At 52.1% G+C, this 107,665-nt stretch carries 92 protein-coding genes; 54 read left to right on the top strand and 38 right to left on the bottom strand.

Going from position 1 to position 107,665, the window contains the following annotated elements; translation table 11 throughout:
• Positions 1-338 precede the first annotated feature (338 nt).
• Positions 339-527, bottom strand: coding sequence for a hypothetical protein (locus ABIK48_07935; GenBank protein ID MEO0022085.1), 189 nt, complete (start codon positions 525-527; stop codon positions 339-341).
• Positions 528-917: 390 nt separating this feature from the next.
• On the opposite strand from ABIK48_07935, the gene ABIK48_07930 reads away from it, so the two are divergent.
• A complete protein-coding gene (locus tag ABIK48_07930) occupies positions 918-1,583 on the top strand; it encodes a hypothetical protein (GenBank protein ID MEO0022084.1) in 666 nt (221 codons plus the stop codon).
• Here the strand turns inward: ABIK48_07930 and ABIK48_07925 are convergent.
• The 9 genes from ABIK48_07925 to ABIK48_07885 are packed head-to-tail and all read right to left on the bottom strand — an operon-like array spanning position 1,575 to position 11,982.
• On the bottom strand, positions 1,575-2,159 hold the full coding sequence (locus ABIK48_07925; GenBank protein MEO0022083.1) for a Maf family protein: 585 nt from the start codon (positions 2,157-2,159) through the stop codon (positions 1,575-1,577). The genes ABIK48_07930 and ABIK48_07925 overlap by 9 nt on opposite strands.
• On the bottom strand, positions 2,156-4,405 hold the full coding sequence (locus tag ABIK48_07920) for a putative LPS assembly protein LptD (GenBank protein MEO0022082.1): 2,250 nt from the start codon (positions 4,403-4,405) through the stop codon (positions 2,156-2,158). Before ABIK48_07920 ends, ABIK48_07925 begins: the two co-directional genes overlap by 4 nt.
• A 30-nt stretch (positions 4,406-4,435) precedes the next feature.
• Positions 4,436-5,113 (bottom strand): endonuclease, encoded by a 678-nt coding sequence (locus tag ABIK48_07915; protein ID MEO0022081.1) that lies wholly within the window; start codon positions 5,111-5,113, stop codon positions 4,436-4,438.
• Positions 5,114-5,125: 12 nt separating this feature from the next.
• Positions 5,126-7,129 carry a PBP1A family penicillin-binding protein gene (locus ABIK48_07910; GenBank protein MEO0022080.1) on the bottom strand — a complete coding sequence of 668 codons (2,004 nt, stop codon included), beginning with the start codon at positions 7,127-7,129 and terminating at the stop codon, positions 5,126-5,128.
• 20 nt (positions 7,130-7,149) lie between these two features.
• The gene (locus ABIK48_07905) at positions 7,150-8,232 is read right to left on the bottom strand and encodes an acyl-CoA dehydrogenase family protein (GenBank protein MEO0022079.1); all 1,083 of its coding nucleotides are present in this window, start codon (positions 8,230-8,232) and stop codon (positions 7,150-7,152) included.
• Positions 8,233-9,873 carry an FAD-binding protein gene (locus tag ABIK48_07900; GenBank protein ID MEO0022078.1) on the bottom strand — a complete coding sequence of 547 codons (1,641 nt, stop codon included), beginning with the start codon at positions 9,871-9,873 and terminating at the stop codon, positions 8,233-8,235. It abuts the gene before it with no gap.
• Between the two features lie 3 nt (positions 9,874-9,876).
• Positions 9,877-10,560 carry a 4Fe-4S dicluster domain-containing protein gene (locus ABIK48_07895; GenBank protein MEO0022077.1) on the bottom strand — a complete coding sequence of 228 codons (684 nt, stop codon included), beginning with the start codon at positions 10,558-10,560 and terminating at the stop codon, positions 9,877-9,879.
• Positions 10,553-11,005 carry a 4Fe-4S dicluster domain-containing protein gene (locus ABIK48_07890; GenBank protein ID MEO0022076.1) on the bottom strand — a complete coding sequence of 151 codons (453 nt, stop codon included), beginning with the start codon at positions 11,003-11,005 and terminating at the stop codon, positions 10,553-10,555. Before ABIK48_07890 ends, ABIK48_07895 begins: the two co-directional genes overlap by 8 nt.
• Positions 11,006-11,007: 2 nt before the next feature.
• The gene (locus tag ABIK48_07885; protein MEO0022075.1) at positions 11,008-11,982 is read right to left on the bottom strand and encodes an electron transfer flavoprotein subunit alpha/FixB family protein; all 975 of its coding nucleotides are present in this window, start codon (positions 11,980-11,982) and stop codon (positions 11,008-11,010) included.
• Positions 11,983-12,106: 124 nt separating this feature from the next.
• Between ABIK48_07885 and ABIK48_07880 the strand changes: the two genes are divergently transcribed.
• From ABIK48_07880 to ABIK48_07870, 3 genes are read left to right on the top strand one after another with little or no spacing between them, the layout of a single operon-like run.
• A complete protein-coding gene (locus ABIK48_07880) occupies positions 12,107-12,658 on the top strand; it encodes a hypothetical protein (GenBank protein ID MEO0022074.1) in 552 nt (183 codons plus the stop codon).
• Positions 12,655-13,308 (top strand): hypothetical protein, encoded by a 654-nt coding sequence (locus ABIK48_07875; protein ID MEO0022073.1) that lies wholly within the window; start codon positions 12,655-12,657, stop codon positions 13,306-13,308. The genes ABIK48_07880 and ABIK48_07875 overlap by 4 nt, the downstream gene beginning before the upstream one ends.
• 17 nt (positions 13,309-13,325) lie before the next feature.
• Positions 13,326-13,871 carry a PDZ domain-containing protein gene (locus ABIK48_07870; protein MEO0022072.1) on the top strand — a complete coding sequence of 182 codons (546 nt, stop codon included), beginning with the start codon at positions 13,326-13,328 and terminating at the stop codon, positions 13,869-13,871.
• A gap of 4 nt (positions 13,872-13,875) precedes the next feature.
• Here ABIK48_07870 and tolB read toward each other — a convergent pair whose 3' ends face one another.
• Positions 13,876-15,204 (bottom strand): Tol-Pal system beta propeller repeat protein TolB, encoded by a 1,329-nt coding sequence (gene tolB, locus ABIK48_07865; protein MEO0022071.1) that lies wholly within the window; start codon positions 15,202-15,204, stop codon positions 13,876-13,878.
• Positions 15,205-15,266: 62 nt separating this feature from the next.
• Complete coding sequence (locus ABIK48_07860) at positions 15,267-15,542, bottom strand: hypothetical protein (protein MEO0022070.1); 276 nt, start codon at positions 15,540-15,542, stop codon at positions 15,267-15,269.
• Between ABIK48_07860 and mfd the strand changes: the two genes are divergently transcribed.
• The gene (gene mfd, locus ABIK48_07855) at positions 15,522-18,386 is read left to right on the top strand and encodes a transcription-repair coupling factor (protein ID MEO0022069.1); all 2,865 of its coding nucleotides are present in this window, start codon (positions 15,522-15,524) and stop codon (positions 18,384-18,386) included. The genes ABIK48_07860 and mfd overlap by 21 nt on opposite strands.
• Here mfd and tsaE read toward each other — a convergent pair.
• The 3 genes from tsaE to ABIK48_07840 are packed head-to-tail and all read right to left on the bottom strand — an operon-like array spanning position 18,345 to position 20,790.
• Positions 18,345-18,791, bottom strand: a complete 447-nt coding sequence (gene tsaE / locus ABIK48_07850; protein MEO0022068.1) for a tRNA (adenosine(37)-N6)-threonylcarbamoyltransferase complex ATPase subunit type 1 TsaE — start codon at positions 18,789-18,791, stop codon at positions 18,345-18,347. The two genes, mfd and tsaE, sit on opposite strands and share 42 nt — an antisense overlap.
• 15 nt (positions 18,792-18,806) lie before the next feature.
• Entirely contained in the window at positions 18,807-20,003 is a 1,197-nt protein-coding gene (locus ABIK48_07845) for an acetyl-CoA C-acetyltransferase (GenBank protein ID MEO0022067.1), read from the bottom strand.
• A 4-nt stretch (positions 20,004-20,007) separates the two neighbouring features.
• Positions 20,008-20,790 carry an enoyl-CoA hydratase-related protein gene (locus tag ABIK48_07840; protein MEO0022066.1) on the bottom strand — a complete coding sequence of 261 codons (783 nt, stop codon included), beginning with the start codon at positions 20,788-20,790 and terminating at the stop codon, positions 20,008-20,010.
• A 449-nt stretch (positions 20,791-21,239) separates the two neighbouring features.
• On the opposite strand from ABIK48_07840, the gene hypD reads away from it, so the two are divergent.
• The 5 genes from hypD to ABIK48_07815 are packed head-to-tail and all read left to right on the top strand — an operon-like array spanning position 21,240 to position 26,024.
• Entirely contained in the window at positions 21,240-22,325 is a 1,086-nt protein-coding gene (hypD, locus tag ABIK48_07835) for a hydrogenase formation protein HypD (GenBank protein MEO0022065.1), read from the top strand.
• Positions 22,315-23,388 carry a hydrogenase expression/formation protein HypE gene (gene hypE, locus ABIK48_07830; protein ID MEO0022064.1) on the top strand — a complete coding sequence of 358 codons (1,074 nt, stop codon included), beginning with the start codon at positions 22,315-22,317 and terminating at the stop codon, positions 23,386-23,388. The genes hypD and hypE overlap by 11 nt, the downstream gene beginning before the upstream one ends.
• 27 nt (positions 23,389-23,415) lie before the next feature.
• A complete protein-coding gene (locus ABIK48_07825; protein ID MEO0022063.1) occupies positions 23,416-24,477 on the top strand; it encodes a site-2 protease family protein in 1,062 nt (353 codons plus the stop codon).
• Positions 24,478-24,519: 42 nt separating this feature from the next.
• The gene (gene lgt, locus ABIK48_07820) at positions 24,520-25,287 is read left to right on the top strand and encodes a prolipoprotein diacylglyceryl transferase (protein MEO0022062.1); all 768 of its coding nucleotides are present in this window, start codon (positions 24,520-24,522) and stop codon (positions 25,285-25,287) included.
• Positions 25,284-26,024, top strand: coding sequence for a ComF family protein (locus ABIK48_07815; protein MEO0022061.1), 741 nt, complete (start codon positions 25,284-25,286; stop codon positions 26,022-26,024). The genes lgt and ABIK48_07815 overlap by 4 nt, the downstream gene beginning before the upstream one ends.
• On the opposite strand, the gene ABIK48_07810 is transcribed toward ABIK48_07815, so the two are convergent.
• Positions 25,984-27,252, bottom strand: coding sequence for a peptidoglycan DD-metalloendopeptidase family protein (locus tag ABIK48_07810; protein MEO0022060.1), 1,269 nt, complete (start codon positions 27,250-27,252; stop codon positions 25,984-25,986). The genes ABIK48_07815 and ABIK48_07810 overlap by 41 nt on opposite strands.
• A 74-nt stretch (positions 27,253-27,326) precedes the next feature.
• Between ABIK48_07810 and ABIK48_07805 the strand changes: the two genes are divergently transcribed.
• Entirely contained in the window at positions 27,327-28,289 is a 963-nt protein-coding gene (locus ABIK48_07805; protein ID MEO0022059.1) for a PorV/PorQ family protein, read from the top strand.
• Here ABIK48_07805 and ABIK48_07800 read toward each other — a convergent pair.
• On the bottom strand, positions 28,286-30,553 hold the full coding sequence (locus ABIK48_07800; protein ID MEO0022058.1) for a ComEC/Rec2 family competence protein: 2,268 nt from the start codon (positions 30,551-30,553) through the stop codon (positions 28,286-28,288). The two genes, ABIK48_07805 and ABIK48_07800, sit on opposite strands and share 4 nt — an antisense overlap.
• Before the next feature lie 82 nt (positions 30,554-30,635).
• Between ABIK48_07800 and ABIK48_07795 the strand changes: the two genes are divergently transcribed.
• From ABIK48_07795 to ABIK48_07740, 12 genes are all read left to right on the top strand, one after another.
• Positions 30,636-32,336 carry a hypothetical protein gene (locus ABIK48_07795; protein ID MEO0022057.1) on the top strand — a complete coding sequence of 567 codons (1,701 nt, stop codon included), beginning with the start codon at positions 30,636-30,638 and terminating at the stop codon, positions 32,334-32,336.
• Positions 32,330-33,619, top strand: coding sequence for a hypothetical protein (locus ABIK48_07790; GenBank protein MEO0022056.1), 1,290 nt, complete (start codon positions 32,330-32,332; stop codon positions 33,617-33,619). Before ABIK48_07795 ends, ABIK48_07790 begins: the two co-directional genes overlap by 7 nt.
• A complete protein-coding gene (locus ABIK48_07785; GenBank protein ID MEO0022055.1) occupies positions 33,616-36,087 on the top strand; it encodes a tetratricopeptide repeat protein in 2,472 nt (823 codons plus the stop codon). The genes ABIK48_07790 and ABIK48_07785 overlap by 4 nt, the downstream gene beginning before the upstream one ends.
• Positions 36,088-36,130: 43 nt before the next feature.
• Positions 36,131-36,853, top strand: a complete 723-nt coding sequence (locus tag ABIK48_07780) for a MotA/TolQ/ExbB proton channel family protein (protein MEO0022054.1) — start codon at positions 36,131-36,133, stop codon at positions 36,851-36,853.
• Between the two features lie 2 nt (positions 36,854-36,855).
• A complete protein-coding gene (locus ABIK48_07775; GenBank protein MEO0022053.1) occupies positions 36,856-37,272 on the top strand; it encodes a biopolymer transporter ExbD in 417 nt (138 codons plus the stop codon).
• Positions 37,269-37,667 (top strand): biopolymer transporter ExbD, encoded by a 399-nt coding sequence (locus ABIK48_07770; GenBank protein MEO0022052.1) that lies wholly within the window; start codon positions 37,269-37,271, stop codon positions 37,665-37,667. The genes ABIK48_07775 and ABIK48_07770 overlap by 4 nt, the downstream gene beginning before the upstream one ends.
• A gap of 3 nt (positions 37,668-37,670) precedes the next feature.
• Positions 37,671-38,588, top strand: a complete 918-nt coding sequence (locus tag ABIK48_07765; GenBank protein ID MEO0022051.1) for an energy transducer TonB — start codon at positions 37,671-37,673, stop codon at positions 38,586-38,588.
• Positions 38,589-38,642: 54 nt separating this feature from the next.
• On the top strand, positions 38,643-39,470 hold the full coding sequence (locus ABIK48_07760; GenBank protein ID MEO0022050.1) for a FlgD immunoglobulin-like domain containing protein: 828 nt from the start codon (positions 38,643-38,645) through the stop codon (positions 39,468-39,470).
• Positions 39,471-39,560: 90 nt separating this feature from the next.
• Positions 39,561-40,484 carry an ACP S-malonyltransferase gene (gene fabD, locus ABIK48_07755; GenBank protein MEO0022049.1) on the top strand — a complete coding sequence of 308 codons (924 nt, stop codon included), beginning with the start codon at positions 39,561-39,563 and terminating at the stop codon, positions 40,482-40,484.
• Position 40,485: 1 nt separating this feature from the next.
• Positions 40,486-40,764: a TMEM165/GDT1 family protein gene (locus tag ABIK48_07750; protein MEO0022048.1), complete on the top strand. Its 279-nt coding sequence runs from the start codon at positions 40,486-40,488 to the stop codon at positions 40,762-40,764.
• A 29-nt stretch (positions 40,765-40,793) separates the two neighbouring features.
• A complete protein-coding gene (truD, locus tag ABIK48_07745; protein ID MEO0022047.1) occupies positions 40,794-41,915 on the top strand; it encodes a tRNA pseudouridine(13) synthase TruD in 1,122 nt (373 codons plus the stop codon).
• A complete protein-coding gene (locus ABIK48_07740) occupies positions 41,912-44,653 on the top strand; it encodes a hypothetical protein (GenBank protein MEO0022046.1) in 2,742 nt (913 codons plus the stop codon). The genes truD and ABIK48_07740 overlap by 4 nt, the downstream gene beginning before the upstream one ends.
• A gap of 14 nt (positions 44,654-44,667) precedes the next feature.
• Here the strand turns inward: ABIK48_07740 and ABIK48_07735 are convergent, their stop codons facing one another.
• Positions 44,668-44,985, bottom strand: coding sequence for a hypothetical protein (locus ABIK48_07735; GenBank protein MEO0022045.1), 318 nt, complete (start codon positions 44,983-44,985; stop codon positions 44,668-44,670).
• Positions 44,986-45,290: 305 nt separating this feature from the next.
• Here ABIK48_07735 and ABIK48_07730 point away from each other — a divergent pair, with 305 nt between their 5' ends.
• Positions 45,291-48,815, top strand: coding sequence for a DNA polymerase III subunit alpha (locus ABIK48_07730; protein MEO0022044.1), 3,525 nt, complete (start codon positions 45,291-45,293; stop codon positions 48,813-48,815).
• 32 nt (positions 48,816-48,847) lie between these two features.
• On the opposite strand, the gene ABIK48_07725 is transcribed toward ABIK48_07730, so the two are convergent.
• From ABIK48_07725 to glyS, 14 genes are all read right to left on the bottom strand, one after another.
• Positions 48,848-49,768, bottom strand: coding sequence for a M48 family metalloprotease (locus ABIK48_07725; protein ID MEO0022043.1), 921 nt, complete (start codon positions 49,766-49,768; stop codon positions 48,848-48,850).
• A 6-nt stretch (positions 49,769-49,774) separates the two neighbouring features.
• Positions 49,775-50,323 carry a LemA family protein gene (locus tag ABIK48_07720; GenBank protein MEO0022042.1) on the bottom strand — a complete coding sequence of 183 codons (549 nt, stop codon included), beginning with the start codon at positions 50,321-50,323 and terminating at the stop codon, positions 49,775-49,777.
• Positions 50,324-50,350: 27 nt separating this feature from the next.
• Complete coding sequence (locus ABIK48_07715; GenBank protein ID MEO0022041.1) at positions 50,351-50,929, bottom strand: TonB family protein; 579 nt, start codon at positions 50,927-50,929, stop codon at positions 50,351-50,353.
• 13 nt (positions 50,930-50,942) lie between these two features.
• Positions 50,943-51,362 (bottom strand): biopolymer transporter ExbD, encoded by a 420-nt coding sequence (locus ABIK48_07710; GenBank protein ID MEO0022040.1) that lies wholly within the window; start codon positions 51,360-51,362, stop codon positions 50,943-50,945.
• Positions 51,352-52,068, bottom strand: a complete 717-nt coding sequence (locus ABIK48_07705) for a MotA/TolQ/ExbB proton channel family protein (protein MEO0022039.1) — start codon at positions 52,066-52,068, stop codon at positions 51,352-51,354. Before ABIK48_07705 ends, ABIK48_07710 begins: the two co-directional genes overlap by 11 nt.
• Positions 52,069-52,078: 10 nt before the next feature.
• Positions 52,079-52,750, bottom strand: coding sequence for a tol-pal system protein YbgF (ybgF, locus tag ABIK48_07700; protein MEO0022038.1), 672 nt, complete (start codon positions 52,748-52,750; stop codon positions 52,079-52,081).
• Between the two features lie 104 nt (positions 52,751-52,854).
• Positions 52,855-53,355 (bottom strand): OmpA family protein, encoded by a 501-nt coding sequence (locus ABIK48_07695; GenBank protein MEO0022037.1) that lies wholly within the window; start codon positions 53,353-53,355, stop codon positions 52,855-52,857.
• A 108-nt stretch (positions 53,356-53,463) separates the two neighbouring features.
• A complete protein-coding gene (gene pyrE / locus ABIK48_07690; GenBank protein ID MEO0022036.1) occupies positions 53,464-54,033 on the bottom strand; it encodes an orotate phosphoribosyltransferase in 570 nt (189 codons plus the stop codon).
• Between the two features lie 2 nt (positions 54,034-54,035).
• Positions 54,036-54,743, bottom strand: a complete 708-nt coding sequence (pyrF, locus tag ABIK48_07685; GenBank protein ID MEO0022035.1) for an orotidine-5'-phosphate decarboxylase — start codon at positions 54,741-54,743, stop codon at positions 54,036-54,038.
• Positions 54,703-55,641 carry a dihydroorotate dehydrogenase gene (locus tag ABIK48_07680; GenBank protein ID MEO0022034.1) on the bottom strand — a complete coding sequence of 313 codons (939 nt, stop codon included), beginning with the start codon at positions 55,639-55,641 and terminating at the stop codon, positions 54,703-54,705. The genes pyrF and ABIK48_07680 overlap by 41 nt, the downstream gene beginning before the upstream one ends.
• Positions 55,638-56,402, bottom strand: coding sequence for a dihydroorotate dehydrogenase electron transfer subunit (locus tag ABIK48_07675; GenBank protein MEO0022033.1), 765 nt, complete (start codon positions 56,400-56,402; stop codon positions 55,638-55,640). The genes ABIK48_07680 and ABIK48_07675 overlap by 4 nt, the downstream gene beginning before the upstream one ends.
• Positions 56,403-56,434: 32 nt before the next feature.
• Positions 56,435-57,763 carry a tetratricopeptide repeat protein gene (locus tag ABIK48_07670; protein ID MEO0022032.1) on the bottom strand — a complete coding sequence of 443 codons (1,329 nt, stop codon included), beginning with the start codon at positions 57,761-57,763 and terminating at the stop codon, positions 56,435-56,437.
• Positions 57,764-57,959: 196 nt separating this feature from the next.
• Positions 57,960-58,445: a DUF192 domain-containing protein gene (locus tag ABIK48_07665; protein ID MEO0022031.1), complete on the bottom strand. Its 486-nt coding sequence runs from the start codon at positions 58,443-58,445 to the stop codon at positions 57,960-57,962.
• Between the two features lie 30 nt (positions 58,446-58,475).
• A complete protein-coding gene (gene glyS / locus ABIK48_07660; protein MEO0022030.1) occupies positions 58,476-60,557 on the bottom strand; it encodes a glycine--tRNA ligase subunit beta in 2,082 nt (693 codons plus the stop codon).
• Positions 60,558-60,700: 143 nt separating this feature from the next.
• Between glyS and ABIK48_07655 the strand changes: the two genes are divergently transcribed.
• From ABIK48_07655 to ABIK48_07635, 5 genes are read left to right on the top strand one after another with little or no spacing between them, the layout of a single operon-like run.
• On the top strand, positions 60,701-61,864 hold the full coding sequence (locus tag ABIK48_07655) for a GWxTD domain-containing protein (protein ID MEO0022029.1): 1,164 nt from the start codon (positions 60,701-60,703) through the stop codon (positions 61,862-61,864).
• A gap of 2 nt (positions 61,865-61,866) precedes the next feature.
• Entirely contained in the window at positions 61,867-63,138 is a 1,272-nt protein-coding gene (locus tag ABIK48_07650; protein ID MEO0022028.1) for a GWxTD domain-containing protein, read from the top strand.
• 56 nt (positions 63,139-63,194) lie between these two features.
• Positions 63,195-64,019, top strand: coding sequence for a regulatory iron-sulfur-containing complex subunit RicT (gene ricT / locus ABIK48_07645; GenBank protein MEO0022027.1), 825 nt, complete (start codon positions 63,195-63,197; stop codon positions 64,017-64,019).
• On the top strand, positions 64,009-65,262 hold the full coding sequence (thiC, locus tag ABIK48_07640; protein ID MEO0022026.1) for a phosphomethylpyrimidine synthase ThiC: 1,254 nt from the start codon (positions 64,009-64,011) through the stop codon (positions 65,260-65,262). The genes ricT and thiC overlap by 11 nt, the downstream gene beginning before the upstream one ends.
• Positions 65,252-66,352, top strand: coding sequence for an alanine--glyoxylate aminotransferase family protein (locus ABIK48_07635; protein MEO0022025.1), 1,101 nt, complete (start codon positions 65,252-65,254; stop codon positions 66,350-66,352). The genes thiC and ABIK48_07635 overlap by 11 nt, the downstream gene beginning before the upstream one ends.
• A 16-nt stretch (positions 66,353-66,368) precedes the next feature.
• Here the strand turns inward: ABIK48_07635 and ABIK48_07630 are convergent, their stop codons facing one another.
• The 4 genes from ABIK48_07630 to prfA are packed head-to-tail and all read right to left on the bottom strand — an operon-like array spanning position 66,369 to position 69,741.
• On the bottom strand, positions 66,369-66,986 hold the full coding sequence (locus ABIK48_07630; GenBank protein MEO0022024.1) for a CDP-alcohol phosphatidyltransferase family protein: 618 nt from the start codon (positions 66,984-66,986) through the stop codon (positions 66,369-66,371).
• Positions 66,987-67,829, bottom strand: coding sequence for an NAD(+)/NADH kinase (locus ABIK48_07625; GenBank protein MEO0022023.1), 843 nt, complete (start codon positions 67,827-67,829; stop codon positions 66,987-66,989). It abuts the gene before it with no gap.
• Positions 67,826-68,674, bottom strand: a complete 849-nt coding sequence (gene prmC / locus ABIK48_07620; GenBank protein ID MEO0022022.1) for a peptide chain release factor N(5)-glutamine methyltransferase — start codon at positions 68,672-68,674, stop codon at positions 67,826-67,828. Before prmC ends, ABIK48_07625 begins: the two co-directional genes overlap by 4 nt.
• Entirely contained in the window at positions 68,671-69,741 is a 1,071-nt protein-coding gene (prfA, locus tag ABIK48_07615) for a peptide chain release factor 1 (GenBank protein ID MEO0022021.1), read from the bottom strand. Before prfA ends, prmC begins: the two co-directional genes overlap by 4 nt.
• Before the next feature lie 138 nt (positions 69,742-69,879).
• Between prfA and polA the strand changes: the two genes are divergently transcribed.
• From polA to ABIK48_07590, 5 genes are all read left to right on the top strand, one after another.
• Entirely contained in the window at positions 69,880-72,381 is a 2,502-nt protein-coding gene (gene polA, locus ABIK48_07610; protein MEO0022020.1) for a DNA polymerase I, read from the top strand.
• A complete protein-coding gene (wecB, locus tag ABIK48_07605) occupies positions 72,381-73,523 on the top strand; it encodes a UDP-N-acetylglucosamine 2-epimerase (non-hydrolyzing) (GenBank protein MEO0022019.1) in 1,143 nt (380 codons plus the stop codon). The genes polA and wecB overlap by 1 nt, the downstream gene beginning before the upstream one ends.
• A complete protein-coding gene (locus ABIK48_07600; protein ID MEO0022018.1) occupies positions 73,520-74,749 on the top strand; it encodes a Wzz/FepE/Etk N-terminal domain-containing protein in 1,230 nt (409 codons plus the stop codon). The genes wecB and ABIK48_07600 overlap by 4 nt, the downstream gene beginning before the upstream one ends.
• Positions 74,750-74,797: 48 nt before the next feature.
• Positions 74,798-76,201 (top strand): flippase, encoded by a 1,404-nt coding sequence (locus ABIK48_07595; protein MEO0022017.1) that lies wholly within the window; start codon positions 74,798-74,800, stop codon positions 76,199-76,201.
• A 71-nt stretch (positions 76,202-76,272) separates the two neighbouring features.
• Complete coding sequence (locus tag ABIK48_07590) at positions 76,273-77,616, top strand: O-antigen ligase family protein (GenBank protein MEO0022016.1); 1,344 nt, start codon at positions 76,273-76,275, stop codon at positions 77,614-77,616.
• On the opposite strand, the gene ABIK48_07585 is transcribed toward ABIK48_07590, so the two are convergent.
• A complete protein-coding gene (locus ABIK48_07585) occupies positions 77,587-78,666 on the bottom strand; it encodes a glycosyltransferase family 1 protein (protein MEO0022015.1) in 1,080 nt (359 codons plus the stop codon). The two genes, ABIK48_07590 and ABIK48_07585, sit on opposite strands and share 30 nt — an antisense overlap.
• 90 nt (positions 78,667-78,756) lie before the next feature.
• Here ABIK48_07585 and ABIK48_07580 point away from each other — a divergent pair, with 90 nt between their 5' ends.
• The 15 genes from ABIK48_07580 (at position 78,757) to priA (ending at position 99,231) form a co-directional block, all read left to right on the top strand.
• The gene (locus ABIK48_07580; GenBank protein MEO0022014.1) at positions 78,757-79,920 is read left to right on the top strand and encodes a glycosyltransferase family 1 protein; all 1,164 of its coding nucleotides are present in this window, start codon (positions 78,757-78,759) and stop codon (positions 79,918-79,920) included.
• A gap of 2 nt (positions 79,921-79,922) precedes the next feature.
• Positions 79,923-81,086 (top strand): glycosyltransferase, encoded by a 1,164-nt coding sequence (locus ABIK48_07575; protein MEO0022013.1) that lies wholly within the window; start codon positions 79,923-79,925, stop codon positions 81,084-81,086.
• A 51-nt stretch (positions 81,087-81,137) separates the two neighbouring features.
• On the top strand, positions 81,138-81,857 hold the full coding sequence (locus ABIK48_07570) for a pyridoxine 5'-phosphate synthase (protein MEO0022012.1): 720 nt from the start codon (positions 81,138-81,140) through the stop codon (positions 81,855-81,857).
• A gap of 32 nt (positions 81,858-81,889) precedes the next feature.
• On the top strand, positions 81,890-83,521 hold the full coding sequence (gene secD, locus ABIK48_07565) for a protein translocase subunit SecD (GenBank protein MEO0022011.1): 1,632 nt from the start codon (positions 81,890-81,892) through the stop codon (positions 83,519-83,521).
• Between the two features lies 1 nt (position 83,522).
• The gene (gene secF, locus ABIK48_07560) at positions 83,523-84,428 is read left to right on the top strand and encodes a protein translocase subunit SecF (GenBank protein MEO0022010.1); all 906 of its coding nucleotides are present in this window, start codon (positions 83,523-83,525) and stop codon (positions 84,426-84,428) included.
• Between the two features lie 21 nt (positions 84,429-84,449).
• A complete protein-coding gene (locus tag ABIK48_07555; GenBank protein MEO0022009.1) occupies positions 84,450-84,917 on the top strand; it encodes a phosphatidylglycerophosphatase A in 468 nt (155 codons plus the stop codon).
• Between the two features lies 1 nt (position 84,918).
• Positions 84,919-86,151, top strand: a complete 1,233-nt coding sequence (locus ABIK48_07550) for a competence/damage-inducible protein A (protein ID MEO0022008.1) — start codon at positions 84,919-84,921, stop codon at positions 86,149-86,151.
• Positions 86,152-86,247: 96 nt separating this feature from the next.
• Positions 86,248-87,219, top strand: a complete 972-nt coding sequence (locus ABIK48_07545; protein ID MEO0022007.1) for a glycosyltransferase — start codon at positions 86,248-86,250, stop codon at positions 87,217-87,219.
• A gap of 67 nt (positions 87,220-87,286) precedes the next feature.
• The gene (gene thpR, locus ABIK48_07540) at positions 87,287-87,871 is read left to right on the top strand and encodes an RNA 2',3'-cyclic phosphodiesterase (protein ID MEO0022006.1); all 585 of its coding nucleotides are present in this window, start codon (positions 87,287-87,289) and stop codon (positions 87,869-87,871) included.
• Between the two features lie 159 nt (positions 87,872-88,030).
• Positions 88,031-88,465 (top strand): NfeD family protein, encoded by a 435-nt coding sequence (locus ABIK48_07535; protein ID MEO0022005.1) that lies wholly within the window; start codon positions 88,031-88,033, stop codon positions 88,463-88,465.
• 3 nt (positions 88,466-88,468) lie between these two features.
• The gene (locus ABIK48_07530; protein ID MEO0022004.1) at positions 88,469-89,383 is read left to right on the top strand and encodes an SPFH domain-containing protein; all 915 of its coding nucleotides are present in this window, start codon (positions 88,469-88,471) and stop codon (positions 89,381-89,383) included.
• Positions 89,384-89,431: 48 nt separating this feature from the next.
• Positions 89,432-92,185, top strand: a complete 2,754-nt coding sequence (locus ABIK48_07525; GenBank protein ID MEO0022003.1) for a cation-translocating P-type ATPase — start codon at positions 89,432-89,434, stop codon at positions 92,183-92,185.
• Positions 92,186-92,192: 7 nt separating this feature from the next.
• Positions 92,193-93,923, top strand: coding sequence for a BamA/TamA family outer membrane protein (locus ABIK48_07520; protein ID MEO0022002.1), 1,731 nt, complete (start codon positions 92,193-92,195; stop codon positions 93,921-93,923).
• Between the two features lie 24 nt (positions 93,924-93,947).
• A complete protein-coding gene (locus ABIK48_07515) occupies positions 93,948-97,331 on the top strand; it encodes a translocation/assembly module TamB domain-containing protein (GenBank protein MEO0022001.1) in 3,384 nt (1,127 codons plus the stop codon).
• A gap of 16 nt (positions 97,332-97,347) precedes the next feature.
• Positions 97,348-99,231, top strand: coding sequence for a primosomal protein N' (gene priA / locus ABIK48_07510; protein MEO0022000.1), 1,884 nt, complete (start codon positions 97,348-97,350; stop codon positions 99,229-99,231).
• Here priA and ABIK48_07505 read toward each other — a convergent pair.
• Positions 99,197-99,988 carry a hypothetical protein gene (locus tag ABIK48_07505; GenBank protein ID MEO0021999.1) on the bottom strand — a complete coding sequence of 264 codons (792 nt, stop codon included), beginning with the start codon at positions 99,986-99,988 and terminating at the stop codon, positions 99,197-99,199. The genes priA and ABIK48_07505 overlap by 35 nt on opposite strands.
• Positions 99,989-100,454: 466 nt before the next feature.
• Here ABIK48_07505 and ABIK48_07500 point away from each other — a divergent pair, with 466 nt between their 5' ends.
• The 5 genes from ABIK48_07500 to ABIK48_07480 form a co-directional block, all read left to right on the top strand.
• Complete coding sequence (locus tag ABIK48_07500; GenBank protein MEO0021998.1) at positions 100,455-101,369, top strand: acyl-CoA dehydratase activase-related protein; 915 nt, start codon at positions 100,455-100,457, stop codon at positions 101,367-101,369.
• A 7-nt stretch (positions 101,370-101,376) separates the two neighbouring features.
• Positions 101,377-102,441 carry an acyl-CoA dehydratase activase-related protein gene (locus ABIK48_07495; GenBank protein ID MEO0021997.1) on the top strand — a complete coding sequence of 355 codons (1,065 nt, stop codon included), beginning with the start codon at positions 101,377-101,379 and terminating at the stop codon, positions 102,439-102,441.
• Positions 102,416-103,369: an acyl-CoA dehydratase activase gene (locus tag ABIK48_07490; GenBank protein ID MEO0021996.1), complete on the top strand. Its 954-nt coding sequence runs from the start codon at positions 102,416-102,418 to the stop codon at positions 103,367-103,369. Before ABIK48_07495 ends, ABIK48_07490 begins: the two co-directional genes overlap by 26 nt.
• A gap of 70 nt (positions 103,370-103,439) precedes the next feature.
• Positions 103,440-104,861 (top strand): AmmeMemoRadiSam system protein B, encoded by a 1,422-nt coding sequence (gene amrB, locus ABIK48_07485; GenBank protein ID MEO0021995.1) that lies wholly within the window; start codon positions 103,440-103,442, stop codon positions 104,859-104,861.
• A 12-nt stretch (positions 104,862-104,873) separates the two neighbouring features.
• On the top strand, positions 104,874-107,665 hold a 2,792-nt coding region (locus ABIK48_07480), incomplete at its 3' end, for a C25 family cysteine peptidase (GenBank protein ID MEO0021994.1).

Raw genomic sequence — 107,665 nt, 5'->3', positions numbered from 1 at the left:
CAAAGTAGTGATTGCACGGTAGGAAAGGGATTTCTCCACTGCGCTCGAAATGACATAAACAGGTTACTGCGGTCGGATAGACCTCTGCGGGTCGTTCCATGGCTTTGCTTTCTTGTCATTCCGAGTGGAGCGAAGCAGAATCGAGGAATCCCTTTTTTCTTCTTCCGTCATTCCGAGCCTGTCGAGGAATCTCCTTCAAGGGATTTCTCGACTCCGCCCTTCGGGCTCCGCTCGAAATGACCGTTTTATTATTGTGTCATTCCGGGCGAGGCGTCAGCCGAGTCGAGGAATCCCTTTGTTCATCCTTCTGTCATTCCGAGCTTGTCGAGGAATCGCTTTTAAGGGATTTCTCCACTGCGGTCGAAATGACGAAAAGGGAAGTCATTCCGCGTCTGTCGAGGAATCTCTTTTAAGCGATTTCTCCACTCCGCCTCGCTCTGCTCGGCTCCGGTCGAAATGACCTTTCCCTTTTTCTGCCATTCCGAGCGAAGCGGAATCGAGGAATCTCTCTTTTCTTCTTCCGTCATTCCGAGCCTGTTGAGGAATCTCCTTCAAGAGATTTCTCGACTCCGCCCTTCGGGCTCCGCTCGAAATGACCGTTTTATTATTGTGTCATTCCGGGCGAGGCGTCAGCCGAGTCGAGGAATCTGTCCGCTTCGTTACTATTCGAAACCGCCCGGACAGATAGAGCCGATTTTCCCCAGGTGCCACCACCGGGGAGCGTTTATATGTGCATAATAATGCACAGGGGTTCTTTAATTTAACATATTGATGCTTAAGGTGTTATATATTCAGTCCTGTCAAGGGGGGGGCTAGCCCGGGGCAGGGGTGGTAGTGGTTGCGGGGTCCGGGGTGGTGCCGGCTGTGGAGGCGATTTTCTTGACCCTGACAGGACGGACCGGATAATCTTTATACCGATGCGGTTTGTGAGTTACCTGCGCGTTCTTGTTATCACTGGTCTTGTAGTTGCCAGCCGGTGTGGTTATGAGTTCGGTCCGCCGGTGATTAGCGGGGTTGAGGGAAAAGGTCAGGTGGCGGTTCTTGATACCTGCAGTTTTGTCTGCCGGGTTGAGCCGGGTGCCCGGGGTCCGCTGAGTTATGAGTGGTGGTGTTCAGCCGGAGTTTTCGGAAATCAGTTTGACAACCGGATTCAGTGGCGGGCGCCCGAGTCCTCAGGTGTGGTGCTGTTAAAGGTGCAGGTAGCCGATGGTCTGGACAGGAAGGGGAGTGATTCGGTTCTGGTCCGGGTCGTGCCCCGGGTGGTCAATTTTGCGGTCTGGGAAGGAGCGGTGAAGGCAGGCGAGGCGGTCTGGTTTTTTGATTCCTGCCCTGCCGGTTACCGGCTCCAAGGGCAATGTTCAAGCGATACAACAACAATTTACCTGATGTTCCTTGATGAACCCAATTTCAGGCGGTGGCAGGCAAATGAGAGCTATCAGCCGAGAATCCGGCGGCTGGCATATCAGGCAGGTCTTTTCTACGACACCATTCCTGCTGCGGGTCTGTATTTTCTGGTTCTGGATAACAGGCAGGGCTTGCGGGATTGCGGTTACCGGATAAATGTCCAGCTGAAGTCACCGTGAGGCAGGATTTTTCCAGCCGGCATCCTGAAGCAGTTTCAAAAGGAGACTGACCGGCAGACCGATCACATTGAGGTAACAGCCGGAGATGCGCTCCACAAAGAGCCCGGCTCTGCCCTGAATGGCATAGGCGCCCGCCTTGTCATAGGGCTCAGGGGTGGAGATATAGGACTCTATCTCTTCATCGGTCAGGGCACGGAAGGTGACGCGGGTGGTCTCGGCGTCTGCATAGATTTTTTTCTCGGGCATTTTTATAAGTGCAATTCCAGTAATTACCTGATGAGTTTTGTTAGAAAGAAGTTTAAGCATGCGTTTTGCGGCAGTCGGGTTTGCGGGTTTGCCGAGAATCCGGTTGCTGATCACGACAATGGTGTCGGTGCCGATGATGATGCCGTTTTTGACCTTCGGGGTGCAGGAGAGGGCTTTGAGCAGGGCAAGGGTAATTGCCAGCCGGCGCGGGTTCTGGCTGAAGCTGATTTCGGGTTCAAAGAATGCGGGTTTTACAGGGTAGAAGGTGATGCCGAGATCCCGCAGGAGCTGACGGCGCCGGGGTGAGGTGGAGGCGAGGTAAAGTTTCATGGCAGGAAGGTGCGGAAGAGCGATTTGCCGAACCGGACATCCGGGAGTTTCTTGATCCGGACCTCAAAGTCCCAGCGCCACTGTTTTCCCAGTCCGGAGATGGTGCCCAGCGCCTCCCAGCAGTGGAGGTCGCGCCAGAGGGTTATTGAGTAATCGGTGAGCTGGCGCCGGGTAAAGTTGTAGCCGATGGAGTTGAGGCCGAGCCGCCAGCCGGCAAAGGAGAATGATACCGAGCCGGTGAGCATGTTCAGGTTTTTTCCCAGGGTGTGGTTGAGGCGCAGTTCCAGTCCGTTTTCCCGGTGGTGGACAGTATCAGTGCGGAGTGTGGTCCAGCTGAAGCTGGTGAGCAGCTGGTAGTCATCGCTGAGCCGGAGCGATTCCGGTCTGAATCCCAGGTTGCCGTCAAGGTTGAGGTCAAACCGCCGGCGCACCGGTCCGGAGTCGGTTCCGGTGATGAGCAGGAGGGGGCGGGTGGAGATGGTGGCATAGACCGGTGAGAGCCGGTGCTGAAGCAGGTCATAACCGGTGGAGAAGTTGACCGTGCCGAGGTCAAACTTTTCCTTTGTTGTCGCCCGTTTTGCCTGAAAGCCGTTGCGCAGGAAGAACTGCAGGTTGGTGATATCGGGATGCAGGAGATCGGGTCTGCCGAAGACACCCGCGGGGGTAATTTTTGGCTCGTAGTAAAACTGGAGGTTCGGGCTGACGGTGTGGAGAATGCCGGCAAGGTTGAGGGCGCGGGTGGAGAAGACCCGGAACAGGGAAAATCCGGAGCCGAGGCTGAAGGTGAGTCTGGGGTCCGGCGGCAGGGTGTCGGTCAGGTTGTCGGTCCAGTTCCAGCTGACCGCTTCACTGGTGTTGAAGATGCCGATGAGCTTCTGGGAGGTGCCCAGTCCCAGTTCGTTATTGAGGGTCTGAGTGTGACTGAAGGGAGCGTTCCGGTATGAGCGCCGGGAATCGGAGAAGTTGAGCCGGTCCGAGATTTCAATTGTGCCAATTGGATACGAAGGACTGGTGAGATTGAAGGATAATGATGGTGTGAGCCGTTGGGCGCGCAGGGTGTCAGTTCCGGATGAGTCTGCCTTTTCCACGCGCCGGGAGAAGCCGGCAGCCGGGGTGATATTCCAGCCCAGGGGCAGGGTGCGGGTGTTAAAGCCGATGCTGGCAGCGGGCAGAAGCTGGTAGTCGTAATGGCGCATGTAATAGGTGTGGCGTTCAGCCCGGAGGTTTGCCCTGCCCAGACCGCGGAACCGGTGGGTAAGTGCGCCATAGGAGTAGACCTCCTGCTTGAGCCAGTCAAGCCGGTCTTCGGCGTAGTCCGGTGCATAGGCGGTGTCGGAGATCAGTTCCGCCTGGATATCAAGATCGGTGAGCGGTGTGATTTTGCTGGCGGTGCTGAGGTTGAAGCTGTAGCGGACGAGGTCCGGATTTGCCGGATTCCAGAACTCCCGGATGTAGGAGCCCTGCACCGAACCCCGGGAATAAGGGTTGACGATGTAGATTCCCTCAGTGCGGAACTGGACACCCCGGCGGGTCATAATATCGGCAAGGAAGGTGATGTCGGCATAGTCGTTCAGGACCCAGTAATAGGAGATGCCCTTGGCATAGTAGCCCTGATCAGTGGCACTGCCGACCTTGAAGGGCATCAGTCCGGATTTGCGCTTTGATGCCACCGGTACAAGCCAGAAGGGTGCGGGCAGGACCGGGATCCTGCCGAGACGCAGAATTACCGGCTCAGCAATCGCCACATCATCCATAAACAGTTTTACCCGGGGTCCGAAGAAGGCGTAGTGGGGATGGGGCAGATCACAGGTGGTATAGTCGGCATTGAGGGCGTTCAGCACCCGTTCCCGGACAAGCCATACTTCCCGGGCGCTGATCCAGCCGTTTTCCACCTGGGAACGGGCATAGCGCATCATACCCCGGCGGGTGTCAACATTATAGTGGAGTTCAGTGCCGGTAACCTGTTCGGTGGCGGTCCGGAAGCGGACCAGCGCCGATTCGCCGGCAGAACTCTTTCTGACCGCACTCAGGGTGTGGCGCCGGATGTCATAGGTGATTGAGTCCGCATAGACCGACATATCCCGGTAGCGGACCCAGGCGGAGTCAAGCAGGACTACCCGTTCCTCACGGGCGAGAAACCGGACGAGCCGGGCACCGTAATAGACAATGTCCACCTTACCGGTATCCGGTGCGGTTAGTGCAGTGTCAGGCAGAGGCTGCATGAGCAACAGGAGCAGAAGTTGCATCTGGTTATGTTATTGAGCGGATGCTTAAAGTCAACGGGAGTTAAGCGGACAGCCCGGACACCGGGGCTGGCTCCGGCAGTGGGTCTTGGCAAGCCGGACAAACAGAGCATGAAACTCATTGAAAGCCCGGACGGTTGCCTGCGCGTCATTTTTAAGGAACGGCGCAAGGCTCTGTTCAATCCAGATCCGGAGTTCCTCGTAGCGTTCATCTCCCTGAATCAGTCCATAGCGGGCAAGGATGCGCCGGGTATAGGCATCAATGACGAATACCGGGCGGTTGAGCGCATAGAGCAGGATTGAGTCGGCGGTTTCAGGTCCCACACCGTAACAGTCAAGCAGACTGGTGCGGAGCCGGGAGGTGGGAGTCGCCTGCAGTTTCGCAAATCCGCCCTGTTCCTTCAGCCATTTGAGCGCCGAGAGCAGACGCCGGGCTTTGATGTTATAGTATCCGGCAGGACGGATGAGCTCGGCGATCCGGCCGGCTGGGGTCCGGCAGAGCCGGTCAAGGTTCAATAGCCGGGCGTGTCTGAGGTTTGCCATTGCCCTTTCCACATTCTGCCAGGCGGTATTCTGGGTCAGGACCGCGCCGATTACTACTTCCAGCGGTGTCCGGGCAGGCCACCAGTGCTGGGGACCGTAAGCCCGGAACAGTTTCTGGAAGATGATCCACAGTTCCGGCACCGGCTCCAGCTTGCGGACCGAAGGCATGGACAGCGCTCTTCAACGGTTGTGAAGCGGACAGCTGGCAGTCGGCTCGGTGCCCTGGATGAACACCTCGTAACGGGCACGGGGGCAGAGGGGAGTGGCAAGTTTGCCGGTCTGCTCACAGATGGGCAGGGTGACAATTTCTGGGGGCACCGGAAAGGCGGAAAGGGTGTCCTGATAAACCTGTTTCATCAGCTCGCCCCAGACCGGTGCAGCAATCACGCCACCGGTAGCGCCGCGGAAGATGGTGCGCTTCTGGTCAAAACCAATCCAGACCCCGCAGGTCAGGGTGGGAGTGAAGCCGATGAACCAGGCATCGGTATAGTCATCGGTTGTGCCGGTCTTGCCGGCTGCCGGTCCGGTGAACCCGAGTGCCCGGATCGTGGTGGCGGTGCCCTCATTAACCACACTCTGCATCATGCTCGTCAGCACATAGGCGGTCTGGGGTCTGATCGCCAGTCGGGGTTCAGGATGATTCTCCTCGAGCAGATGTCCCTGATCATCAACGATCCTGGTAATCATGAACGGGGTAAGGCGGATGCCCTGATTGGCGATCGTATTAAAGGCATTGGTCATTTCCAGCAGTGAAAGGTCAATTGAGCCCAGGGCGATGGAGTAATAAGCCGGAATTTTATGCTCAATGCCCATCAGACTGGCGTAACGGGCAACGACCTCCGGCCCGATCTTTTCGCACAGCCGGACCGCAATGATATTCCGGGACAGGGCAAGGGCACGGCGCAGGGTCATTCTGCCCAGAAACTTCTGGTCGTAATTCTTCGGCCGGTAATCGGGCTGGCCCGGAATCCGGATCACCAGCGCGGAGTCATTCTCAATGTTGGCAGCGGTATAGCCGTTATCCAGAGCAGCCGCATAGACAAACGGCTTAAATGCGCTTCCCACCTGACGCAGCGCCTGAGTTGCCCGGTTGAATTCACTGTGGCGGAAATCCCGGCCGCCGATCATCGCCCGGATCTCACCGGTCTGGACATCCTCGACAATCAGCGCCCCCTGGAGATAACCGGGTGCGGGGTCGGTGGAGTCATTTTTGAAAATGGAGTCATAGCGCGCCTTTGTCGGCCGGAGCCGGTAGTCCTGCTCCAGCCGTTCGAGCCAGTCCAGCAGTGCCCGGTTTGCCGCCGCCTGGATATCCAAATCCAGCGTGGTGTAGACGGTGGCGCCGGATTTGTAAACGAAGTCGTAGCCATAGGTATTGATTAGATACCGCCGGATCTCCTCAACAAAATATGGTGCTTCGTTGGTTGCCGAGCCCGGCGGCAGTACATTCAACGGTGCTGTTATCGCCTGTTCGTATTCTTCACGGGACAGGAGCCCGAGCCGGTGCATCTTGCCCAGAAAGTAATTGCGCCGGCGCAACAGCCGCTGCGGGTATTTATAGGGCGAGTAGGCTGAAGGGTTGGCGATCATTGCGCCCAGCGTGGCGCACTCTGCGGGGTCCAGCCGGGAGATGTGCTTGCCGAAATACCGTTCGCTTGCTGCTGCAACACCGTAGATTGAACCGCCGAACCACACCTGGTTCAGATACATCTCCAGAATCTCCTCCTTGGAATAATGGCGCTCGAGCTCAATTGCCAGCACCATTTCCTTCAGCTTCCGGCTGAGCTGACGCCTGGGGGTGAGAAACATGGAACGGGCGAGCTGCTGGGTAATGGTGGATGCACCCTGGAGATTACGGGGATGGAGGAGATTGGCAACAATTGACCCCGAGACCCGGATAATATCAATTCCCCAGTGGGAGTAAAAGCGCTTGTCTTCAACCGCGACTACCGACCGCACCAGATACTCCGGAATGGTCTCCAGCGGCACCGGCCGGCGCTTCTCCTGAAAAAACTCGGAAATCACCCGGCCCCGGCAATCCAAGAGCCGGGTGCTCGCCGGTGCCTTGTAATTGATGATTGTTTCCGGAGCGGGCAGATCGGCACGGAGCCGGAGATAGCCCAGCACCAGCAGACCTCCGGTCAGCAGGAGAATTATCAACGCTACCAGCAGCGTAATGCGCAAACTTCGGGAAACCAAGTTAATTAACCGGTGTAACGGGAGATAACTTCATGGCTCACCGCCAGCCGGAGCATATCCAGCGCCTCCCCTTCGCCTGACGCCCGGATCAGCCAGTGCTCCACCGGCGGATTGGTGCCGCCATGCACCCGGATTGAATCATTTACCATCCGGTTCAGCATTGTCTGGGCATGCAGCTTCAACAGCAGACTTTCATACTGAAACTGGGCACCGGTCTGGGCGAGCCAGGCGGTGCGATATACGAGCCAGCGCAGCGACTCATACCCTCCTGCCATCTCCGAAAGCGTCCGCTGAACCTCCTTCCGACTGATAATCGGTTCATTCATTGACTTCCAGTCCCGGGCATACAGGGCGGTGGTTTCCAGAATCCGGCGGCAGACCCCGGTTATTGCTGCGCTGCGTGAAACTCTCGCCAGAGCAAACCAGCGCTGGCCCAGCAGCATTGCTTTACCGGGCGTACCCAGAATGCGGTCAGCGGTTAACCGGCAGGAGGAGAGGATCAGCCGGGCAGGCTCGGTGCTTTTATCAATCTGCCAGCCGGGGGTATCCCCGTCGATAATAAAGCAGGTGATTCCTTCATCAGCGCGGGCGAACACCAGGCAGAAATCAAACTCCGGTCGGGACAGCTCCTTGATGCCGTCAATGAGAAAGTTCTCCCCATCAGTCCGAGCAGAAGTTCTCATTTCCTGCGGTGCGGAAAATGGTTCGGGTTCACGGAAGGCAAGTGCGTAATTCCTTTCTCCCGTGACCACCGGCAGCAGAAAAGACTCTCGCTGTGCTTCGGAGCAGTCGTACAGCAGTGGTGTATAGTCACCCCATTCAACCGGAATGATTGTATAGGACAGTTCTTCGGCGATGAGGCAGGTTTCAATCAGACCCAGACCGCCGCCACCAAATTCCTCAGGCACGCCAGCACTATAAAGTCCCATTTCCCGGAGCTTTCCGGTAGCCACACGGGCAAGCTCATGGCGCTCGACGGGATTGCGGGCGTTGAGAAACTTTGGTTCTAGCGGCAGGAGGTCACGGCGGACAAATTCATGGACGGTCTGCCGGACCATTTCTGCATCTTCTGAGAGTGTAAAGTCCAATTAGACCTCCGTCCCTGCTTTTCCGCTTTCCATACCGGCGGGTTTGCGAGTATAGTCCGGAAGCAGAATTGGAGAGACACTTTCCGGCACGATTTTCTTTTCCTTCAGCAGCTGGCGCCAGCGGGTGAGGTGTTCCAGTGTCGGGGTAAAGGTATCATTCCGTTGGAGTGCCAGCCGGGCGCCTTCATTGCCGGCCCGCCGGCCGAAGACAATCACATCAAGCAGCGAGTTGCCCATCAGCCGGTTACGCCCGTGGACTCCGCCCGAAGCCTCGCCGGCAACCAGCAGATAGCGCACACTCGTATGACACATCGCATCAATCGCCACCCCGCCATTCTGATAATGCAGCGTCGGATATACCAGAATCGGCTCCTTATCCAGTTCAATCCCGAACCGGGCAAACTGCCGGACCATCGCCGGCAGCTCCCGCTTAACCGTGCCCGGACCTTTAAGGATCTCAATCATCGGCGTGTCCAGCCAGACCCCGTCAATCCCTGCAGGGGTGCGGACACCGCGGTCCTGGCGACATTCGCGGATAATCGCTGATGCAACTACGTCCCGGGTTTCAAGGGGAAAGATGAACTGGTTGCCATTGCGGTTTACCAGCTGGGCACCGAGACTGCGGACTTTTTCTGTTACCAGCTGTCCGACGATCTGCTGGGGAAAGGCGACACCGGTCGGGTGATATTGCATCGTATCAATAAATGCCAGTTTTGCACCGGCCCGATAGGCAAGCACCAGTCCATCACCAGTGGCACCATAGTGATTGGAGGTGGGAAAGCCCTGATAATGCAGCCGCCCGGAACCGCCGGTTGCGATCACGACCGTTTTTGCCTTGATCCGGAGGTAGCGGTTGAGATTGAGGTTAAGGAGTATCGCACCGGCAGCATCCCCCTCCGGGGTGGTCAACAGTTCTACTGCCGGGCAGAACTCCAGCACCGTGATGCCCGGCCGACTCTTTACTTCGTCGCGCAATGTGCGCATGATCTCAGCACCGGTATAATCGCGGCAGGTGTGCATTCTTCGACGCGAGGTTCCGCCGCCATGAATGGTTTTCATCGAACCGTCCGGATTCTTATCAAAGATTACGCCGAGATTTTCCAGCCACTGAATTGCTTCCGGGGCGTCGGTCACAAGCGCCTCAACCAGTTCGGGGATGTTTGTGAAATGGCCGCCGCCGACCACGTCAAGGTAGTGAATCGCCGGGGAGTCGTTTTCCTTGTCTGCTGCCTGAATTCCTCCCTGTGCCATCATGGTGTTGGCATCACCGAGCCGGAGTTTGGTGGCGATGATTACCCGTGCTCCGTGGTCATCGGCGGTAATTGCTGCGGCACAGCCGGCACCACCGCCTCCGATCACCAGCACATCCGTTTCATAGTCAAAATGGTCAAGATTCAGGGCTGCATTGGTGAGCGGACTTTCGCCCTCAATGAGACTGGCGAGTTCACGAGGGGTACGGTCACCGGCATTTGGTCCGACCTGGATGGTGGTGAATGTATCAGTGCGGTAGTCGGGATGAAATTGTTCCAGCAGTGCCTGTTTTTCCTCAGCGCTGAGCCGGGGGAAGTTCTGTTTCAGCCGCTGTTCACGGGTCTGATTCACCCGCCGCACCAGCTCCTCAAGAGGGGAAGGATAACTCATCTTTTACTCCTCGGGTTCGACTTCACGGGCAGCATAAAGCTCCTGCAGCCGCTTCCGGTCCATATTTTTCAGCTGTTCCAGCTCCGCCTTGAATTTGCCCGCCCGGATTTCGGCAATTCGCTGATTCAGATGGGCGGAACGGGGCGCAAGCCGGCTTCCGTAGATCCGCCGGCAGAGGAGTGCAGCATGATGCTTCACCAGTTCTGCCGGACAGCGGCTGACACACAATCCGCACATGATGCAGTCAAATGAGATGTCAGCCGCACTGGCAAGTTCCCCACGCAGTAGTGCTGAGACATAACCGAGAACATCGATATCCTGCGGGCAGGATTTGGTGCAGGTATTACAGCCATAACAGCGCAGCAGCTCCGGGTAGATATCCAGCACCTCCTGGGCGGTGCCTTTGAGTTCTGACAGCCGGTAGCGCGGCCGGTGTGCGGGAAAGAACGGAATCATTGCCAGCTGCATATTCGGTTCAACCTTTGTCTGACAGGCAAGGGCGAATTTCAGATGGTAATCGCCATTTACCCGGTATACTGTTGCACAGGCACCACAGAAACCGCCACGGCATCCCACGCCACGGGTGAGGCGGTAACCGGCATATTCCAGTGCCTGCAGAATGGTCAGGGAATCGGGCACCTGGTGGTGCTCGCCCATGATATAGATATCAATCAGATTTTCATTCATGATGATTCAACTCCAGATAAAACTGATCCAGATAATAGTCTTCATTAGGTTTGAGATGATTCAGCAGATGCTTCATCTGCTCAATGGCACGGGTTTTAACGATATAATGTTTTATGGTCGTATCGACCTGCGGACAGGAAAGGACACACTGGTAACAGCGGTCACAATCGGTGCCCACCATGGTTTCCAGTGCCAGACTTGTGCGCTGCGCGGTGCGTTTAAGCCGTGCCGGTTCCCGCGCGAGCAACGAGCAGATATCAATGCAGTTGCCACACCCCAGGCAGGCGCGGGTTCCGGTGATATTCTCCCGGACATTGAGCGTATGAGATGGTCCGACCCCGGACGACAGGAGCCGGCACCTGGGCACCGGTGATTCAGAAATATCCAGCACCCGCTCGAGAATATCCCGGATTGCAGTGATGTCAGTTTGTCTGGTATTGGGCACGTTCAGCTCTGTTTTACCTTTTTGAACTCCTCAATCAGCAGCGGTACTACCTGAAAGAGATCACCAACAATGCCATAGTCTGCAACTTTGAAGATATTGGCTTCCGGGTCCTTATTGATGGCGACGATGCATTTTGAATTAATCATACCCACAAGATGCTGGATGGCACCGGAGATACCGCAGGCGATGTAAAGGGAGGGTGCAACCGTCTTGCCGGTCTGACCGACCTGAAACTGGTGATCGCGCCAGCCCGCATCAACTGCGGCGCGGGAGGCGCCGACGGCGGCGTTGAGCACCGCTGCCAGCTCTTCCAGCAGAGCGTAATTTTCCGGTCCCTTCATACCCCGGCCACCGGAGATTACTATATCTGCTTCGGTCAGCTCCACGGTTTTGAGCACGGTTTTTACAACATCCGCAACCCGGGTGCGGAGTTCACCGGGAGTTAACTGGGCGGCAACAATAGTGCCGTTACCGGGTTTCTCTTCAGCTGGTCCAACTGCCCGGGGCCGGATGCTGATTACGAGCGGACGGGCATCAGGTGCCCGGACGGTAGCCAGTGCCTTACCCGCATATATTGGCCGGGTGGCGATCAGCGTCCCGTTCTGATCAAACTCAACTGCGGTGCAATCGGGTAACAGTGCGGTTTCCAGACGAGCGGCAAGGGTGGCAGCCAGATCCTTCCCGTTTGCGCTGGCGCTGAATACGACGGTCTCGGGCTGATACTGCTTCACTAACTGGGTGAGAATATCCGCATAGCCCTCAGGAGTATAGTGCTCAAGTGCCGGATTATCAACTACCAGAACTGAACTGACCCCGAACTTCACAACCTCCTGACCCAGCGGTTGAACGCCATTCCCCAGAATTACCGCACTCAACTGGGTCTGACGGGTTTCAGCTATCTTGTAACCAACCAGCAATACCTCATAGGCAACTTTTCTCAGACTGCCTTCACGTTGCTCACAGAATACCAGAACCATGTTTTTCCTCCTAAGGCAATTTCATCAGCGTTAGCTGCTGAAGTTTAATTCCCGTTAGTCATAAGTCAAGAATTTTCCCTATTTTTCACTTGACGGTGTTGAACCGGTAATTAGAATAAATCTGGTGATAGTTCAGGGTCCGAAGGCGAATGGTCTGGGTGAAAGAATGCGCCGGGCAATATCGGCCGGGCGGAGCAGGTCCTACTGGGTATGGGTTGCTGTTCTGGGAGGAGCTGCAGTGCTTCTGGTGTTCATTTTCGGGTGGGGTCGCTCGAAGACACCGCCAATAAAATTTCAACTTTCCGGGCCGAAACCCGACTTTACAATTATGGAGGTTCAGGAAATGCCCGCAGGCAGACAGGACTGGTTGACAGTGAAGGCGCTGGCAGATTCGGGTATGACGCTTCAGGAGTTACAGCGGGTATTCGACTGGATAATTGCGGAGATGCTTGATGACTATCACCGGCTAAAGAGGCGTCAGCTCAGGGTAATCTGGGTCTATCTTTACAATCAGCCAGACCTCAGACCTGCCTACTGGCGGGCGATGGCGGTCTATGCTGATCCCCGCCTTCTCGTAACACAGCTCCCGGATGCCGCCCGCCTCGGTGGCGATGCGGTCAAAATCGGCGCTGTCACCTACGACTTCATTAACCCGCTGACCGCAGGAGGAGAATGATGCGAAAACTGGTGGTCACTCTGATCCTCGGGATCGCGCTTGCTTGTGCAGATATCGGCGTCGGGGTCCGGGCGTCAGTTGTCAGCTTCACCGACCTCCAGCATCAGCTCAACCAGTTCAACCGGGAATGGGGTGGAAACCGCAACATTCAGGTAAACCCTCCGCTCTGGGGCATGGAACTATTCGCCCTTGGCGCCACCGGACCTGCACACTTCGGTGCCGGCGGTGGACTTGCCTTCCGTTCCCTTTCCTGCGACTCCATCGGGGCAGAACTGGCAGGAATGCACGCCGGTCTCAAAACCGGTTACCCGCTGCCTCTCACCTCATTTCTCACCGTGGAGCCCGGACTTGGCATCGGCATCAACAGTCTCTTCCTGATCATGCATTCACTTGAGCCGGGCATGAGCAACTTCAACCGCTGGCTTTTCGCCTGGGACTTCAACATCCACCCCGGTGTACTGGCTCGGGTTCAATTCCGGGTTGGTGCCGGGACAATGCTGGGCTTTTATGTCAGGGGAGGGTATGCTCTGCCGATTGGAATTCCACAGCACTACGGCAGTCTCTCTGATCTAAACATATCGCTTCGGGGCTGGGCAATTGACTCCGGGCTGATATTCGGCAGAACCGCCCCCCGGCCCTTCCGCATCTGATTTCAGGGAGGTGGCAAATGCTCAGATTGCGGTCAATAATAGTTATAACTCCATTACTGCTGATTTCCATCGCCTGGGCTTTCCAGCAGGACACCGCTCCGGGCTGGCTCGGGGTGGTGATTGAGGAACTGAGCCCGGCGATGCGGGTGGCACTCGGAATTGACCATGGGGTCCTGGTCAGTCAGGTGATTGAAGACAGCCCGGCGGACCGGGCGGGCTTGAGAATGGGCGATGTAATCCTTGCACTCGATCGCATCCCCATTGACAACACCATGCAACTTCAGGAACTGATCCGTCCGCGTGCGGGAGAGCAGGTGGCGATTACCTGTCTCCGTCGTCAGCGGAAAATGACTCTGCCTGTTCATCTCGGGACCAGGGTTTGTCGACCTCAGCCCCCGGAACTCCTGCCCCGAGAGCTCCAGCGTGCCCTCCGCGGGATCTGGCACCGCCTCTGGACTGACCGCGACCTCTACCAGGAGACACTTGATTCACTCCGGCTTCAGCTTGAAGAACTGATGCGTCAGTTACAGAAACTTCAGCGTCAGCTCGACGAACGCCGGTAAGCCTTTACTCCTTGAGTCGCGGGCTCCAAGTCGGGGAAAAGGCACCGCCGGTTCTGGTAACCTGCCGTTGATTGGTGCCATTCCAGTCCATCGTCCAGATCTCCCAGCTTCCGGTCCGGTTGGAGGCAAATGCCAGATGCAGACCGTCCGGAGACCAGCACGGCTCCTCATTATTTCCCTGCCAGGTCAGCTGGAGGTAAGTATCGCCGAGGATATTAGTAACACAGATCTGATTGGAGCCATCAGGCTGGCGCTGAACAAAGGCGATCAGATCTCCTTTTGGCGACCAGACCGGCGAGGTGTTATACGAACCGGAAAATGTCAGCCGGTGCAGATCAGTGCCGTCAACATTCACAATGTAAATCTGAGGCGAGCCGGTCCGATCGGACACAAATGCGAGCTGCCTGCCATTCGGTGCCCAGGTGGGGGAGATGTCAATTCCCGGATGGGTCGTGAGACGGCGTAAATTTCTACCATTGATGTCCATCAGATAGATCTCCGAGTTGCCTTCAAACGACATTGACAGAGCAACGGTCTTCCCGTCCGGGGAGATTGCCGGTGTCGTGTTTAGTCCCCGGCGGTCGGACAAAAGAAAAACCTTCTTCGTGGCAAGCTCCAGCAGATAGCAGTTCAGCGCACTTGCGCCATACGAGCAGTAGGCGATCCGGCTGCCGTCCGGGCTCCAGTCCGGAAAAAGCTTCAGTCCGCCCGAGCCGGTCAGCATCTCCTGATTGGCGCCGTCATAATCCACCACCGCCAGCTCCTTATTCCCTGAAGCGACCAGCCGGGAGAATGCGATCCGGGTACAGCTGATGCCCTCCTCGCCGGTGAGCAGTTTGATCACCTCGTCCGCCATCTGATGGGCAAGCCAGCGCCAGTCCGGTTTCAGGCTGTATGCCTTGCCGGCGATGAGCCGCGAGCTGGCAAGGTCATAAAGCCGGAGGTTCACTTGGGGGTTGCCCCGCCGGGGTTGATAATCACCACAGACGAGGACCTGGGCGCCGGTGCTTGCCCAGCCCTTAAGATCCGGTTTCTTCGGATCGGTGGAAAAGTTATACACCTTTCCAGACTCCGGCTCCTCAAATGTAAAATACAGTGAAAAACGCAAATCGGCGGTGAATACCTCCTGAATCTGGCGGATCAGCCGGGCGGTATCCGGCTTGGTCCCCTTCGGCACGGTAAAGTCAGCGATCACCAGTGCGAGCCGCCGGCGCGAACCGGAAAGCGTCAGCTTGAGCCACAGCTCATCCGCGGTGATCGGTGATCGGTTAATCGTATCCGGTAACTGCCCGGCAAGCACCAGCCACGAGCAGACAAGCGCGATGAAGTTCATTCTGTGATTATAAATTTCAGCATCCGGAAAATCAAGCAGGAAATTGCTGAGATGATACGATTTTACTTGACAGACAAATGTGCAAGTTTACTATTACTTGTCAGGTCAAAAAAGGAGGTACGAATGGCCTGCATGAAGCGGACTGCAAAAAAGACCGCGAAGAAAACCGTCAAGAAGACGGCGAAAAAGAAGAAGTAAGAATCGCTGTCATTACGGAAGGGGGCTTCAATGCCCCCTTCAATTTTATGCAGGTTCTTTTCCAGCGCTTTCGGACACATCCACTCCTTGACAATCTGATAGTTCACCTGAAACCGGATTTGCCGCTGCGGATCACCCACCTCCCGCCCCCGGTTCAGATACTGCTTGCCGGCTTTTTTGCCCGGCGGCTCGAACGGGTGGTGGTTCTGATCGTCCCCGCTGAGCCGGACGCGGAAATTCTGACCGCCGATGCCCGGGCGATTTTCCCGGAACTTTCAGTTCTTCATTTCCGTCCCGATGACCCGGCGGTGCTCAGCCGGCTGCAGACACTTTATGGTCCCGCACTCCTGATTGCTTCCGAACCGGCACTGGAGGCACCGGCGCCCGCATGGAATTTCCAGGACTGTCAACGGCAACTCGAGCGTGGCAGTGAGCTGAATTTTGAGACGCTGATCGGCTGGCTGGAAGATCACGGCTTTGAGCGGATGGACATGGTAACCGAGCCGGGCGAGTATGCGTCAAGAGGCGGAATAATTGATCTCTTCCCGGATGATGCCCTGCTGCCGGTCCGGCTGGAACTGGCGGACAATACCCTGGTCTCAATCCGCACCTTTGACCCCCTGACTCAGCGTTCCTGCCAGCAACTGGACCGGATGGTGCTCAATGCCCGCCAGGTAAAATCATTTACCCTTCAGCCGTCAGTCATCCTTCTGCCTCCGGGTGTGCTTTTCATTGGCGGGGAACGGGTTACCGCCGTCCGGCCGCAGGTGGTGATGGTCGGGCAGGTGCCGGATGCAGTTGATCTCGGCTACCTGCCGGCGCCGGTATATTGCGGAAATTTTCAGCTCTTGCGCCAGGAGATTACCGCCGGCAACCGGCACTGGACGATTATCGCGGTCTCCGAACATCACCGGCACCGGCTGGAAAAACTTCTTGGTGAGGGGCCGGACTATCTCGTCGGCGGACTGAGCAGCGGCTTTACCAGCGAAGGTCAGCGCTGGACGGTACTCACCGAACGCGAGCTCTACGGAACACCGGTCCGGCATCTGCACCGGCGCCGGTTCCGTGGTGTTCCGGTTGACAATCTTTTGACTTTAAAGCCGGGCGATTATGTTGTGCACATTGATTACGGGATCGGCAGATTTACCGGGGTCCGGCGGATGGATAGCGGGAGCGGACAGAAGGACTATCTGGTAGTCGAGTATCAGGATAATGCGCGGGTTTATGTGCCGGTGGACAATCTGGGATTGATTGACCGGTATATCGGCAGCGATGATTCCCCACCGCAACTGGACCGGCTTGGGGGCACGGGCTGGCTTCGGGCAAAGGCACGGGCGGAAAGGGCGAGCGCCGAATATGCGCAGGCGCTTCTGGAAAACCGGGCACGGCGGCTAATGGTCCGGAGTGAGCCACTGCCGGTGGATCCGGCACTGCTTGCGGAACTGGAGGCATCATTTCCCTATGAGGAGACCCCGGATCAGCTGCAGGCGCTGGAGGCAATCCGGCAGGATTTAACCCGCGGTCAGCCGATGGACCGGCTGGTCTGTGGCGATGTCGGATTCGGCAAAACGGAGATTGCACTCCGCGCCGCCTTTCAGGTGGCAATTAACTGCCGGCAGGTGGCACTCCTCGTTCCCACGACCGTTCTCTGCTATCAGCACTGGCGCACCTTCCGCTCCCGGCTGGAGCGCTTCCCCCTGCGGATTGAAATGCTTTCCCGCTTTACCCCCCGCTCCCGGCAGGAGGAGATTATCCGGGGGTTGAAACTGGGTCTGGTGGACATTGTCATCGGCACCCATCAACTCCTCGCCCCGGGCATTCAGTTCAAAAACCTCGGGCTGCTGATCGTCGACGAAGAACACCGTTTCGGGGTGCGCCAGAAGGAAAGGCTGCGTCAGCTCCGGGCGGATGTGAATGTCCTGGCCCTGAGTGCTACGCCCATTCCCCGCACCCTCTATATGGCGCTCTCCCGGCTGATTGACATCTCACCGATCCACACACCGCCGCCGGGCAGAAGGGAAGTCCGGACCGAAATTGCTGAATGGGATGATGAACTGATCCGGATTTATGTTTACCGGGAGCTTAACCGTCAGGGGCAGATTTTCTTCGTCCACAACGAGATTGAGACCCTGGGTCAGATTGAGAAACGGCTCCGGTGCATCCTGCCTGAGGTCCAGCTCCGGGTGGCGCACGGCAGAATGACCAGCCGGAAACTGGCGGACATCTATCTTGATTTTGCTGGGGGAAAGTTTCCGCTCCTGCTTTCTACCGCCATCATCGAGTCCGGTCTTGACCTGCCCAATGTCAATACACTGATTGTCAACCGGGCAGAGCGGTTCGGGCTGGCTGATCTCCATCAGCTCCGGGGTAGGGTGGGCAGATCAACCGAACAGGCATATGCGCTGTTCCTGGTTTCCTCCCGGCAGGATCTGACACCGTCAGCGCGTCAGCGCCTGGGAGCACTGCTTGCCTATTCCGAGCCCGGTGCGGGTTACCGGCTGGCAATGCGGGATCTGGAAATCAGGGGTGTCGGCAATCTGCTCGGCACCGAACAGCATGGCCATGTTGTCCGGATCGGGCTCAACCTTTATCAGCGTCTGCTGAACGCGGCGCTTGCCCGACTGCAGGGCGAAACGCTGCCGGTTGAGCCCCGGCTCAAACTTGATGTTACCGCCTATATTCCGGAAAGTTATATTCCGGACGGACTCCAGCGGCTGGCACTCTACAAGCGACTGCTGAGTCTGGAGACATTGGCGGAACTGGCGGACCTGAAGGCGGAACTCCTGGACCGGTTTGGAAAATATCCCTCCCCGGTGGAAAATCTTCTGCAGGTGGCGCAGGTCCGGCTCTTGTGTCGTCAGAAACAGGTGCTGGCGGTCAGCATGGAGGCGGGCAGAATCACACTGACCCTGCCGGAAAAGAGTCTGACGCTGAACGGCGGATTATCCGAACTGCTTCAGTTCTTGCACCAGTTCCGGGGCTAATCCTGCAATCTCAATCCGGCGTCCGCCGGCAACGACCTCCAGCCGGATGCGGATTGTAGCCGCGGGCAGGAGCGGCTCCGCTCGTTCTGCCCATTCAATGAGACAGATTCCGTCTGAGCACAGATAGGATTCGAGTCCGACCGCAGACGCCTCTTCCGTACTATTCAACCGGTAAAGATCAATGTGATAGACCGGGATCCGGCCGGCATATTCGGTAATGATCACAAAAGAAGGACTGCGGACCGGTTCCCTTACCCCCAGACCCCGGGCAATACCCTTGATCAGCGTGGTCTTGCCACTGCCCAGCTCGCCATAGAGGGCGACCACCGCACCCGGCTTCAGCAACTGTGCCAGCCGTTCGCCGAGCAGAATCGTCGATTCCGCGTTTCCGGTTTCAAACTGCAACTGCCGTCAACCCCTTCAGACCAGCTCAAGGCTCATTGCCACCGCCTCACCACCGCCGAGGCAGATCGCTGCCAGTCCGCGCCTCAGCCCGCGGTGCTTGAGGGCATAAATCAGTGTTACCAGTATCCGGGCACCGGAACAGCCGATCGGATGTCCCAGGGCAATTGCCCCGCCATTGACATTCACCCGGCTTTCGTCCAGCCCCAGCTCCTGAGCATCAGCCAGGACCTGGGCGGCAAACGCCTCGTTGACTTCAATCAGATCAAAGTAATCCAGCTCCACGCCCTGAATCTCCAGCAGTTTCCTCACCGCCTTGACCGGTGCATAGAACAGCATTTTCGGTTCAACACTGCCGGTGGCATAGGCGACGATCCGGGCTACCCGCTTCAGCCCCCGGTTCTTGACAAAATCACCGCTGGCGATCACCAGCGCCGCGGCACCATCATTAATTGAAGAGGCGTTACCTGCAGTTACCGTGCCATCCCTGCTGAACACCGGTTTCAGCCCGGCAAGTTTCTCCAGGGTAGTGTCGGCACGCGGTCCCTCATCGGTGTCAATCACCACCGGTTCCCCCTTTTTCTGCGGGATCGAAACCGGAATGATTTCAGCCTTGAACCTGCCCTCCCGGATCGCCGCTACCGCATTCTGGTGGGAGCGGAGTGCCCAGCGGTCCTGTGCCTCCCGGGAGATACTGGAGTTTCTGGCGGTAAAGTCTGCCAGCTCGCCCATATGGACATCACCGAAATAGTCCCAGATTCCGTCATAAATCATACCGTCCTGGAGCTGGGCATGGCCCATCTTGTTACCCTGACGCAGGGTTTTCAGATAATAAGGCACATTGGACATCGATTCCTGTCCGCCGGCAACGATGATTCGGGCATCCCCGGCTTTGATCTGCTGACAGGCAAGCGCCACAGCAATCATTCCTGACCCACACACCTTGTTTACCGTCAGCGCCGGTACCTCTACCGGCACACCGCTGATCACCGCTGCCTGACGCGCCGGTGCCTGGCCGATTCCGGCCGGGCAGACATTGCCCATGATTACGCCGTCAATTTCAGCGGGCTTCACCTCAGCCCGTTCAATCGCCGCCCGGATTGCAACCGCGCCCAGCTCCGGCGCGCGCAGCGCTGCCAGTCCGCCCAGAAATCTGCCGATCGGGGTGCGGGCAGCACCAATGATATAGGTTTCCTTTGCCAGACCGATGGTCATTTGCTCACTCCTTTCCTTTTTTCCAGTCCGGATTCCGTTTCTCTAAAAATGCCCGGGTGCCCTCTGCCGGCTCACCGCTGGCAAAACAGACTCCGAACGCCTCAATCTCATAGGCACAGCCGGTCTGCAGGTCAGTATCCAGCCCGTGATTGATACAGGCTTTGGCAAGCCGGACTGCTGCCGGGCCCCGGCTGGCAATCCGCTCCGCAACTTCCGCTGCCACTGATAGCAGCTCCTCCGGTTTCACCACCCGGTTCACCAGACCGATCCGCCACGCTTCAGCTGCATCAACCGGCTCACCGCTGAATATCAGCTCTTTGGCGATTCCGGGACCGACCAGCCGTGCCAGCCGCTGAGTGCCGCCAAAACCGGGGATCAGTCCGAGGTTTACCTCCGGCTGTCCGATCTTTGCGCCTTCAACCATAATTCTGAGATCACAGGCGAGTGCCAGTTCACAGCCACCCCCGAGGGCAAATCCGTTGATTGCGGCGATCACCACCTTTTCAATCCGGGCGATCTTGTCAAGACACCGGTGGCCCTGCTGGGCGAACCGCCGTGCCGCCAGCGCTGAGAAGCCGGACATCTCAGCGATGTCGGCACCGGCAATGAACACCTTGCCCTGCCCAGTCAGTATGATCACCAGGATTTCAGGTTTTTTTGCCAGTTCATCGAACAGCTGCTCAATTTCCAGGACCATTTCGGTATTGAGGGCGTTCACCGGCGGCCGGTTGAATCTGACCCAGCACACCGGCGGCTTTTCCTCCACAAGCAGATATCTGAACTCCATTCCGCCTCCTGTTCTTTCTTCAATATATTCTCAGCCGGCGTCGGGTCAAGGATGACTGGAGTTGCAGGAATGAGATTGCTAACCGCTGAGCGGTAAGCCGGCGGGAAATTGGCAGTGCAGGTGAACAGGAGTGCTCTGGTCCTGTCAGGCAGGTGAGGTGGTCCGGGTTTGCTGACTGTAACACCGGGAGGAGCGATGGCGGTCAGTGTCTGTCCGGCTGGCTTCCGGTGAGGCAGGAGAACTGCTGTCAGGGTAGCCGGGGGCTAGCCCCCCTTGACTTTCCTTGATTCAGGCTCTGGCGGGCAACTGTCTGTAAAAATGTCAGTTATGGAATTTGCTTCATCTGCCGGCAGGGGTAGCGGCAGCACCGGATTATCTGTCACTACCACGGAGGTCCTGCTCGGCGACGCCAGTTTTGATTGCGGTCCGGTGTTGTTTATAATAAGGTAATGAAAGTGACCCCAGACAGTGATCAGCGGCTGCTGATACTGGTGAATGAGCAGGTTACCAGGTTGTGTCAGGAGCGAGATGGGATCAGGCTGATGGAGGTGTGCGGGACACATACGATGGCAATTTCCGCCTCCGGTATCCGGCGGGCGGTTGATCCCCGGCTGAAACTGCTCTCCGGTCCGGGCTGTCCGGTGTGTGTGACCACGGATGCGGAAATTGATACCGCGCGCCAGCTGGCAGAACGCCAGGGGCTGGCATTGGTTACATTCGGCGATATGATCCGGGTGCCGGGGTCGCTCGGTTCACTGGCAGAGGCGAAGGCAGAGGGTGCGGACATCCGCGTGGTTTATTCACCTCAGGACGGGTTAAAGATGGCAATGGCGGAGCCGGAAAAGGAGTTTGTATTCCTGGGGGTGGGGTTCGAAACGACCGCTCCCACCGTGGCGGCAACGGTGCTGGCGGCAGCGGAGCGCAGGGTGGAGAATTTTTCGGTTCTGACGATGTTCAAGCTGATCCCACCGGCGCTGGAGTTCATCGCCTCGGCAAAAAAGATGAAGATTGACGGTTTCATCCTTCCGGGTCATGTATCGACCATAATCGGCTCCCAGCCTTATGAGTTTCTGGTGGAGCGATTCGGTCTGCCGTGCTGTATTACCGGTTTTGAGCCGGCAGATATTCTTGAGGGAATCCTTCTGCTGCTGGAACAGCTGGAACACGGTCCCGGTCTGGCAATTCAGTACCGGCGGAGTGTCAGACCCGAGGGAAACCGGGTTGCCCAGCAGCTGATAAACGATATTTTTGAAGTTACCGATGCCGAGTGGCGGGGGATCGGAAGGATCAGAAATTCGGGCTTGAAGCTGAAACCCGACTGGCAAAAGTTTGATGCCCGGGTCCGGTTTGGACTCCGTTCAGCCCGGTCGAGCAGACCGGCATCCGGTTGCCGGTGTGGTGAGGTGCTCCTGGGACTGATGATACCATCAGAGTGCCGGCTTTTCGGCCGGGTGTGCACACCGGAGACACCCAAGGGTCCGTGCATGGTTTCTTCAGAAGGGGCATGTGCTGCCTATTACCGGTATGAAAGGTAAAAAAGAAGCAGCGGGTAAGATTGCGGTCTATCCCGGAGCATTTCCGGGTAAGGAAGAATCGGAACAGATTGTGCTGGCGCACGGTGCGGGGGGGAGAAAGATGCACCGGCTGATTCAGGAGCTGTTTCTGAGGTATTTCGGTAATCCGGTGCTCAACCGGCTGGAGGATGCGGCTGCGCTCAGACTGCACAGTAATCAGATCTGTTTTACCACCGACTCATATGTTGTGCAACCGCTTTTTTTCCCGGGCGGAGATATCGGAAAACTGGCGGTTGCCGGCACGGTGAATGACCTGGCGGTATGTGGAGCACAACCGGAGTTTATAGCGATCGGCTTTATTCTAAGGGAAGGTGTAAGGATGGCGACAGTTGAGAAAATTTGTAAATCAATCTCGCAAACAGCTAGGAAAGCAGGGGTTAAAATTGTTACCGGGGATACAAAGGTTATTGAGCGTGACACCCAGCAGGTCGAGGAGGGTGTTTATCTCAATGCTTCTGGTGTGGGCAGGAGGCTTGGGGTAAAACTGGGCGCGGAGCGGATCAGGCCCGGAGATGTGATTCTGATTAATGGTGAGATCGGCAGCCACGAGGCAACGGTAGCGCTGGCAAGGGGAACTTACCGGTTGAAGGCGGATTTGAAGAGTGACTGCGCACCCCTGAACCGGCTGATTATGGCGGTGCTGGAGTGGGGCGGGGTCAGGGTGATGCGTGACCCGACTCGGGGCGGGCTGGCAACAACCCTGAATGAGTTTGCGGAAATGTGCGGTCTGGGGCTGATCGTGGATGAACAGGCGGTGCCGGTGTCAATGGCGGTCAGGGGAGTGGCGGAACTTCTGGGACTGGATCCGCTTTATATGGCAAACGAGGGCAAGGTGGTGATCATCTCCGCCCGGCAGCAGGCAGAGGCGATCTTGAAGGTGATGCGCAGTTTTCCTGAAGGAAGAAATGCCCGGGTTATCGGTGAGGTGGCAAAGGCTCCTGCCGGAGTTTGGCTTAAAACCCGCCTGGGTTCACTGCGCCGGCTGCTGATGCTGGAAGGTGAGCAACTGCCCCGAATCTGTTAGCCTTCAGGAAAGGTCGGATATATGGATATGAATGAAAATGTGAATGAGGGACCGGTGGACTTTTACGCCCTTGCCAGGTTTATGGCGATCGAGTCGATTCAGGGTAACAGAATCCGGGGCAGAATTTTTGAACCGGTTAACGAGAATATTGAGAATCTGAAGCAGGTGTTTGCCCGCAACGGTGCGGTGGCATTTTTCGAAAAGGAGGGTGATGGACATGTCGTCAGTTACGGCTATCTGCCCCAAAACCGGCCGGTCCGGCTGTGGGTTAATATTCTTTTGCTGCTTCTGACCATATTTACAACTCTGATTGTGGGCGCCCTGCATGCGGGGAGAAATCCTTTTGCCGGTCCGCTGAATCTTTTAAGTGGCATTCCCTTTTCCTTGGGAATCATTCTGATTTTAGGCAGTCATGAACTGGCACATTATCTGACCGCCCGGGCTTATGGGGTTGATGCCACGCCACCCTATTTTCTGCCCGTGCCGCATCCGATGACCGGTACAATGGGTGCCTTTATCCGTATCCGTTCGCCCGTGCCTTCGCGCAGTGCACTGGTGCGGGTCGGGATTGCGGGACCGCTGACCGGGTTTCTGGTGGCGATTCCGGTTTCGGTAGTCGGGCTGGCACTGTCCCGGGTTCAGCCGGTCCCGGAGAATGCCCCGCTGCTCCGTCTGGGCTCACCGCTGATTTTCGAGCTGATTTCCCGGCTGTTTCACCGTCTGCCCGGACCGGGTTTTGATGTGGTTCTCCATCCGCTTGCCTTTGCCGGCTGGCTCGGCATGTTTGTGACCGCACTCAATCTGCTGCCGGTTGGCCAGCTGGATGGTGGACATATCGCCTATGCGATTTTAGGCCGGCGCTACCGTCTGTTTTCCTTTATTATTATTGGTGCGCTGTTACTGCTCGGGATTTTCTGGCTCGGCTGGCCCTTCTGGGCATTTCTGGCGACAATTTTAGGTCTGAAACATCCGCCCCCGCTGGATAATATTACACCCCTCAACCGGACCGATATCATTCTGGCGCTGGTGGCACTGACGGTTTTTGCTCTGACCTTTACCCCTGCTCCCTTCCCCGGGGCGGGGTTCTGAATTTCTGCTTGACTGGTTGACGGCTGAAAGTAGAATAGCCTGATGCTGCCGGTACTGATCAGAATCGGCAATTTTCAGCTCTACTCCTATGGAGTGATGCTTTTTATCTCGTTTGTGCTGGGGATCATGATTGTTGAACGCCGGGCCCAGCGGTTCGGGGTGGAGCCGAAGAGGATTACCGATCTGGCGCTCTGGGTTTTGCTGGCAGTTGTTCTGGGGTCAAGACTGTTTTATGTTGCCTTTCACTGGGATGAGTTCCGAAATGACCTGGTGGGGATAATCCGGTTCTGGGGTAACCCGCCGGGTCTTTCCGGACTGATGTTTTATGGCGGTTTTTTAGGCGCATTTATCGCCGGGCTGGTCTTTGTCTGGCTGAATCGTCTGCCTCTGTTGAAAATGCTGGATGCGGTGGCACCGGCACTGGTGCTGGGGGAAGGATTTACCAGAATCGGCTGTTTTCTTAACGGCTGCTGTTTTGGCAAGCCGACCACCTGCCCGCTGGGGATGGTTTTTCCTGCCGGTTCAGCCGCGGGTGCCCAGTTTCCCAATCAGACAATTCATCCAACCCAGCTTTACTCCTCATTAGCCGGATTTGTGCTTTTTGGCGTTGCGCTCCTGCTGGAACGGAGAAAACTAAAACCCGGTGTGCTTTTCGGTATAATTCTGCTGCTTTATTCCCTTTTCCGGTTCGGGATTGATTTTGTCCGATATTATGAGGATGCTGCCAATTTCTGGGGTAATCAGGCGGTGGCATTGAGTCTCAGTCTGCTGGGGCTGGTGCTGATAGTCCTTTTATCCCGCAGAAGATGAGTCTTGACGGCTCGATTCTGAGCCGGCTGAAGTTTTTCCTGCAGGCACTCTCAGATTTTGTCTTCCCGCCTGTTTGTTGCGGCTGTGATGAGGAGATTGAGTCCGGGCTGATCTGTGATTCCTGCCGCCTGCTCCTTTTTAACAGTGAACTGGGGGTGTGTCAGCGTTGCGGCCGGCCCTGTCTGCCGGATGAGCAGATATGCGGTTTGTGCGGGCAGGAGTTCTTTCTCAGCCGGGTTCGCGCAGTGGGGCTTTATCAGCCGCCATTTTCCAGCCTGATTCAGAACCTTAAATATCAGGGTAAAACCGGACTGGTACCCATTCTGGGTGGTGCGATGGCACTTCTGGTGCGGCAGGACAGTGAATTAAGCCGGGCGGATGGTATCTGTGCTGTGCCGCTGCATCCGGCACGATTGCGGGAACGGGGGTATAATCAGGCTTATCTCTTGGCACAGGAAGTTGCGGCGATTACCGGTGTGACGCTGCTTGATCCGCTCGTCCGAAGGAAAAATACCCGGAGTCAGATTGAAATGAAGGATGAGACTGCCCGGAAAAGGAATGTGCAGGATGCGTTTGCGGTAAAACCCGGGGTCAGGTTTCAGGGCGAAAGGCTGATTCTCGTTGATGATGTAATGACTACCGGTGCTACAATTTCGGCGGCAGCAGGCAAGTTGCTGGCAGCCGGCGCAGGTGCGGTCATGGGACTGGTGCTGGCAGCGGCACCTGTCCGGAAATAATCCGGAGCAGGCTGTCGCGTTGAGCCCGGAAAAGTGGCAGATAAGCCAGTTTTACTGCGGAGGTCCGGGGCGGATTGATCCGGAGTGGATTTACCGGCGAGCCGTATTTGCGCACCTCGTAGTGGAGATGGGGTCCGGTAGACATTCCGGTTGAGCCAACATAACCGATAATCTGTCCCTGGGATACCGGGGCTTTGGTTCTGATGCCCCGGGCAAAACCGCTGAGGTGTCCATACCGGGTTTCATACCCATCCCGATGCCCGACAATCACCAGTCGGCCATAGCCGTCGGACCAGCCGGCAGAAACAACCCGGCCATCAGCAACACACGCCACCGGAGTGCCGGCGGGAGCAGCATAGTCAATTCCCTGATGCCGTGCCGGGATCCGGCGGATGGGATGGAACCTTCTGCCGAAAAACGAGGTGATCCGGGAGAAGCGGAGGGGTGATTTGAGAAAGATTTTGCGGAGGGATTGACCGTCGAGATTGTAGTATTCGGTGTTGCCCTCCGGATCGGTGAACCGGAACGCATAAAAATCACCGATCATGCCTTTGTAGCGGGCAGCGATGATCGGAGCATAGCCGACCAAAAGCGAATCCACAAATTTCTTTTCCACGAGGATGAAGAACGAATCTCCAGGCTGAGGTTCGGAGAAAAAGTCAATTTCCCAGTCAAAGATTTCGGTAAAGGCGGCGACGAGGCTGATTTTTTCTCCCTGGTCAATGAGTGACTGATAGAGCGAATTTCTGATTGTGCCGGTGATCAGTGTTGGCAGAAGCCGGATGTCTTCGCTGATCAGTGATACCCGGAACGGGTTGGAATCAATTGTGATCTTAAAAATGGAATCGTAGTTACGCCAGTAGCGAATCTGGAATAGCGTCTCCGCACGATAGAGGAGAATCAGGCTGTCCCCGGGGTGAATGGTTTTGAAATTGAAACCGAAGTCGCGCAGGGCAGCAATCGTCTGGTCCGTGATCGCCGCCGGAACACCGGCACGGTTGAATGCAAAAGGTAGAATTTCACCGGGCTGGATTACAAAACTGCGGGTGGTGATGCAGGAGTCCGGCTGATGTCCGGCTGGCAGGGGGTTTGGTTTCCGCGTCCGGAGGAGAAAAAATATTACAGTGGAAATCATGATTATGACCGGTATCAGCAGAAGCCAGGAGGGTCTTTTTCGCCTCACTGCCGATTCCGGTGCCCGTTCCAAGAGGGGACGATAGGGAAGCATGGGAAAATGATAATTGATATTTTTGCCTGTGCAACACAATTGAAATTCAGATTGGAAATAATAATATTAGTAAAATGACCCGCATAATGATGTTGATTTTGGGAGCAGTGCTGTGGGGTTATAGTGCCGGCTTGGGACCGTCAGCAACCGGGTTTACCTTTATGAAAATCGGGGTTGGATCAAGACCGGTGGCACTCGGGCAGGCATTTACCGGAGTGGCGGATGATGTTAACGCGCTGTTCTACAATCCTGCCGGTCTGGCGCTGGACTGTTCCTACGAACTGGGAATCACCGCCTGCCAGATGCTGCAGGGAGTGTCTTATCTAACCGGCGGACTCGCAGTGCCTTTTGCCCGCCGTTTCGGCGCCGGTCTGGCAGGCGGTTTTCTCAGCGCCAGTGACATCCGCCGTGATGAGCTGGGACAGGAGCTGGGCAGTTTTGTGCTGAACGACCTGATTGCCGGTCCCGGATTTGCAGTGCAGCCGTTTCGCAAACTGGCGGTCGGCGGTGCGGGCAAGTTTGTTTACAGCCGGATTGACTCATTCGTTGCCTGGGCGTTATCATTTGATGCCGGTGTTCTTTATCAGCCGGTAAGATATGTAAAGGTCGGTGCCAGCCTGCTGCACCTGGGTCCCCCCCGGCGATTCATCAGTAACTGGGAGTTCCAGCCGGTTAACCTGCGCAGCGGTGTGTCTTTCAAGCTGCCATTTCAGAATAATCATCTGCTGCTGGCAGGAGATGTTTCGCTCTATCCGGATTACGGTCCGGCCGTCGGTGCGGGTGTGGAACTGAAGCTGGATCTGAAGCTGCTGGGCAGTGGTCAGAACAGCCGGCTGTTTCTGCGGGGTGGATACCAGTCCGGCGGAAAACTCGGTGGCTGGTCCGGTTTTTCGTTCGGCACCGGATATGAGACCGTTTTCAGCCCGGGTCTGCTCCTTACGATAGATGCAGTCTATCTTTCCTACGGACTCCTGGGTGATGCGCAGCGGGTTTCGCTGGGAGTGAAATTTGTGCCCAGCGGTCTTCCTAGAAGTTAGTTCCGTCTGAATTGCGGTTTACCACCAGGAAAATGAAGGATGATACCGCCATCGCGGCGGGTGTTAAGGTAGAAGATCTTTTGCGCCGGCAGGATGGATTCAAGGCGTGCCGGGGTCGGATATCTTCCCATGACAATTACATAATCGGGTTTGAGGGAAGAAAACAGTTCCGGCGGGTTACCCTTCCGGCTGCCGTGGTGGGGGGATTTCAGTATGTGAATCCGGGTCGAGCCCGCAGTCTGCTGAAGCAGCGAGACGGATTCGCAGTCGCCGGTGAAAAGCAGGTTTGTGCCTGAATAGCTGATCAGATTAACAATGGAAATCTGATTAGTGGCAGCCAGTCTGCGGCTATAGAGCCAGCAGGAGAGCCGGTCCGGAGCAAGAAAGCAGACCTGAAATCCGAAGCCATGAAGCTCAGCACCTGCGCCGACAGTTTTGATTTCTGTCCCCCGTGTCTGCAGGTATTGGAGCAGGCGCTGGTATCCGGTATCACCACCGAGCACAGGAATAAACAGATGACCAATACTGATTGCCGGATCAAGCCGGAGCAGACCGCCGTAATGGTCCCGGTCAGGATGGGTGGCAATCGCAGCATCCAGGTGCCGGATGTTACGGCTGAGCAGATAGTCACTGAGCACATCAGTCCGGTCAATGCCGGCGTCAATCAGCAGTTTTCTTCCCAAGGTGTCTTCAAGCAGAACGGCATCGCCGGCCCCGGTATCGAGAAAGGTGATCGCTGTCCGGGGTTTGCGAACTGTATGACCTACAACTATCAGGACAAGCCCGAGCAGGCCGGCGATCCGGAACAGGGTGCGAGCCCGGTTATGATGCCAGTTCAGAATTAAAAGCAAAAGTCCGTAATAATACCACACTGCGAGCGCGGGAATTCTGCCCGTAAATACAACTGTCGGGCACAGCAGTTTTCCCAGGGCGGTGATGAGGGTGCGGGTAAGCAGGAGCAGGAGGTGCAGTGTCTGGGCAAGGGTGCCGGCAATTACCGGGCTGAACAGACTGGAGAAAGAAACGAGGAGGGCAAGTGGAATGATCAGGGTTATCAGTGGCAGCACGAGCAGGGTGGCAAGGAATGAAAGGGGTTGAAACCGGTAAAAATAACGGGCGAGGAGGGGAACAGTACCAGCAGTTGCGGCAATGGATACAGCAAGGGGCAAGAGAACGGATTTCCGGATTCTGGCAGTAATGGGGATCTGTCTCAACCAGTTCTGAATTTTCGGGGTAATAGTGATGATTGCAGCAGTAGCAGTAAACGAGAGCTGGGTGCCGATGCTGGAAAGGGTATCCGGATTGAGAATCAGGATGATGATTCCAGCAACTGCAAGACTGGTTAATGATGTGACACGACGTTGGAGGGGAAAACTGAGAAATAACGCCCAGCTCATGATTGCCGCCCGGACCGCAGAGGGTTGCCAGCCGGCGATGCCGGTATAAATCAGAGTAAGCAGCGTGAGCATTGCGAATCGGAGCCAGCCCCGGATGCCCAGCACTGAAAGCAGCAGGTAAATGGCAGTAACTATTACTCCAATATGCAGACCGGAGACGGCAAGCAGATGCCAGAGTCCGGTGCCGGTAAGTGCGCTGCTCAGTTCTTGTGACAGCTCCTTCTTTTCGCCGACCAGCAGGCCGAGGAGGAGGTTGATATCGTATTGGGGGAGATACCGGTGGAAAACATGGATCATGTAACGGCGTGTCGGCATGACAACTCCGTTTAATAACGGATTACCGACGCGGCGACGGATGAGTCTGATTTGACTGTGGCGGGCACTGGCACGGCCAATAATTCCCTGATTTAACAGCTGACGGTTGTAGTCAGGCAGTCCGGGATTACGGGGATAGTTGAGCGGTCTGATCTGTGAATTTATGGAAAGCAGATCTCCATAGCGCAGGCCAGAAATGGAGTCCTGGAGCCGGAGCACAACTTTGCCCGATAGCGGGGATAGAAGTTTCAGGGTGATTTCCGGATGGGCAAGCGGTTCCTGAATCACTATTCCCTGAAAATGACGGAGGTTGTAGATCATTGGAGGAGTTATCGGTGGTTGTGCGGAGTGTCGATAGAGATATGCGGTGCAGAGCAGAACCAGGTAAACTGAAATACCCCGGGTTGCGCGGATAAGGATTAACCCCAGAAAAATAAGCGTCAGGAGCAGCCAGAAGGAGATGTTCACATGTTCTGCGATGAAAAAGCCGGTGGCGATGAGTAGCAGAGCGCATACCGCTGACAGTTTCATTCTGTAAGCCGGTTCCGGCACAAAAAGGATATTTGTCCTTAAGATCGCTGTCAACACGATCAATCGAGATGAATTCGTTCCGTATCTCTATGTGACACGGAGTATGAATGTTTTATTTGACAAGCAGACGACAATTGCTTATAATATTATCGTGCTGATGAGCGCGGCGTTGGGTTGGCTCCTCATAGCTCAGCTGAATTCATTTGAATTCACGCCCATCAGCAGTCCCCAGTATGCCGGCGAGTCACTTGCAGTAACAATCATTGCCCGTGATCCGTCTGGCGGAGTTTACAATTACAATCGCCCCGCCTTTCTTTCCACCAGCAAAGGGGCAACCTACATATATCCTAATGTAATCGGACCATTCCGCAATGGCGTGTGGCAGGGAAAGGTAATGGTCACACTGGCAGAGAGTCTGCGGATACTCTGTACCGATGATTCACTCCGGGTAACAAGCAGCAGCAACCAGTTTACAGTGTTGCCCGGTGTTCCGGCTCGGTTCGTTATTGTTTTACCTGGGCAGCAGTTAAGCGCCGGGACCAGAGAAGGCAAGCTGGGAGTTCCTGACAATCAGACTGCCGGTGACAGTTTCATTTTCCGCGTATATCTCACCGACGCATGGTGCAACCCGGTTTATGCGCGCAGTGACAGTGTTCTGCTTCGTGCCACCGACAGTTTTGCATTACTGCCATCAAATGCCTTTATCAGCAACGGTGTAGGTCAGTTTACAGGCAGACTGCGCCAAGCGGGACAGCATCAGCTTTTTGTCCTGCCGGTATCAGGGCAGAATTTTCGCAGCGATAGCTCGTCATTAATTCTGATCACGCCCGGTATCTTTGCCCAGCTGCTGGTATTGCTTCCCGGGGAGGAACATCTGCCCGGCGATACAGCAAGTGCTGGGTGGCAAACTCCGGGTAAATCAGGAATTCCCGTTCCGCAGTATGTCCGCGAGCCATTTTTAGTCAAGATTCTGCCCTGTGACCGGTGCTGGAACCGGGTAAGTTCCCCGGGGCTGCCGGTTTCTCTGTATTCTGATTTTGCCGCCGAATTCCAGCCCGCAGAGACAGTACTTATGGACAGCGCAGTTTTTTATGCCAACTTTTACTACCCCGGTTCAAATCAGGATATCTGGGCTGCTGACCGCAACAGCCAGTATATATCTTATCGCACAAGGCTGGAAATCAAGGCAAGAGGGAATCAGCTGGAAATTTCAGCTCCTGACACGATTCTGGCCGGAGAGACCGCTTACATCCGGGTGGTGGTCAGGGACGCCAACGGCCAACCGGTTCCGCTGTCGGTGTGCCGTTTTATGGTCCTGCGAGGAAACGGTGAGATGCTGGAGGATGCACTGCTGACCGATACTTCCGGGATTGCCATTGGCCGCTTTCTCTGCACCCGCGCGCGATTCGGAGAATTCGATACGATTCAAATCAGCAGCGGGACCGCCGATTCACTGCTTCCAATCTATGTCAATATACCGGACAGTTCAATTTTGTCCGGTAAAATTGTAGCTTTCCCCAATCCATTCGGTTTTAATCGTGATGCAGTGGAGATTTATTATTACCTCAACCGGAGCAGCCCGATTGACTTCCGGATTTATGATCCGTTTGGCAATGAAGTTTTTTCCCGGGTAATTCCGGCAGGAGAAGCTGGTGCTCAAGCCGGTATCAACTGTATCGTCTGGAATGGGCGGAATAGTGGGGGCAGACGGGTGGCATCCGGTATCTATACAGTTCAGATCATCGGACAGCTCCATACCGGCACCATATTTAAATCAACCTACCGGCTGGGAGTTGTATGGTAAAGAAGTTACCGGTTCTTCTTCTTTTACCGGTAGTCCTTTTTGCCGAAGGTGGACTGCCGGGCGCATTTCTGAATTACGGTGCGGCACCAAGAAGTCTGGGAATGGGCAAGGCTTTTACTGCGGTAGCTGATGATGCCCAGGCGATTTATTTCAACCCAGCCGGGCTGTTCCAGTTAAATGCCCATGAGGTTCTTGCTGCTCATTCCCAGCTCTACGGCGCGCGAATGGAATATATTGCCTATGTCCTGCCGACAAGAGAGTGGGGAAGTTTTGGAATCGGAATTCTGAACTTCGGTGCCGAAGGGCTGGAATCACGCACTCCGGAGAACTGGCAGTATCTGCCGACAATCTTTGCTGAAAATGCCTATCAGGTTGCCTATGCCTACGGTCCGTCTGATTTCTGGAGTATTGGTGGTGCTCTGAAATTAATTACTAAAAATCTCGCTCAGTATATTGACGCCGGAATCGGCATGGATGCGGGAATTGTGGTAAGAAAACTGGGTCCGTTCAGTTTCGGACTGGCGGTACAGAATCTGGTGGAACCGGTGCTGACTCTGTACACTCTGTCCGACCGATATCCCAGAACAGTGCGTGCCGGCGCTGCAGCTAGGTTATTAAATGGCCGGGCGCTTATTACGGTGGATGCAGTTTCACCGCTGATCCGGGCGGTAGATTCAGCGGGTAATCCTACACGCCGCTGGCAGCTGCAGCTGCAGCCCCATGGAGGGGTTGAATTTCAACTGATTCCCGGGGTGCTCGTGCACCGGGTAGGTTATGATGCCAATGAAATCAGTCTCGGACTCGGCGTGCATCAATCGTGGGGCAGAATGGCACTCGGAGTTGATTACGCATTTCTCCTGCACCACCAGTCCTCATTCCGGCTGGCGCCAACCCATAAATTCGGGCTGTTTGTCAATTTTGGCGGTTTCCGCGTCTGGATTGATGCTCAACCGAAACTGTTTGCTCCCACGCCGGCCGATAAGAACAATGTTCTGTGGATGGATGTTCACTCAATTTCCCGTCAGCCGGTAAAGCGCTGGCAGGTCCTGATTAAAAATTCCTTTGGAGAAGTGATCCGCAGTTATAGCGGCTGGGATGCGCCACCGCCAAGACTGCTCTGGGATGGACTGGATGATGCGGGACGGCTGGTTGCTGATGGCCGTTACTATTATGATATTGTGATTGTCGATCAGCGTAATTCATCTCTCAGTTTCAGCGGGTTTCTTACCACAGTGCAGACCCGTGGTCCTCAGGGTAAGGTGGAGATTACACCAGGGCAATGATAGTTTGGACAACGATCGTCATTTTGCTGTCCGGAACATTGACACCACAGCAGACCCGGCAGCTGGCAGAACGGTATAACCAGGTTCAGCAGTTGCTGGACGAGGACAGGACAGACCTTGCGATTCAGAAATTGACCGCATTGGTGAATGACTATGGCAGCAGTGAATATGGTGATGAATTGCGGTATACACTTGCGGAGTGCCTTTTTAATCAGGGCAAGTTCAACAGTGCTCTGAGGGAGTTTCTCGGACTCCTCGATCGTTCACGGTTTTCTTACATTAAACCCGAGGCGATGTTTGGTGCTGCAGTTTCCTATCTGATGCAGGGGAATTACCGGCAGGCACAGCTGCTGCTGGAGAAACTGGCAAAGGAACCGGGATACGCCAATGATCCCCGTACGAGTTATGCGCTGGGGGTGCTTTATTACTTTCAGGGTGCCTACGAACAGGCAGAGAAAAATCTGTCCGGTCTGGAAATGCCGGAGGCAAAATTTTACCTCGGTAAAACATATGCCCGGCAGGGAAAGCCGCTTGCTGCATTATTGAAATTCAAGGAGATCGCTGATCTGTTGCCCAACACCAGTCTTGCCCAGATGGCACATTTTAATGCCGGGCTCGCGCTGTTCCTCAACCGTGATTACGACGGGGCGCGGGCAAAATTTCATTTTTTTCTGGAGCAGTTTCCCAATTCGCCGATAGCCGATTTTGCGCAGTATTTTTTAGGATGTGCCCTGATCGCCCAGAATGAGTATGCAGCAGCAATCAACTATCTGCTGCCGCTGACCCGTTCCAGTAACAATTTTCTGGCAGCGCATAGCAATTATTTTGTCGGCTACTGTCAGCTGGCGCTGGGTCAGGCAAAGGAGGCGGTGGGACGCTTTCAGCGTGTGCGCGCCAACTATCCCCGGACGAAGGTTTCAAGCTATGCCCATCTCCAGCTGGCAGAGGCAATGCTGGCCGCCTCGGACACCGCACAGACGATACTGACTACTGCACAGCTTGCCCGGATGTTTACTACTGGAGAACTGGCGGGGGTCGGCAATTATCTTTCGGGTGTTATCTCATATCAGATAGGTGATTATGATAATGCTGCGAAGCAGTTTGGATTGATTCTTGCAAATTATGGCAGTACCGGGCTGAGGGAACCTGCTGCGGCAATGCTGTTACTGACACTGAATTCCGGCAGAGAGTTTGAACAGAGTCTGGCACTCGGAACAAAGTATCTTGCTGATTTCCCTGATGAGACTTCGGAGTGGCGGGCACAGACACTGTTTAATCTGGCAGAGGCCTTTTACTATACTGAGAAATACAGTGAGGCAGATAGATTTTATCAGGCAGCGTATAATCACCAGCAGGGAGGCGATGTTGCACCCTATGCTCGGCTCGGACGAGCATACGCACTGTATCATTTGGGGAGACTGGATGAGGCGATTGAAGGTTTCAAGGGGGTATTGAATGCCCGGTTGACGGATACGCTGTTTACCATCAGTGCCTATCTGGGTTACGGGTACTGTCTTTTCAATCAGAAGGAGTACCTTAAGGCACTTGATGTGTTTGAGGCGTTGATAAATACCTTTCCCGAGAATCCGCTGGCAGCTGTCCCGGGTTATTTCTATTCCGGGTACTGCTATTACCTGCTGAAATATTACGGGCAGGCGGTGGATGCCTGGACAAATCTGATGAATAAATTTCCCGAGAATAATCCCAAGGTGGCCGAGGCGGCATTTCGTGCCGGAGACACCTATTTCAAGGCACTCGAATATGACAAGGCACTCGCAGCGTTCAATTTTGTGCTCCAGCGTTATCCGTTTTCGGACTTTGCACCAGCTTCACAGGCATTGATTGCTCAGTGTTATTATAACCGTCGTCAGTATCGAGATGCCATCCGGGAATATCAGAAATTCCTTGATCTTTATCCATCGGATCAGCAGGCACCTGGTGTGCGCAAGAGTCTGGAAATGAGTTACTATCTCGCGGGTCAGGAGGATTCAAGCGTAATGAATGAATTTATCCGGAGATTCCCGCAGTCGGAAATGGCAGCGGAGGCTCAGTATAACCGGGGGCGGGAAATGTATGAACAGGGGAAATATGAAGAAGCGATCGTTGAACTGCAGAAGACCGTAGTTAATTTTCCCAATTCCGCTGTTGCTGCTGATGCTCAGCTGTTAACTGCAGAGGCCTATGCACAATCCAAGCGCTGGAAGGAGGCAGCCCAGGCATACCGGAAGTTTCTTGATTATTTTCCGGAGCATGACCAGCGCTGGGGTGCATTTTTTAATCTCGGCATTGCCTACTTCAACGCCGGCGAATACAAACAGGCCTTGGCAGCATTTGAGGAAATCAGCCGGTCTGCTGCAGATTCCGAGTATGCTGAGAGCGCCCGGAAAAATGCCGAGATTTGCCGCCAGCGACTGGGTGCCGGGGAGCAGGGGGGAGAAATGTCGCAGCCCGAAAGGGGAAAACAGTGATGGGTGGCAATTATTTTAACAGGCAGACAGGAGGAAGATAACCATGATCATGGGACAGAGTCTGATTTCAATTTTCAGAAGCAGTGCGGTAATGATGATTTTACTTCTGGCATCGATTGTCGCACTGGCACTGATAATCGAACGGTTCTGGTATTTTATCAGAAATCGATTTAATCCGGCAAAAGGTTTGCTTGAACTTCGGCAGATACTGGGGCGGTCAGGTGTTGAGGCTGCTCTGAACTGGAGCCGGAATCTGAAAAATCCGCTTGGACGACTGTTTGCAGTGGCGCTGGATAACTTCGCACTGAACGCTGACGAACTTTCTGATTTGCTCTACAGTCTGATTCTTGAAGAGAGGATAAAATACGAACGATTGCTGGGGGGCATGGGGACGCTGGCAAATGCAGCTACGCTTTTGGGGTTACTGGGAACGGTTACCGGCCTGATTGGTGCCTTCAGTAATATCGCAGCCACCGGTTCTGGTGGTCCGGCAGTCGTGTCCAAGGGTATTGCTGAGGCTCTGCTGACTACCGCGTTCGGCTTACTAATCGGGATCCCGGTTCTGTTTTTTTACAATTACTTTTCCAAAAAAGCGGCGGATGTAGCTATGTCTCTTGAAAGCACTGCGGAACGGCTCGTAGTGATGCTCCAGCGCTACAAGTTGCAAGGTGGTTCTGGGGTTCCGCAAGAAACTAATGCACCATCTGAGGTTGTTTTGCCCAAGTCTCAGCCGTCAGCTGCCGAGGATAAAGCTTGGAAGTTCTGAGTATGCGCCGGAGAAACCTTGAGCGTCCTCGTCCCAGCGGGTTGATCCTGAATTCGCTGGTGGATGTTGCGCTGTCCCTGGTAATTGCCTTCATGGTTTCAATGCCGCTGTTTTTCGAGTCGGGGATTTTCGTTTCTGCTCCAGGTGCAGCCAGGGCCGGTGCCAATGAGCCGGGTGCAGATATCAAGGCAAATATCTACATTACAAAAGAAGGCAAGATTCTGTTGAACGAAGCCCAGGTGAGTTTTGATAACCTGAGTGAACTTTTACCCAAATTGCTGCAACGGAGTGTTGAACGCCGGGTGGTCGTGGCAGCAGAAGAGGGAGTGAGGTATGAACAGGTGATGCGAATCTTGGATTTAGCCAAGCAGGCCGGGGCTGCTGATCTTGCATTACTGCGGACGAGGAGGGTAAGATGAAGGAAGCACCTAATATTGACATTCTTCCAATGGCATGCGTCGGTCTGATACTGGTGCTGGTGATGATGGTAGTTGCACCAATGGTTTTGACTCATAATTCGACACCGGTGGATGTTCCCCAGACCCACACTGCAGAACGCAAGACGGAAAATGATGTGACGGTAACCCTGACTGCTCAGGGGCAGTTGTTTCTCAATGATCAACCGGTTGCCGATCTTGAGGAACTCAAGATCGGTATCGCCGGTGAAATAGCCCGTGACCCCTATATTCTGGTTGTTATCCGGGCAGATAAGCAGTGTCTCCATTCATCGGTGCTGGATATACTTGCCTGTGCCCGGCAGGCAGGTGCGGTACGAATTGCCTGTGCAACCAAAAAGATCAACCAGGGTGGATAAGTGATGGATCGGGAACGGCCTTTACGTACTTTTGAGATTGCGCTTGTAATATCGGCGATAGTTCATATCTCTCTGCTGTTGCTGTTTTCCCGCTATCGTACTTCCGGGGAGGCAGAGTGGGATTTGCAGGAAGTGACATTTATGGATGTCACTTACCGTCCCGAAGTCGCCAGGGTGCTTAATCAGAATCCATTACCATCCGGCGGTAGTGGACCGAATACTGGAGATGTGTCAGTTCCCACTTATGCAGCGGGTGTAGCATCTGAGGAGGTGGTACCGCTGGATTTGAGTTCAACACTGGAGCGGTCGGAATCGCAGGCACGGATTGAGCTGGACCGTTATGAACTCGCACGGGACGGTGAGATGGATGTGATTAGAATCGGAGGAAAGGGAGCTGCTCAGACTACCGAAGAGATCCTAGCTCAGGCACCAATTTCACTTTCCCGTGGTAGTGGCAGTGGCAGCGGTGCCGGTATGGGGTTGAGAGGGATTCCAGGGGTTCCGCAACCGCCGCAGCCCCAGCTGACTATTGAACACCGTCCGGTAACTGCAAGGGCCCGGAGTGCCCTGCCATCACCGCCGGAGCAGGTTCAGTCTACCGTTCAGGTCCCGGTGTCTCGCGGGACGAGTTTTCAGATCGCAGGCCCGATTTCGCAGCGGGAGATTATCAGGAAAGTGAAACCCAAGTATCCCAAATGGGCGCTCGATCAGCATATCAGCGGGACCGTGACCGTGCGTATCTGGGTTCTGCCCAATGGACAGGTTAAGGGAATTCCTCAGGTACTCTCCAGTTCCGGTTATCCTGAGCTCGATCAGGTAGTGGTAGATGCGGTGCGCTGCTGGGAATTTGCACCTCTCGGCACAGGCGTCAAGTCAGAAGAGCAGTGGGGAGATATTACCTTTGTTTTTCAGCTGTCTTAATAATATATGAATCTTGTATTTGTGTTATTACTTTTTGCGCAAAGTCCGGACAGTATGCAGCAGAAACCACCTGCTGAACATGCATTAGGAGAGGAACTCATTACCGGCGAAGCGGAGATGAAAATAAGCGATCAGAAACTGTTTTTTCCTCCCCAGCTTGATCCATGGACACCACTTAACGACCTGCTGGCGCCGGGGAGCTATATATTTGACGACGGGCTGTTGCAGGCAATTGATTCGCTTACCATTCCTCAGCGTTTCATCAAATCGTCCTTTCTCCGGGTGCCCGTAGAAAGGACACTGGTTCATGGTGATATTTTGGTTTTTCTGCCCAAGTTTGAAAAACGCGTAGCATCTTGGGAACTGGAAATCGCCAATTCACTTGGCGAGACAGTCCGCCGGGTTCGGGAAAAGGGAACACCTCCGGCTGTAATTATTTGGGATGGAAGAAACGATGCTGGTGAACCAATAGCAACCGGAGATGTCTACAGTTTTACCTTCAGTGCCTATGATGCACATGGAAATCAGACGCGCATTAACTGTGAGCCGCAGAAGATAAATGCTGTTGTGTGGCAGGAGAAAAACGAATGGATTGTTTCGATTGCTGCCGATATGCTTTTCATTCCCACTGGGGCAGAATTTACTTCTGATGCGAACGCCCGACTCGATGAAATTGCCAACCTGATCAAGGAGCGGTTTAGAAAGGAAACAGTAGTTTATGTTTACAGTGAGAAGGAACAGCTTTCTGCCGATCGCTGCCGGGTATTGGAAACCGAAATTCGGCGAAGAGTAGTTTTCCCATCCGATGGGTTGAAAGTCGTGCCCCGTTTTATTCCCGGCACTCAACCAAAACATTCCCGGATAGAAATTCATATTATCTGACACTGTTAACTAAAATCATCGAAGTCAACTTTGTTGACCGGGAGAAAATAATTTTTATTATCCCAGAGTGATATTTAAAAGGAGGCAATGATGAATAGTAATGCGGGGTTTCTATTTCCCGGTCAGGGGTCACAGTATGTCGGCATGGGACAGGATCTTTATAACAATTTTGCAGCAGCACGGATGGTATACGAACGGGCTGAAGAGGTGCTTGAAATTCCTGTCAAGAGAATATCATTTGAAGGACCGGAGGAAGAGCTCCGTCAGACACGGTATACTCAACCTGCCATTCTTGTTCATTCGATGGCAGTTCTGGCAGTTTTGAAGGATGTCATTACACCGATTCTCGCTGCCGGGCATTCACTGGGCGAGTATTCGGCTCTTTACGCTGCCGGATCTCTTGGATTTGAAGCGGTTTTGAAACTGGTTAAGAGGCGGGCTGAATTGATGTTTAGAGAAGGTGAGAAAAGGCCAGGTATGATGGCGGCAATCATCGGTATTCAAAGCAGTGTGGTTGAGGAGATATGCAATGAGGTAACAGGGGTGGTTGTGCCCGCAAATTACAATGAACCGAAACAGACCGTCATTTCCGGTGAACCGGAAGCAGTACAATTGGCAATGAATGCAGCAAGGGAACGAGGTGCGTTAAAAGTGGTGCCGCTGCCGGTATCCGGAGCATTTCATTCACCATTGCTTGAGGAATCAGCAAGGGAGTTTGCTTCTTATCTCGGGCAATTTGAGCTGGCCGATCCCAAGTTTCCGGTAATTATGAATGTAACTGGCAGACCCGCGTACTCGGCAGATGAGATCCGGCGTAACCTTACCCGCCAGCTGATTTCGCCAGTTCGCTGGGTGGATATCATATACAGTGCCCGGGAGCTGGGGTGTCATTTTTTCTGGGAGGTCGGACCTGGAAAGGTTCTCAGCGGGCTGGTAAAACGGATAGCCTCCGATTTGAATGTACAGCCGATTGGAAAAACCGAAGAACTTTCGGCGGTCGCAGGGGTGGGATAAAATGGACTGGAAATGTTTTAGTGTTACATTTGTAACAATTTTTCTTGCCGAACTGGGAGATAAAACCCAGCTGGCGACATTTTCCTTTGCAAGTGGATTCCGAAGCTTTTGGCCGGTTTTTCTGGGGAGTGTACTGGCGCTGACCGTATCTTCATTTCTGGCAGCAATTCTGGGGGCAAATTTGACTAAAGTTGTACCGACAAGATGGGTCAATGTGGTCGCCGGTGCAATTTTTGTAATCATCGGAGTGATCATGATTCTACGCAGCGTCAGGGCATGAAAATAAAATGTCAACCTGATGATTTTTTCGTGGAAGAAATTGTTCGCTTGAAAATCAAGAGCCGAGGCAGATATTCTATCTACCGGCTGGAAAAAAGGTTCTGGAACACGCTCGACGTCATCCGCGATATCCAAGTTCGTTATCAATTAAAGGGTTTATCTCGTGCTGGGCTTAAGGACCGTTATTCGTTTTCGATTCAGTATCTGTCTCTGCCCGGCCAGGGCCCCGAACAGATTACATCATCAAATTACCGATTGATCCAGGTAGGTATGGCAGATGAGCCGGTAACTCCGGAGCGATTGATAGCAAATCGATTTCAGATTACGGTTCGCTGTCTGAATGCGGATGAGATTAAAACAATCGAACAATCATTGCCCGCGGTTGAACGTTATGGAGTTGCAAACTATTATGATGAACAGCGGTTCGGGTCGGCTCGGCATCATGCCGGGTTTATTGCCCGGAAATTAATCGATGGCCATTACAACGGGGCGTTGAAACTTTTTCTCGCCACGCCATCTGCCAGTGATGATTCCCGGATGCGAAAAGTCAAACAGGAGCTGGCGCTAAACTGGGGCAACTGGCAGAAATGTCTCGAAATCGCTCCTTTCGAAGGGAAGAAAGCAGTGAAGCACCTTGTGCAGCAACCGCGAGACTTTGAAGGTGCGATAAAGTTGTTACCCAAAACGCTCCTTGAACTTTTTATCAATGCCTACCAATCCTGGTTGTGGAATGAGACTTTACGATTGCTGCTGGAAGAAATGGGGGTAGTCCGGTTCCGGGTTCGATATAACCTTGGGGTAATGGCGTTCTTCGGGGATTTGAGCACTGAGGATGCAAAATACCTCGGACAGCTTTCAATTCCCACACCCGGTCCGCATGCAGAATATGAGAGCGAAAGAGTTGAGCGCATTGTTAACTCGGTGCTGAAAAGGGATGGTCTGGAACTTAAAATGCTGAAATTGAAATTTCGCATCAAGGGATTGTATTTCAAATCCTGGAAGCGCCCGGCAGTATTCAAGCCGGATAAACTCAAAATGGATCAGCCTCACACTGATGAGTTGTACCCTGATAAATATAAAATTAGACTTGCCTTTGATTTGCCGCCGGGCTGCTTTGCCACTGTTCTGCTGAAGAGATTAGTTGCCCGATGAGTTTTTTTTGCTGGATATTCACTTTCCTCTGCAGCTTCAGCGATGTTCATTTTGATTCAGGGTTTAACTGGTTTACGCTTGAATCAGAGCATTTTGTAATCCATTTTCCTGCTCATGGTATTCCCGGTTACGAACGGATGGAAATGGTACGAAAAGTGGCCTCAGTAGCCGAAAACGTCAGAGAAACACTAAAGGATAATGGTGTTAGTATTCCTGAAGGGCGGGTACACATTGTCATTGCTGATTATTATGATTGTTATAATGGTTATGCCACGCCTTTTCCTGAAAACACAATTGTCATACTGCCATTTTTCCCCCGTGATGCAAGAAGTAACGATGACGACTGGTTGAGGACACTTATTCTCCACGAATTTTCTCATATATGTCAGATGGATCAATGTCATGGACCGCTTCGCATCCCCCGTCGCATTTTCGGCAGAATTATCCTGCCCAATGCTTTACTTCCTGCCTGGCTTCTTGAGGGTTATGCAGTTTACAACGAAACCCGATTCAGTACCATGGGGAGATTGCGGAGCGTTGAATGGCGCTCGATATTAAACGAAGCCGTATGGGAAAAACGTCTGCTTCAGCTCGACCAGTGTAACCATTATCAGCTGCAGCAGTATCCCGCAGCACTGGCACCATATCTCTACGGCAGCAGTTTTGTATCTTTTTTAGCCATGGTCCACGGGGATGCCATCTGGGAGGAGTTTAATTACAAAAAATCATTTTATCTGCCTTTTGTTGAAGATAGATCGATGAAGAAGGTCTTCGGGAAATTTACCAGTTCACTCTGGAGTGATTGGAAGCAATGGTTGGTTCAACAGGCTGAGTCGTTGAAAGTAGAAATTTACCGAGAAAGCTTGACATCCATTACACAAATCAACTGTGGAGAAACTCATGTTTCTTCTCCAGCCTGGTCACATTCCGGGAAAAGTATTTATTTCATATCTGCAAATACCGTTAACACCACCGCGATCAGAGAACTAGAGCTGGGAAAAATGACGGTCAGGACTATCAGGGAGGGACGGATTTTCGGCAGTTTGAGTGTTTCGCCGGACGGTGAACGTCTTGCCTTTTCAGAACTAATTGAGGAAGGGAGCGGGTACCTTCAGGGTGATATTTTCGTTTACGCACTAAGGCATCCAGCTGTAGTTCGGTTGACAAAGGGCGAACGAGCATCTGATCCTGATTTTGCACCGGATTCGACTCATATTGTCTATGTGAGTAATTGTGATGGCGTGAGCCGGCTCAAGGTTATCAATTACCGAACAGGTGAGCAGACGGTGATTGCAGAACTTGATAACCAGGACTATTTCCGGACGCCACGTTTTTCTCCCGGAGGCGGACTGGTTGCTGTGAGTGTGTGGCGCACTGGGGGGTACTCGGATATTGAAATCTTGGATTTGAAAACAGGCTGGATGCTACCGATAACTCGCGACCGGGCAAATGATATTAATCCCTGGTGGTCGCGCACCGGTAAGTACTTATATTTCATATCAGATCGCAGTGGAACTTATAATCTTTATGCATATGCGGTTGAGACCCATGAGCTTTATCGGTGCACAAATGTACTGACTGGTGTTTTTGAATCGTCAGTTTCACCTAATGACCGTAAGGTCGCATTTACTCTTCTGACCGGGGATGGTGAGGGGCTTGGTGTTGCTGAGATAAGACCGCAGCTGTGGCGGAGAGCGGTCAGCTATGCGGACACTTATCCTGATGTAGATTACAGCTTTAAACCGGATACGTATGAGCTTTTTTATTATTCTCCCTTTCCTTCAGTGTTGCCCAAGTTCTGGTTACCGATGCTTCAATACAGTGATGGATGGTCGATAGGAGCCGGAACATTCGGCTGGGATGTACTGCAGTTTCACCGCTATTACTGCTTTGCCGGTTACCAAATTCATCAAAGATCACCGATGCTGAGTTTTGTGTATGAACTTCATCGGTACCGTCCGATTTTCGAATTAAGGAGCAAATTAATGTTGAGATCGCAACAAGCAAGATTGGGTGTCAGTTTGCCGCTGGTAAGGCAACAATGCCAGCAAAATCTCGGCATAGGTTTAAGGTTTAATCGCGAGCAGAAGATGAGCCTGATTTTTGACGGATTTTATAATTTCAGCAATGCTCGGATATTCCGTTATAATGTGGCACCGGCAAGAGGAAGAAATATGGGAATCCTGGCTGATTTTCATCCAACTTTATTGCTTCAATCCAGCAATCTTGCAAGATTTGTGCTGTCCTGGAATGAATATCTGGGAAGAAGGTCAGAAAACTGGAGTCTGAAGATACATTTTGCTGGTGCGGTATCAGTCGGTGATACATCACGGCGTTCGGCGTTTGAAATTGGAAATAAACCCGGTTTATTAAGGTTACGGGGATGTCCTCAGATGACGGGGGCAGGCGCAGTTATTTGTGGTCTTGAAGGCCGGTTTCCGATCTTGTGGGTAGAGAGGGGATTAGGTCTGGCGCCATTATTTTTGAGCAATCTGAATGCTGCGGTTTTTAGTGAAGGCGGCGTTGTCAGCAACAAATTTTCCTCTCATATTGATAATTGGGATATCGGAGCAGGATTGGAGATCGGAGCCGATCTGGTTTTAGCCCATTATTTACCCCTGAGGCTGAATTTAGGACTAAGTACCGGTAGAACAAATTTTGGGAAATTACAAGTTTACTTTGGCATAACCAGTCAAATTATAGATGATCTATTCCTTCAGAACAAGAATCTTGATTAATATATTATGTTCAATTATACACCGCAAACCGGGCACTTGATTTCAACCTTCTCCGGAGGTTTCGGGTGTTCGTGAGCGCCGTTACCGTTTTCACAAAACCGGTGATAGGTGTAGCACTGATTTAAGTAAGCCTCTCGGGGCGTCAGCGCCGGTTCATACCAGAAAAATTCGTATTCTTTCCAGTGTGCCTTGATTGCATCACGCAAGTTACGTTCTGCCCGTGCAACTATTTCAATCTTTTTGGAATTTTTGGAGAGACAGTAGACCCCGCCAATTTTATCCGGTACAGAGATATCTACCTGCAGGGGACGGAGAAGGTAAGGACCACGCATAGTTCCTCCTGTTTATATATTTCTGCTCCCCTTACAGAAATTTCTTTGATAATCGTTGTAACCCAGCAATCTATAATAACTATAACGCAATTTTGCTTTCTGTCAAGTTATTTTTTATAGCGAGTGGGCTTGTTGGCTGGCAAATCAAATATATCTTACGGGGGACAATTAATAGCTGATTAGAGCGTTGATCGGTGGCCACTAAGCCAATGATGTGTGAGGCTTCAAATTTTTACACAAGTCTTCATGACGGTGTGTCGGTGTTATGTTTGACACCTGGAGAGAAGTTGGATATAAAATATAATATGCCCCCCAACACAAGAGGCGTCGATTTTATCCATCTCCACGTCCATTCTGAATACAGTCTTCTGGATGGAGCAGCTAAAATTGAAGAGCTGGTATTGCAAGCAAAGGAGATGGGGATGACGGCACTGGCTTTAACTGATCATGGCAATATGTTTGGGGCGGTTAAATTCTACAAGGCGGCACGGAATGCAGGTTTAAAGCCGATAATCGGCGCTGAAGTATATGTTGCTCCCCGGAATCGGCGCGAGCGGGAAATAAGAAGTGATATTCCCGAAGCCAGCTTTCACCTTACTCTTCTGTGCAAAAATGAAACAGGATATCACAATTTAATAAAACTCGTTTCTCTGGGCTATCTGGAAGGATTTTATTACAAACCACGGGTTGATAAAGAGCTTTTAAGCAGATATCATGAAGGTTTGATCGCACTATCGGGATGCTTGAAAGGTGAGGTGAACTGGTATATTCTGCACGATGATCTGCAGACAGCAATGGCATCAGCTGCGACCTATCAGGAGATATTTGGATCAGAAAATTTCTATCTTGAGGTAATGCGGACCGGTTTACCAGAACAGGAAAAAATTCTGCCTCATATTGCTGAGCTGGCAAAGGCACTGGATATTCCTCTGGTTGCAACCAATGACTGTCATTATCTGAAACCTGATGATGCCCGGGCTCAGGATGTTTTGTTGTGCATTCAGACCGGTAAGCGCCTAAAGGACAAGGATCGGCTCCGTTTAAATGCCAGTGGCTACTATCTCCGGTCAGGAACGGAAATGGAAAAACTCTTTCAGGAATTACCTTCAGCAGTCAGAAATACCAGGATGGTAGCTGAGCGTTGTGAACTGGTTCTGGATATTGAAAGTCGTAGATTTCATCTGCCTGCTTTCAAACCGCCCGCGCCTTACCGCAATGAGTTTGAATACCTTACATATCTTGCTCGCGAAGGTTTGAAAAAAAGATATCCCCGAGTAACGCAGGAACATACGGACCGGCTTGAATACGAACTGTCGGTTATTCAGAGGATGGGATTTGCCGGGTACTTTCTTATTGTGCGGGATATTATTGAATATGCCCGCAATAATGGTATTCCAGTCGGTCCGGGGCGTGGTTCAGCTGGTGGGTCACTGGTGCTGTATTGTCTGGGGGTCACTGAGATTGACCCGATACGCTACGGGCTTCTGTTTGAACGGTTCCTATCTCCGGAAAGAATCACCCTTCCAGATGTTGATGTTGATTTTGCAGATGCGCGACGGGGGGAAGTGATCGAATATATTCGTAACCGGTATGGCAACGATTCAGTGGCACAAATCATTACTTTTGGAACTATGCAGGCTCGACAGGCAGTCCGGGATGTTGCCCGGGTGTTGGATATCTCAATTGCTGAGGCGGATCAAATTGCCAAATTAATTCCGCCGGGAATGGACTTGGAAACTGCGGAGCGAGAGGTGACGGAATTGGCAATGATTATCCGTTCCCAACCGGTGTATCAGGAACTTTGGAATATCGCCAAGAAAATTGAAGGGTTAAACCGCCATGCCTCGGTACATGCCTCAGCGGTTGTTATTGCACCCCGTCCACTGTTGGAGCTCGTTCCGTTATACAAAGCTCCCGGTGCCGATGTGTGTACCCAGTATGATATGTATACACTAGATGACATCGGTTTATTGAAGATGGATGTTCTGGGGTTACGGACATTAACTGTTATAGATGAAGCCGAGAAATTAATAAGATACCGGGTGAATGATTTTTCGATCCGGAACGTAAGTTATGAGGACCGGGCGACTTATGAACTGTTGCAACAGGGGGCGACAGTCGGCGTTTTCCAGCTGGAAAGTGCCGGGATGAGGGATCTTTGTAAGAAGACGCGACCGGAGCGTCTGGAGCATATTATTGCACTTATCGCCCTTTATCGTCCGGGACCGATGGATCTGATTCCAAAATATGTTTCTCGGAAAAATGGTTTTGTTCCGATTGAGTACGACCATCCGCTTCTGGAACCAGTGTGCAAGGAAACCTTCGGGATAATGATCTATCAGGAACAGGTGATGCAAGCGGCTCAGGTTCTTGCCGGCTATACGCTGGCACAGGCAGATGTGCTCCGTCGGGCGATGGGGAAAAAGAAGCCGGAGGAAATGGCAGCGCAACGGGAGACATTTATCAACGGGTGCTGGAGACATGCCGGGATTCCCCGGGAAAAGGCAGCGAAAATTTTTGAACTCCTTGAGAAATTTGCCGGGTATGGTTTTAATAAGTCACATGCAGCCGGTTATGCCTATCTTTCTTACCTTACTGCTTATCTTAAAGCCAATTATCCGGTAGAGTTCATTGCTGCTACCCTGACTAGTGAATTGGGTAATTTTGATAAACTTGCCAGTTTTGTTGCCGAAGCTAGGCGAATGGGTATAAAAATTTTACCACCGGATATTAATGCGAGCGATGTCAATTTTACCGTGGAAGCCAATAATGTTCGTTACGGGCTGGCCGGTTTAAAAAATGTCGGGGTCGGTGCTGCAGTGGCAATTGTTCAGGAACGCAATGAACGCGGGTCTTTCAAAGATCTGCTCGATTTTCTCGTTCGACTGCGAGGCAAAGTGAACCGGAAGGCGATTGAAGCACTAATCAAGGCCGGGGCTTTCAGCTGTTTTGAAGCCAGTCGAGCCAAACTTTTGAATAGGATTGATAAGGAAATTAGCAAAGCAGCTTCGGAAAAGCTGTTATATTTGGACAAGCAGTACAATCTATTTGAAACGGCGGCCGACACTGCGGGTTGCACAGGGGAAGAATTGACATTTGAGGAAGATGACGACGTGAACGTTCTCTCATGGGAGAAGGAGGCATTCGGCTTTTATTTTTCTTCCCATCCGTTGCGAAAGTATCAGCTGGAGTATCAGGCGCTGAATTTGCTACCGATTGAGGAGGTCGGGGTTCGAGGAGAAAACGAGCTCGTAGCGATCGGCGGTATCATTACTGACAGAAGAAGCCGGAAAGACAAGCGCAATCGCGATTATTTGGTATTAATAATTGAGGATTTTAACTCATCGGTGGAGGTAATGGTTTTTTCCGATCTGTTGGAGAGATACCGGGAATTGTTAGTAAAGGATAAGCTGGTGATTGTCCAGGGGCGGATAAAACCGCGCGCCGGTTCTCCATCAGGTGAGGGAAAATCTGGTGATAAGACAGGAATGGTTCAGCTCTGGGCGACCGGATTTATTGAATTCTCACAAGCCCGCGATTTGATCTCGGGGCTGTTTATTGAGTTGCCGATTGAGGAATTGACTCAGTCAAAAACCGCAGAAGTCAAAGTGGCTCTGAAACAGTATCCAGGTAGAATTCCCGTTTATCTTATCATCACTAATACTGACGGAACCAAGCGTAAGTTACGTCTGAAGGAATATTCAGTGCGAATTGAAGATAAGCTTATAAAGGAACTGGTAAGGCTTCTGGGGCAGGATCGTCTGAAGTTGACGGGAACTCTCCAGTTTAGTCAGCAGTCGGCTGTTTTTTCAACGAATCGTTCAGCCTGATTTTCGCTGGCTCGGATCTTTATTGATGGCGGTCAAAAAGTTAGTTGTTCCAGTCTTTTAATTCTTTCTTCCAGGGGCGGGTGGGTGGCAAAGAGATTGTTTTTCGTATTGCGGTCTTTGCCGAAGGGGTTCGCAGTAAACATGTGGGCTGTAGCGTCTGATGCAGTTTTCAGCCTGCCTGTCCAACTGCCGATTTTGCGCAGTGCATTAGCCAAGCCGTAGGGATTGCGCACGATATAGGCACCGGTGGCATCAGCGAGATATTCCCGTTCTCGGGAAACAGCTGCCCGCAGCAGGATAATCAGTATCGGGGAGAGCAGTGCCAGCACAAGGCCGACAAGCAGAAGGATTAACCCCAGTTGACCGCTACCCCGTCGTGAATCACGGCGCCGGCCGGTTCCAGCAAATATCCCCCAGCGAAATATGATGTCGCGGAACAGAATCAGCAGTCCCCCCAGTATGGCAACGATGGTCATCAGCAGAATGTCATAGTTGCGTATGTGAGCGACTTCATGAGCTATTACCCCCTGAAGTTCTTCACGGTTCATTTGTTGCAGCAGTCCGGTGGTGACTGCAACTGAGGCATTTTCCGGGTTACGGCCGGTGGCAAATGCATTAGGTGTTTCATCGTCGACGACGTAGACGCGGGGTTTGGGAATACCGGCCGCCAGTGCGACCTCTTCAACAACATTGTGTAACTCATAATATTCGTCCGTTGAGGCCGGCCGGGCACGATTTACCGCCAGCGCAAGTCTGTCCGATGTGTAATACAGGAGCAGATTATATAATACAATAAAGATGCCTACTAGGATATAAGCTTCAACACCCCAGTTCAGCAGGTATCCAAGTGTATAACCAGCAAATCCAAGTAGAATACTGAAGGCAATAATAAATACCGCTGATTTAAGTTTATTTCGGCTAATCAGCTGATAGAGATGGGCGTGACCGGTCATGATGTCTCAGAAATTAACTTTGGGAACTTCCCTTTCGGTTTCAGGAATTTCATAAAATTCCGCAGGCTGGAAACGGAAGAGTGCGGCAATGATGTTAGTAGGGAACATTTGAACGCGGTTGTTGTAGTCCAGGACGACATCATTGTAGAACTGACGTGCAAAGGCAATTTTGTTTTCAGTATGAGTGAGTTCTTCCTGGAGCCGCATAAAGTTCTGATTTGCCTTGAGGTCCGGATAATTTTCGACCAGCGCAAAGAGAGTTTTCAGTGTAGAGGTCAGCTGGCTGTCGGCGCGGGCGGCCTCTCCGGGACCGCGGGCGTTAATTGCCTGGGTTCTGGCTTCGGCAATTTTTTCAAAAACCTCGCGCTCGTGGGCAGCGTAAGCTTTGACTGTTTCTACAAGGTTGGGGATGAGATCAATCCGGCGTTTCAGCTGGACATCAATCTGATGCCAGCCGTTTTTAACCCGGTTCCGACTGCTTACCAGCAGATTGTAGCTGCCGATTGCTAATAGAATCAGCAATCCTGCGATGATTGCAATTATTATTGTGATCATATTCTTACTCCCTTCTTTTATACATTTTTACCGTTCAAATTCCAGATGGATTTTGAGCCGTGGGGCAGTGAATTCGTCCGGAAGCGGTGGCAATTTCTTTGTGATGATCACCGCCCGGAGACAGGATTCGTCAAACAGGGGATCACCCGAGCCGTTTTCAATTTTAATCTCAGAAATAAGTCCGCTGCGCTCAATAACAAAAACCACGGTTGTTTTGATATTTCTTGCACTGCCTGAATAAGGGTCCTGCCAGTTGCTGGCAATTCGTTCCAGCATCTGCTGAAGATAAAAATTGTATCCGAGGGCGGATACTCCCTCAATTTTGGCACCGAGTCCCGCGCCCCGGATTACTTCGGTTTTCGGGGGAGGGGTATTTTTCGCTTTTTCCGGCGTCTTTTTTGATGTCACCGGTTTGGGAGGTGTTTGCAGAAGTTGCGTTGCCGGCTCTGATTTTCCGGTTGCCGGTTCGTGACTACGCAGGATCTGAACTGTAATTATTGAAGGTCGCAGTGAATCACGGCGTTGCTGCCGGAAGCCACTGACTATGCCGAAGAAAATTAGGATTCCGATATGACCGGCAAAGGATATTAATAACTCACGTTTCATCAGACTGAATGGTTTATTTTGGCAGCGCAGTAAGGCCGATGTTCGTAATTCCCTGTTCCCGGATGATACCGAGAATCTCCATTATCGTCCCGTAGTCGACGCGGCGGTCGGCGTGAAGATAAACCTGGTGATATTCATTCTGGGCAAGTGTGGCTGCCAGTGCCTTGCCGAACCCGGTAAGGGAGACTGATTTGGTGTTGATGAAGATTTGACCATCAGCTTTTACAGAAATTACCAGCCCTGCTTGCGGCTGGGGCTGAGGGCGGGAAGTTCGGGGAAGTTCGAGATCGATGCCCTGCTGTCGGCTGAGAGCAGTTGATACACCGGCGATCAGAAAGATGATCATCAGAGTAAAACTGACATCAGCCAGTGAAGTAATGTTCATTTCGGCAAGAAATTTAAGACGAGGCTGACGGGTGCGTTTATTTTGCATCGGTATTCTGATTTTCGAGAGAAGATACACGGCAGGCCTCAAGGCGGAAAATCCCCGTTAGTTCAGATATAAACCGGTCCATTTCGCCCTCAAGATTTCTAGCCTGTCCGACAAAATAGTTGTAAAATAGAGCAGCAGGTATTGCTACCAAAAGTCCCATTACTGTTGTCACCAGTGCGTCCGATATGCCCGGTGCGATCAATTGTAGAGTCGGAAGCTGAGCGCCTCGCAGCGAAAGGAATGTTCTCAGTACCCCCTGGACCGTACCCAACAGGCCGAGAAAAGGTGCTACCATGGTGGTGATTGCCAGAAATGGCAATGAACTTTCAAGCTGTTCAAGGGTTCGGGAAGCTGCCCGTTCCATAGCTTCAGTGATGTTTGGTACGAGCAGATTCAGATTGTCTTCACGGTTGTGGTTGGAAAATTCGTTCCTGAGAACCTGCCATTCTTCAATGGCTGCGGTCAGGAGCGGAACGAGCGGCGATGCCGGAAAGAGTTTTGAGAGCTCGGAAAGGCTGGTTAACTCACGACGGATATTGAAATTCTCCAGCAAGGCACGGGTTTGGGAACGTGCCCGGCGGAATTGGCGGATTTTGCGAAAGAAGATCGCCCACGAAATGATCGACATCAGCAAGAGAATGCTGAGGATGATCACGGCAAAAAGACCGGCATTGAGAAACGGGGCAAAGAAACTCTGGTTTGTCATCAGGTAGTAATCAGCGCCAGTTTTTCAGGCGCTCCTGCGCCAGTTTTGCCTCCGGACTGTCGGGAAATCCAGAAACAATTTCTTCAAATTTAGTCTTTGCCAGCGCACCTTTACCAAGCAGCTGGTAGATCAGTCCCATCTTATAAAGGGCAGCCGGCACCTTGTTACCATTGGGATATTTTTCCCGGACCCGGTTAAATTCTGTTAAGGCACTGTCTAACTGATTTAATGAGTAGAAGCATTCGCCGATCCAGTACTGGGCATTGTCGGCAAGATCACTTGAGGGAAAAAGCTGGATGAACCGACGGAAGCCGGTAATTGCTACCTGATAGTTAGTCCGGGTGAAATCAAGATATGCGGTGTTGTAAATCACGTCCGGGTCGATGCGGGCTACCGAGCTGTCCACCTTCGTGATGGCGGGTTGAGAGTTTAGGCTATCTGCCAGCAGAGTACCCTGCCAGGCACCTAACCGCCGGCCAATCCTTTCAATCCGGTCCTCCATATCTCCCAGTTCCGCATCCACTTCTCCGATTCTATTCCCCAGCTGTTCAATCAGCGTCAGCACCTCAGCCCGGGATTGCACAAGTTCCTTGTACTGCAGTTGCTGCTGTTGCTCAATGCGTCGGAGCTGGACATTAATTGAATCCAGCAGCAGACCACGGCGGACATACTCGCGCTGCACGGCGCAACCCGGAAAAAGAAAGACAGCCAGCAGGCCCGATGCCGCCAGTGATATAACGGCAGGATACAAAGACCTACTGGCTGTCATCAAGCATCTTATCAGTGTTACTTTTCAGATACCTTGAATTCACACCGCCGGTTCAGATGATATTGAGCCTCATCTGTTGTAACCAACCGTTCTTCACCGTAACTAATGGTGTTGAGGATTGAGCCGTCGACACCCAGTTTCACCAGATATGCCTTGGCCGCTTCTGCCCGGCGCTGACCCAGCGCCATGTTATATTCTGAAGTCCCGATCGGACAGCAGTGCCCCTCAATCGTAACGGTAAATTTCTGTCCCTGATTGACTGCCTGTTTAATCTGGTCAGCATTGCGCTGGAGAATCTGAGCATCGCCAGGCCGGATTTCCGATTTGTCAAAGTCAAAATAAATCGTCTGCAGATTCAGAGTGACTTTGGGGGCTGTTTCAACTGATTCTTCCTTCGGCTGTTCAACAACAACCGGTTCCTCGGCGACCGGCTTAACACATTTTTTAGGGCAGCCGCCGACAGCCAGAATGAGGAAGATACCTAACAGCAGGGTAGTGAGTTTCAGTGCTGTTTTCATCTGTTCCTCCTTTGCTCTTGTTTAAAACTGCACACTTATAATTGCATTACAACGACTGATTTAAAATAAATTTACAATATATCCATTTCTCTGTCAAGTTAAATCTGTTCAGTTTTTATCCGATCTGCCCGGGATTTCCAGCGGCAGTCCTCTATGACAGAGGGGACAGTGTTGAGGTTCATAGGTATTGAGTGGTTCGGAGTAGGCGCTGAAGAGTGGATAGGGCAGCGAACCCCCACGACTGCGGTTGATGAATACTCCGATACCGACAATGCCGGCACCAGTCGCCTGTAACGCGGCGATCGTATCTCTAATTGAGCCTCCGGTAGTCAGAACATCGTCGACAATGAGAATCCGATCAGCAGGAGTGACTACAAAGCCGCGGCCGATTTTTCTGCCGGTCTCCGATTTTTCAGCAATGATGCAGCGGGTATCAAGTTGGCGGGCAACTTCGTAGGCGATGATCGCCCCGCCGGTAGTCGGGCCGCAGACGATCGTGGCTCCGGCTGGGCGATAGTGATCTGCAATCAACCGCGCAAACAGTTCACACAGCCTAGGTTGTTCAAGGATGCGGAATTTTTCAAAATACCGGTCTGAATGCAGTCCGGATGTCAAAAGAAAGTGGCCGGTTCGAAGGACACCATATTTTCGCAAAATTGTACCTAGGTCGTTCTCCATTTTTACCTCCCGATTTGGGCTCTGATTTGCTCAAGTGCCGTCAAAGGGTCGGCCGCCTGGTAAACCGGTCTGCCAACCACAATGTAGTCGGCGCCAGCCTGTGCTGCTTCCTGAGGAGTAAGGAAGCGTTGCTGATCATCATCGGGTTCCTTTTTTAGCCGAATTCCCGGAGTTACGACAATGAATTTCGGTCCGCACCTTTTTTTCAGCGGGCGGATTTCTCTTGGAGAAGCTACGACTCCGTCACAGCCTACACTCTGGGCAAGTTCTGCCAGCGCCAGCACCCGGTTTTCCACCTCTTGGGAAAATCCGGTAATCTGGGTGAGTGCGGTGCGGTCAAGGCTGGTCAGAACCGTGACCGCAATCACCAGCGGTTTCTGTCTGCCGATCTGTTCGGAAGTTTCTCGGGCAGCGCGGGTAGCGGCAAGCATCATTTCCGCCCCGCCCATGGCGTGCACGGTCATCATCTGAACACCAAGTTCGGTTGCCGCGCTGACCGCCTTTTCTACTACTGAAGGGATGTCGGAGAATTTCAGGTCAAGAAATACCCCGGCGCCGGCGGCGATGAATTCGCGGACGAGTTCCGGTCCGCATTTTACCCAGAGATCGATACCGATTTTATAGAGGTCAATACGGGTGCCGAATAGTTCAAGTAATCTTCGCGCTTCGTCAGTTCCGGCAACATTTAGTGCCAGAATCAGTCGGGTCATTTTTACACCTCGCTTTCCCAGCGGTTTTTTGAGTTGAGCCGATTTTTTTCAAGCGAAAGATAGCTGCAAGCTCGCGGACAATTTTCCAGCTGCGATTGGGGGTGATCAAATTTGCGGTGCCAACCTGCACCATTTTTGCCCCGGCACAGAGAAACTCGTATGCATCTTGGCCGTTCATAATTCCGCCGCAACCAATTACTGGAATTTTAACTGCTGCTGCAACCCGATCAACGCAGAACAGGGCGAATGGTTTGATTGCCGGACCAGAAATGCCGCCGGTTCTGCCCCCCAGCAGCGGTAGGCCATTTTCATCCAGAACCAGACCGAACAGGGTATTAATGACAGTAACAGCATCAGCACCGCTGTCCTCGGCGGCGCGAGCGGTCACAGCCGGATCGACGAAATTGGCTGTAAGTTTTACTATCAGCAGTTTACGGGTACATTTGCGCACCGCGGATATAAGGTTTGTAACCATCTTTGGGTTCTGCCCCAGAAGGGCACCGCCCTCCCTGACATTCGGACAGGAAAGGTTAAGTTCCAAAGCGGTAATCTGATCTTCTTCCAGCATTTCTGCAATCTGAACGAACTCATCGATTTTGGAGCCTGCAATATTGACAATCAGCCGGGATTGTAAATTCCGGAGGTGGGGAAGAATTTCGGTCTTAAAATGCTGAACACCCGGGTTTTCCAGCCCGACCGAATTGACGATGCCTCCACAGACTTCGGCAATTCGGGGCATGGGGTTACCGGTCCGGGGTTGAAGTGTTATCGCCTTGGTGACAATGCCGCCAAGTTTTTGGGCAATTTGCCGGTATTCCAGACCAAAGCCGAATGTTCCCGAAGCAGCGATGACCGGGTTGCGGAATTTTACTCCGGCGAGTATTACCTCCAGATTCACAGATCAACCTCTTTCAGGTTCACTACCGGACCCTCCCGGCAGATTCGCAGATAACCGCCGGTTTTCTTTCTGATACCACAGCAGTAACAGATACCGGTTCCACAGCCCATCCGTTCCTCCAGAAACCCCCAGACTGGCAGATTGCCGGCAATTTCATCAATCTTTTTGAGCATTTCCCGGGGACCGCAGGTGTAGATTACCGGTTCGGGTATTTTGTCCAGAATACGGGGAACCAAGTCGGTCAGCACCCCCTTTATGCCCCTTTTTCCGTCTTCAGTGGAGATCAGCACCCGGGCACCAAGCGCACGGAAGTCCTTTACCAGTATCAGGTCCTCTGCCCGGCGGGCTCCGATGATCGTTGTAATCCGGTTACTGGGGGCGAGGATTCGAGCAAGGTAAAAAAGTGGTGCGATGCCTACCCCACCACCGCACAGTAACACATTTTTATTGTAAACGAGTGGTGCCGGTCTGCCCAGTGGTCCGAGGATATCAATTTTGGCACCGGCCGGGAGTCGGACAAGGGCTGCGGTTCCCTTGCCAGCAATCCGGATTATGAATCGGAGTTTGCCATTTTTTGTGTCGGCGACAGAAATCGGCCGGCGCAGAAGCAGGTCCGCATTGTCAGGCGGTTTTATTCCGTAAAATTGGCCGGGGGCTGGAGCAGGTCCGGAGTTTTCCGGTTTGACCCACAAAGAGAAGATTTCTGAGGTGAGTTTGGTCTTTCTGATAATGCTGGCGGGTATAGAGGTAGCGGGATTCATCTTGAAAAAATATTTCCCTGCTTTAACGGTCGTCACTGCTGCTTAGCTTTTAAAGTGATCTTCGCCAGCCATTCTTGGGCTGCCCGGGCATATTCGGTTTTCGGATAACTGGCGATGATACGATTCAGCACCGGTACCGCATTTGCAGAGTCTTGTTTTACCCGGAGGAGGATCCAGGCTTTCGCCAGCAGGGCTTTGGGTGCAAGTTCGGTCTGGGGAAATGAATCGGCGACCCGCTGGTAGATCGTCATTGCCGAATCATATTCTGCCAGGTTCAGGTTGTGAATTTCTGCCAAAAGAAACAGGGCGGTTGCCGAGGGGCTGACGCTGGTAGTTTCCGAGGTGATTGCCTGCAGAAGAGCGGCACGTTTGGTAGCCATAACACCCCATTCAGAATCAGCCCGACGCAGCCGGGCAGTATCATAATATGCACGGGCACGGACAAATTCCCGGCGCTGTTCGTAATACTTGCCCAAGAGAAATGCTGCCTCTGCCCCCCGGGTGTTGCTGCTTGAAATGTTGACCAGAACCGCGACCGCCTCCTCATCCCGCCCCAGAGCAGAGAGAGCCTTGGCTATTATCAGATTCAACTCTTCATCCAGATCCGGATATCGGCCCCGGAACTCCCGGGCTGCTTTGAGCGCATCGGCATATTTTTTGTCCAGAAGCAGGCATTGGGCAAGCCGGGCACCAGCTTCAGTTCGTTTCCGGGGATTGGATTCCTGCAATTGATACCGCTGATACCATTCGACCGCCTCAGCATAACGGCCCGTCTGCTGGCAGGCGTCTGCCAGCAGACGGAGTGCCGGGAGATAATGCTGAGATTTAGGAAATTTTCTAATGAACTTCAGCAGTGAGTCGATGCCCTCTTTAATATCCCCCTGCTCAATTTCATAAACTGCCGCATGGTAACTTGCAGCTGCCTTCAGCATCGGATAGCGCTGTTTTACTATTTCAAGAAGCATTCTGCCGGCACCTGGCTGATTGTTGCGAATCAGTGCGACCGCGTGATAGAGTTTTGCCTCGGGTACATATCTTGATCTTGGGAACACAAGTTCCAGCTGCTCAAATGATTTTACAGCCCGGGCATACTCACCTTTTTCAAAATAAGCCCTGCCGATCAGATAGAGCGCATCATCAACCCAGCGGGACCGGGGATAATGGTTGATCACCAGTGCTGATTTTTCAATTGAACGGTCAAATTTGGACTGTGCCTGACCTGCGTTTCCCTCCGATTTCAGCCTCATACCCTCCCGGAAATACTGCTGGGCATTATAGAAGGTATTAAAGTAGGCACAACCGGCTAACAGGATTCCGAGAAATAGAAACAGGGGCAGGCACAAATTCCGGCCGCTTGGCATCAGGTAAAGATTAGCATAAGACAGGAGGGAGTCAAGGAGCGATTATCCACCAGTAGATAACACCGGGGTGAGCTCCGGGGTATGCCCCGATATTGAGAAAGATTGTGGTCTGTGTGTTTAAGTGTAATTGTTACAATATGTTAATGAGAAAAATCAGGCATGCTTCGATATATGTGCACGGTTTTGCACTTATTGGTTACCGTTGGTTTTGAATCTGCAGGTTGCCTGTAATTCGGACAGTGTCGCCTGGTCGGATGCCGTGGGAGGCAAACCAGCCGGCAACAGTCTCAAGAGCATAACGGGCCGGTCTTGAGGATGTGTAGCGGGTAACTGTATCCAAGGGGGTCATTTCCATTATATCGGTGATGATTCCGGCAGAGTCGATGAAGGCAATTGACAGGGGAATGTAGCAGTTTTTCATCCAGAACCGGAGGGTCTCGTCATGTTGAAATATAAAGAGCATTCCTGAATCTGGTGCAAGGTAATGGCGGAACATCAGGCCCAGTGTCTTTTCTTCCAGTGTCCGGGCGATTTCTGCGGTGAGTTGCTGGTTACGAATGGAAATTTTCACCGTCGGACGGCTGGGAACCGCTTCCTTTTTTTCCTCGGGCGCCCCCTGCGGTTTTTTTGTCCCGCAGTGGCAGAACGGGGAAAGGAGAAAAAATGTTAATGTGACTATCACGTACGAAGTTTTAAGGGTATTTGCCAAGTTTCAGGCCGGTTTTATGCCCTCAAGCACAATTTCTGAAAGGTCGGCAATTCGGGTAAAGAGCGACCGGAGGTAGTGGAGGAGTTTCAGGCGGTTGGTCCGGATTTTTTCGTCCGGGCACATAATGAGCACATCGTCAAACAACCGGTCAATTGCCGGACGTAGGTTCAGCAGTAACTGCAGGGCGGCGTGGTAGTGCTGCTGTTCGATTAACCGGTTGAGCTCGGGTTCGATAGTCTTTGCCTGATTGAACAGTTCCTTCTCAGCCGGTTCTGTCAACAGGTTCGGGTCCGGGAGTCCGGCAACTGTCTGACCGCGCAGGATGTTGACAACTCTTTTCTGCCCTGTAATCAGTTTTTCAAAGTCCGGGGAGTGGCTGAATTCCACAAGGCTGTGCGCCCGCGCCAGCGCTTCTGCGGGAGTGTGCCAGACAGTGCTGAGAACCGCATTGGCCACATCGTAGGGGATGCCATTTTCGATCAACAGGGCATTCAGTCTTTCCTGGAAAAGGGAAAGAATCAGCCGCACAATTTCCGTAGTTTTGTTTGCTGCGAAGAAGTTCAGCGTGGTTTCAATCAGCCGGTCAATCGCTACCGGCAGGCCATGATGGAGAATGATCCGCAGTATGCCAGTTGCCTGACGCCGGACACCGAAGGGGTCCTCAGAACCGGTCGGGATGTTCCCGGTAAGATAGGTAGCGCAGATGTTGTCGATTTTGTCGGCAATGCTGAGAAGTGCACCGGGAATAGAGCGGGGCAGAGGGTCATCAGCGGTTTTGGGAAGGTAATGCTCGCCGATCGCCTGGGCAACAACCGGGTCTTCACCTAAAAGCCGGGCATAGATGGAACCGACAATTCCCTGAAGTGCAGTAAACTCCTTTTCCCGGACCAGATTGGTTAACAGGTCGGCTTTACAGAGATAGGCAGCACGATCCAGTTTTTCCGGTGCAGGAATGCTCGCGGTTTCCGCAAGATGGTGACAGATCTGTAGCAGCCGCATGGTCTTGTCGTAGTAGCTGCCCAGGCCTTCAATCCAGGTGACATTTTTTTCTTGCTCTACAAGCGGTTCCAACCCGGTTTTCAGATCGGCTTCAACAAAGAAACGGGCGTCTCGGAGACGGGATTCAATTGCCTGTTCGTACCAGCGGCGGACGAGTCCGGTGTCGCAGTCCGGGGTATTGAGTACCGCGATGAAACAGGAAAGCAGGTTACCTTGGGTGTCCTCTATCGAGAAACAGCGTTGATGCATGCGCAGAGCGGTAGTGAGTACCGGGCGGGGAAGTTTGAGAAATTCAGGATCGAAAGTGCCGAGCAGCGGTTCGGGGTATTCGGTGATGTTGAGCGTTTCCTCGAGCAGATCCTTGTCGCCGACTATCTGACCGTTTACCGAGCAGGCAAGGAGCTGGAGACGGTCTTGAATGAACGCTGCCCGCTGTTTCGGGTCGGCGATCACCTTGTGCTCAAGGAGCAGCTGTTCATAGTCCTGGGGTGCTGATACCGGCAGAGGTTCGGATGTGAAGTTGCGATGGCCTAAGGTATAGCGGTCCGCCATAATGCTGCCGAGGGTAAACCGGATGGGAGAAGAATCCAGCAGGCATAATATCCAGCGGATCGGACGGGAAAAGCGGATCCCAGTGTCATCCCAGCGCATGGTTTTAGGGAAGGGTAGGGTGCTGATGAGAGAAGGAAGTTCCTGTCCGAGTATTGCTTCGGTGGGAACCGGGGGCAGAGTTTTTTTCAGAAATACATACTCCCCGCGCTCAGTCGTTTTCACATAGAGGTCTTCAACTGATCTGCCGTGGCTGCGGGCAAATCCGGTGGCGGTTTTTGTGGGGTTACCGTCAGCGTCAAAGGCGGCTTTTTTCGGCGGTCCCTGGATTTCAACTTCAACAGCCGGTTTTGTCAGTGCCAGGTCGTTTATTCTTACCGCTAAACGTCTTGGAGTCCAGAAGAGCTGATCGCTTCCCACCGGGAGGTTATTTTCACTTAAGAGGTTCAGCAACCGGTGCCGGAGTTCAAATGCGGCGTTTTCCACCACACCGGGCGGAAGTTCTTCGGTTCCAATTTCGAGGAGTAGAATCGCCACAGTGTTATAATATATTGTGATTAAGTTGGATGTCAATTAGAGGGGAATGACGGGATTAAACCGGTTGCGGCTAACAGAGGCTGGACAGCAGGATAAACTCCTTGACTTTTAAAGATCTTAGGGGTAAAATTTAAGACTGGACAATGATTGTTTTACTGCTGCCGTGGATACTGATATCAGGCATTGTGCTGCCCGTATTCCAAGGAAATATTAAAATCAATGCCGATTATACTGTTTATGAGGACACCGGTGGCTTACGGGTAATGGATTTTTTTTATGAAATTCCATATTCCGGACTTACGTTTGTAAGAAACGGGAGTGGTTTTGCTGCCCGTTACCGGATGACAATGGAAGCGCTGGACCGGTCCAGCCGGGTGATGGCAGCAGATGTCTGGGAACATGAGGTGCAGGTGGCAGATTATTCCGCAACGGTGAATCCCGATTCGATCATCAGCGGTGCAGTTCGATTTTCTCTGCCCAGCGGGACGGCCGCAGTCCGGGTGAGTGTGTATGACCGTTTAAGTGAGCGGCAGGCGGTGAGCCGGTTCATTCCTGAAGGGGACGGACGGGGGGGACATTTACGGTTGTTTAAATCCGGCCGGGCGAACCCCAGTCGGATTTACGGTCTGAATGATACAATTGAAATTGAGGCAGAATTTGTGCCTGCCGGCAGTTCTGCAATTTCTTGTGGGGACAGTGTGCTCTGGCTGGTTAAAAGGGGGAGTCGGGTGTTGAATGGGGTGCGGACAGCCGTAAGCCCTAATGCGGGCCGGTTGACTGCCGAGTTACGGTTACCGGTAACCGATTCCGGTTTTTGGGGCAGCGGGACATATACCGCTGAATTCCGACTTTTGAGCGGTAACGGGGATGGAGAAGTAGAGTTTGAGGTTAAACTGCCGTTTTACTACGATGACAGTTCGTGGAATGCCAGAGTTGAACAGCTGATCTATATTGCCTCTCAGGATGAGATTCGCAGGTTAAAGCGGACGGTGCGGGCAGATCGTCAGTCCGCGTGGAAGGAATTCTGGCAGGATAAAGACCCGAATCCCTCAACCGCGGTCAATGAGCGGGAGCAGGAGTATTTTAACCGGATTGAATACTGCGAGCAGAACTTCAGCCGGGGGGATTTGGGTTACCGGAGTGACCGGGGAAAAATTTATGTGCTCTACGGGCCTCCAGACCAGGTTGAGTCCCGGCCGTTTGAAATAGACCGGCCGGCTGAGGAAGTATGGTACTATTATCAACGCAATCTCACTTTTATTTTTGTTGACCGTTTCGGTTCCGGTGAATTTGTCTTGTGGAGGTAGTGATGATAGTAATGGTAAACCTGGTGCTGTTTTGGGCGGCTTTCGGTGATACACTGCATTTTGACTTTGACTGGGCAGTCTTTCGTCACACTGCCGATTCGGTCCGTATAGAGTTTTACTACGGCATCGGTTTCCGGGAGCTGAATTTTCAGTCCGTAGATAGTCTGCTGGTGGCACCGTTCCGGATTGAGTTTTCCATTAACGGCATCAACCGTCAGTTTTCGGAATCGGGGACTTTGATCAAAAGGGCACGGCTACGAAGTTTCCAGGAGGCGATTGTCAGTCATCGGGTATTTGTTGATCAGTTCAGTGTCATTGCACCTGCCGGTAGTTATGAGGTCCGAACATCAGTTGCCGATTCCATGCATGCTGGAACCGTTACCGATACCATTACTGTTCCACAATTTGGCGATCGGCTGATGCTCAGTTCGATTCAGCTGGGGAATGCACTCTTGGCAGATTCACAGACTCAGGCATTGGCAGTGATACCAAATCCGGGGCGCCGGTTTGTTGCCGGTCGCAATCAGAAGCTTTACGCCTATTTTGAAACCTACGGTCTTAATCCCCAGACCAGAAGTTACGAGTTGCGCTATTATATGGTCAGCGGGGGTGGGGATGATACTATAGTCCGTTCAGCACCGATCGAACGTCCCAAGTCGGGCAGCCGCAGTGCGACGGCACTGGAAATCAACATTGACAGTCTTAACCCGGGTTCGTATGAACTGGTGGTAGAGGTGGTAGATCATCCGTTTTCGGTTCAAAACCGGGTGATTTTCAATCTGGTAGAAGCGGTTACTAGTCAGCCGAGAGCAGAGAGGTATCATCTCCAGCTGACACCGCGCGAACAGAGGTATTATCAGGAGCTGCAGTATATCGCCACTCCTCGGGAGTTGGAGTACTATAACCGTCTTTCCCCCGAAGGGCGTGAGGCATACCTCGCTTGGTTCTGGTCCCGGCATAATCTGAGCGAGTTTGTCCGGCGGATGGAGACCGTAGAGGGCAGGTTTGCCACTGCCCGGACACCGGGAATCAAAACCGATCGGGGAAGAATATATGTGAAGTATGGGGAGCCTGATGCAATTGAACGCAAAACGATGGAGATGGAGGTTAAACCACGGGAGTACTGGTTTTACTATCAGCTTGGGCTTACTTTCATTTTTATTGATATCCACGGTGATGGCAATTATCGTCTGGCATGGACGAACAGCCCGGAGGAGCCCAAGACCGGACTGGAACATCTGCTAACAACCGAGGAGCAGGATCTGTATCATTAGTGTCAGGATGGGGATAAGCGGCACAGGTGGCAATACCGGATAACTGGAGATCAGTAATGGCAACAGAGAATCGGTGCCAGGGGGATAAGCAGAGTCCGAAAATGGTTTTGGTGCAGTTTAACCTTTTTAAGAGAAACTGGTGTGCAGTTACATCTGATGGCAATTTCCACCCGGGTGAATGGGTGATTGTTGCTGATGAAGAGGGAGAAGATCTTGGTCGGATTGTAGCGCAGCGAGCTGCTGGTATGTATACGGCAGAGGGAACTGTGGTGAGACGGGCAACGGAGGAGGACATGAGATTGAAAACCGAGCTGGAGGCAAAGACCCGTCAGGCGCTTGAGCTGTTTTTACGGTTGCGCGATGAATATAACCTGAAGATGCAGGTTGTCGGTGCGCACTGGCGTCTGGATCGGAAGAAGATCTGTTTTTATTTCGTTGCCGACGAGAAGCTGAATTTCCGCATGCTGCATAAAGCGGTCGCCTCCGTCCTCAATACCCGCGTAGCGATCAAGCAAATCGGGATCCGGGACCACACCAGACTTATCGGCGGGCTGGGCATCTGTGGACGGGTAGTCTGCTGTCAGCAGTTTTTGCGGGAGCTGAAGCCGATTACTCTGCGTATGGCGCGGCAGCAGCATCTGTTTGTGGAACCAAACAAAATATCCGGTTTGTGCGGAAAGCTGCTCTGCTGTTTAAGTTATGAGGAGGGTGTTTATCAAGATCTGATCGCCAGCTGTCCCCATATTGGTGATCGTATCCAGACGCCAGAGGGAGAGGGGGTGGTTGTGGAAGTTAATGCCCTGACCCGGCGTTTAAGAGTTCGTTATGATAACGGTAATGAAAAAACCATGGCATTGGAGGAGTTGCAAATTGAAGGATGAGATCATTAAAGAGGTTGCAAAGAGCGAGGGTTTAACACCGCGGGAGCTGAAGAATCTGATCCGGACCGGATGGGTTATTCTGCTGAAAAACCGCCGGCGGCGCATCAGACCGTTGGCAGTGGGAGAGAAAACCAGGGTCAAGGTGAATGCTAATATCGGCACATCACCTGACCGGGTGGATGTGGAACTGGAGCTGGAAAAACTGCGAGTGGCAATTGCTGCCGGTGCGGACACGGTTATGGATCTGTCGGTCGGCGGAGAGGTAGATGTTATTCGCCGAGAGGTGCTCAGGAATGCCACGGTACCAGTGGGAACAGTGCCGATTTATCAGGTTGCATTGGAGATGAGAAAGCGCCGGCGGAGCTTCCGGGAAGCCCGGGTCAGGGATATCTTCCGGGTGATTGAAAAACATCTGGAGGATGGAGTCGATTTCATTACCGTGCACTGCGGGGTGACGAGTAAAAATATCGAAACGCTCCGGGATCGCCCCAGGTTATGCGGAATTGTCAGTCGGGGTGGGGTGATGATGGTTGAGTGGATGCGCTATCAGGGACGGGAAAATCCGTTGTATGAATATTATGATGAACTGCTGGATCTGGCTAAAGATTACTCCGCTACCCTATCTTTGGGAGATGGACTGCGCCCGGGGGCGTTGGCGGACGCTACCGATGAGGCTCAAATCCGCGAACTGGTAACCATTGGTGAGCTAGTCCAGCGGGCGCGGGCTGCCGGTGTATCAGTCATGGTTGAGGGGCCAGGACATATTCCTCTCGATCAGATTGAAGCAAATATCCGGCTGGAGAAGGTGATTTGTGACCGGGCACCATTTTATGTGCTGGGACCACTTGTGACCGATGTTGCCTGCGGTTATGATCACATTAACGGGGCAATTGGTGGTGCACTGGCTGCCTGGTACGGTGCGGATTTTCTTTGCTATGTCACACCATCAGAGCATCTTGGATTGCCAGATGTTGAAGACGTGCGGGAAGGAGTAATTGCTGCTCGGATTGCAGCGCATGCAGCTGATATTGCGCGGAAGCATCCCGGTGCCATTGAATGGGATCACCGGATTTCCCGTTTCCGGAAGGAACTTAACTGGGATGCGATGATTAACTCCTGTATTGACCCCGATCGGGCGCGAGGAATTTATTCAATTCAACCTTCGCGCACCAAAGGGGTGTGCACGATGTGTGGAGAATTCTGTGCGGTTAAAAAAACAAAGGAGACTTTATATGGTGATTAAACCCCAATATAGACTCTGGACTCCGGGACCGGTTGCGGTTCCCAAAGCCTATCTGAAGGCACTGGACCGGGAACTGGTGTATCACCGCGAGGAGCTCTTCGGAAAGCTGCTGACGGCGGTGGTCAAGAGGTTACAACAAATCTTTTTGACCAATCAGCCGGTTTACGTTCTGACATCGTCCGGGACCGGAGCAATGGAGGCAGCAGTCGTCAATCTGGTCAGTCCGGGAGATCGTGTGATTGTCACTCACGCCGGTAAATTCGGCGAGCGCTGGCGGGAGATTAATTTCCGTTTCGGTGCCTATGTCGATGAGCTGGCGCGGCCTTATGGGGAAGCGATTCCACCCGAGGAGCTCGAACGCAAGTTGAAAAGCAATGACGCTACCAAGTGTGTATTTGCAACCCTGACCGAAACTTCCACCGGGGTCACTAACGACATTAGGGCATTCGGGGAAATCTGCTACCGCTTGAATCGAATTTTAATTGTCGATGCCATCGCCGGACTGGGGGTGGATGAACTGCAGATGGACGCTTGGCATGTGGATGTGGTAATCGGCGGGTCACAGAAGGGTTTCGCCTGTCCACCAGGGCTTGCCTTTATCGCCCTGAGCGAGAAGGCGTGGACACAGGTGGAAAAATGTAAAAACAGCCGTTATTACTTCGATTTAAGGCAGTACAAGAAATTCGCCGAGAAGGGACAGACACCATGGACGCCGGCAATTTCACTCTTTTATGCCCTGGATATCGCTCTGACACGGATGACACGGCGGGGAATTAAGAAAATCTGGCAGGAGAAGGCGGAATTGGCCTCTTTTGTCCGCAGGGAGCTTGAGAAAAAAGGTTATACGCTGTTTCCTCAGCGTCCTTCCAATGCCTTGACTGTTATCCGGATGCCTGAAGGGGTGGATGGAACAAAAATTATTAATTACTGTAAACAGGTCCGGAAGGTGCTTCTTTCGAATGGGCAGGCGGAGTTGCGGGGTAAGATTGTGCGGATCGGCCATATGGCACCGGTTACGAAAGCGGAAATGGCAAGGGTTCTGCGATACTTTGACGAAGCCTGTCGCCGGTTTTCTCGCAAAACCGTTTAATTAATGTTTTTTACGATTAATCTCCAGGGAAACGCAGTTTGAGCATGATCCGGAGGAATAATACGAGGTAATTGAGAAAAGAGATGATGATGAGAACGAGCACGGTGAGATTGACAAAATATTTATACCTTTCTAGATCGGATATAAAACTGTAAACGCCGGTCAACCGGTTATTTATGCTCAGGGTATAATATAGAATCAGCAGAGCGAAGGCGAGGCCGGTCAGTTTTCCGACGGCGTCGGAGGACACCAGTTTTCCGCGGAATTTCATCAGCATGAAACTGCCCGCCAAGATGAGCAGATCGCGGATGATCACCGAGACCGCAATGTAGAGCGGGAGATCACTCAAATAAACCAGTGTAACCAGTACCGCAGCAATCCAGATTTTGTCAACAAGGTGGTCAAGGACCTTTCCAGTGTCAGAGACCTGATTCAGGCGTCGTGCCAGAAAACCGTCTAGTGCGTCGGTGGACCATGATACAAGCATAGTGATAATTGCCAGAATTGACTCGTGCTGCAGTAGAAAGAAAAGTATCAGCGGCAGAAACAGTAATCGGGAAATACTTAAAATATTGGGAATGGTGATGATTTTGACATGATTATTGGGGGAGTGATGGTTGTAGGAGGTGTTCATTCAAATCTGCCGGGAACCGGTCCAGTTCAGCTTGGTGCGCAGAATTTCAAAGTAACTTTTTTTCCTGTGCACTACCAATGGAACTGTGAAATCTGCCCGGGAGATTATGACCGGCTTTTCCGGTGTTATCCGCCATCGCACCTGACCGTCCAGATTCAGAATCGCATCCAGTGATTTACCCGTAAGCCGGAGCCGGACCGGCTGTTCTACCGGCAGAACGATCGGTCGGGCTGCAAGGGCATGCGGGCAGATCGGGGTCAGCACCAGTGCCGAAAGAGTAGGATAGACAACCGGCCCCCCCGCAGCCAGTGAATAGGCGGTTGATCCGGTTGGTGTTGCAATAATGAGTCCGTCGCCGGCAAATTTGTTTACAAATGTGTTGCCGTATTCTACCGCGATTTCAATTACCCGTCCGGATTTTCCCATGTTTATTGCGCAATCGTTGAACGCAAATGAAGACCGGCGATCATACTTTACCTGAATGAGTATCCGCTGCTCGATAAGACAATTGCCATTAAGGAAAGCGGAGATTCCGCTTTGCGCCTCGGGGAGTGAAAATTCAGTGAGGAATCCAAGGCTGCCCAAATTGACCCCCATGATCGGTTTCCCCTTTCGACCCGCAAGTCTTACTGCTCTGAGCAGAGTGCCGTCCCCGCCTAGGGCCAAGATCAGGTCCACATCATCAATTTTACGGCTGTGGTCAACGCCGGCAATTTTTAATTTCGGTGGCGGAGAATCAATAAATGTAACGCTCATTTTCTTACGACTGAGATCGGCCACGAGTCCGGGAATGAAATTCTCCGCCAGCGGCTTGTTCCAGTTAACAACAAGACCGATTTTCATAACCCTCCTTTATGCCAGAAGGCGTAACGAATTTTACCGGCAAGATCAGTTTTGATACGGGCTGCCGGGAGCATTTTGGTGACAAAACTGTCTTGAGTTTCGTCAATTTCCAGTGCCAAAAGTCCGTTCTTGCGAAGATAGACAGAGGCGGATTGGAGGAGCATTCTAATTACCGTTGTGCCGTTGGGGCCGCCGTTGATGGCAATTAGGGGTTCATGGTTGCGAACCCGGGGTTCAAGAACAGGGATGCGATTTTCCGGTACATAAGGCGGGTTAGAAATCAGCAGGTCAATGCTATTCTTCAGAAATTCCAATTGTGGCACATCCAAAGCCGGTGCTTGAATCAGGCGGATTCTCTTTTCTAGGCGGTAACGTCGGACGTTGAGGCGGGCGACGGTAAGGGCAGGAGCGGAAATATCGATTCCAAAGATTCGGGCTGCGGGGAACATCTGGGCAAGGGCGATCGCAAGGCAGCCTGAGCCGGTACCGTAATCCACAATGACTTCAGGATTATGAATCATCTGTTGTGCCCGGAGTGCAAGTTCCTCAGTTTCGGGGCGGGGGATGAATACTCGCGGGTCAACATAAAGATCGAGATTTAAAAATGGTGCGGAATTGGTGAGGTACTGCAGTGGCTCACCTCGGGCAGCTCTTTTTACGAGTGCCCAGAAGTTGCGAGTGATTTCCGGCGAGACGGGTTTTGGAGACAGATAAATTTCACTCCTTTTCAGAGAGAAAAAACTCATGGCTAGATATTCGGCATCATCGCGGGGGATGAGGTGGCAGGCATTGCGGACGAGTTGAGCGAGTGAATGGAGGTGCGAGGTACGGAGTGCAGTTTTCACAGTTCAGCCTCCGCTTTCTCCAATGCAGCCAGCAGAGGATCCAATTCACCATCAAGTACAGCCTCAAGATTGTAGAGCGAGAAGTTAATCCGGTGGTCAGTAACCCGGTTCTGGGGGAAGTTATAGGTCCGGATTTTTTCACTTCGTTCGCCCGTGCCAATTTGTTTACGCCGGGTTTCGGTTGTTTTTTTTGCTTCTTCCTGGCGTTTAATTTCGCCCAAGCGGGCTAAAAGCACTTTCATTGCTTTTGCGCGATTGCGGGCTTGGGAACGTTCGTCCTGGCAGACAACAGTAATACCAGTTGGGAGATGAGTTAGTCGGACTGCCGAACTTACTTTATTCACATTCTGGCCGCCGTGTCCGCCAGCCCGGAAGGTTTCCATTTTGATATCATCAGGATTAATTTTCAGTTCCGATTCTTCCTGTTCCGGCAGAACAGCCACCGTGACGGTTGAGGTGTGAATACGGCCTGATGCTTCGGTTTTCGGAATCCGCTGGACGCGGTGAACACCACTCTCAAAACGGAAATACCGGAACGGCGTTTCTCCTTCAACAGCGAAGATCACTTCCCGAAAGCCGTTGAGATCGCTGGGGCGGGAGGTTAGTACTTCAATCTGCAGGTGGTGGCGTTCAGCGAAACGGGTATACATGCGGAAAAGATCAGCTGCAAAGAGAGCAGCCTCTTCGCCACCGGCGGCGGCACGAATTTCCACCACACAGCCTTTATCCCATTCGGGGGGACGGGGTTGAGTAAGCCATTCCAGTTCGAGTACGATCTCCCGCAGCCGGGCTTGAAGGGTCTGAATTTCAGCTTCCGCAAGGTCCCGGATTTCGTGTTCGGTTGCACTTTTTAACAGTTCTTCGGCTTCTTGCAGTTCTTTCGTCAGCCGATGATAATTTTCATAGCGCTTTAGTATTGCACACAGTTGCCGGTGTTCTCGGGTTAATTTCTGTAATTGGGTAGGGTCATTGAGCAAATTAGGATCGGCGAGCATTTTTTCGAGTTCAGCACATCGCTGGCGCAAAGATTCACAGCGGTTCTCAAGTTTTGATATGGCAGAAGTCATATTTGTTTACCCTTGCATAAGATTTACAACCGGTTGTATTAACTATTATCATTGAAATCATGCTGGCAGTCAAGGGTTGCGTCCGGCAGGTTTAATTTTAATTCTTGCAAAGCAGGATGCATGTGATAAAATTTGCCGATGAGCAGACTGGTGCTGGTGGATGCGCATTCGGTACTTTATCGCAGTTTTTTTGCCTTTATCAGAAGTCCACTGCGCAATTCCCGGGGGATGAATACTTCCGGAATTTTTGGTTTTGCCAATACATTACGGAAGGTACTGAGGGAACTGAAACCGGATTACTGCGCGGTAGTATTTGATGCTCCCGGAAAGACGTTCCGGGATGAGCTTTACAGTGAATACAAGGCACAGCGACCGAAAGTACCGGCAGAATTGGTTCATTCCGTTCCCTATGCCAAAGCACTGGTGCAGGCATGGGGTGTGAAAATTTTTGAAATTCCCGGATATGAGGCTGATGATGTCATTGGCACATTTGCCCGGCTGGGCGCGGAAAAAGGGCTGGAAGTGGTAATCGTCAGCTCGGACAAAGACCTTTTGCAACTGGTGAGCCGGATGGTTTCAGTCTATGATCCTTATCGGGAGAAATATTATCGGGTGGATGATGTCAAGGATAAGTTGGGTATCTTACCGGAGCAGGTACCGGATTACCTTGCCTTGGCAGGCGATGCAGTCGATAACATCCCTGGTGTGCCCGGGATTGGTCCGAAGCGGGCTCAGTCTATTCTGCTTAAACATGGAAGCTTGGAGGTGGCTTTACAAAAAGAAGAAAAGTTGCAGCCTTATTTGGATCTCGCTTTACTATCCCGCCGGCTGGCGAAAATCGATACTGCAGCCGGGATTGAAGTGGAGCTTGAGAGTTTAATCCCCGGAAAGCCGGATAAGAATCGACTCGTTCAACTTTACCAGGAGCTGGAGTTCAGTTCACTGCTCAGGGAGACCGATGAGGCAGAAACCCCCAAAATTGAAGTTGTGAATACCGTATTGAACCGCACTACCGAACAGTTTGTAGAAGAGTTGCACAAAACAGGAATAGCAGGTATCGCTTGGGAGCCGGAGCGTGGTTTGTGGGTGTCAGTTTCCGGGGAAAAGGTTGTGCTGATTCCTGTTGAGTGCCGGGAGATTATCGAGCAGATTCTGCAATCAGCTTCTCTCATCAAGGCAGGATTTGATTTCAAAGAGCAGATTAAAATTCTGCGCCCGTATCGGTTAAAAATCGTCCCCCCTTTCTTTGATAATTGTATCGGGGCATGGTTGATCGATCCGAATCGAAAACGATTTAACCCGGCTGATATTATCGGGCAGATATTACACCGGAGTGTTGAAGTCCGAACACCATCTGAGCAAGCAGGCTGGGCAGTTAGAGTTTACCATTCGTTAATACCCGAACTGCTGGCACGGGGTTTGACTTCGGTATACGATAGTTTAGAAATGCCGTTGGTTCCGGTTCTGGCGCAGATGGAAGAGCGCGGAGTTAAAATCGATGTGGAGTTTTTCCGGAGCTTGGAGAGGGATTTACGCGGAGAGCTCCATGCGATTGAAAGTAAGATCTGGCAGCTTGCTGGGAGACAGTTCAATATCAGTTCCCCAAAACAGTTGAGAGAGATTTTGTTCGACCATCTAAAATTGCCAACAGGAAAAAAGACCAAGACCGGCTTTTCAACCAGTTCTGAGGTATTAGCCAATCTGGTAAGTGAGCATCCGATTGTTGCTGAAATATTGCGTTACCGCGAACTGGAGAAATTATGTACTACCTACTTGGCGCCCTTGCCTACAATGGCCGACCCGGTTTCTCATCGCCTTCATACCCGTTTTAATCAGTGGGGAACCAGTACCGGGAGGCTGTCGAGTTCCGAACCAAATCTTCAGAATATTCCTATACGTGGTGAACTGGGGGAAAAAATAAGAAAGGGCTTTATCGCGGATCATGGTATGGTATTGATTTCAGCTGATTACTCTCAGATTGAACTCAGGGTCTTGGCTCATTTCAGCGAGGACGAACATCTGATTGCGGCTTTCCAGAATGGCGAAGACATTCATGTCGCTACCGCTTCAGCCATTCTGAATATACCGCCTGAACAAATTACTCCTGAGCATCGCAGAATCGCCAAGATGGTAAATTACGGTCTTATTTACGGTATGGGTGACTGGGGTCTTGCTGTCCGAATGGATATTCCCCGGGAACAGGCAAGGGTTTTTATGGAGGAGTATTTTTTGAAATTTCCCGGAGTCGCCCGGTGGCGCGAACAGCTAATCGAGGTGGCGAAACGTGATGGGTATGTGCGCACGATTTCAGGCAGAATGAGGCCCATTCCCGGAATCAGCAGTGAAATTCGGCAGCAGGTAGAGATGGCACTCCGGATGGCACTGAATGCCCCGATGCAGGGTTCAGCTGCGGATATTATGAAATCGGCGATGATCAGAATAGACCAGCGGTTGCAGGAGATGGGTGTGCGTGGTGGAATGATACTTCAGATCCACGATGAGTTGTTGCTGGAGGTGGAGGAGGAAAAGTGTTCGGCAGTAAGGGATATGGTCCGATCGGAGATGGAGAATGCCTGGCAGCTTAAAGTTCCATTGAAGGTCGATATCGGGGTAGGCAGAAGCTGGGGGGAGGCGCATTGATGCCGCGGTTCAGGGTTATGATTTCATTCGGGACGAGACCGGAAGCAATCAAGGTTGCGCCGGTAATAAAGGAACTGCAGCGGCATCGTGATAAGTTTCATACGATTGTAGTGGTTACAGCTCAACACCGCCAGATGCTCGATCAGGTGCTGAATATTTTCAAGATTGTGCCGGATTATGATTTGAATATTATGACAAAACGGCAATCATTGTCGGATGTGGTGATTAAAACTTTAAGAGGGCTGGAGCCGTTATTGAAGCAGGAAAGGCCGGATATGCTGCTGGTCCAGGGTGATGCATCCAGTGCCTTTGCTTCTGCACTTGCCGGCTATTATCAGCAGATTCCGTTGGGACATATTGAAGCCGGTTTGCGGACCTACGACAAGTATGCCCCATTTCCGGAGGAGATTAACCGCCGTTGCATTTCGGCAATTGCCGACATTCACTTCGCTCCGACCCCGCGGGCACGGGAAAATTTGATTGCGGAGGGTATCGATCACAGCAGAATTTATGTAACCGGGAATACAGTTATTGATGCTGTTAAACAGATTTTGAGCAGGGATCAGATTTCGTCTTGTCGTACAAAAAATATCCGGTTGCTGCTGGTAACACTGCATCGCCGGGAAAGTTTCGGAGCACCACTTAAGGGAATTTGCCAAGCAATGGCGACAATAGTCCGCAGATACCCGGACGTCCGAATGGTCATCCCAGTTCATCCCAATCCCCAAGTCAGTAAGACAATCAACGATATGTTAGGCAAAGAAAAGCAGATCCGGCTGATTGAGCCCGTTGAATATCCGGATTTTCTTGCCTTGATGAAGCAGGCATATTTAATCCTAACTGATTCGGGCGGCATTCAGGAAGAGGCACCGATGCTTGGAAAACCGGTAGTAATTCTAAGAGAAAAGACCGAACGTGTTGAAGCACTTGAATACGGTACAGCGGTATTGGCAGGCGTAGAACCCGAGCAGATTGTGAAGGTAACCGAATGTCTGCTAAACAATATTAACACCTACCGTCAAATGGTTCGACGCTGTGCGGTATTTGGGGACGGCAAGGCAGCAATACGGATAAGGAAGATCCTCCTCAAATGGTTGGCATCGATTGACACTGGGTACAATTCTTCTAAACTCTGGAAGTGAGCAGAATAGCAACTTATCTCAGTGTCATCCTGCAGTGGCGGCGTTTAATTATAATAAATACGTTAGTAGTAACCCTTCTCGTACTCGCAGTCAGTTACATTCTACCGCGACGCTATACGGCGGTAGCACAACTTTTGCCCCCGAATGAGGAGGGAGATCTGTTCGGGCTGACCAGTATATTGGGTGGAGGAGTAGGAGGAGGACTTTCCAGACTGCGACTCGGGGCGTTCGGAAGCGCTACCGGTGCCTCAGAAATCATGGCCGGAATACTGACCAGTCGCACGGTGATGGACCGGGTTGCAGAAATTTGCAGTGTTGCTTATTACTACAGGATTAACCCCGTGAATACCGAGAAGACCCGCAAGCAGTTGGCGCGAATGACCAGAGTGAGTGTGACTGATGAGGGTATTGTGCGGATTGCGGTTGAGGCGAAAAACCCGCAGCTGGCAGCCAAAGTAGCGAATTGCTATATCAGTGAACTGGATCAATTTCTTAGAACTTCCAATATTAGCAGAGGTCGAAACATGCGCCTGTTTCTCGAAAAAAGGCTGCAGGATGTTCAGAAGACACTCGCAGCGGCTCAGGAATCATTGACAGCGTTCCAGGTCACACATAAAGTTGTAGCGGTTGACGAAGAGACCCGGGCGGCAATTGATGCTTATGCCCGCCTGAAATCACAGGCATATCTGAAACAGGCGGAGCTTGATGCCGTGCGGGATATTGCCAGTCCTGATAATCCCTATTTTCTCAATCTGCAGCGTGAAGTTAATGCATTTTTAGATCAGTTACGGAGACTTGAGCAGGGGGGAGGACGCCAGGGATTTGGGGTCGGATTTGCCGTTGACTTCAGTCACCTGCCCTCAATCGGGGCGGAGTTTGCCCGTCGCTACCGTGATTATCGGATTCAGGAAGAAACCTATGCCATGCTTTACCAGCAATATGAGTATGCCAAGGTACTGGAGGCGCGGGATGCACCAACGTTAACGGTTCTTGATTATGCAGTTCCTCCCCAGCGTCATAGTTTTCCACGTCGAGGGGGGCTGGTGATTGCGGCATTTCTGTTCAGTTTTGGCTTAAGTGTGCTCTATGCCTTTGCTAATGAATATTTTCAATTTCTGCAGAACGCCAAACCTGCTGAATACGAAAAATGGTATAATCTGAGACAAGAGTTTAAGTCTGCACTCGCCGGGTTTTTGCGCATAAAGTCCCTCCGCCGGCACAGCTAAGAAGTGACGGAGTCAGGTTATAGCCGAATAGCATTAAATACCCTTTTTTTGTCGATTGCAGATATCGCTAATAAAGTTTTAATGTTCTTTTTCTATGTGCTTGCCGCTCGGCATCTTGGGGTGGAACGATACGGGATACTTTCCTTCGGCTTCGCGTACGCAACAATGTTTTCTGCACTTACCGATCTGGGATTGGGTGCGGTAGCGGCACGCGAAATTGCCCGGAAGCAGCGCTCGGTTGATGAATTGGTAAGCAATGCAATGGCGATCAAGTTGGTAATAGCATTTCTGGTAATGATATTGATCGGGGTGTCAGTCAATATTTTAGGATATCCGCCGGAAAATCGGACAATTGTATATATCTGCAGTCTCTTTGTGCTTGAGACTGCGTTTGTAGCCTATTTTTGTAATATTTTTCAGGGGTTTCAGCGGATGGAATTTACGGCGTTGATTCGTGTAATTCAGGGGCTGATACTGTTGACCGGCGTGCTGATCCTCAAGAGGTTCCCACCGGTTTCGGCACATTACGCTTGGTTATATGCCGGCGCAGGGCTGGTTGCTACTGTTACGGGATTAGTTATCCTTACGCGCAAATTTATCCCTATAAGTCTGAGTTTCAATTTTAAAAAATGGCGCGAACTGTTGCGCGAAGGATTACCGATTGGCGTCAGTGTCATATTTGTGCTCTTTTATTACTGGAACGGGTCGACTTTGCTTGCCAAGCTTGCGGGTGATAAAGCAGTCGGGGTTTATAATGCGGGATTCCGACTGGTAGCGGGATTGAACTTCCTTGGGATTTCTTTTTCCAGTGCTCTTTATCCGGTTTTTTCCAGTACATTTTTAACTGATACTGCCAGATTGAAACAGTTATTGACACGCGCTCTAAGATGGATAATCGTGATGCTATTGCCCGTTGCTATTTTAGGGATGATTCTGGCTGAGCAGTTAATTATTTTTATTTACGGCAACAACTATCAATCAGCAGGTATGGTTCTGCGGATTCTGGTATGGTGGGCTTTTGCCACTGGTTTCACCTCGGTGTTCAGCAATTATTTTATGGCGACGCAGCGCGCACGCTGGATGACGGTACAAACCGCATCCGCGCTGGTGATCAATGTGCTCCTCAATCTGATTCTTATTCGCCGGTTGGGTCCATTGGGTGCAGCGATTGCTATTGTTGCTGCTGAATTCGCCAGCGGAGTTTTTTACTTCGCTATCTGGCAAATAATCAATCGCTACCGGGCAGGACTGAGTTTTGTGGGAAAGAGCCTGTTGCGAGTAGTTATTTCATTGTTGCCCGCTGGTGTGGCAGCAGCAGTTGTTGCACGAGTACATATTCTGCTGGGCCTATCTACGGGACTTTGGATATATATTATACTGCTGTTTGTATTCCGTGAAATCAAGGGTGCGGATCTGGAAATCTTCAAATCATTTTTCAACCGATTGAGATGATCTTCTCTGTGTCCAGTAAGCAGATTGATTTCAAGGGATTACTGCCTCTGGTAACAGTGCAGTCTGTCTGTTTGGCGGGGTTTCTGTATTTCGTTTCCACCGGAAACAAAGAGTTTGCCTGGCTCGTTTATATTGCACCTTTTCAGATTGTATTTTTGATGTTGCTGTTCCATAAGGTGCAGCTTCTGCTGCTCGCGGCGTCGTTAGTTGCACCTTTGGCTGTCTGTCAGCTGATTCCTAACGATTATCACCAATTTATATTTTTCCCATCGATAATCGGTTTGCTGATTCTCTTACGATTTACTTCTTGGGGAAAGTTCAATTCCCCGGAGAGAAGTTGGGGGTGTTTATTACCACCGGAGCGTTTTGTTGGCCCCGGGCTTCTGGTCTGGATTATAATTTCCTTTATTGTTGCGGTTATCCGGGGTCCGACCGAACACTTCTTCATTATCTGCAATGTACTGATCTGGGGGGTATTTATTCTGGGGTACTTTTTTGCGATTGTGCCGCAGGATCTCCAGAAGGTGAAAGAGCTGATAAATGCGATCGCCACTGGTGTGGTAGTATGTGTAATTCTGCTTCCGCTTTTAGTGAGATACTCAGCCGGATTCGTTGATACCTTCGGGGGAAAAAAGCTCTCCGTGCCGTTCGGGATCCTTGATTTGAATGCACTGGGGATGCTGATTGCCACGCTGGCGTCAGCATTGCTGGGTATCGTGTTGGGTGAACGTCGGTTTTTACACCGTCTGTACCTCGGTTTTGTTGTCGTTATTCTGTTGATCGGTCTGGTGTTTACCCGTTCACGCGGTGCTTGGTTTGGTATGGGAATTGCGCTTCTTTATCTTTTATTCAAGACACGCTCACCTATTCTGGGAGCAATAACTGGAGCGGGAGGAGTATTTGTGATTGTGTTCAGCTTTTTCCGGAGTCTGTTCATCAGCAGGCTGGAAGGCACAAGTTTGAATGACCCGGCTTTTATTGCTCGTTTGATATTATGGAATTTCGGTTTGCTGGTTGCCCGGAAGAACTGGCTGTTTGGTGTTGGTTGGGAGAACTTTCGTTTTATCAAGTATATTTATGGTTACCCCAGGTTTGCCGATCCCAAGGTTTACTTCAGCACCCATAACCTATACCTGGAAATGATGGCTGATTTGGGATTAGTTGGATTTTTGTTGTTTGTTATTTTATTGTTCAGCACTATTGTACGAACTGACCGTTTGGCGGGAAAGGTGAAGAACCAGTTTCAATATACCGCGCTCGGTGTGACCGCGGCACTGATTGCCTTTGCTGCTCACAGCTTTTTTGACTCACTCAGTAGCACCTTCATGGTAATCGGGATGTGGTTCGGGCTGGCGATGGCGCTGCGGCGAGTGGCTTCTAACTCGTCAGCGGGTGCGAACGACTTTCCCGGCTAACTGTAATAATTCCTGAGCAGCGTTCTTCCAGGAGAACAATTGAGCACGTTTCCGGGCTGTGCTGCTTAATTGATGGCACAAGGTTTGATTGTTGAGGAGTAATTCAACCGTGTTACGGATGCTTCTTGTTCGTGTCGGATCAAAATAGAGAGCGCCATTAGCAGCAATTTCCGGTAAACTGGAGGAATAACTACAGGCGATCGGGGCACCATGGTACATTGCCTCCAGAACCGGCAGACCGAAGCCTTCACAGAGTGAGGGGAAAACAAACAGAGAACAGTGGTGATACAGACTTGATAATTCCTGGTCAGATATTTCGGGCATAAGGATGACGCGGTCACGTATGCCTGTTCTGTCAATGGTGGCGAGGGTTAAGCCAATCTGTTCCGGTGTCCCCCAGCCAACGAGCACCAATTTAGTGTGAGCAGGATGGTTAATTTGGGAAAAGGCTGTAATCAGTCGGGGAACATTTTTATTTGGGATATGGCCCCCGACATACAAGATATAAGGTTGAAATTCGAGCCCCAAGTCACAATTTCCGAAAGATTCAACGATCCCGGGTCCAAGATGAATTACTTTTATTTTTTCAGCTGGAAACAAACCTCTTTTGATAATCTGTTGTTTCGTATAATGAGAATCAGCAACTATATAATCTGCCCATGCAAGACTTTTGAGTGCGACCAGAAAGCTTGCTTTATACTTAGAACCATGGAGCTGGTGGGCAATGAGAGGTGTCAGATCATGGACGACAGATATGACCGGGATTGAACAGAATGGTGGCGCCACCGGAGTTGGACAGAAAAGCAGATCATAATCTGTTATGCAATAGTTTCTCAGTTTGGTAAATTGCCACAACAGCCTGCCACGGTGACTTTTAGTCCATGCGGGGATTGAAATTGTGTTGCATTTTACACTCGAAAACACTTCCGGGACAGAGGTAAGCAGCGTGACATTGCACAGAGAACTTAATTCCCGTACCAGACATTCGATATAGCGCGCAATTCCCACTCTGATGCCGGTATGAAATGAGGCATCAACGAGCAGGTTCATAGCCTTAAAATAGCATTGGAATTTACCAATTCAAGTTCGCCTTTTCGTATCCTTGACTTGTAGTGAAATGCTTCTATAGTGAAAAGAAAAATGAAGCCCAGGAAAACAGTTGCACTAGATGTACGTAAACTTTTGCGTCCGAAAACCGGGATCGGCAATTACATATCGGAACTGATTTATCATCTTATTGCTCTGAAATCGGAGTTCACATATCTGCTGCTGGGAGATAGGCCGGATCGGCCAGGAGAAATTCCACCTGACTGCGAGTATGTCGCCCTAGGCAGATTCTATCGCGAAGATGGTAAAGTGGCGCAACTGTATTCGCCGCTATGGCTCAATTTGCTTGCTTCCCGTTATTTGAGCCAGCGAAAAGTCGCACTGTTTCACGGACCGAACTTTGTTGTTCCGTTAAATGCAAACTGTCCCTGTGTAACCACTGTCCATGATCTGGCATTTCTAAAAACGCCGCAGGCGTATACCCGGATTTACCGCCGTTATATGATTTATCAGGTGCAGAATGCAGTGAGGCGTTCAGCCGTGGTTATCGCGGTGTCTGATGCAACTAAAAATGATCTTATATCCTTAATGCAGGTGCCGGAAGACAAAATTACTGTCATCCACCACGGGGTTGACTCCAAGTTCCAGCCGTGCCATGATTCCGGGTTTCTTACCGGTATTCGTACCCGATTCAATCTGCCTCAGCGTTTTTTGCTCAGTGTCGGTGTAATTGAACATCGGAAAAACCTCGAGGCACTTTTTCGTGCTGCCAAAAAGCTGATGGCAGAAGGTTTGACTGATGGGGTTGTTCTGGCAGGAAAGGAGGGATTAGGAGCAGAAAAAATACGCCAGTACGCTATAAATCTTGGCATCGGTGACCGAGTTCATTATCTTGGTTACGTTGCCGATGATTTACTCGTGGGCTTGTACAATTTAGCTCAGTGTTTGGTATATCCATCTTGGTATGAAGGCTTTGGCATGCCGATTTTGGAAGCGATGGCCTGCGGCTGTCCAGTGGTTGCGTCTGATGCCTCTTCAATACCCGAGGCGGCTGGCAATGCAGCTCTGCTGTTTCCTCCCAGCGACTCCAATCTTCTTGAGATTAAATTACGACAGCTTCTGACATCCGAGCAGCTGCGGAGTGAAATAATAATCAGGGGGCGCAAGTGGGTTAATCAGTTTACCTGGAAGGAAACGGCGGAAAAACATCTCGCGCTATATCAGAAGGTCTTGGCCTATTTCTCTTTTAAGGAGTGATGATGTTCGACCTGACCGCCGTTTTACTTTTCTGGACACCTTTGATTCTATTTGTGTATCACTGGTTTATCTTTCCGCTGGTTCTTTTTTTGATAGTGAAGATTCGTCGTAAGGATAAAGATAGAGTCAATTTGCCCCAATATCAGGAGTTTCCCAGTGTGACGATTGCGATCGCCGCTTGGAATGAAGAGCTGACGATCGGTACCAAGTTGCGTAATTGTCAGGAACTTGATTATCCGGCGGATAAACTGGAGATACTTGTCGGCACTGATGCCGTTACGGATCGAACAAATGAAATTGTCCAAAGCTTTGCTGAAAGTGACAGTCGAATCAGACTGATTACTGTGAATGAACGATTGGGGAAAAGTGCGGTTATTAACATGCTCGCAGAAAAAGCATCAGGGGAAATTATTCTTTTTACGGATGCCGATGTCCTGCTTGAACCCGAGGCGTTAAAGGCGGGTGTTGAGCGGTTTCGTGATCCGAAAGTGGGGATGGTGGCAACCGCCTATGTCCGCCGGAATAAAGAGGGCAATATTGCAGAAAGCATCTGGGACCGGTATGAAAACAAATTAAAGGAATTAGAAGGGATGATTGGATGTACGGTCGGTATTTCCGGTTACGCAATGTTCGTTCGTCGTTCCCTTGTCAGACCATTACCGCATGATATTATCAACGATGATTATGTGCTGGGGATATTTGTTTTCCAGCAGGGATACAAGTCAGTGTATGAGCCAAAATCAGTTGCTTGGACCAAAGTTGAACCCCCAGAAATCGAATTCAGTCGCAAGGCGCGAATGAATCGCGGTAATGTTCAGCAGATCTTCCGGTACAGCAGAATTTTATTACCCAAATATGGAGCTGTTGCCTGGGTATTATTTTCGCATAAATATCTCCGGTGGTTCGTTCCCTTCATTCTGCTATCAATTTTAATTGCGTCCGCGATTAAAGTAACGATACCCTTTTTCCGGATTTTACTGATTCTGCAGCTTCTTACATATTTAACTACACCGCTGGTTCCATATGCAAAGGGAAAACTGAGAAAGTTTCTGCTGCCGCAGTATTATATCTGGGTTAACTGGGCACTAATTGTCGGTTACTGGCAGTACTTTTTCGGGAAACGGGTTAAATATAACTGGTTAAGAACCGAAAGAAGGGCAGATTAATGCCCGCTGATTTAATTTGACAGTATTAAATTTCTTGTCTAAAATCGCATAATGCGTTTGCTGTCGGTGAATATCGATCATATTGCCACATTACGCCAGGCGCGGCGCGAAAATTTCCCCGATCCGGTTCAGGCGGCAACGCTCGTAGAGCTGGGGGGAGCGGATGGCATTACTGTTCATTTGCGACAGGATCAGCGACATATTAATTTCCGCGATGTCAAACTTTTGCGCCAAACGATCAAAACTGAATTGACGGTTGAAGCTGCGCCAGTAACATCAACGGTTAACTTTCTTCGCAGAATAAAACCTGCTCAGGTCACGCTTGTGCCGGAGGTGGTGACTGAAGTCACTACCACACAGGGGCTTGATGTCATAAAACAGAAAAGGGCACTGCAGAGAATAGTTGCATCTTTGAAAAAGTCAGGGGTCAGGGTGTGTATATTCGTTGAACCCGATCCGGATCAAATTAAGAGCGCAGCAGAGATCGGGGCTCAAGTTGTAGAATTGAACACTGACCGTTACAGCAAGGATCGGGTGCGGCGCGATTTGCAGCTCAGGCGTCTGAAAATTGCCGCGGAGGCAGCGCGGACTTCGGGACTGACTGTTCATGTCGGCCATGGGTTGGATTATTCCAATGTTGTTCCGATACTCGAGGAGAATATTGCCCAGGGTTTTTCCATCGGTTTTGCGATCATCGCCCGGGCGGTTTTTGTTGGTTTAAAGGAAGCAGTGTTTGAAATGAAAAGGATTATTCAGGAGGTGCGGACTTGAGAGGTGCGAGAATAAGGCTTGCAGTCTGGCTGGTGATTATAATCATTGCCGGCTTTCTGCTCTGGCCCAGTTTCCAGTTATATATCCTTCTTCCACGCCAGGAACGTTTCCTTAAGGAGAAACTGGCACAGGCAGTAACCAGAGCAGACAGTCAGGCAGTTCTCACCGAGATGGTTGAATTTAACCGGCACAAGGCTGCTCTTTATGAAAAAAGAATTATTCATCTGGGGCTGGATCTGGTTGGAGGAATGCATGTGGTTCTGGATATTGACCGTAGTCAGCTGAGCGAAGAGGAGGCAAGAAGAGCGCCGGATTTGGCACTGGAAGTAATCAGAAATCGAATTGATCAGTTTGGTGTTTTTGAACCCACGATCCAGAAAACAGATAAAGGCAGAATTCTGGTTCAACTACCCGGAGTCGACCGCGAGCGGGCATTAAATATCATCAAACAGCCGGCGCACCTGACATTTCAGCTGGTTGAAGAGAAGGCTAAAGTCTACGATGCCTTAAAAGTAATCGATGAGAAACTTCAGACGGCAGGTTTGATTACTCCAGTTGTTGATACCGTGAGCCGCGTTGAGTCGGACACTACATCCGAAAGAGGGATACCCGGTTCGCTATTGAGTTACATAAAGGATGAAGGAGATGAGCTGGATTTAATGATTGCTGCCGATGATACTGCAGCCTTTTCCCGGCTCTTACTGCAGGGCAGAGAATTCTGGCCCCAGGGGTATGAATTCCGTTTTGGTCCGGTGGAGGCAGAAGAGTATGGGAAGGTTGTGCGGGTGTATCTGTTGAAAAGTGAGCCGGAACTGGTGGGTACCCGGTTGCGTCGGGCTGAACCGGCAATCTATCAGGGTGCAGATCTTGAACGGGCAAATACTTGGGTGGTCAATTTTGAGCTTGACCGCGAGGGTGCTGCCAGATTTGCTCAGGTAACGGGCCGGAATGTTGGTCGCAGACTGGCAATAGTACTGGATGGCGTTGTACGTTCTGCTCCCCGTATTCAGGAGCGCATTCCGAACGGCCGGGGGCAGATAACCATGAACGACCGTCGTGGCGACAAGGCCAAGGATCTGTCAATTGTTCTGAACTCTGGTGCACTGCCGGCACCGGTAGTAGTTGTGGAAGAACGTTCGATTGGCGCTTCCCTTGGAGCCGATGCCATCCGGCGGGGTCTGATTGCCAGTGCGGTCGGTGCGATTGCGGTGCTTCTGTTTATGCTGGTTTACTATGGGGCGGGTGGAATCCTTGCTGATTTAGCATTGTTTCTCAATATTTTTCTGCTGCTGTCGATTCTGGCTGCACTTCGAGCGACCTTGACCCTTCCCGGTCTTGCCGGTATTGCCCTGACGATTGGAATGGCAGTGGATGCGAATGTGCTCGTGTTTGAACGCATTCGCGAAGAGTCGAAATCGGGGAAGACACCAATGGCAGCAGTTGACACCGGGTACCAACGGGCACTGGTTACGATCATCGACGCTAATGCCACGACGATAATAACAGCAATTGCATTGTATTTTATCGGATCAGGTCCGGTCAGGGGGTTTGCCATTACCCTTGCAGTCGGTCTGGTTATCAATGTTATGACCGCAGTTTTCCTGACCAGATTTATCTTCGACCTGTTTCTTTCCCGTTTTGAAGTCAAAACCCTGAGGATTTAATATGAAACTTATCGGCAATACTAACATACAGTTCATTAAAAACCGCAAAATCTTCTTTATAATTTCTTTGCTGCTTGTGCTGGTTAGTGTTCTTTTAATTGTGTTCAAAGGGTTCCGTTACGGAGTTGATTTCACCGGTGGCGGTCTGGTGCAGGTGCATTTCTCCCAGCCGGTGAAGATTGATGCGGTGCGTTCAGTACTCTCAGCGATGGGAGAGAGCGGAGCTTCAATTCAACAGACAGAAACCGGGGATTTTCTCATCCGGGTAAAACCGAGGGATAAGGCCGGAGATGAATCGGGATTTTCTACCCGTTTGCGCCAGCAGTTTGCTGCTTCCTTTCCCAATATTACATTTGAGATTGTTCGGGATGAGGCGGTCGGACCCCGTATTTCCAAGGAACTGCAGAGTAAGGTGCTGTTGGCAATTCTGCTTGGTATTATTGGAATCCTTATTTATGTAAGTTTCCGGTTTGACTTCAGATTTGGAACTGGAGCAGTTCTTGCCCTGATTCATGATACTTTGATTGTTCTTGGTTTCTGTTCGCTTTTTAACAAGGAAATTACGACAACGCTGATCGCAGCGATACTCACAGTCATTGGTTATTCGGTCAACGACTCAATCGTGATTTCCGATCGGATTCGAGAGGATACGAGGAAAATTCGCAAGGAAAGTTTTGCCGAAGTGGCCAATCTTGCTATCAATCAGACTCTCAGTCGCACGGTTATTACCGGTCTGACCACACTGTTTGTAACGATTGCTCTGCTTGTTCTCGCTACAGCGGAGATTCGGGATTTTGCCTTTGTAATGACCGTCGGCATTATTTTCGGAACCTACTCCTCAATCTTCATTGTTGCCAATCTGGTAGTAGAGACAGAAGAGCGGTTTCCGACGCGCCGTCGGCGTTAGTATTTATATACTCAATCCGAATTGAAGGGTTTTAAATTTCAAATTCAGTCCCTAATCGGTTCGGGGATATATACTGGTTATTTTCCTTTTGCCCCAGCCACAATAACAAGCCTTTTTACGCTTCTGCCTGCTTATTTCCTGGCACGACTGCCGCTCCTGTCGCTTCTGTTGATCATAGTTATTTTCTTTCTCGGGGTATGGGTTGCCGGTGATCTGGAGCAGGTCTGGGGGAAAGATCCGTCCCGGGTGACTATTGATGAAATTGAAGGAACTTTCATTACCTTTTTTTACAATCCTGTTTCAATACTTGGGCTGGCTGTCGGTTTTATTCTCTGGCGCGGTTTTGATATTTTAAAACTCCCCTTTATAGATCGTGTTCAGCGATTAAAAGGTGGTTGGGGAGTAATGATGGATGACGTTTTGGCGGGCATCTGCGCCAATCTGGTTTTGAGATTACTGCTGTTCATTTTGCCGCCTTTAAGGGGGTAAAATGGTTTGTGAGTTGATTGTAATTGGTGATGAACTGCTGAGGGGCAGCGTAATAGATACAAATTCTGCTTTTATTGCCCGGCGTCTGGCAGAGCTAGGTATCAGCGTTAAACGGATAATTCGAGTTGGCGATGATGAGAAAGACATTCAGCTGGCGCTGGCAGAATCGCTGACTCGGGTTAGATTGATAATTATTACTGGCGGTCTCGGACCGACCGATGATGACCGGACACTTATGGCCGTATGCGGGCTGATCAATCGTCCATTGCGGATGGACTCTGCCCTCAGAAAAAGAATTCAGCTGATATTCGAAAAGAGGAAGGTGAAAATGCCCAAGCTTGCGGAGAAGCAGGCTTATGTTCCCCAAGGAGTGACGGTTTTCCCCAATCCGATTGGCATGGTTCCCGGAATGGCAATTGAACACCAGGGCAGTATTATTATTCTCCTCCCCGGGGTTCCGCAGGAAGTGGAAGCACTGTTTAATGACGGAATTGTAGATTATTTAAAAAATAAAATTGTCAACCGCGAAAGAATATATACCGCCCTGGTTAGAACCTTTGGTCTGATTGAATCACAGTTAGCGCCGAAGCTTGAAAAGAACCTGAAAAAGTTTTTCCGCGTTCAAATTGGTTATTACCCTTCAGTCTCCGGTCTGGATCTGGTTTTTAGCGGACCGGACGAATTCAGTGTCAAGAACTGTGCCAGTTTTGCAGCTAAATTATTAGGGGACAATGTCTATGCCCTAAGTGATAAGAGCTTAGTCCAAATTGTTGGTGAACTGCTCCGTAAAAATCGGCTTACCGTTGCAACTGCTGAATCCTGTACTGGCGGGTTAGTGGGGGATTTGATTACCAGCGTCCCGGGTTCATCCGATTATTTTCGGGGCGGGATAATTGCCTATGCTAATGATATCAAGGTGAATCTGCTGGGTGTGAGTAAATTAACTCTGGAAAGGTACGGGGCGGTTAGTCAGGAGACAGTTAATGAAATGCTTAAGGGGGTGATCCGGATAACCGGTGCCGATTGTGCAGTTGCGGTTTCGGGCATTGCCGGGCCGGGAGGCGGAACAAAGTCGAAACCGGTGGGTTTGGTATATATCGGTGTGCTCGCAGGCAAAAAGAAACGGGTTCTGCGATGTATCTTCTCCGGTACACGGAGTTTAATTAAGCAGCGTGCCGCCTGGACTGCCATTGATCAGTTAAGGCGCATTTTGAACAGATCACGGTGCGGCTGAGGCTTCAGGCTCTGGCGTTAGTTTATTATTTGTGAGGTCATTTCTTCAGAAGATGCGCAGATTTAATGCATAGGAAAGTCCTTAGCTGAGGACACTGTGTCAGAATTGCCATTAATTTCCATCGGTATATTGACTTATAACCGGTCCCGGGAACTAAGGACCACGCTCAAATGTCTGCTGACGGACTGTTATCCGAACAAGGAAATAATTGTGGTCGACAATCATTCTTCTGATGATACGCAAGAAATGCTGGAGAAGGAGTTTAGAGGCTGTAGTGAAGTAATCGTGTACCGTACCGAAGATAACATCGGGATCGGTGCCCGTAACCTGTTTCTCAAGAATGCGCGGGGGAAATATGTTTTTCAATATGATGACGATTCTCAGCCGGCAGATTCAACGACGATTAAAAATATTGTTGAATTTCTTGAAACTTCAGGAAATAAAATCGATGTCCTGTGCACGCGGGTGGTCAATTTCTATGATCAGTCCTGTGAGACCCAAGACTGGGAAGTATTTGCATGGGCCGGAGATGCGAATCATGGATTCCGGGGGCATTTTATTCATGGTAGTGGGACCGTCTTCAGGGGTTCAGCCCTCAGGCAAATCAGCGGTTATCCGGAGGATTTTTTCTGGGGATTTGAGGAGGCGGACCTTACACTTCAGTTTTTGCTCTCCGGTTCCACAATCGTCTACAAACCCGATTTTATCACTCTGCACCGCCGGCGCCGACGTCAGTTTTCTCCACCCCGGATTACAACCTATTATGTCCGGAACGGCGTTCTCGTTTTTAATAAATATTTCCCATCCCCCTATAACTGGCTTCTTTCGAAGTTCTGGGTTGTGCGCCATATATTTAAGAATCCGTTGCGGTTAAATTCAGTCATGACCGGCTTCCGGGCAGGTGTCAATTCATCCCGAAATCAGATCCGAGCCGGCAAAAACTTTCCCTGCACCCGCAAACAGATTCTGCTTTGGGTAATTCACACACTCTTACCCAGTCCGGCCTGGAAGTTTTTCAGATTGATCCGGTATAAATCTCCGGATAAAAAGAATCGGCATTCGCCGTAGTGGTGCTCTTTCAAGCTGTGATAAATATCGCGATTGACTTCTATTGCTATCCGGGCATTTTATCTCCATGACTGAAAAAATTCGGAGTTTTGTTGCGGTTGATACTTCAGCAACGGTGAAAGGTGAGCTCGCTCAGCTCTTGAAAAATCTGAAAGTAGAAACAGAATTCCCTGTGAAATGGGTGAAGCCGGAGCAGATGCATATCACATTAGCTTTTCTTGGTGATGTAACCCCCGAGTTCATTGGAAACGCAGAATCCGCTCTGAGACAATCAATATCCGATTTTCCTGAGTTTATCTGTCGACTGGCCGGTCTGGGGGTTTTCCCGAGTATGAACCGGGCGCGGGTGATCTGGGCAGGAGTAGGAGCGGGCGCGGACCGAGTGACTGTACTCCAGAAAAGAGTAGTTCAGGCACTGCAGCAAATCGGGTTTGTACCTGAAAAAAGACCATTTAGTCCCCATCTTACTTTGGGGCGGTTACGGGAGCCAGTTAATGCTCAGTTTATTAGCGGTAAATCCTTCATCAGTTCAGAATGGCTGGTTTCAGAGGTGATTGTTTATCAGAGCGAACTTCGTGCTGCTGGCCCGGTTTATACTCCGCTGATCCGGTTGCGGCTGTCGGTTGACGATGGTTTTTCCGGTAAGGAGTAATCTTAATCTGATTCGGCAGGAGCGGGGAAATAACGGTATTCCATAACCATAAATAACAAATCTCAGATGCATTAGCCGGCGTTTGGTTTTGACTTCCGGCTTGACTTTTCTAATTCCAGCCGCAATATTACCCAGAGTAAACAGTTCAAGGAGGATATTATGCCGGTGATAAAACCGGGAGTGTGGATTATTCTCGCGCTGGTGCTGGCGGTGCTGGAAATGTTTGTTCCCGGTCTGGTGATAATCTGGTTCGGAGTCGGTGCTCTGCTTACGGGCATAATTGCGCTTTTCATTCACAATCCTTATGTTCATTATGCCGCCTTTTTGTTTTTTTCCGGGCTGGGTGTTTTTCTTGCTCAGTGGATTGGCAGAAAGATTACCCGTCCGGAACCGGAGCCGGTAGGTGCGCTCAGGTATCAGGCAGCGGAGGGGCTGGTAGTTCAGGAAATTGTGCCGCCGGAGTACGGCAGGGTTAAGCTCAGCGGTGAAGAGTGGCTGGCAGAATCGGAAGTGAAGATTGCTGCCGGCAGCCGAGTCCGGGTTCGAAAGGTGGAGGGGACCCGGCTGATTGTTGAACCAATAACCAAGGAGTAAAAGATGGGTTTTGTCATTGTGGCAGCCATATTTCTGTTCATCTGGGCATTACTTGGGTTGAAGATTGTCCGGCCCTATCAGCGGGGTGCAGTGGAGCGGCTGGGCAAGTATCAGCGGCTGGTTCAGCCGGGCTTAAACTTCATAATTCCATTCCTGGAGCGCCTGATCAAGGTGGATATGCGGGAGCAGGTGGTTGATGTGCCTCCGCAGGAAGTGATTACCAAGGATAATGCAACTGTTACCGTAGATGCGATCGTTTATTACGAGGTCACCGATCCGGTGAAAGTGCTTTACAATGTTGCCAATTTCCGACTGGCGACAATCAAACTGGCGCAGACCAATCTGCGGAATGTTATTGGTGATCTCACACTTGATGAGTCACTTACTTCGCGGGAGCGGATTAACGCCAAACTCCGGGATGTGCTGGATGAGGCAACCGACAAATGGGGTGCGAAGGTAACGCGGGTTGAACTTCAGCGGATTGAACCGCCGGCAGATGTCACTGAGGCAATGCACCGCCAGATGAAGGCGGAGCGGGACCGTCGGGCACTGGTCCTGGAGGCTGAGGGTGTGCGGCAGGCAGCGATCCTTAAGGCGGAGGGGGAGAAACAGGCGAAGATACTCGAAGCCGAGGGGCAGGCAGCGGCGATCGAACGGGTGGCAAATGCCGAGCGTTACAAACTGACGACGGTGGCAGAAGGTGAAGCTCAGGCAATTGAACGCGTGTACAGTGCAATCCACCGCGGGAATCCCACCCGGGAGCTGATCACTATAAAATACCTTGAGGCGCTGGCAAAAATGGCAGAAGGCAAGGCAACAAAGATGTTTGTCCCATATGAGGCAAGCGGCGTGCTGAGTGCTCTGGCGATGATTGCTGAAATTCTGAAGGAGAAGACCGAAGAGTCGGGTGGTAAATAAATCAGCCCCATAAGTTGATATTCAGAAATTAATCCTGATTTTATCGGCATGAAAAGCTGGCACCGGACTTCGATCAATCAGGTGCTGAGAGAGTTAAAGGTAGATCGTGATCGGGGACTGGATCCGGCTGAGGTGCACCAGCGGCTCACCCGGTTTGGCAGGAACGAGATTCGGGAACAAGGTGGGAGAAGTCCGGCTGCCATATTTCTGTCGCAGTTCACTTCGGTGCTGATACTGATGCTGCTGGGGGCGTGTGTAGTTTCAGTTTTTCTCAAGGAATTTATCGATGCAGGTGCGATTGCGGCAATTGTCCTGCTTAATGCTGTGCTTGGCTTTATCCAGGAGTACCGGGCAGAGAGGACACTGCAGGCATTAAAGCAACTGGCAGTGCCAAAAGTGCGGGTACGGCGGGGCGGTCATGTGGAGGAAATTTATTCCCGGGAGCTGGTTCCCGGTGACATTGTATTGCTGGAGGCAGGGGGGCATATTCCGGCTGACGGGCGACTGATTGAAGCGGTTAATCTGAGGGTTTCCGAAGCGGCACTGACCGGTGAATCAGAGCCGGTTGATAAGAACCCCAGCTGTACATTTGAGATGGCCGGTGAAACACCTATCGCGGAACGCCGGAATATGGTCTACATGGGTACCGCAGTCGTCGCCGGCAAAGGTCTGATGGTCGTGACCGAAACGGGCATGAATACAGAACTGGGGAAAATTGCGGCTGTTCTGCAGACGGTTAAAAGGGAACCGACACCCCTCCAAAAACGCCTCGAACGCCTAAGCAGGGAACTGGCAGTGGCGGTGCTGATTATTGTTGGGATAATTTTCGTGCTTGGTGTGCTGCGCGGCGGTGAGTGGCGGACGATGTTTCTCATAGCGGTCAGCATGGCAGTGGCTGCGGTGCCGGAAGGGTTACCGGCAGTAGTAACGATTGCATTGACACTGGGGGCGAGAAGAATGCTCAATCGCAATGCTCTGATTCGACGACTGAATGCGGTTGAGACGCTGGGCTCGGTAACAGTTATCTGTTCGGATAAAACTGGAACGCTGACTCAGAATAAAATGACAGTAACAATTCTGGATGTTGCCGGTGATCAGCTTAATCTGCCAATTGAACAGGAAGGCAGAGTAGCCATAAAGCATGATTCTGCAGGAAAGGCATTACTGCTGCTCAGTGCCGGTGCGGTGTTGTGTAATGATGCGGTGCTGGAAATACAGGGGGATAATGTCCGACTGCTAGGGGACCCAACCGAGACGGCGTTACTCCTGGCCGGGATCAGACTGGGCATTCATCAGCGTTCTCTTCAGCAAGTTCTGCCCAGAATTGGTGAAGTCCCCTTTTCGTCGGAAAGGAAGAGAATGAGCACTCTCCACCGGCTGATGACACCTGAGTTTCAGGTTGACGGCAATGAGCGGTTACTCCTGGAGACCATCCGGCAGCTGGTTCCGGAACAGGCAGGGTTGATTTTTACTAAAGGTGCGGTTGATCTGCTGCTTGATGTTTCCAGTTCGGTTTTATCGGATTTGAAGTTCAGGCCCCTAGACCAGCAGTGGCGACAGCGGATCACTGATGCCCAGAACCGGCTGAGTGAAAAGGGAATGAGGGTACTTGGTGTTGCCTTCCGTCCGTTGAAACCAGGTGAGGAGGCGGGATGTAGGGAGGGGATTGAACAGGGTTTGTGTTTTATCGGCATGATCGGAATGATTGATCCTGCGCGGCCAGAAGTGAGGGACGCAGTCAGGTTATGCCGGCAGGCCGGTATCCGTCCGGTAATGATAACTGGTGATCATCCGTTGACCGCCAGGTATATCGCCAATGATATCGGCATTGGAGGCGCGGATGCAGATTCTGACTGCCTGACGGGAAACGATCTGGCAGAGAAATCACCTGAGGAACTCAGACCGCTCGTTGCCCGGACCAGTATTTTTGCCCGGGTTGCACCAGAGCACAAACTGAATATCGTGCTGGCACTGCAAAGTCTCAATCAGGTCGTGGCGATGACTGGGGATGGTGTTAACGATGCCCCGGCGTTAAAAAAAGCGGATATCGGAGTGGCGATGGGCATTACAGGTACTGATGTGGCAAAAGAGGCGGCCGATATGGTGCTTCTTGATGACAACTTTGCTACTATTGTCGCCGCAGTCCAGGAAGGCAGGACAATTTATGATAACATCCGCAAATTCATCCGTTATACTTTTGCCTCCAATACCGGTGAAATTATCGTGATGCTTCTGGCACCGCTCCTGGGTATGCCACTGCCGCTGACGCCATTGCATATTCTCTGGGTTAATCTTGTCACTGACGGTCTTCCCGGACTGGCACTGGGAATTGAGGGTCCGGAACGCGATGTCATGCACCGGCCACCGCGCCCGCTGCAGGAAAGTATCTTTGCCCACGGGCTGGCATTTAATATTCTCTGGTCCGGTGTGCTGCTCGGGCTGATTTCGCTTTTTGCCGGCTGGGTTATGTGGCGAAATGACAGTGAAAGCTGGCGGACAGTGATATTTACGGTTCTGACGATGAGTCAGCTCTTTCAGTCTTTTGCACTGCGGTCCCAGCGGGATTCACTCTTCAGTCTCGGCCTGATGAGCAACCGCACATTGCTGGGAACATTTATCCTTACCCTGTTGCTGCAACTGGCATTACTCTACATTCCGTTTGCCCAGCGGGTGTTCACAACCAGGGCACTGTCCGCGGGAGAGCTGATTCTGGCACTTGCAGTCAGTACCACGGTGTTCTGGGCGGTGGAGCTGGAAAAACTGATTCGCCGTTTTTCTCAACGGATGAAAAAACGGCAGTAAATTCAATATGATTTCGGCTATTGCATTGCCGGTTATTCTTGGGGTGGTTACCGGAATGGAGGCGGGATCGATCCGCTTTGAGGGGAACCGGGCTTTTGGCGCACGGGTCCTGCTGACAATTGTTCAGGTCCGGAAAGGTATGCCGGTATCGGAAGCACTGCTTGATCAGGACAGTCGGAGCCTGGAGTGGTTTTACCGGTCACAGGGGTTTATGAATGTACGTGTTGAGAAAATGATTTCCGGCACTAACGCTCAAAGGGTGATAACATTCAGGATTAATGAAGGTCCCAGGAGCCGGATTAGTGCAATTGTGATTAATGGGAATCTAAGCTTTTCCGCTGAAAGGTTGAGAAAGGTAATTCCATTCAGCGAGTACGAATTCTTTACCGCCGATAAAATTGCCGGTGGCATCCAGTCGCTGCGTGAGTTTTATCTTAATCAGGGCTATCCGTTCGTTCAGGTTGATGAGAGTCTGGACCATCATGATACTCTGATCACGGTGCGATATGAAATAGTTGAGGGACCATTGTGCTATGTCCGGTCAGTGTTTGTTCGCGGAAATCAGCGGGTCAGGACACAGACGATTCTGCAGGCGCTGGAGATCAAACCGGGCGAAAAGTTTTCCCGGTCGCGGCTGGAGTTGGCAAAGCGCCGGCTCTACGCCACCCGGCTTTTCACCCGCGCATTGTACTATATTTACCGGCCGGATACTTCGACGGGTATGATCGATTTCCACCAGCCACCTGAAGAAAGTGTTAACATCCGTTTTGATGTGGTGGAACAGGAACAGCAGGGGGTTGGTCTGGGGTTCGGTTTTGAGACCCCGCCCAACCGGCTGCTCTTTTCCTTTGACTGGGAACACAACAACTTTTTAAACCGTGGCCAGCGTCTATCAGCCGGAATCAGTTACAGCCCTGATTTTGCCGGAAGTCATCGGATCAATGCGGACGGGAACTATCGCATACCCTACCTGTTTTTTCAGCGGGTTGATTTTCAGACTCATCCCTTTTTCTATTATGAACAACTGGATTCCTCAAGACTCCGGGATTATGGAATTGAAACCGGGATGGGAAGGGATTTACTGCCCCCACTGCATCTGGGAATGTTTAACCGGTTGAGGTTTGTAGCTGATACCGTCCGGGGTGTTACCAATTCGCTGGCACTGAATCTGATTTACGATACGCGGAACGATTTTCTGGAACCGCATCGAGGTATTTATCTCCAGCCGCTGTTTGAGGTTGCAGGCGGTCCGTTCCGGGGAGATAATGATTTCATCCGGATACGGCTGGACAGCCGGTGGTATCAGAGCGTGAATCAGTTTGTAATTGCCCTGCGATTTGCCGGGGGCAGAGTTATGCCCTATGGCCGGCTTTTCCGCGTGCCCTATTATGAGGAGTTTTCACTTGGTGGCAGCAGTAGTCTGCGTGGGTACCCGGAACGGGCGCTGGGACCGGATACCGCTGCGGGGGGGCGTTATGGCCCGGTAGTCATCAATGGCAATTTTGAGCTGCGCACACCTTACATCCTTCGCTGGGTTGGTGTTGTCGGCTTTCTGGACTGCGGGCAGGTTGCTGACCAAAATGACCTGCGGTTAAGAGGACTGGAGGTTGGTGCCGGGGGCGGTATCAGAATTAAAACGCCAATCGGGCCTGTCCGGTTTGACTGGGGCAAACGGCTGATTCGGACACCGGCAGGAGATCGGGGCAGGTTCTACATCGGGATTCTGCATACATTCTAACCGGCTATGAGGATTCTCGGGAGGATGGTCATTTATTTTCTTGGCGCAGTAGTAGCAGTGCTGATTACAGGTTTTATTCTGCGTCAGCAGCTGGCACGACTGGTCATACGCCGAACGGTAGCCGGGTTGAGCAGGTCAATCAGTGGCTTGGTGGTTTACAGAAGTATTGAGGGGGATATATTTTCTTCTCCCGGGATCAGAGATTTGAAAGTAATGGTTGGAGCTGATACCTACTCCTTTGAGCTGGTGAAAGTAAGGTATGATCTACGCTCACTGCTCCAGCGCCGTATTGTTCTTAAGGAGGTGAACATAATCAATCCGGATGTCCGGATTACAGCAGTCAGCACTGGTGGCGGGCCATCACAATTCAAGCCAATACACTTCCCGGATATTGCTGTGCATCGTCTGCAGATTCACAATTGCCGGGTATGGTATAACAGGCAGCTGCGTATCGACTCAGCCGGTCTCGTTCTGGGACTGGACGCTAACGGCACACGGCTGGAAATGAAGTTGGATTCGATTCATTTCCAGCTGGAAAAGGAAAAAATTTCAGTTGCCCGGACTGGAGCCCTGATCACGCTGGACAACGATTCACTGACAGTCAGGAATCTGGAGATTCTGACAGCCCATTCTCGGTTCAGCGCGGACGGATATGTGAATCTGACTACCGGTGCGATTACGATAGACCGGGTAGAACTGGGGGTCAGTCTTCAGGAAATCTTGAAAATTCCCGGACGGGCTCAATTAAGCGGAAGGGTTCATAAAACCGGGGTGGGGAGGCGGGTGGAGGTAAATGGCTGGGTTGCGGATCTGGAAAAAGATGAGCTGAAGCTGCCCCGGCTTACCGGTGCCTGCACGCTGGTTGATTCACTGCTGGAATTGGAAATCAGTGGAGGCAGTCCGGAACTGGGGGCAGTGGTGGTCAACGGCAGGTTTAACCTGAGCAACTTTTTATTCCGGGCGGCAATTACGATGGAGAGTGTGCCCGTAAGCCGTTTCATGCAAAATCTACCAGAGTTTGGGTTGAGCGCCCGGCTTGATGCTTATGGCAGATTGAATTCACTCGGTCAAATGCTGAAGATACCGGAGGCAGCGCAGGGAGGTGATTCGCTGGTAATCAGATTGAAAGGGAGTGCTTCTGAACTCGGGATCGAAACGCTGGCGGCGGTGATCAATTATGAGCATCAGGCGGTAGAGTTAAGGGAGCTGTTCATTGACGGACCGGCAGGCAGGTTCAATTTTATCGGCAGAGCCAAAAAGGGGATGCTGCTTGCTCAATGTGAGATGTCCGGTTTTGATCTCAAGATCGCGGGCAAACTTCTGAAAGTCGGCTTGAGCGGCAGGGCAGACGGCAGATTGAAAATGGCAATTGCCGGCGACAGCTGGAATTTTTCCGGTCTGGTGCGGGTTGCCGGCTTTGGTGCCGACGGATTTGAGGTGACCACCGGTCTGATTCAGGCAGATCTGAGCGGCCGTGGGGGAGTCGGGTTCAGGCTCGGTGAACAGGTTGCCGGTCGATTAGCAGTCGGTGGCGAAGGGGTAAAACTGGCAGGACGGGAGTGGAACTGGGCGCAGTTCGTCTGGACCGGCCCGGAATTCGATCTCCAGTTTGAAGAGGATTCGGTCCAGCTGAGGATGCTGGGGGATGTCAGTCTGGAGAGCAGTGGATTGTCTGCAGTTATCAGAGACATGAATCTGATTATCAGAGGGGATACCGTTTCAATGATTGATTCCTGCAAGGTTGCTCTCCACCGAGATACACTGGCGGTTAATGATGTAAAGTTATCAATTGCCGGTGGTAAGACTGAATTCGAACTGAAACTGACCGCCGGTTCAATTTCGACCCTTCATCTGACCGGACATCAGCTGAATCTTCAGAACCTGGCGACACTTGCGGGCTTGAAGCTGGATGTGAGCGGCAGCGCGGATATCCGTGTTGCCGGCAGCGATTCACTTACTGTTGAGCTTGATGTGAATGGGCTGAAGTTACCGGCTGCAGAAATTGAGTTCAACATTCTAAAAAGCCGGCTTACCATTTCCAGAAACAATGTTGATATTGATTATATTAAGTTTGTGCATAATACTGATACAAGTGAGGTTAAGGGAGTGGTCCAATATGAACGTCATCCTGCGCTAAGTATCCGGCATGCAAGTCTGACTGCCAGCCTTGCAGATCCGGGAATCTGGATTCTGAAAGTGACCAGACCCTATGTGGAAATTCCCGAAGGGGCAATCTATGCGCAGGTTAAGGCAGACTGGGAACCGGGAATCCTGAATCTATCAGGAAGAGCCCGGGTAAATGACGGGATTTTGATTGTTCCCTCAGTTGCTGCCAAGGCGGAGCGGATTCAGGCCGAGCTGAGTTTTCAGAAGGACCGGATCGTGCTCGAAAAGCTGAGCGGTGTAACCACGCGCGGGGTGGTGACCGCCGAAGGTTTTGTTCAGCTGAATCCCGCCCTTCAGGTTGAGTCACTGCGGTATCAGACTCATTTCACCGGTGTGTCGGCGGTTCCGATTCCCGCAGTCTATGCGATTGGCAGCGGCGATATTACCGTCTTTTGGCGGGAGGGAGAGCTGGCTTTGGTCAGTGGTGAAGCAAGGATTGATGATGCGCTGGCGACAATCGGCTTTGGGGGGCAGCCGGGAGCGGGCGGAAATGGTGGGGGTGATATCAATTATGACATCCGGGTACGCGGGGAACGGGGGCTCTGGCTCCGCAATCCTCAGGCGGACATAGAGCTGGGCGTGGACCTGACTGTGCGCAAGGTCGGAGAGGATGTGCTTTATTCAGGCGAGATGGTCAGCCGGCAGGGGAGAATTTATTACCTTGATCATACACTCCGGCTTAGTGAAGGCAGACTCCTTTTTGATAATGTCAGCAGCTTTAATCCGCAGCTTGACCTTACCGCTGAATTGCCGGTGTCGGTCCGGCACACCAACGGACCGGAAAGGTTGAAGCTCAAGGTTACCGGCAGTCTTCAGGAACCGGTTTTTGCCTTTTCTGCTGAACCGCCGGTGTGGGATGAGACGCAGATTATCACCTATCTCAGTCTTAATGTGACCATGGATGAGCTCTCGGCAATGGAGCAGAAGGAACTGCTTTCCCGCCTGCTGGCTGAGCGGGTGCTGGGTTATTTTCAGACTCAGGTTTCAAAACGGGTCCGGGATTATATCAGCCTCGACTATCTGGAACTGGAAACCGGAATCGGGGGCAGTGAAGCGGCACGGGTGACTGTGGGCAAGTATGTAACTCGCAATCTTTATGTGTCATATACCCAGAGTTTTGTCGATGACTTTCAACCGGCATTCCGGATTGAGTATTATCTTAACCGGCGGAATGAACTGGTAGCGGAACGTTCAATGGACGGTCGTTATTCACTCCGGTACCGGTTTAAACTGCGCTTTTGAGGTTCCCTTCCGGTCCATGGCTGAAAGGTGGATGTTTGCCGATGTGGTTGTTCCCCGGACACCACTTGACGAGCTTACCTATCGTTTTGCTCCGGAGGAGCTGGGTGAACTTCATCCCGGGGACATCGTTCAGGTTCCGCTTCGCAGGAAAACAGTAACCGGCGCGGTTCTCCGTGTCCGCGCAGACGCAGCGATTTCAGCGAAGGAAATTCAGCCCGTAATCGATATTGTCGTACGTCAGTTTATCACACCGGATCTTCTGCAACTGCTGCGCTGGACTGCAGATTACTATGTGTGCCATCTGGGTGAGGTGCTGGAACTGATTCTGCCCCAGATTGTTTCCGGGAAGGTGGAAACGGTCAATTCTGAGATCGGCGCAGCAGAAAACGGTTCTAACACTCTGCCACCAGAACTGGAGCAGGCGTTCACGGCCGGCAATTTCGGAGTCTGGGTCACTGCTCAGCGGTCAGAATTTGAGAAACTGCTTTTTGACTTTATCCGGCGCGCGTTCAGTAACGGTTCAGTCATTATACTGATGCCGGAAGCGGACCGGGTGGAGTTTCTTTCCCAGCTTCAGCGTGTCTGGGGGGAGCGGGTAATTGAATACCACCATCAGATGGGGAAAAAACAGCAGAGGGCGGCCTGGCAGGCAATTGTCAGCAATAACAATGTGGTGGTTGGTATGCGTTCTGCGGTCTGGGTGCCGGTCCGGAGACTGTCAGGGGTGATACTGATCAATGAGAACGCTAACTCATTCAAGGAGGAACGGGTGCCCTGTTATCATGCCCGGGATGTGGCAGTTGCCCGTGCCCGTTTTGCTTCCTGTCCGGTCCTGGTTTTTGCATCTCCGCCTTCAGTTGAAACCTGGTGGAATTTGCGCCGGGGTAAATATCATCTGCTCGACCGGGTTAATTTCCGCATTGACCGGACAAATGTATTTGTGGTTGACATGCGTCAGCACCGTCGGGAGCTCGTTTCTCCCCGTGCGCTCCGCGATCTCCGGAACGCACTAAAACAGCAGCAGATTGCCCTCTGTTATATTAACCGCCGGGGGTTAAGCCGTTATGTTGAGTGTGCCGATTGCGGCACGGTGCTGAAGTGTTCTCGATGTCAGAGTCCCTATGTTCTCTCGGGTGCGGGCAGAGTCAGATGCCGGGTGTGCGGTGAGGAGAATGAGGCGCCGGAGCGGTGTGCTGTGTGTCAGGGAATGAATTTCAATTACCGGGCGCCCGGTGTCGATATGGTCGTTCGAGAATTGAAACGGCTGGGTATAGAGTGTCAGAGCGTAACCGGCGGCGTTCAAAATCTTCAGCTTGCCGCGGCAGACGCCGGAGCGACCGGATTTGCTCCGGTACTGGTGGGCACCCGCACAGTGCTGCGTTCGGACCGGTTACGGGTGCCAGGACTGGTTGTTTTTCTCAATTTTGACACCGAATTCACAATTCCCGACTTCCGTTCCCGGGAACGGGCTTTCAGTTTGCTCGTATCGTTATTATCCCGGAAGCCTTCCCGGTTGATTATCCAGACAACCCGGCCTGAAGATTCGCTGCTGGAATTTGCCCTGCAGGGAAAAGTCAGCAGGTTTTTAGACCAGGAATTGAAACTGCGGGCAGAAGCAGGTTTTCCTCCATATAAACGGCTGGTGGCGGTTGAATTTTCAGGTGAGGAAAGGACGGTTTTAAACTGGGTGAATGAGACAGTTTCAGAGTTGGGTGTCGTGCCGGGGGTCGAACTGCTTGGTCCGGTAAAGCGGTTGCAGCCGCGGCAGGGTAAGCCGCAGTTCCGGTTGATTGTAAAACTGCCCACCAACCTGATGCCGGCAAAGGTAATTGACCGGGAAAAACTGAAGCATCCCCGGATCCGGGTCAGGATTGATGTTGACCCGCAGGAGATGCTCTGAAGTTGCGGCGGAGATTTTTCTGCAGGCGCAGCGCTTCCGGCGTCGTGCCGGTTGTGTCCAGGTAATTCAGTGCTTGAAGATAAGACCGTTGTGCGTTAACAGTGTCACCAAGGGTTTCCAGGGCGAGACCCAGATTGTTCAGCAGACTGCCAGCAAACTGACGGTCCGCTTCTGCCAGTGAACTGAGCGCACGGTGGCTCAGGGTGTAGTAGTGCCGGGCGCTTTCCGGATAGGAATAAAATTGAAACAGATAGCCGCAGTTGAATCCCAGCCCGGCGATAAGCCGCTGGAGATATTCATCCGGTGCTGTCAGTGTATCCAGTAGCTTCACCCCGGAACGGAAGGCGCTGAGCGCAGGTTCAGGCTGTCCCAGTTCGTAATAGCACACACCGAGTAATAACCGGATTAATCCGGATTCATAGGCAGAATTACGGCGCATCCGGTTCAGCCGGGCAATGACATCAGCCAGTTCCCGATTAGAGATCATTCTCAGCAGCTGCTGCAACTGCTGGCGAAAATCCGGTGCCAGTGGGGCAAGCAGGGCGGTATCAAACTGAATCGTGCCCGCCATCAGGGTATAGGCATCAAGGTTCTGCTTTTTCAGCGCAATCCTGCCGGTATCGGTCTTGTTCGGTGGCGGCTGGGAAAGGGTCCGGGCAAGAAACAGCAGGACTATTATTACTACAATGCCGATTCCGGTCCACAGCCACGGATTGCGGACCATAAAGCCCTTTTCTCTGTTCTGACGGTGTTTCACGATGTTATTATTTTAAAATTACCAATCGTGATGTCAATTGTCCGGTAAAAATCGTTTAAGACCGAACTTATTACTGTAAAGACAGTGAACAGAGAAAAGTGCGGGTCATGTGTGTAAAGTTCTGCACAGATTCTGTTCCGGATGCTTTTTAATAACTCATTGATTTTCCTGTAGTTATTCCGCTGGTCTTCATTAGGGGGGGCTAGCCCCGGGCAGCCTCTGGTACAGATGAGGGGCTCTGATGATGGGTGCCGGTCAGGTATGTGGCCGGTGGGGTTCAGGTGGGGCATCCGGGGTCGACACTGGGTTTATGCCGGTCGGGGTACGGGTGGTCTAAATTGGTAACCGGTTTGACGGTGAATGGGTACAGGTCTGTCTCTGTGGGCGGGTGGCGGGCAGGAGCGGCGGTATCGGGGTGGACAGGTCTGGTTATTGACTTGATGGTCAACCGGATTAAAATGAATTGATGAAAGTCGGCATACCGCGGGCACTGCTTTATTACCGTTATGGCTCGCTGTGGGAAAATTATCTGCGTAACCTGGGGGTGGAGGTGGTGCTCAGTCCCCAGACCGATGAAGTGATTCTGGAGCAGGGGCTGAAGTGTGTTTCAGGTGAGGTTTGTCTGCCGATCAAGATAGTTGCCGGACATCTCCTTTATCTGAAGGAGCATGCGGATGCAATTTTCTTTCCCCGTCTGGACTGGCTTTATGACGGACTTTATGCCTGTCCGAAGATGATCGGTATCGTTGATGTTGCCCGGATGATTCTGGGTGAAAAGGTGCGTCTGATCGCTCCCAGTATCAAGGGAAACTTTACCCGGGCGCATCTGACTGCCGGGCTGGCAATCTGTGCCAATCCGGTTCGGGTATGGCAGGGGTGGCGTCGGGCGCTCCGGTCGGAAAGAGGGAAGCGGGAGCGAAATGAGGATAACCTGCCGGCAGCCGGCAGGCGGACCGTAGGACTGATCGGCCATTTTTACAATCTGAATGATGAGTTTATCGCCGGGGCAATTATCAGGACCTTCCGGCAGAATGGTTATGAAATCATAACGAAAGAGTCACTGCCGGAAAGGGTGTTGCTGAACCGGTCCGGTTTTGCCCACAATATCCGCTGGGTTTATGAGCGGGAGCTGTATAATGCGTTTGAATACCTGCTGGGCCGGGTTGACGGGTTCTGCATGGTAGTATCGATGGGTTGCGGTCCCGATTCCCTGGTTGCTGAGTTCATGCGCAGCCGGGCACAAAGTAACGGGGTGCCGTTTCTCCTGTTGGTCATTGATGAGCATACCGGGATTGCCGGTCTGGTGACCCGGGTAGAGGCGTTCGTCGAGCTGCTGCACCGGGGGCGTTGGAGCAGATTCGGGTCGGCGGCAGGATGCTGAAGGTCTGATGAAGGTCGGGATTCCTCACTTCGGCTTTGATACCCTGGCGCTGAAGGGGTTCATTGAGGAACTCGGTGCCGAGGTGGTGCTGCCGCCACCGACTTCCAAAAGAACGGTTGAAATCGGTGTGAAGCTGGCGCCGGAGCTGGTGTGTATGCCGTTCAAGATTACTCTGGGTAACTTCGCCGAGGCGCTGGAGCGGGGTGCTGATATCCTTCTGATGGCGGCTGGTGCACGCAAGTGCCGGTTCGGCTATTATCATTTTCTTCAGGAGCAGGCGTTGCGGCAGATAAAGCAGGATTTCCGGCTGGTGCCGGTAAGTCAGTATTCGGCATCCGGGTTCATATTCAAACTGATACCGGAGCTGTTTGGTGTTTCACCGTTGCGGGTGATGCGGGCGGTCTGCCGCCTGTTGGTAAAGAGTGCTCTAACCCGGGATTTCCGGCGTCTGCTCAATCGCAGGCGGGCGGTTGATTTTGAAGGGGCGGAGCAGGTAAAGGGTCCGGCTCTGACTCTGATTGAGCAGGCACGGACAATTTCTGAGATGAAGCGGGCAAGGCAGAAAATGGTGCGTCTTTTCGGCATTAATGGTAAAAGGGCAGATATCCGGATCGGGCTGGTAGGCGAGATATTTTACACCGTTGATCAGCGGGCAAATCAGGAGATTGAGAAGGAACTGGCACGACTTGGAGCCGAGGTTGTTTTTGAGCGCTGTCTTTATAACCATCTGCTTTATCTTCTGCATATTGACGCCGGGTACCGCCGGTCGAGAAGACTGGCAAAGCCGTATCTTGCCGAGTGTCCGGGCGGTGAGGCGATCCGGACCGTGGGGGAGGCACGTCAGTTTGTGATGCGCGGGGTGGACGGAATTGTGCAGGTATTCCCGTTTACCTGCATGCCGGAGAATATCGCCCTTGAGGCTTTGCAGCGGATATCGGAGCAGAGCGGGGTACCGCTGCTTTTTCTTTCGTTTGATGAGCACACATCAACCACCGGCCTGGTAACAAGGCTGGAGGCATTTGTGGAACTGCTGCGGAGACGGAAGTATGCACGAAGGGTTTCTGGGAATTGATGTCGGCTCCATCTCCACGAAAGGGGTGGTAATTGACCGGGACTACCGGGTGGTTGCCTATCGGTATCTCCGTACTCAGGGCAACCCGATCAATTCCATCCGCCAGCTCCTGAAGGAGCTGGGCAGTGAAGTTGATTCCCGGTTGCGGATTCTGGGTGCGGGGACTACCGGTTCGGCACGAAGGCTCGCCGGGGTGATGATTCAGGCGGATATCGTCAAGAATGAGATCATCGCTCATGCGGTGGCAGCCGGGACTTATTACCCGGATGTCCAGACGGTGCTGGAGATTGGCGGACAGGATTCCAAGATTATCATTCTCCGGGACGGAATTCCGGTAGATTTTGCGATGAATACGGTCTGTGCTGCCGGCACCGGCAGTTTCCTCGACCATCAGGCAGCCCGGCTTCAGATTCCAATTGAAGAGTTCGGCACCCGGGCTTTGCGGGCGCAAAACCGGGTGAGCATCGCGGGCCGGTGCACTGTGTTCGCCGAGTCGGATATGATTCACAAGGCACAGCTGGGTGTGCCGACCGATGATATCATTGCCGGTCTGTGTGATGCGATTGTACGCAATTATCTTAATACGGTTGCCAAAGGGAAGGAGATCAGACCCAGAATACTCTTTCAGGGAGGTGTGGCAGCTAATGTCGGGGTCAGGGCGGCGTTTGAGCGGGCGCTGGGGCAGGAAATTACCGTTCCGGAATATTTTCTGGTGATGGGAGCAATTGGTGCTGCAATCCTTGCAGCTGAGGCAACCAGCGGCCAGGCGAGCCGTTTTGCCGGATTCGAGGTCGCCCAGACTGAGTTTGCAACCCGCGTGTTTGAGTGTGATGGCTGTCCGAACCGGTGTGAGGTGGTAGAGACCTTCCGTGCTGCTGAAGTGATAGACCGTTACGGTGACCGGTGCGGTAAATGGTCAGGAAATTAGAATGAACCGTTTGATAACCATATGGCTGGTGCTGCTTGCTGTTCTATGTGCAGCACCGAAGGAGGACAGGATGGTGCGTAAATCAGCAGTTGCCGGACAGTTTTATCCGGCCGATCCTCAGCAGCTGGCAGGAAAGATTGACCGTCTGCTGGGGCAGGCAAATCCGCCAGCCCCTGGGGGCCAGGTAATCGGGATTCAGGTGCCCCATGCCGGGATAGACTATTCTGGGCTGACTGCTGCCCATGCCTACAAGCTGCTTGCCGGCATGGATTCGGTGACGGTGGTGATGCTGGGCACGAGCCATCGCGCCGATTTTGACCGTGCCGCTGTCTACGCAAGTGGAAAATGGGAGACGCCTCTGGGTATTGTTGAGGTTGATGAGGGGCTGGCAAAATCAATTATCAGGGAGGATAAATATTTTGCTGAACTGCCGGCGGTTCATGCTCAGGAGCATTCGCTTGAAGTCCAGCTGCCGTTTCTCCAGCGAGTGCTGAAAAATTTCAGGATTGTGCCGATCATGCTGCTCTTTCCAACCTATGAACAGTGCGAGGCGGCGGGTAAGGGTATTGCCCGGGCAGTCAGGGGCAAAAATGTGTTGCTGCTTGCCTCTTCTGACCTCTATCACGGATATTCCTATACTGAGGCAAAGGCAACCGATTCGCTGACTGTGGAGCTGATGCTGAAGCTTGATCCCCGCAGTTTCTATGCGGCGCTGGTGCAATCCTATCAGGATCAGAAGCCGTTAGCCTGCGGAGGATTTCCGATTGTGACACTGATGATCGCCGCCCGGGAGCTTGGTGCCAGCCGGGCGGTTCTTCTCCATCGGACCAATTCCAGCGATGTGCTCGGTGAGCGTGGTGGTTATTGTGTCGGTTACAGTGCGGTTGCTTTTGTTCAGGATGCGGGAGGTTCAGCAGCGGAATCAGGTGCAGAGACAGCGTTGAGCCGGGAAGAGAAAAAAAATCTGCTTGAGATTGCCCGCCGGACAATTGAGGAGTATGTCCGGTATGGCAGAATTCCGGCGTTTACACCGGTAAGCGAGCGATTAAAGGAGATGCGGGGTGTATTTGTTACTCTGCACAAGCAGGGTGAGCTTCGCGGCTGTATCGGTTATGTGGAACCGGTCAAACCGCTCTATCTGGCAACCCGGGATATGGCGATCAGTGCGGCGACTGAGGATCCCCGGTTTCCGCCAGTCGAGCCAGAGGAGCTGAAGGATATTGATATTGAAATTACAGTGCTCTCGCCGTTACAACGGATTTACGACCCCGCGGCGGTGATCGTAGGCAGGCACGGGCTGGTAATCAGAAAGGGTTTTCATTCCGGACTGCTGCTGCCGCAGGTGCCGGTGGAACAGGGATGGGATAGAAAACAGTTTCTGGAATGGACCTGTCGCAAGGCAGGATTGCCTCCTGATGCCTATCAGGATAAAAATGCCGAGCTGTATGTGTTTACCGGAGAGGTTTTCGGCGAGAAGCAGTATCAGAAATAAAAAGGAGGCGGAGTGATAAACAACATTATTTTGATAGCGCTGCTTTTATCAGTGAGTGCCGGGTTCGGCAGCTGGCTGCCGATTACAAGTCAGAAGCCGGCACCGGCTGAAGTGGCAATAAGCGCCAGTGGTGATCAGGCGACGATAATCGAAATCGGGCTTCCGGGACTGGATATGAGCAGGGAGCTGATATCAGGTCAGAGCTGGACAGTGGTGCAGATTCCCGGTGAGCCGGCACAGACAGGAGAGGTGGGCAGGCCTCAGCTGCCGGTTATCATCCGCAATCTCGCTCTTCCAGATCAGGCGACCGCGGACCTGCAGGTAATTGTCACTGAGTTTGAGACGGTGAACAATGTTCTGGTGTATCCGGCACAGAAACCGCTGACCGATCTGGATACACCGGATTGGACTGTGGATTACAATTTTTACCAGCAGGATCTGGTTTATCCCGAGACGGTTGCCCGGTTGAAACTGCAGACCAGCTGGCGCGGACTGCCGTTTGCCACGGTGGAAATCAATCCGGTCCGTTACAATCCGGCACGCCGGGAACTTTATGTCGCCCGGAAACTGGTTATCAGAGTTAACCATTCCGGGACCTTCCAGCGCCATCAGGTTGAGCCCTGGACATTGCCAATCCTGCGCACCCTGATTGATAATCCGGGACGGTATAACCTTGATGTTGACTGGATTGACAGCCCGGGTGTGCGTTATCTGGTGATTGCGCATTCAAATTACACCGGCAGCTGGCTGGATTCGCTTGTGAACTGGCATCAGAAACGGGGGATTGAAACCCGGGTGATTGCCAAATCCTCGTGGACCACTACCGAAATCAAGGATTCGATCCGGGCAGAATACAACCGTAATACACCGCCTGTCCTCCGCTGGGTTCTGCTGGTCGGTGAATATAACGAAGTGCCCGGCTATGCCTATCCAGGTGTCGGCTTTTCCGATATGTGGTACGCCGACCTCCAGCCGCCGTCCGGCGGTGATGACTACTTTGAGCTTGGTGTCGGACGCTTCAGTCCTTCAAGTATAGGTGATCTTGATAACCAGATTAGGAAGACACTGATGTTTGAGAAAAGTCCGCCTGCGGGTGACTGGACCGCTAAAGCCGGACTGGCAGCACACAGTGAGCAGTATCCGGAAAAGTATTCCGCCTGCACCCGTGGTATTTACAACTTTCCCTATCCACTTTACCGGTATAACTTTGATACGATTATGGGGGGAGCGGGAGGAACCAATGCGATGGTCACTGCTGATATCAATGAGGGTCGGGTGGTGATCAATTATCGCGGACACGGCTCGGAAACCGACTGGTCCTCATGGGATGCATCGTCCCAATCCTGGACAATCAGTCATATTAATGCGCTGAATAATGGTGATCGAACTCCGGTTGTCATCAACTGTTGCTGTCTGAATCATGTGCTTTCGGTCGGGACCTGTCTGGGAGAAGCGTGGATGAGGAAATATCCAGGTGGCGCGGTCGCATCGCTGGGTGCAACTGAAGCATCCTATACGATTCCCAATCATGGCTGGGATTCAACACTTTTCCGCTGCCTTGGCGATACTTTCACCATTGTCATCCCCGGTGTCCGAAACTATCCGACCCCGGTTTATGATTTAGGGTGGATGCTCTGCAATGCCAACGCCTATATTCAGAAGTTTTATGCATCACAGGGAGGCACGGACAATGCCCGGATGTATCTCTGGCTGGGGGACCCGGCATTAACGGTTTGGACCGGTCCTTTGGTGAATGCGGACGTAGTCTATCCGCCGGCAGTGCCATTGGGGCAGTATGAGTTACCGGTCACAGTGATGAAAAACGGCACTCCGGTCAAAGATGCACTGGTCTGTGCCTGGAAACCGGGCGAGTTTTATGTCTATGGCTATACCGACCCGGGTGGTAATGTTACCCTGTCAATTAATGCTGCTACACCGGGCGAGTTTTCGCTGGTGGTAACGGGGCAGGGGTTTGTTCCTTACGAAGGAACAGTCCTTGCCCGGGCACCAAACAGTCCGTATGTGATGTATCTGCGGTCGTTTGTTGATGATTCTGCCGGCGGCAATGGTGATGGCATCATCAACCCGGGTGAGATTATCAACCTGCCGACCTGGGTAAAGAACTACGGCGAGGTGGGGGCAAGCTCGGTCTCGGGCAGAATCCGGATTGCCGACCCCCTGATCACGATCCTGGACTCGGTGAGGGATTTCGGCACTGTTCCGGCGCACGACTCGGCATTCACCGGTCCGGACGGCTTTCACTTTGCAGTTGCCCCGGCCTGCACCAACGGCCATGTCATCCGGTTCACGCTGGTCTGCCAGGATGCGAATGATTCGGTCTGGAGCTCATTCATCAACCTGCGGGTGGGCGCACCGCGCCTGGAGTATGCGGGCTTGAGCGTGATCGACACCGCTGCCGGCGGCAACCGCAACGGCCGGCTGGACCCGCAGGAGCGGGTGGAGCTGATCCTCACCCTGCGTAACGCCGGACTGGGCAGAGCCAGTAATGTCAACGCCCTGCTGCGGTCCGGGGATCCGAGACTGCTGGTTGAGGACTCACTTGCCAGCTTCGGGCTGATCCTGCCCGACAGCAGCCAGCGCAACCTGGCGGACCCGTTCCGGGTGCAGACGCTGGTGATTCCGCCGGAGACCAGGGTTTCCTGCACCCTGTATGTCTCGGCGCTCGGCGGTTATTCGCGGGTGATTCCCTTCACCATCATGGTCGGCGAGATCCGCTCCTGCGATCCGATTCCGGACACCGGCGGCACCGCGGTCAGCTACTGGGCATATGATGATGTGGACAC

This window comes from candidate division WOR-3 bacterium (assembly GCA_039801085.1).
GTDB lineage: Bacteria > Hydrothermota > Tepidihabitantia > Tepidihabitantales > Tepidihabitantaceae > JAOABP01.
Note: the sequence above shows the minus strand (reverse complement) of the source record. Positions and strands in the feature narration are given on the sequence as shown.

What these genes read in the sequence shown, in the direction of transcription:
- ABIK48_07735 (MEO0022045.1), bottom strand. Translation starts at nt 44,985, where the DNA reads ATGCGTGGTCCTTACCTTCTCCGTCCCCTGCAGGTAGATATCTCTGTA.
- ABIK48_07580 (MEO0022014.1), top strand. Translation starts at nt 78,757, where the DNA reads ATGAAGCCCAGGAAAACAGTTGCACTAGATGTACGTAAACTTTTGCGT.
- ABIK48_07520 (MEO0022002.1), top strand. Translation starts at nt 92,193, where the DNA reads ATGATTTCGGCTATTGCATTGCCGGTTATTCTTGGGGTGGTTACCGGA.
- ABIK48_07635 (MEO0022025.1), top strand. Translation starts at nt 65,252, where the DNA reads ATGGTGATTAAACCCCAATATAGACTCTGGACTCCGGGACCGGTTGCG.
- pyrF (MEO0022035.1), bottom strand. Translation starts at nt 54,743, where the DNA reads ATGACCCGACTGATTCTGGCACTAAATGTTGCCGGAACTGACGAAGCG.
- ABIK48_07840 (MEO0022066.1), bottom strand. Translation starts at nt 20,790, where the DNA reads ATGGAGTTCAGATATCTGCTTGTGGAGGAAAAGCCGCCGGTGTGCTGG.
- ABIK48_07915 (MEO0022081.1), bottom strand. Translation starts at nt 5,113, where the DNA reads ATGCCTTCGGTCCGCAAGCTGGAGCCGGTGCCGGAACTGTGGATCATC.
- prfA (MEO0022021.1), bottom strand. Translation starts at nt 69,741, where the DNA reads ATGACTTCTGCCATATCAAAACTTGAGAACCGCTGTGAATCTTTGCGC.
- ABIK48_07885 (MEO0022075.1), bottom strand. Translation starts at nt 11,982, where the DNA reads ATGGTTCTGGTATTCTGTGAGCAACGTGAAGGCAGTCTGAGAAAAGTT.
- ABIK48_07740 (MEO0022046.1), top strand. Translation starts at nt 41,912, where the DNA reads ATGAGTTTTTTTTGCTGGATATTCACTTTCCTCTGCAGCTTCAGCGAT.
- lgt (MEO0022062.1), top strand. Translation starts at nt 24,520, where the DNA reads ATGCTGCCGGTACTGATCAGAATCGGCAATTTTCAGCTCTACTCCTAT.
- ABIK48_07770 (MEO0022052.1), top strand. Translation starts at nt 37,269, where the DNA reads ATGAAGGAAGCACCTAATATTGACATTCTTCCAATGGCATGCGTCGGT.
- polA (MEO0022020.1), top strand. Translation starts at nt 69,880, where the DNA reads ATGAGCAGACTGGTGCTGGTGGATGCGCATTCGGTACTTTATCGCAGT.
- ABIK48_07710 (MEO0022040.1), bottom strand. Translation starts at nt 51,362, where the DNA reads ATGCAAAATAAACGCACCCGTCAGCCTCGTCTTAAATTTCTTGCCGAA.
- hypD (MEO0022065.1), top strand. Translation starts at nt 21,240, where the DNA reads ATGAAAGTGACCCCAGACAGTGATCAGCGGCTGCTGATACTGGTGAAT.
- amrB (MEO0021995.1), top strand. Translation starts at nt 103,440, where the DNA reads ATGGTGCGTAAATCAGCAGTTGCCGGACAGTTTTATCCGGCCGATCCT.
- ABIK48_07495 (MEO0021997.1), top strand. Translation starts at nt 101,377, where the DNA reads ATGAAGGTCGGGATTCCTCACTTCGGCTTTGATACCCTGGCGCTGAAG.
- ABIK48_07655 (MEO0022029.1), top strand. Translation starts at nt 60,701, where the DNA reads ATGATTGTTTTACTGCTGCCGTGGATACTGATATCAGGCATTGTGCTG.
- ABIK48_07930 (MEO0022084.1), top strand. Translation starts at nt 918, where the DNA reads ATGCGGTTTGTGAGTTACCTGCGCGTTCTTGTTATCACTGGTCTTGTA.
- ABIK48_07895 (MEO0022077.1), bottom strand. Translation starts at nt 10,560, where the DNA reads ATGAATGAAAATCTGATTGATATCTATATCATGGGCGAGCACCACCAG.
- ABIK48_07780 (MEO0022054.1), top strand. Translation starts at nt 36,131, where the DNA reads ATGATCATGGGACAGAGTCTGATTTCAATTTTCAGAAGCAGTGCGGTA.
- ABIK48_07720 (MEO0022042.1), bottom strand. Translation starts at nt 50,323, where the DNA reads ATGATCACAATAATAATTGCAATCATCGCAGGATTGCTGATTCTATTA.
- ricT (MEO0022027.1), top strand. Translation starts at nt 63,195, where the DNA reads ATGGCAACAGAGAATCGGTGCCAGGGGGATAAGCAGAGTCCGAAAATG.
- ABIK48_07525 (MEO0022003.1), top strand. Translation starts at nt 89,432, where the DNA reads ATGAAAAGCTGGCACCGGACTTCGATCAATCAGGTGCTGAGAGAGTTA.
- ABIK48_07695 (MEO0022037.1), bottom strand. Translation starts at nt 53,355, where the DNA reads ATGAAAACAGCACTGAAACTCACTACCCTGCTGTTAGGTATCTTCCTC.
- ABIK48_07870 (MEO0022072.1), top strand. Translation starts at nt 13,326, where the DNA reads ATGCTCAGATTGCGGTCAATAATAGTTATAACTCCATTACTGCTGATT.
- tolB (MEO0022071.1), bottom strand. Translation starts at nt 15,204, where the DNA reads ATGAACTTCATCGCGCTTGTCTGCTCGTGGCTGGTGCTTGCCGGGCAG.
- ABIK48_07725 (MEO0022043.1), bottom strand. Translation starts at nt 49,768, where the DNA reads ATGACCGGTCACGCCCATCTCTATCAGCTGATTAGCCGAAATAAACTT.
- ABIK48_07650 (MEO0022028.1), top strand. Translation starts at nt 61,867, where the DNA reads ATGATAGTAATGGTAAACCTGGTGCTGTTTTGGGCGGCTTTCGGTGAT.
- ABIK48_07535 (MEO0022005.1), top strand. Translation starts at nt 88,031, where the DNA reads ATGCCGGTGATAAAACCGGGAGTGTGGATTATTCTCGCGCTGGTGCTG.
- ABIK48_07570 (MEO0022012.1), top strand. Translation starts at nt 81,138, where the DNA reads ATGCGTTTGCTGTCGGTGAATATCGATCATATTGCCACATTACGCCAG.
- ABIK48_07530 (MEO0022004.1), top strand. Translation starts at nt 88,469, where the DNA reads ATGGGTTTTGTCATTGTGGCAGCCATATTTCTGTTCATCTGGGCATTA.
- ABIK48_07675 (MEO0022033.1), bottom strand. Translation starts at nt 56,402, where the DNA reads ATGAATCCCGCTACCTCTATACCCGCCAGCATTATCAGAAAGACCAAA.
- ABIK48_07900 (MEO0022078.1), bottom strand. Translation starts at nt 9,873, where the DNA reads ATGAGTTATCCTTCCCCTCTTGAGGAGCTGGTGCGGCGGGTGAATCAG.
- ABIK48_07575 (MEO0022013.1), top strand. Translation starts at nt 79,923, where the DNA reads ATGTTCGACCTGACCGCCGTTTTACTTTTCTGGACACCTTTGATTCTA.
- ABIK48_07500 (MEO0021998.1), top strand. Translation starts at nt 100,455, where the DNA reads ATGAAAGTCGGCATACCGCGGGCACTGCTTTATTACCGTTATGGCTCG.
- ABIK48_07715 (MEO0022041.1), bottom strand. Translation starts at nt 50,929, where the DNA reads ATGAAACGTGAGTTATTAATATCCTTTGCCGGTCATATCGGAATCCTA.
- ABIK48_07585 (MEO0022015.1), bottom strand. Translation starts at nt 78,666, where the DNA reads ATGAACCTGCTCGTTGATGCCTCATTTCATACCGGCATCAGAGTGGGA.
- ABIK48_07760 (MEO0022050.1), top strand. Translation starts at nt 38,643, where the DNA reads ATGCAGCAGAAACCACCTGCTGAACATGCATTAGGAGAGGAACTCATT.
- priA (MEO0022000.1), top strand. Translation starts at nt 97,348, where the DNA reads ATGGCTGAAAGGTGGATGTTTGCCGATGTGGTTGTTCCCCGGACACCA.
- ABIK48_07630 (MEO0022024.1), bottom strand. Translation starts at nt 66,986, where the DNA reads ATGAACACCTCCTACAACCATCACTCCCCCAATAATCATGTCAAAATC.
- ABIK48_07845 (MEO0022067.1), bottom strand. Translation starts at nt 20,003, where the DNA reads ATGACCATCGGTCTGGCAAAGGAAACCTATATCATTGGTGCTGCCCGC.
- ABIK48_07810 (MEO0022060.1), bottom strand. Translation starts at nt 27,252, where the DNA reads ATGCTTCCCTATCGTCCCCTCTTGGAACGGGCACCGGAATCGGCAGTG.
- ABIK48_07730 (MEO0022044.1), top strand. Translation starts at nt 45,291, where the DNA reads ATGCCCCCCAACACAAGAGGCGTCGATTTTATCCATCTCCACGTCCAT.
- thpR (MEO0022006.1), top strand. Translation starts at nt 87,287, where the DNA reads ATGACTGAAAAAATTCGGAGTTTTGTTGCGGTTGATACTTCAGCAACG.
- ABIK48_07785 (MEO0022055.1), top strand. Translation starts at nt 33,616, where the DNA reads ATGATAGTTTGGACAACGATCGTCATTTTGCTGTCCGGAACATTGACA.
- ABIK48_07765 (MEO0022051.1), top strand. Translation starts at nt 37,671, where the DNA reads ATGGATCGGGAACGGCCTTTACGTACTTTTGAGATTGCGCTTGTAATA.
- ABIK48_07625 (MEO0022023.1), bottom strand. Translation starts at nt 67,829, where the DNA reads ATGAAAATCGGTCTTGTTGTTAACTGGAACAAGCCGCTGGCGGAGAAT.
- ABIK48_07750 (MEO0022048.1), top strand. Translation starts at nt 40,486, where the DNA reads ATGGACTGGAAATGTTTTAGTGTTACATTTGTAACAATTTTTCTTGCC.
- ABIK48_07925 (MEO0022083.1), bottom strand. Translation starts at nt 2,159, where the DNA reads ATGAAACTTTACCTCGCCTCCACCTCACCCCGGCGCCGTCAGCTCCTG.
- ABIK48_07815 (MEO0022061.1), top strand. Translation starts at nt 25,284, where the DNA reads ATGAGTCTTGACGGCTCGATTCTGAGCCGGCTGAAGTTTTTCCTGCAG.
- pyrE (MEO0022036.1), bottom strand. Translation starts at nt 54,033, where the DNA reads ATGGAGAACGACCTAGGTACAATTTTGCGAAAATATGGTGTCCTTCGA.
- hypE (MEO0022064.1), top strand. Translation starts at nt 22,315, where the DNA reads ATGAAAGGTAAAAAAGAAGCAGCGGGTAAGATTGCGGTCTATCCCGGA.
- ABIK48_07705 (MEO0022039.1), bottom strand. Translation starts at nt 52,068, where the DNA reads ATGACAAACCAGAGTTTCTTTGCCCCGTTTCTCAATGCCGGTCTTTTT.
- ABIK48_07825 (MEO0022063.1), top strand. Translation starts at nt 23,416, where the DNA reads ATGAATGAAAATGTGAATGAGGGACCGGTGGACTTTTACGCCCTTGCC.
- ABIK48_07550 (MEO0022008.1), top strand. Translation starts at nt 84,919, where the DNA reads ATGGTTTGTGAGTTGATTGTAATTGGTGATGAACTGCTGAGGGGCAGC.
- ABIK48_07790 (MEO0022056.1), top strand. Translation starts at nt 32,330, where the DNA reads ATGGTAAAGAAGTTACCGGTTCTTCTTCTTTTACCGGTAGTCCTTTTT.
- ABIK48_07795 (MEO0022057.1), top strand. Translation starts at nt 30,636, where the DNA reads ATGAATGTTTTATTTGACAAGCAGACGACAATTGCTTATAATATTATC.
- ABIK48_07805 (MEO0022059.1), top strand. Translation starts at nt 27,327, where the DNA reads ATGACCCGCATAATGATGTTGATTTTGGGAGCAGTGCTGTGGGGTTAT.
- ABIK48_07490 (MEO0021996.1), top strand. Translation starts at nt 102,416, where the DNA reads ATGCACGAAGGGTTTCTGGGAATTGATGTCGGCTCCATCTCCACGAAA.
- ABIK48_07775 (MEO0022053.1), top strand. Translation starts at nt 36,856, where the DNA reads ATGCGCCGGAGAAACCTTGAGCGTCCTCGTCCCAGCGGGTTGATCCTG.
- ABIK48_07515 (MEO0022001.1), top strand. Translation starts at nt 93,948, where the DNA reads ATGGTCATTTATTTTCTTGGCGCAGTAGTAGCAGTGCTGATTACAGGT.
- fabD (MEO0022049.1), top strand. Translation starts at nt 39,561, where the DNA reads ATGAATAGTAATGCGGGGTTTCTATTTCCCGGTCAGGGGTCACAGTAT.
- secF (MEO0022010.1), top strand. Translation starts at nt 83,523, where the DNA reads ATGAAACTTATCGGCAATACTAACATACAGTTCATTAAAAACCGCAAA.
- ABIK48_07875 (MEO0022073.1), top strand. Translation starts at nt 12,655, where the DNA reads ATGATGCGAAAACTGGTGGTCACTCTGATCCTCGGGATCGCGCTTGCT.
- ABIK48_07935 (MEO0022085.1), bottom strand. Translation starts at nt 527, where the DNA reads ATGACGGAAGAAGAAAAGAGAGATTCCTCGATTCCGCTTCGCTCGGAA.
- ABIK48_07920 (MEO0022082.1), bottom strand. Translation starts at nt 4,405, where the DNA reads ATGCAACTTCTGCTCCTGTTGCTCATGCAGCCTCTGCCTGACACTGCA.
- ABIK48_07670 (MEO0022032.1), bottom strand. Translation starts at nt 57,763, where the DNA reads ATGCCAAGCGGCCGGAATTTGTGCCTGCCCCTGTTTCTATTTCTCGGA.
- wecB (MEO0022019.1), top strand. Translation starts at nt 72,381, where the DNA reads ATGCCGCGGTTCAGGGTTATGATTTCATTCGGGACGAGACCGGAAGCA.